Source organism: Amycolatopsis solani (assembly GCF_033441515.1).
GTDB classification, from domain to species: domain Bacteria; phylum Actinomycetota; class Actinomycetes; order Mycobacteriales; family Pseudonocardiaceae; genus Amycolatopsis; species Amycolatopsis solani.
This window is the reverse complement of record NZ_JAWQJT010000001.1, coordinates 4,148,048-4,260,587: the sequence shown is the minus strand read 5'-3', so window position 1 is coordinate 4,260,587 and position 112,540 is coordinate 4,148,048. Positions and strand designations below refer to the sequence as shown.

115 protein-coding genes, 1 pseudogene and 1 riboswitch (2 of these 117 cut by a window edge) are annotated in these 112,540 nt (G+C 71.7%); of the genes and pseudogenes, 41 read left to right on the top strand and 75 right to left on the bottom strand.

Features of this window, described 5'->3' with window-relative positions; translation table 11 throughout:
• The 12 genes from SD460_RS19735 to SD460_RS19680 form a co-directional block, all read right to left on the bottom strand.
• Positions 1-1,071, bottom strand: the 5' portion of a protein-coding gene (locus SD460_RS19735; RefSeq protein ID WP_318306485.1) for a glycosyl transferase. It extends 741 nt beyond the left edge of the window; 1,071 of the gene's 1,812 nt are visible here — the first part of the coding sequence; it begins with the start codon at positions 1,069-1,071; the stop codon falls past the left edge of the window.
• Complete coding sequence (locus tag SD460_RS19730) at positions 1,068-2,156, bottom strand: serpin family protein (RefSeq protein ID WP_290059266.1); 1,089 nt, start codon at positions 2,154-2,156, stop codon at positions 1,068-1,070. Before SD460_RS19730 ends, SD460_RS19735 begins: the two co-directional genes overlap by 4 nt.
• Before the next feature lie 257 nt (positions 2,157-2,413).
• Positions 2,414-3,688, bottom strand: a complete 1,275-nt coding sequence (locus tag SD460_RS19725; protein WP_318306484.1) for a deoxyguanosinetriphosphate triphosphohydrolase — start codon at positions 3,686-3,688, stop codon at positions 2,414-2,416.
• Between the two features lie 33 nt (positions 3,689-3,721).
• A complete protein-coding gene (locus SD460_RS19720; protein ID WP_290059268.1) occupies positions 3,722-4,375 on the bottom strand; it encodes a YdcF family protein in 654 nt (217 codons plus the stop codon).
• Positions 4,376-4,407: 32 nt separating this feature from the next.
• Positions 4,408-5,013 (bottom strand): response regulator transcription factor, encoded by a 606-nt coding sequence (locus SD460_RS19715; RefSeq protein WP_290059270.1) that lies wholly within the window; start codon positions 5,011-5,013, stop codon positions 4,408-4,410.
• Complete coding sequence (locus SD460_RS19710; RefSeq protein ID WP_290059272.1) at positions 5,010-6,206, bottom strand: sensor histidine kinase; 1,197 nt, start codon at positions 6,204-6,206, stop codon at positions 5,010-5,012. The genes SD460_RS19715 and SD460_RS19710 overlap by 4 nt, the downstream gene beginning before the upstream one ends.
• Positions 6,207-6,230: 24 nt before the next feature.
• Entirely contained in the window at positions 6,231-6,971 is a 741-nt protein-coding gene (locus tag SD460_RS19705) for an ABC transporter permease (protein WP_290059273.1), read from the bottom strand.
• Positions 6,968-7,900, bottom strand: coding sequence for an ABC transporter ATP-binding protein (locus SD460_RS19700; protein ID WP_290059274.1), 933 nt, complete (start codon positions 7,898-7,900; stop codon positions 6,968-6,970). The genes SD460_RS19705 and SD460_RS19700 overlap by 4 nt, the downstream gene beginning before the upstream one ends.
• Positions 7,901-7,995: 95 nt before the next feature.
• A complete protein-coding gene (locus tag SD460_RS19695) occupies positions 7,996-9,384 on the bottom strand; it encodes a glycine--tRNA ligase (RefSeq protein WP_290059275.1) in 1,389 nt (462 codons plus the stop codon).
• Between the two features lie 83 nt (positions 9,385-9,467).
• The gene (locus SD460_RS19690; RefSeq protein WP_290059276.1) at positions 9,468-10,112 is read right to left on the bottom strand and encodes a class F sortase; all 645 of its coding nucleotides are present in this window, start codon (positions 10,110-10,112) and stop codon (positions 9,468-9,470) included.
• A gap of 168 nt (positions 10,113-10,280) precedes the next feature.
• Positions 10,281-10,919, bottom strand: coding sequence for a class F sortase (locus SD460_RS19685; RefSeq protein WP_318306483.1), 639 nt, complete (start codon positions 10,917-10,919; stop codon positions 10,281-10,283).
• Entirely contained in the window at positions 10,920-12,008 is a 1,089-nt protein-coding gene (locus SD460_RS19680; RefSeq protein WP_290060563.1) for a hypothetical protein, read from the bottom strand.
• 267 nt (positions 12,009-12,275) lie between these two features.
• Here SD460_RS19680 and SD460_RS19675 point away from each other — a divergent pair, with 267 nt between their 5' ends.
• A complete protein-coding gene (locus SD460_RS19675; protein WP_160703294.1) occupies positions 12,276-12,635 on the top strand; it encodes an ArsR/SmtB family transcription factor in 360 nt (119 codons plus the stop codon).
• Positions 12,635-13,048 (top strand): Fur family transcriptional regulator, encoded by a 414-nt coding sequence (locus SD460_RS19670; protein ID WP_290060567.1) that lies wholly within the window; start codon positions 12,635-12,637, stop codon positions 13,046-13,048. The genes SD460_RS19675 and SD460_RS19670 overlap by 1 nt, the downstream gene beginning before the upstream one ends.
• A 125-nt stretch (positions 13,049-13,173) precedes the next feature.
• Here SD460_RS19670 and SD460_RS19665 read toward each other — a convergent pair whose 3' ends face one another.
• From SD460_RS19665 to hrcA, 19 genes are all read right to left on the bottom strand, one after another.
• Positions 13,174-14,049: a TIGR03943 family putative permease subunit gene (locus SD460_RS19665; protein WP_290060569.1), complete on the bottom strand. Its 876-nt coding sequence runs from the start codon at positions 14,047-14,049 to the stop codon at positions 13,174-13,176.
• On the bottom strand, positions 14,046-15,053 hold the full coding sequence (locus SD460_RS19660; RefSeq protein WP_290060599.1) for a permease: 1,008 nt from the start codon (positions 15,051-15,053) through the stop codon (positions 14,046-14,048). The genes SD460_RS19665 and SD460_RS19660 overlap by 4 nt, the downstream gene beginning before the upstream one ends.
• Positions 15,054-15,179: 126 nt before the next feature.
• Entirely contained in the window at positions 15,180-15,605 is a 426-nt protein-coding gene (locus SD460_RS19655) for a YbjN domain-containing protein (protein WP_290060571.1), read from the bottom strand.
• On the bottom strand, positions 15,602-16,417 hold the full coding sequence (locus tag SD460_RS19650; RefSeq protein WP_290060573.1) for an isoprenyl transferase: 816 nt from the start codon (positions 16,415-16,417) through the stop codon (positions 15,602-15,604). Before SD460_RS19650 ends, SD460_RS19655 begins: the two co-directional genes overlap by 4 nt.
• A 40-nt stretch (positions 16,418-16,457) precedes the next feature.
• Positions 16,458-17,261, bottom strand: a complete 804-nt coding sequence (gene recO, locus SD460_RS19645) for a DNA repair protein RecO (RefSeq protein ID WP_290060575.1) — start codon at positions 17,259-17,261, stop codon at positions 16,458-16,460.
• A gap of 52 nt (positions 17,262-17,313) precedes the next feature.
• Complete coding sequence (locus SD460_RS19640; RefSeq protein ID WP_290060578.1) at positions 17,314-17,784, bottom strand: CD225/dispanin family protein; 471 nt, start codon at positions 17,782-17,784, stop codon at positions 17,314-17,316.
• Between the two features lie 63 nt (positions 17,785-17,847).
• Positions 17,848-18,942, bottom strand: a complete 1,095-nt coding sequence (locus SD460_RS19635) for an RDD family protein (protein WP_290060580.1) — start codon at positions 18,940-18,942, stop codon at positions 17,848-17,850.
• Between the two features lie 181 nt (positions 18,943-19,123).
• Entirely contained in the window at positions 19,124-19,579 is a 456-nt protein-coding gene (locus SD460_RS19630) for a DUF2752 domain-containing protein (RefSeq protein ID WP_290060582.1), read from the bottom strand.
• The gene (locus tag SD460_RS19625) at positions 19,576-19,938 is read right to left on the bottom strand and encodes a CD225/dispanin family protein (RefSeq protein ID WP_290060584.1); all 363 of its coding nucleotides are present in this window, start codon (positions 19,936-19,938) and stop codon (positions 19,576-19,578) included. The genes SD460_RS19630 and SD460_RS19625 overlap by 4 nt, the downstream gene beginning before the upstream one ends.
• A 26-nt stretch (positions 19,939-19,964) precedes the next feature.
• Complete coding sequence (locus tag SD460_RS19620) at positions 19,965-20,324, bottom strand: CD225/dispanin family protein (protein ID WP_290060587.1); 360 nt, start codon at positions 20,322-20,324, stop codon at positions 19,965-19,967.
• A gap of 154 nt (positions 20,325-20,478) precedes the next feature.
• Positions 20,479-21,375 (bottom strand): GTPase Era, encoded by an 897-nt coding sequence (gene era, locus SD460_RS19615; protein ID WP_290060589.1) that lies wholly within the window; start codon positions 21,373-21,375, stop codon positions 20,479-20,481.
• Positions 21,372-21,710 (bottom strand): cytidine deaminase-like protein, encoded by a 339-nt coding sequence (locus tag SD460_RS19610; RefSeq protein WP_290060591.1) that lies wholly within the window; start codon positions 21,708-21,710, stop codon positions 21,372-21,374. The genes era and SD460_RS19610 overlap by 4 nt, the downstream gene beginning before the upstream one ends.
• On the bottom strand, positions 21,703-23,049 hold the full coding sequence (locus SD460_RS19605; protein WP_290060592.1) for a hemolysin family protein: 1,347 nt from the start codon (positions 23,047-23,049) through the stop codon (positions 21,703-21,705). The genes SD460_RS19610 and SD460_RS19605 overlap by 8 nt, the downstream gene beginning before the upstream one ends.
• A 9-nt stretch (positions 23,050-23,058) precedes the next feature.
• Entirely contained in the window at positions 23,059-23,625 is a 567-nt protein-coding gene (gene ybeY / locus SD460_RS19600) for an rRNA maturation RNase YbeY (protein ID WP_290060593.1), read from the bottom strand.
• Positions 23,622-24,695 (bottom strand): PhoH family protein, encoded by a 1,074-nt coding sequence (locus tag SD460_RS19595; RefSeq protein ID WP_290060595.1) that lies wholly within the window; start codon positions 24,693-24,695, stop codon positions 23,622-23,624. The genes ybeY and SD460_RS19595 overlap by 4 nt, the downstream gene beginning before the upstream one ends.
• Positions 24,696-24,777: 82 nt before the next feature.
• Positions 24,778-25,137, bottom strand: a complete 360-nt coding sequence (locus tag SD460_RS19590) for a histidine triad nucleotide-binding protein (protein WP_290060597.1) — start codon at positions 25,135-25,137, stop codon at positions 24,778-24,780.
• 405 nt (positions 25,138-25,542) lie between these two features.
• On the bottom strand, positions 25,543-26,295 hold the full coding sequence (locus tag SD460_RS19585) for a 16S rRNA (uracil(1498)-N(3))-methyltransferase (RefSeq protein WP_318306482.1): 753 nt from the start codon (positions 26,293-26,295) through the stop codon (positions 25,543-25,545).
• 2 nt (positions 26,296-26,297) lie between these two features.
• Complete coding sequence (gene dnaJ, locus SD460_RS19580; protein ID WP_318306481.1) at positions 26,298-27,464, bottom strand: molecular chaperone DnaJ; 1,167 nt, start codon at positions 27,462-27,464, stop codon at positions 26,298-26,300.
• Between the two features lie 31 nt (positions 27,465-27,495).
• Positions 27,496-28,518 (bottom strand): heat-inducible transcriptional repressor HrcA, encoded by a 1,023-nt coding sequence (gene hrcA, locus SD460_RS19575; protein WP_290061992.1) that lies wholly within the window; start codon positions 28,516-28,518, stop codon positions 27,496-27,498.
• A gap of 167 nt (positions 28,519-28,685) precedes the next feature.
• Here hrcA and SD460_RS19570 point away from each other — a divergent pair, with 167 nt between their 5' ends.
• Genes SD460_RS19570 through SD460_RS19555 form a run of 4 tightly spaced genes read left to right on the top strand, consistent with a single transcriptional unit; the run spans position 28,686 to position 31,277 of the window.
• A complete protein-coding gene (locus SD460_RS19570) occupies positions 28,686-29,231 on the top strand; it encodes a YbaB/EbfC family nucleoid-associated protein (protein WP_318306480.1) in 546 nt (181 codons plus the stop codon).
• Positions 29,231-29,548 (top strand): type VII secretion target, encoded by a 318-nt coding sequence (locus SD460_RS19565; protein ID WP_290061990.1) that lies wholly within the window; start codon positions 29,231-29,233, stop codon positions 29,546-29,548. Before SD460_RS19570 ends, SD460_RS19565 begins: the two co-directional genes overlap by 1 nt.
• Positions 29,545-30,753, top strand: coding sequence for a hypothetical protein (locus SD460_RS19560; protein ID WP_290061989.1), 1,209 nt, complete (start codon positions 29,545-29,547; stop codon positions 30,751-30,753). Before SD460_RS19565 ends, SD460_RS19560 begins: the two co-directional genes overlap by 4 nt.
• Positions 30,750-31,277, top strand: coding sequence for a hypothetical protein (locus SD460_RS19555; RefSeq protein ID WP_290061988.1), 528 nt, complete (start codon positions 30,750-30,752; stop codon positions 31,275-31,277). Before SD460_RS19560 ends, SD460_RS19555 begins: the two co-directional genes overlap by 4 nt.
• On the opposite strand, the gene SD460_RS19550 is transcribed toward SD460_RS19555, so the two are convergent.
• The gene (locus SD460_RS19550; protein WP_290061987.1) at positions 31,258-32,316 is read right to left on the bottom strand and encodes an aldo/keto reductase; all 1,059 of its coding nucleotides are present in this window, start codon (positions 32,314-32,316) and stop codon (positions 31,258-31,260) included. The two genes, SD460_RS19555 and SD460_RS19550, sit on opposite strands and share 20 nt — an antisense overlap.
• Positions 32,317-32,425: 109 nt before the next feature.
• Here SD460_RS19550 and SD460_RS19545 point away from each other — a divergent pair, with 109 nt between their 5' ends.
• Positions 32,426-33,238, top strand: a complete 813-nt coding sequence (locus tag SD460_RS19545) for a helix-turn-helix transcriptional regulator (protein ID WP_290061986.1) — start codon at positions 32,426-32,428, stop codon at positions 33,236-33,238.
• A gap of 1 nt (position 33,239) precedes the next feature.
• On the opposite strand, the gene SD460_RS19540 is transcribed toward SD460_RS19545, so the two are convergent.
• Positions 33,240-34,730: a CoA-acylating methylmalonate-semialdehyde dehydrogenase gene (locus tag SD460_RS19540; RefSeq protein WP_318306479.1), complete on the bottom strand. Its 1,491-nt coding sequence runs from the start codon at positions 34,728-34,730 to the stop codon at positions 33,240-33,242.
• Positions 34,731-34,863: 133 nt separating this feature from the next.
• Here SD460_RS19540 and SD460_RS19535 point away from each other — a divergent pair, with 133 nt between their 5' ends.
• Positions 34,864-36,498, top strand: coding sequence for a PucR family transcriptional regulator (locus SD460_RS19535; RefSeq protein WP_318306478.1), 1,635 nt, complete (start codon positions 34,864-34,866; stop codon positions 36,496-36,498).
• Positions 36,499-36,556: 58 nt separating this feature from the next.
• Complete coding sequence (locus SD460_RS19530; RefSeq protein WP_290061995.1) at positions 36,557-36,889, top strand: SSI family serine proteinase inhibitor; 333 nt, start codon at positions 36,557-36,559, stop codon at positions 36,887-36,889.
• A gap of 88 nt (positions 36,890-36,977) precedes the next feature.
• Here the strand turns inward: SD460_RS19530 and SD460_RS19525 are convergent, their stop codons facing one another.
• The 3 genes from SD460_RS19525 to SD460_RS19515 all read right to left on the bottom strand — a co-directional run bounded on the left by SD460_RS19525 (position 36,978) and on the right by SD460_RS19515 (position 40,535).
• The gene (locus SD460_RS19525) at positions 36,978-38,339 is read right to left on the bottom strand and encodes a DUF4153 domain-containing protein (protein ID WP_290061996.1); all 1,362 of its coding nucleotides are present in this window, start codon (positions 38,337-38,339) and stop codon (positions 36,978-36,980) included.
• A gap of 547 nt (positions 38,340-38,886) precedes the next feature.
• On the bottom strand, positions 38,887-39,867 hold the full coding sequence (locus SD460_RS19520) for a HAMP domain-containing sensor histidine kinase (RefSeq protein WP_290061997.1): 981 nt from the start codon (positions 39,865-39,867) through the stop codon (positions 38,887-38,889).
• The gene (locus SD460_RS19515) at positions 39,864-40,535 is read right to left on the bottom strand and encodes a response regulator transcription factor (protein WP_438860842.1); all 672 of its coding nucleotides are present in this window, start codon (positions 40,533-40,535) and stop codon (positions 39,864-39,866) included. Before SD460_RS19515 ends, SD460_RS19520 begins: the two co-directional genes overlap by 4 nt.
• Before the next feature lie 241 nt (positions 40,536-40,776).
• Between SD460_RS19515 and SD460_RS19510 the strand changes: the two genes are divergently transcribed.
• From SD460_RS19510 to SD460_RS19490, 5 genes are all read left to right on the top strand, one after another.
• Complete coding sequence (locus tag SD460_RS19510; RefSeq protein WP_290062001.1) at positions 40,777-42,345, top strand: NCS1 family nucleobase:cation symporter-1; 1,569 nt, start codon at positions 40,777-40,779, stop codon at positions 42,343-42,345.
• Between the two features lie 10 nt (positions 42,346-42,355).
• On the top strand, positions 42,356-43,138 hold the full coding sequence (locus tag SD460_RS19505; protein WP_290062005.1) for a nitrilase-related carbon-nitrogen hydrolase: 783 nt from the start codon (positions 42,356-42,358) through the stop codon (positions 43,136-43,138).
• On the top strand, positions 43,138-44,520 hold the full coding sequence (hydA, locus tag SD460_RS19500; protein ID WP_318306476.1) for a dihydropyrimidinase: 1,383 nt from the start codon (positions 43,138-43,140) through the stop codon (positions 44,518-44,520). The genes SD460_RS19505 and hydA overlap by 1 nt, the downstream gene beginning before the upstream one ends.
• A gap of 7 nt (positions 44,521-44,527) precedes the next feature.
• Positions 44,528-45,526 (top strand): TIGR03842 family LLM class F420-dependent oxidoreductase, encoded by a 999-nt coding sequence (locus SD460_RS19495; protein ID WP_318306475.1) that lies wholly within the window; start codon positions 44,528-44,530, stop codon positions 45,524-45,526.
• 72 nt (positions 45,527-45,598) lie between these two features.
• On the top strand, positions 45,599-47,044 hold the full coding sequence (locus tag SD460_RS19490) for an alpha/beta hydrolase (RefSeq protein WP_318306474.1): 1,446 nt from the start codon (positions 45,599-45,601) through the stop codon (positions 47,042-47,044).
• On the opposite strand, the gene SD460_RS19485 is transcribed toward SD460_RS19490, so the two are convergent.
• The 5 genes from SD460_RS19485 to SD460_RS19465 all read right to left on the bottom strand — a co-directional run bounded on the left by SD460_RS19485 (position 46,975) and on the right by SD460_RS19465 (position 51,405).
• Complete coding sequence (locus SD460_RS19485; protein WP_290056557.1) at positions 46,975-48,243, bottom strand: styrene monooxygenase/indole monooxygenase family protein; 1,269 nt, start codon at positions 48,241-48,243, stop codon at positions 46,975-46,977. The genes SD460_RS19490 and SD460_RS19485 overlap by 70 nt on opposite strands.
• A 308-nt stretch (positions 48,244-48,551) precedes the next feature.
• Positions 48,552-49,781 (bottom strand): serine hydrolase domain-containing protein, encoded by a 1,230-nt coding sequence (locus tag SD460_RS19480; protein ID WP_290056558.1) that lies wholly within the window; start codon positions 49,779-49,781, stop codon positions 48,552-48,554.
• Positions 49,782-49,790: 9 nt separating this feature from the next.
• The gene (locus tag SD460_RS19475) at positions 49,791-50,603 is read right to left on the bottom strand and encodes a siderophore-interacting protein (protein ID WP_290056559.1); all 813 of its coding nucleotides are present in this window, start codon (positions 50,601-50,603) and stop codon (positions 49,791-49,793) included.
• Between the two features lie 59 nt (positions 50,604-50,662).
• Positions 50,663-50,998, bottom strand: a complete 336-nt coding sequence (locus SD460_RS19470) for a hypothetical protein (RefSeq protein ID WP_290056560.1) — start codon at positions 50,996-50,998, stop codon at positions 50,663-50,665.
• Positions 50,995-51,405, bottom strand: a complete 411-nt coding sequence (locus SD460_RS19465) for an SgcJ/EcaC family oxidoreductase (RefSeq protein WP_290056561.1) — start codon at positions 51,403-51,405, stop codon at positions 50,995-50,997. Before SD460_RS19465 ends, SD460_RS19470 begins: the two co-directional genes overlap by 4 nt.
• Before the next feature lie 171 nt (positions 51,406-51,576).
• On the opposite strand from SD460_RS19465, the gene SD460_RS19460 reads away from it, so the two are divergent.
• Complete coding sequence (locus tag SD460_RS19460) at positions 51,577-52,191, top strand: TetR/AcrR family transcriptional regulator (protein ID WP_438860617.1); 615 nt, start codon at positions 51,577-51,579, stop codon at positions 52,189-52,191.
• Here SD460_RS19460 and SD460_RS19455 read toward each other — a convergent pair.
• The 3 genes from SD460_RS19455 to SD460_RS19445 all read right to left on the bottom strand — a co-directional run bounded on the left by SD460_RS19455 (position 52,188) and on the right by SD460_RS19445 (position 54,821).
• On the bottom strand, positions 52,188-53,108 hold the full coding sequence (locus tag SD460_RS19455) for an NADP-dependent oxidoreductase (RefSeq protein WP_290056563.1): 921 nt from the start codon (positions 53,106-53,108) through the stop codon (positions 52,188-52,190). The genes SD460_RS19460 and SD460_RS19455 overlap by 4 nt on opposite strands.
• A 64-nt stretch (positions 53,109-53,172) precedes the next feature.
• Positions 53,173-54,390, bottom strand: a complete 1,218-nt coding sequence (gene hemW / locus SD460_RS19450) for a radical SAM family heme chaperone HemW (protein WP_290056564.1) — start codon at positions 54,388-54,390, stop codon at positions 53,173-53,175.
• Between the two features lie 14 nt (positions 54,391-54,404).
• Complete coding sequence (locus tag SD460_RS19445; protein ID WP_290056565.1) at positions 54,405-54,821, bottom strand: VOC family protein; 417 nt, start codon at positions 54,819-54,821, stop codon at positions 54,405-54,407.
• A gap of 125 nt (positions 54,822-54,946) precedes the next feature.
• Between SD460_RS19445 and SD460_RS46890 the strand changes: the two genes are divergently transcribed.
• The 9 genes from SD460_RS46890 (at position 54,947) to SD460_RS19405 (ending at position 62,273) form a co-directional block, all read left to right on the top strand.
• The gene (locus tag SD460_RS46890) at positions 54,947-55,081 is read left to right on the top strand and encodes a putative leader peptide (RefSeq protein WP_354670619.1); all 135 of its coding nucleotides are present in this window, start codon (positions 54,947-54,949) and stop codon (positions 55,079-55,081) included.
• Positions 55,082-55,136: 55 nt separating this feature from the next.
• The gene (locus SD460_RS19440; protein ID WP_290056566.1) at positions 55,137-56,831 is read left to right on the top strand and encodes a nitrite/sulfite reductase; all 1,695 of its coding nucleotides are present in this window, start codon (positions 55,137-55,139) and stop codon (positions 56,829-56,831) included.
• Positions 56,828-56,983 (top strand): eL43 family ribosomal protein, encoded by a 156-nt coding sequence (locus tag SD460_RS19435; RefSeq protein ID WP_438860833.1) that lies wholly within the window; start codon positions 56,828-56,830, stop codon positions 56,981-56,983. Before SD460_RS19440 ends, SD460_RS19435 begins: the two co-directional genes overlap by 4 nt.
• A complete protein-coding gene (locus SD460_RS19430) occupies positions 56,980-57,675 on the top strand; it encodes a phosphoadenylyl-sulfate reductase (RefSeq protein WP_318306473.1) in 696 nt (231 codons plus the stop codon). The genes SD460_RS19435 and SD460_RS19430 overlap by 4 nt, the downstream gene beginning before the upstream one ends.
• Positions 57,676-57,686: 11 nt before the next feature.
• Positions 57,687-58,607: a sulfate adenylyltransferase subunit CysD gene (gene cysD, locus SD460_RS19425; RefSeq protein ID WP_290056569.1), complete on the top strand. Its 921-nt coding sequence runs from the start codon at positions 57,687-57,689 to the stop codon at positions 58,605-58,607.
• Complete coding sequence (locus SD460_RS19420) at positions 58,607-59,869, top strand: sulfate adenylyltransferase subunit 1 (RefSeq protein ID WP_290056570.1); 1,263 nt, start codon at positions 58,607-58,609, stop codon at positions 59,867-59,869. The genes cysD and SD460_RS19420 overlap by 1 nt, the downstream gene beginning before the upstream one ends.
• On the top strand, positions 59,866-60,603 hold the full coding sequence (locus tag SD460_RS19415; RefSeq protein ID WP_290056571.1) for a sirohydrochlorin chelatase: 738 nt from the start codon (positions 59,866-59,868) through the stop codon (positions 60,601-60,603). The genes SD460_RS19420 and SD460_RS19415 overlap by 4 nt, the downstream gene beginning before the upstream one ends.
• Positions 60,604-60,766: 163 nt before the next feature.
• Complete coding sequence (locus SD460_RS19410) at positions 60,767-61,396, top strand: cyclase (protein WP_290056572.1); 630 nt, start codon at positions 60,767-60,769, stop codon at positions 61,394-61,396.
• 103 nt (positions 61,397-61,499) lie between these two features.
• The gene (locus SD460_RS19405) at positions 61,500-62,273 is read left to right on the top strand and encodes an enoyl-CoA hydratase family protein (RefSeq protein WP_318306472.1); all 774 of its coding nucleotides are present in this window, start codon (positions 61,500-61,502) and stop codon (positions 62,271-62,273) included.
• A gap of 25 nt (positions 62,274-62,298) precedes the next feature.
• Here the strand turns inward: SD460_RS19405 and SD460_RS19400 are convergent, their stop codons facing one another.
• The 3 genes from SD460_RS19400 to SD460_RS19390 are packed head-to-tail and all read right to left on the bottom strand — an operon-like array spanning position 62,299 to position 63,370.
• On the bottom strand, positions 62,299-62,667 hold the full coding sequence (locus SD460_RS19400) for a barstar family protein (protein WP_290056574.1): 369 nt from the start codon (positions 62,665-62,667) through the stop codon (positions 62,299-62,301).
• Positions 62,664-63,155, bottom strand: coding sequence for a guanyl-specific ribonuclease (locus SD460_RS19395; protein WP_290056575.1), 492 nt, complete (start codon positions 63,153-63,155; stop codon positions 62,664-62,666). The genes SD460_RS19400 and SD460_RS19395 overlap by 4 nt, the downstream gene beginning before the upstream one ends.
• Positions 63,156-63,166: 11 nt before the next feature.
• On the bottom strand, positions 63,167-63,370 hold the full coding sequence (locus SD460_RS19390) for a hypothetical protein (RefSeq protein ID WP_086863451.1): 204 nt from the start codon (positions 63,368-63,370) through the stop codon (positions 63,167-63,169).
• 59 nt (positions 63,371-63,429) lie between these two features.
• On the opposite strand from SD460_RS19390, the gene SD460_RS19385 reads away from it, so the two are divergent.
• The 3 genes from SD460_RS19385 (at position 63,430) to SD460_RS19375 (ending at position 67,136) form a co-directional block, all read left to right on the top strand.
• Entirely contained in the window at positions 63,430-64,395 is a 966-nt protein-coding gene (locus tag SD460_RS19385) for a quinone oxidoreductase family protein (protein WP_318306471.1), read from the top strand.
• A gap of 149 nt (positions 64,396-64,544) precedes the next feature.
• A complete protein-coding gene (locus SD460_RS19380; protein ID WP_318306470.1) occupies positions 64,545-65,588 on the top strand; it encodes an alpha/beta hydrolase in 1,044 nt (347 codons plus the stop codon).
• Positions 65,589-65,678: 90 nt separating this feature from the next.
• Positions 65,679-67,136, top strand: coding sequence for an APC family permease (locus SD460_RS19375; protein ID WP_290056579.1), 1,458 nt, complete (start codon positions 65,679-65,681; stop codon positions 67,134-67,136).
• On the opposite strand, the gene SD460_RS19370 is transcribed toward SD460_RS19375, so the two are convergent.
• The 3 genes from SD460_RS19370 to SD460_RS19360 are packed head-to-tail and all read right to left on the bottom strand — an operon-like array spanning position 67,133 to position 69,114.
• Complete coding sequence (locus SD460_RS19370; RefSeq protein ID WP_290056580.1) at positions 67,133-68,182, bottom strand: NAD(P)H-dependent flavin oxidoreductase; 1,050 nt, start codon at positions 68,180-68,182, stop codon at positions 67,133-67,135. The genes SD460_RS19375 and SD460_RS19370 overlap by 4 nt on opposite strands.
• 17 nt (positions 68,183-68,199) lie before the next feature.
• Positions 68,200-68,556 carry a nuclear transport factor 2 family protein gene (locus SD460_RS19365; RefSeq protein ID WP_290056581.1) on the bottom strand — a complete coding sequence of 119 codons (357 nt, stop codon included), beginning with the start codon at positions 68,554-68,556 and terminating at the stop codon, positions 68,200-68,202.
• Between the two features lie 48 nt (positions 68,557-68,604).
• Positions 68,605-69,114 (bottom strand): MarR family winged helix-turn-helix transcriptional regulator, encoded by a 510-nt coding sequence (locus tag SD460_RS19360; protein WP_290056582.1) that lies wholly within the window; start codon positions 69,112-69,114, stop codon positions 68,605-68,607.
• A 108-nt stretch (positions 69,115-69,222) separates the two neighbouring features.
• Here SD460_RS19360 and SD460_RS19355 point away from each other — a divergent pair, with 108 nt between their 5' ends.
• The 3 genes from SD460_RS19355 to SD460_RS19345 all read left to right on the top strand — a co-directional run bounded on the left by SD460_RS19355 (position 69,223) and on the right by SD460_RS19345 (position 72,380).
• Positions 69,223-70,995, top strand: coding sequence for a beta-N-acetylhexosaminidase (locus SD460_RS19355; protein WP_290056583.1), 1,773 nt, complete (start codon positions 69,223-69,225; stop codon positions 70,993-70,995).
• A 331-nt stretch (positions 70,996-71,326) separates the two neighbouring features.
• A complete protein-coding gene (locus SD460_RS19350) occupies positions 71,327-71,773 on the top strand; it encodes a pyridoxamine 5'-phosphate oxidase family protein (RefSeq protein ID WP_290056584.1) in 447 nt (148 codons plus the stop codon).
• A 25-nt stretch (positions 71,774-71,798) separates the two neighbouring features.
• A complete protein-coding gene (locus tag SD460_RS19345) occupies positions 71,799-72,380 on the top strand; it encodes a hypothetical protein (protein WP_290056585.1) in 582 nt (193 codons plus the stop codon).
• Positions 72,381-72,392: 12 nt separating this feature from the next.
• On the opposite strand, the gene SD460_RS19340 is transcribed toward SD460_RS19345, so the two are convergent.
• Together SD460_RS19340 and lepA are read right to left on the bottom strand one after the other, a co-directional pair.
• The gene (locus SD460_RS19340) at positions 72,393-72,962 is read right to left on the bottom strand and encodes a Uma2 family endonuclease (RefSeq protein WP_290056586.1); all 570 of its coding nucleotides are present in this window, start codon (positions 72,960-72,962) and stop codon (positions 72,393-72,395) included.
• A gap of 130 nt (positions 72,963-73,092) precedes the next feature.
• Entirely contained in the window at positions 73,093-74,934 is a 1,842-nt protein-coding gene (lepA, locus tag SD460_RS19335; protein WP_290056587.1) for a translation elongation factor 4, read from the bottom strand.
• A gap of 115 nt (positions 74,935-75,049) precedes the next feature.
• On the opposite strand from lepA, the gene SD460_RS19330 reads away from it, so the two are divergent.
• The gene (locus SD460_RS19330; RefSeq protein ID WP_290056588.1) at positions 75,050-75,670 is read left to right on the top strand and encodes a class I SAM-dependent methyltransferase; all 621 of its coding nucleotides are present in this window, start codon (positions 75,050-75,052) and stop codon (positions 75,668-75,670) included.
• Here the strand turns inward: SD460_RS19330 and SD460_RS19325 are convergent.
• Both SD460_RS19325 and SD460_RS19320 read right to left on the bottom strand, forming a co-directional pair.
• Positions 75,667-76,041, bottom strand: a complete 375-nt coding sequence (locus SD460_RS19325) for a VOC family protein (RefSeq protein WP_290056589.1) — start codon at positions 76,039-76,041, stop codon at positions 75,667-75,669. The two genes, SD460_RS19330 and SD460_RS19325, sit on opposite strands and share 4 nt — an antisense overlap.
• A 23-nt stretch (positions 76,042-76,064) precedes the next feature.
• On the bottom strand, positions 76,065-76,928 hold the full coding sequence (locus tag SD460_RS19320) for a DMT family transporter (RefSeq protein WP_290056590.1): 864 nt from the start codon (positions 76,926-76,928) through the stop codon (positions 76,065-76,067).
• 347 nt (positions 76,929-77,275) lie between these two features.
• On the opposite strand from SD460_RS19320, the gene rpsT reads away from it, so the two are divergent.
• On the top strand, positions 77,276-77,536 hold the full coding sequence (gene rpsT / locus SD460_RS19315) for a 30S ribosomal protein S20 (RefSeq protein ID WP_284742036.1): 261 nt from the start codon (positions 77,276-77,278) through the stop codon (positions 77,534-77,536).
• A 57-nt stretch (positions 77,537-77,593) separates the two neighbouring features.
• Here rpsT and holA read toward each other — a convergent pair whose 3' ends face one another.
• On the bottom strand, positions 77,594-78,574 hold the full coding sequence (gene holA / locus SD460_RS19310) for a DNA polymerase III subunit delta (protein ID WP_290056591.1): 981 nt from the start codon (positions 78,572-78,574) through the stop codon (positions 77,594-77,596).
• Positions 78,575-78,720: 146 nt separating this feature from the next.
• Positions 78,721-78,854: riboswitch (SAM riboswitch) on the top strand.
• A gap of 13 nt (positions 78,855-78,867) precedes the next feature.
• Here holA and thrC point away from each other — a divergent pair.
• Positions 78,868-80,133, top strand: a complete 1,266-nt coding sequence (gene thrC / locus SD460_RS19305) for a threonine synthase (RefSeq protein ID WP_290056592.1) — start codon at positions 78,868-78,870, stop codon at positions 80,131-80,133.
• Between the two features lie 37 nt (positions 80,134-80,170).
• On the opposite strand, the gene SD460_RS19300 is transcribed toward thrC, so the two are convergent.
• The 7 genes from SD460_RS19300 to nadD all read right to left on the bottom strand — a co-directional run bounded on the left by SD460_RS19300 (position 80,171) and on the right by nadD (position 86,636).
• Positions 80,171-82,549: a ComEC/Rec2 family competence protein gene (locus SD460_RS19300; RefSeq protein ID WP_318306469.1), complete on the bottom strand. Its 2,379-nt coding sequence runs from the start codon at positions 82,547-82,549 to the stop codon at positions 80,171-80,173.
• Positions 82,546-83,259, bottom strand: coding sequence for a ComEA family DNA-binding protein (locus tag SD460_RS19295; RefSeq protein ID WP_290062902.1), 714 nt, complete (start codon positions 83,257-83,259; stop codon positions 82,546-82,548). Before SD460_RS19295 ends, SD460_RS19300 begins: the two co-directional genes overlap by 4 nt.
• A 147-nt stretch (positions 83,260-83,406) precedes the next feature.
• Positions 83,407-84,264, bottom strand: a complete 858-nt coding sequence (locus SD460_RS19290; protein ID WP_318306468.1) for a DegV family protein — start codon at positions 84,262-84,264, stop codon at positions 83,407-83,409.
• A 4-nt stretch (positions 84,265-84,268) separates the two neighbouring features.
• The gene (octT, locus tag SD460_RS19285; RefSeq protein ID WP_290060630.1) at positions 84,269-84,997 is read right to left on the bottom strand and encodes a diglucosylglycerate octanoyltransferase; all 729 of its coding nucleotides are present in this window, start codon (positions 84,995-84,997) and stop codon (positions 84,269-84,271) included.
• Between the two features lie 3 nt (positions 84,998-85,000).
• Entirely contained in the window at positions 85,001-85,615 is a 615-nt protein-coding gene (locus tag SD460_RS19280; RefSeq protein ID WP_290060632.1) for a histidine phosphatase family protein, read from the bottom strand.
• The gene (rsfS, locus tag SD460_RS19275) at positions 85,612-86,007 is read right to left on the bottom strand and encodes a ribosome silencing factor (protein WP_290060633.1); all 396 of its coding nucleotides are present in this window, start codon (positions 86,005-86,007) and stop codon (positions 85,612-85,614) included. The genes SD460_RS19280 and rsfS overlap by 4 nt, the downstream gene beginning before the upstream one ends.
• A gap of 59 nt (positions 86,008-86,066) precedes the next feature.
• A complete protein-coding gene (gene nadD, locus SD460_RS19270) occupies positions 86,067-86,636 on the bottom strand; it encodes a nicotinate-nucleotide adenylyltransferase (protein WP_438860686.1) in 570 nt (189 codons plus the stop codon).
• A gap of 197 nt (positions 86,637-86,833) precedes the next feature.
• Here nadD and SD460_RS19265 point away from each other — a divergent pair, with 197 nt between their 5' ends.
• From SD460_RS19265 to SD460_RS19250, 5 genes and pseudogenes are all read left to right on the top strand, one after another.
• A complete protein-coding gene (locus tag SD460_RS19265) occupies positions 86,834-88,945 on the top strand; it encodes a RecQ family ATP-dependent DNA helicase (protein WP_290060639.1) in 2,112 nt (703 codons plus the stop codon).
• A 98-nt stretch (positions 88,946-89,043) separates the two neighbouring features.
• A complete protein-coding gene (locus SD460_RS19260; RefSeq protein ID WP_290060641.1) occupies positions 89,044-90,327 on the top strand; it encodes an MFS transporter in 1,284 nt (427 codons plus the stop codon).
• Positions 90,246-90,428 (top strand): annotated as a pseudogene (locus SD460_RS46980) (hypothetical protein); the annotation flags it as partial. The gene SD460_RS19260 and the pseudogene SD460_RS46980, both read left to right, overlap by 82 nt.
• A gap of 26 nt (positions 90,429-90,454) precedes the next feature.
• Positions 90,455-90,841 (top strand): PPOX class F420-dependent oxidoreductase, encoded by a 387-nt coding sequence (locus SD460_RS19255; RefSeq protein ID WP_318306467.1) that lies wholly within the window; start codon positions 90,455-90,457, stop codon positions 90,839-90,841.
• The gene (locus SD460_RS19250) at positions 90,838-91,122 is read left to right on the top strand and encodes a putative quinol monooxygenase (protein ID WP_290060644.1); all 285 of its coding nucleotides are present in this window, start codon (positions 90,838-90,840) and stop codon (positions 91,120-91,122) included. The genes SD460_RS19255 and SD460_RS19250 overlap by 4 nt, the downstream gene beginning before the upstream one ends.
• Here SD460_RS19250 and SD460_RS19245 read toward each other — a convergent pair.
• Positions 91,092-91,691: a TetR/AcrR family transcriptional regulator gene (locus SD460_RS19245; RefSeq protein WP_318306466.1), complete on the bottom strand. Its 600-nt coding sequence runs from the start codon at positions 91,689-91,691 to the stop codon at positions 91,092-91,094. The genes SD460_RS19250 and SD460_RS19245 overlap by 31 nt on opposite strands.
• Positions 91,692-91,753: 62 nt before the next feature.
• Between SD460_RS19245 and SD460_RS19240 the strand changes: the two genes are divergently transcribed.
• Positions 91,754-92,467 (top strand): SDR family oxidoreductase, encoded by a 714-nt coding sequence (locus SD460_RS19240; RefSeq protein ID WP_290060648.1) that lies wholly within the window; start codon positions 91,754-91,756, stop codon positions 92,465-92,467.
• Positions 92,468-92,507: 40 nt separating this feature from the next.
• Here SD460_RS19240 and proB read toward each other — a convergent pair whose 3' ends face one another.
• From proB to SD460_RS19215, 5 genes are all read right to left on the bottom strand, one after another.
• Positions 92,508-93,617 (bottom strand): glutamate 5-kinase, encoded by a 1,110-nt coding sequence (proB, locus tag SD460_RS19235; RefSeq protein ID WP_290060649.1) that lies wholly within the window; start codon positions 93,615-93,617, stop codon positions 92,508-92,510.
• Positions 93,614-95,068, bottom strand: coding sequence for a GTPase ObgE (gene obgE / locus SD460_RS19230; protein WP_290060651.1), 1,455 nt, complete (start codon positions 95,066-95,068; stop codon positions 93,614-93,616). The genes proB and obgE overlap by 4 nt, the downstream gene beginning before the upstream one ends.
• A gap of 106 nt (positions 95,069-95,174) precedes the next feature.
• Positions 95,175-95,432, bottom strand: a complete 258-nt coding sequence (gene rpmA / locus SD460_RS19225) for a 50S ribosomal protein L27 (protein ID WP_290060653.1) — start codon at positions 95,430-95,432, stop codon at positions 95,175-95,177.
• A gap of 39 nt (positions 95,433-95,471) precedes the next feature.
• Positions 95,472-95,786 (bottom strand): 50S ribosomal protein L21, encoded by a 315-nt coding sequence (gene rplU / locus SD460_RS19220; RefSeq protein ID WP_003067132.1) that lies wholly within the window; start codon positions 95,784-95,786, stop codon positions 95,472-95,474.
• A 162-nt stretch (positions 95,787-95,948) separates the two neighbouring features.
• Positions 95,949-99,239: a translation initiation factor IF-2 N-terminal domain-containing protein gene (locus tag SD460_RS19215; protein ID WP_318306465.1), complete on the bottom strand. Its 3,291-nt coding sequence runs from the start codon at positions 99,237-99,239 to the stop codon at positions 95,949-95,951.
• 538 nt (positions 99,240-99,777) lie between these two features.
• On the opposite strand from SD460_RS19215, the gene SD460_RS19210 reads away from it, so the two are divergent.
• Positions 99,778-101,205 carry a S8 family peptidase gene (locus SD460_RS19210; protein WP_318306464.1) on the top strand — a complete coding sequence of 476 codons (1,428 nt, stop codon included), beginning with the start codon at positions 99,778-99,780 and terminating at the stop codon, positions 101,203-101,205.
• A gap of 94 nt (positions 101,206-101,299) precedes the next feature.
• On the opposite strand, the gene SD460_RS19205 is transcribed toward SD460_RS19210, so the two are convergent.
• The 7 genes from SD460_RS19205 to SD460_RS19175 all read right to left on the bottom strand — a co-directional run bounded on the left by SD460_RS19205 (position 101,300) and on the right by SD460_RS19175 (position 110,541).
• Positions 101,300-102,130, bottom strand: a complete 831-nt coding sequence (locus tag SD460_RS19205; protein ID WP_290062848.1) for an ABC transporter permease — start codon at positions 102,128-102,130, stop codon at positions 101,300-101,302.
• A complete protein-coding gene (locus SD460_RS19200) occupies positions 102,130-102,936 on the bottom strand; it encodes an ABC transporter permease (protein WP_290062847.1) in 807 nt (268 codons plus the stop codon). The genes SD460_RS19205 and SD460_RS19200 overlap by 1 nt, the downstream gene beginning before the upstream one ends.
• Positions 102,937-103,018: 82 nt before the next feature.
• Positions 103,019-103,975, bottom strand: a complete 957-nt coding sequence (locus tag SD460_RS19195) for an ABC transporter ATP-binding protein (protein WP_290062849.1) — start codon at positions 103,973-103,975, stop codon at positions 103,019-103,021.
• A 30-nt stretch (positions 103,976-104,005) separates the two neighbouring features.
• Positions 104,006-107,287 (bottom strand): phosphodiester glycosidase family protein, encoded by a 3,282-nt coding sequence (locus SD460_RS19190; protein WP_318306575.1) that lies wholly within the window; start codon positions 107,285-107,287, stop codon positions 104,006-104,008.
• Between the two features lie 123 nt (positions 107,288-107,410).
• Positions 107,411-108,115, bottom strand: a complete 705-nt coding sequence (locus SD460_RS19185; protein WP_290062941.1) for a maleylpyruvate isomerase family mycothiol-dependent enzyme — start codon at positions 108,113-108,115, stop codon at positions 107,411-107,413.
• Positions 108,116-108,167: 52 nt separating this feature from the next.
• On the bottom strand, positions 108,168-108,578 hold the full coding sequence (ndk, locus tag SD460_RS19180; protein WP_318306463.1) for a nucleoside-diphosphate kinase: 411 nt from the start codon (positions 108,576-108,578) through the stop codon (positions 108,168-108,170).
• A gap of 424 nt (positions 108,579-109,002) precedes the next feature.
• Entirely contained in the window at positions 109,003-110,541 is a 1,539-nt protein-coding gene (locus tag SD460_RS19175) for an alkaline phosphatase D family protein (protein WP_318306462.1), read from the bottom strand.
• A 123-nt stretch (positions 110,542-110,664) separates the two neighbouring features.
• Between SD460_RS19175 and SD460_RS19170 the strand changes: the two genes are divergently transcribed.
• Positions 110,665-112,540 carry the 5' portion of a penicillin acylase family protein gene (locus SD460_RS19170; protein ID WP_290055230.1) on the top strand. The gene runs 473 nt beyond the window's last position, so the window shows 1,876 of its 2,349 coding nt (coding positions 1-1,876); it begins with the start codon at positions 110,665-110,667; the stop codon falls past the right edge of the window.

The following is a 112,540-nucleotide window of genomic DNA, read 5'->3' as shown; positions in this document are numbered from 1 at the left end:
CGAAAGGAAGGCCATCACGTACATCGTGATCGCGAGCGCTCGCGAAACGACGTCGCGCCACAGCCAGATAGTGAGCACGACCATGAGCACGATGAGCGGCCAGCCGAAGAACGCGTTCTCTTCGGTGCGGTTCATCGAGACGTCCGCGGCGGCTTCCGGGGTGCCGGCGATCGACTGCGTCGCGAAGCGCGTGAGGGCCGCGGTGTCGTTGCCCGCCGAACCGTGCAGGAGGGAGTGGAAGCTGTAGGGGCCGAAGAACTGCCAGTACAACGGGAAGCCGGCGATCAGCAGCGCGACCACGGCGCCGATGCCGACGCCCTTGCCCAGCGGCGCTAGCATGCCGCGCAACTCCGCGCGGCGCGGGATGAGGTAGGAGATCGCGAAGACGAGGAAGGTGAGCGCGAAGATCGCCAGCGGTTCCTCACCGAGCAGGATCTGCCACGCGACGAGGACGCCGAGCACGATGCCGTTGCGCACCGGGCGTTCGCCGTGCGCGATCTGGATGGTCTTGAGGGCGATGAACGGCATCACGAACAGCACGACGAAGTTCGGGTGCGCGTTGCCGTGCGAGATCATCGGCGGGGCGAAGCCGCAGAAGGCACCCCCGATCGCGGCGGCGGTCCGGTTCGGCACGAGGTGACGCGAAAACACCCAGTACCAGCCGAACGCGGTGCCGGCGAGGCCCGCGGTCAGCACGATGGCCCAGGTGAGCGTCGCACCGAAGGTCAGCGTGATGGGCGCGAGCGGGATGTTCAGCCCGAACATCGCCGCGTTCGCCGCCATGTTCACGCCGAGCGGGTAGTTCTGCAGGTCCGTGGTGAACGGGTTCTGGAAGTGCAGCACGGACTTCGCGACGACCGTGGAGTACCACTCCCACTGGCTCTGGTCGGACGCGCCGTTCCAGAGGTAGCCGCGCTTCAGGTCGAACCAGAGGCCGTTGTAGAGCAGGATCGTGAAGAGGAGGAAGCCGCCGCCGATGGCGGTGTCCTGCCACGCCCAGCGCCTCGGGCCGGCGGGTGCTTCGGGGGCGGGCGGGACGAGCTCGGGGACGGCTTCGGACTTCAAGCTCACGGTTCGACCACCCTGGCGAAGAAGTAGAGGGCACCCGTGGCGGCGTGCCGGACCAGTAGCAGGAACGGCCGGTCCACCGCGACGGCGACCGGTTCGTCGATGATCATCGAGGTGAGCCGCATCGTCAGCGCGGTCGCCGCGGCGCCCTCGAAGCCTTGTTCGTCGACGCGCAGCACGGCCTGGTGCAGCACCTCGGAGACGGTCAGCCGCGGGTCCGGCGACAGCCCGGAGAGGTCGGCTTCGTCGCTGAACATGGTGCGCACGCCGAGGCCGCGCAGCACGCCGGTCAGCGAACTGGGCACGTCGAGGGAGACCTTCGGGAGCGAGAGCTCCACCGGCTTGAAGCGGATCTCGCCGAGCAGTGCAGTGAGTTTTGCTTGGTCGAGCGCGGCTTCGGCTTCGGCGAGCTCGCCGTCGGGCAGCAGCACGACGGCCTGCAGCCCGCCACCGGCGACCAGCTGCACGGCCTGCCAGCCGTGGGCGTGCGCGTAGCCGACGCTCTCGCTGAGCCACATGGTCGGCACGTCCCGGGTGCCGGAGGGCGCGTGGAAGGGCGCGTCGGAGGTGTTGGCCTCGCGGAAGGGCAGCTTCCAGGCGGCTTTCAGGTAAAGCGCGTTGACCAGCACGGCGGCGACGTCCCGATCGATCGACCCGGGCGGCAGCAACTGCGGGATCAGCCCCCGCGTGGTCCGCCCGACATCATCGTTGATCATCCCCCGCGCGGCTTCGGGCTCACTCTCGAAAGGCGCCCCGGCCACGGCAGCCCCCGGCCACCCGGCAAGCTCCGCCTTGAAGGAGTCCTCGAGCGGCAGCCGATCGTCGGCCCACAACGTATTGGCAACGGCCAGTTCGGGCTGCTCACCGCGTTCTTCGCCGAGCTGAGCGGCCGCATTGAGCAGGCGGGCCTGCTCCCCGACCTCCCCGAGCAGAGCAACGAGCTCCTCCCGGGTCCGCCCCCGCGCGGCAAGCGCGGCGAGGGTGAGCGCACTGGCCACCGAATAAGGCGAGAAACAGCTGTTCCCGCCCTCGGCACCGAGGGCCCGATGAACGGCGAGGGCGAACCGGAGGTGGCTGTCCGTGGCCATGCGGGCGAGACTACCGGAACCCCTCACCCGACCGGGCGGCCACGCGGAACTCCGCCCATCGGTGACAAATCCCCCACCGATCGACTCGGAGCAGGGTGCTAGTGCCGCTCCCCCGAATGCCGGTCACGGGTCCCGCGACAGGCGGAGCCACCCGCCCGGGCGACCGGCGCCCGCGGACTGCGTCGAGCCGGGCCGAAAGCAGGCGCCGGTGCGGCTCGACCACTTCGAGCAGACGCCACCGAACCACTGGCCCCGGATTACCGGTGCAGGCGGGTCACGTGCCACGAGTACCACACGTGGGCCTGAGCGTCCGTCAGCGAAGCGACCTGGTCGATCACCACCCTCAGCAACCCCGCGTCGTCCTTCGCCGCGTTCCACGCCGGCACGAACAGCGGGTCCAACGACTCCGGCGCCCGGCGGGCCAGCGCGTGCACCAGCTCCGCCAGCAGCTCCCGCTGGCCCTCCTGCATCGCCAGCCGGCGGCGGTCGCTCATCACGTAGCGCAGGGCCAGTGCCTTCAGCAGGGCCACCTCCGCTGCCACCTGTTCCGGGACTGCCAGGCGAGCCTGGTAGCGGCTCAGGGGGCTTGTGCCGAAGGCCGCGCGGGTGCCCGTGACCGCCGCCGTCGTGAAGCGGCCGACCAGTTCGCTCGTCAGGCGCTTCAGGGCGACCTGGGCTCCCGGTGAGCCGTCCGGTTCCGCCTCCGCCAGTGCCGCCACCGCGGGGAGGGCCAGCAGCTCCGTCGCCGCGTTCTCCAAGGTGGACACCGACTGCGACGAGAAGTGCTTGGCCGCGGCCTCGGCGACCGCCGCTCGCTCGTCCGGGTGGGCCAGCACGCGCAGCTTGATGCGGCCGGCCAGTACGCCGTCCTCGACGTCGTGGACCGAGTACGCCACGTCGTCCGCCCAATCCATGATCTGGGCCTCCAGGCACGTGCGCTCCTCGGGCGCGCCCTCCCGGAACCACGCGAACACCGCGGCGTCGTCCGGGTACACGCCGTACTTCGCCGTGCCCGGCTTTCTCGGCCACGGGTACTTCGTCGTCGCGTCCAGGCACGCGCGAGTCAGGTTGAGGCCCGCCGGGGCGCCGTCGGGGCCCAGTAGCTTGGGCTCCAGGCGGGTGAGGATGCGGATCGTCTGCGCATTGCCCTCGAAGCCGCCGCACGCCGCCGCGACCTGGTCGAGGGCGCGCTCGCCGTTGTGGCCGAACGGCGGGTGGCCGATGTCGTGGGCCAGGCCCGCGGTGTCCACCAGGTCCGGGTCCGCGCCCAGCTCCTCGGCGATGCCGCGGCCGATCTGCGCGACTTCCAGCGAGTGCGTCAGCCGCGTGCGCGGGACGCCGGTGACCTCGGCGCCCTCCCCCGGCCCGACCACCTGGGTCTTGCCCGCGAGCCGCCGCAGCGCGGCGGAGTGCAGCACCCGGGCCCGGTCGCGCGAGAACGCGCTGCGCCCGTCCGCCCGCGCGCCGGGCAGCGCCGCGACCTTCGCCGGTTCCGGCAGCAGGCGGGCGGTCTCGTGTTCGGTGTAACCCACCCGGCCAGCTTAAGCGGCACCACCGACAAAAACTCAGCCCAGGAAGGTGGCGAACAGGTCGTCGGCCGGCGTCTTCGTCAGCCGGTAGTACAGCAGCGCGCCGGTCTCGCGGACGATGTAGCGGAACTGGGTGACGCGCTCCTGCACGATCGGCCCGCTGTGCGTCGGCGCCGTCCAGGCGTCCAGGCCCAGGTCGTCGGCCATCGTCCGGGCGCGGAAGGAGTGCCACGGGTCGCTGACGAGCACCGCCGTGTGCCAGTCGCGTGCTTCCACCTGCTGGGCGACCGCGCGCAGGCTCCGCAGCGTGTCACTCCCCTCGCCGACGGCCAGCGTGGCCGACGCCGGGACGCCGTGCCGGGTCAGCCACAGCTGGCCCGCGCGCGCCTCGGTGAAGTTGTCCTCGGCCTTCTTGCCGCCCGCGGTGACGATCGTCTTCGCGACGCCCGCGTCGTAGAGCTGCTTGGCCTTGACCAGCCGGGCCGCGTAGATGTCCGACGGCCTGCCGTTGTACTGCGCCGCGCCCAGCACCACGATGACGTCGGCGGGGGTCCGGTCGTTTTCGCGGGCGACCTGCCACACGCGGAACGCCGTACCGCCGACCAGCGCGACCACCACGAGCACGACGCCGAAGGCGATCCGGCGCGCCCAGTTCGCGAGCGAAGGTTTGGTGCGTTCAGCGGTACCCACCCGCCCCATCTTGTCAGAACCCCGGGGCCCGCTCAGAGCCAGCCGCGCTCCTCGGCGACGCGGACGGCTTCGGCCCGGGTCCGGGCGCCGGTCTTGCCGATCGCGGCGGACAGGTGGTTGCGCACGGTGCCCTCCGACAGGTGCAGGGCCCGCGCCACGTCGGCGACCGTGGCGCCGTCTTTGGCTTCCCGCAGCACGTCCAGCTCCCGCCCGGTGAGCGGGCTGGCCCCGGTGGCGAGGGATTCCGCGGCCAGCGCCGGGTCCACCACCCGGAGTCCACTGTGGACTCGCCGGACGGCTTCGACGAGCTGCTCCGGCGGGGCGTCCTTGACGACGAACCCGGCCGCGCCCGCCGCCATCGCGCGGGCGAGGTAGCCGGGCCTGCCGAACGTCGTGCAGATGATCACCCGGCACGACGGGAGCGCGGCCCGCAGGTCGGCCGCCGCTTCGAGGCCGTCCTTGCCCGGCATCTGCACGTCCAGCAGGGCGACGTCGGGTTTCGTCTCGCGCGCGGCGGCGACGACCTCGTTGCCCGAGCCGACCTGCCCGACCACCTCGATGTCGCTTTCGAGCCCGAGCACGGTGGCCAGCGCCCCGCGCACCATGGCCTGGTCGTCGGCCAGCAGCACCCGGATCAAGCGAGGCCTCCCGCGGGTTCGGCGCGCACGGCCGGGGCGGCCGCGCGGGGTTCGGGCTGCGGGACTTCCGCCCGCACCCGCAATCCTCCCCCGGGCCGGACGGAGGTCCGCAAGGTGCCCCCCGCCGCGGCGAGCCGCTCGGACAGCCCGCGCAGGCCGTTGCCCGCCACGACGACGGTGGCGCGGCCGTCGTCCTCGACCTCCAGCCAGGTGTCGCCGAGCCGCACCGTCACCTGCTTGGCGCCCGAATGCCGCAGCACGTTCGTGACGGCTTCGCGCAGCACGTACCCAAAGGTGTTCTGCAGCTCCGGCCGGACGTTGTCGACGGCGTGCGGCAGGTCGGCGTCGATCTCCGCGGCCCGCAGCGCCGCCCGCGCGCCGGCGAGCTCCGCCGACAGCGACACTTCGCGGTACTCCGAAACGGTCGCGCGGACGTCGGAGAGCGCGCTGCGGGTCAGGCTCTCGATCTCGCGGATCTCCTCGACCGTGCGCGGGATGTCGCCGGAGCTCTCCAGCACCCGCCGGGCCAGCCCCGCCTTGACGGTGATCGTGGTGAGGCTGTGCCCGAGCAGGTCGTGCAGGTCGCGGGCGACGCGCTGGCGTTCGTTGGCCACGGCGAGCGTGGCGATCTCCTCGTTGGCCCGCTCCAGCCGCCGGATGGCGCGGACGAGGTTGGCCATGAAGAACATCGCCAGCGTCACCGAACCGACCGTGATGAGGTCGCCGTAGTCGGCCAGGAACCGGCCTTCGATCAGCATCACCACCGCGCCGGCGGCGAGCGCGCCGACGTCCAGGATCACCGACCAGGCGGCCGGTACCAGGAACACCAGCACCGCCGTGCCGTAGAGCAGGACGAACGCGCTCGCGCTGGTCGTCGCCAGCGTCGCGACCCCCAGGACGTTCATCGTGATCCCGAAAGCCAGCTTCACGCGGCGTTCCCGGCGGAAGAAGAACGGGAAGATCGCGTAGCACAGCGAATACGTGTAGATCAGCAGGCCGGTGAGCACCGCCCCGGCCGAGACGCCGGGCTCGGCCAGCAGCGATCGCGTGACGGGCACGAGGAACGGCAGCAGGAACACCACCGACATGACCGACCACCGCCAGCCCTTCGGGCCGCCGCCGCGCTCGGGATCGGGCAGCGGGTCCTCCCACCAGGATTCCTTGCTGTCCAGCCCGAACTTGCGCTTCGCCATCGCCGTTCCTCGTTCTCCCGGCCCTCAGACGCGGGCGCTGTCCTTACGGTAACGCCTGATCACGAGCACTCCGAGCACGACTGTCCACGCTCCGAGCACGCCGGCCGCGGCCGGCAGGGACACCACCACGTCGCCGGTCACCGCGGGCCGCGCCACCTGCAGCACCCAGTACGTCGGCATCAGCTGGGCGACGTCGTGCATCCAGCCCGGCATCGTCTCGAGCGGGATCCACAGGCCGCCGAGGAAACCCATGCCCAGCGTCACGATCATGGTGATCGGCTGCATCGAGTCCGGCGTGCCGAACTGGCCGAGCAGCAGCCCGAGCAGCACCAGCGGGATCGTGCCGAGCCAGACGCCGGCGAAGATCCGGACCCAGCCCGTGGCGTCGAGGTGCACGCCCTCGACCGTCACGGCCAGCAGTGGCACCAGGACCAGCGCGGGCAGCCCCACGAGCATCCCGGAGACGCCCTTGCCCGCCAGGTAACCAGAGCCGGTCAGCGGCGTCAGGCGCAATTGGCGCTGCCAGCCGGCAGCGCGTTCGAGCGCGAGCCGGGCTCCGCTGTTCGTCGCGGCGGCGAACGTCCCGAACGTCATCATGTTGATCATGATCACGGCGGCGACCGCGGCGTGGTCCGGCGCGTCCGCCTTCGTGAAGACGTTGGCCTGCAACAGGAACATCAGCACCGGAAACGCGACGACGAAGATCAGGAAGCGCGGCGCCCGGAAGTTGCGGCGGATCTCGGTGAGCAGGTAGGCGGCGTTCATCGGACGGGCTCCGCGGTCTCGTCGGCGGTCAGGGAAAGGAAGGCGCCTTCGAGGCCGACGGCGCTGATTTCGACGTCGTGCACGGCCGGGACGGCGGCCTTGAGCGCCCAGAGCGTCTCGTCGGAGTCGGCGCTGGAGATCGCGACGCGGTCGCCGCGCAGCTCGAACTCCTTGACGCCGGGCAGCGCGGCGATCAGCGCCTCGGTGGCGCCCGGGACGGCGGCGCGCACGGTGCGGCCGCCGGCCAGCGCGCGGACCTCGGCGACGCTGCCGTCGGCGACGATCCGGCCGCGGCGCATCAGCACCACGCGGTCGGCGAACTCCTCCGCTTCTTCGAGGTAGTGCGTGGCGAACACGACCGTGCGGCCGGACTCGGTGAACGCGTACATCGACTGCCAGAACTCGCGCCGCGTCCCGACGTCCATCGCCGCCGTCGGCTCGTCGAGGATCAGCAGGTCGGGGTCGCTGACCAGGGCGACAGCGAAGCGCACGCGCTGCTTCTGCCCGCCGGACAGCTTGTTCGCGCGGCGCCCGGCCAGCTCTTCGACTCCGGCGGCGCGCAGGGCTTCGGCCACCGGCATCGGGCGGCGGTGCAGGGCCGCGACCATGCCGACGGTCTCGCCGACGGTCAGGTCGTCCATCAGGGCGCCGCCCTGCAGCATGGCGCCGATCAGCCCGGCGCGGACGGCGTCGATCGGCTTGCGGCCGAACACGCGGACTTCACCGGCGCCGGGGCTGGTCAGGCCGAGGATCATGTCGACGGTGGTGGACTTGCCGGCGCCGTTCGGGCCGAGCAGGGCGACCACCTCGCCCGGGGCGATCGTCAGGTCGAGGCCGTCGACCGCGTGGACGTCGCCGTAGTGCTTGCGCAGGCCGGTGAGGTGGATCGCGGCCCCCGCCGCCACCGCCTGGATGTCTGGTTCTCGCATGCCCCCAGGCTGCCGCCCGGCGGGCCCGGGACCCCAGACCGTGCGTCACGACCTGGCCGTGACAGGTGTCAGGGGTACCCGGGCTCCGGGGCGGTTCAGCAGCCGATGAGGCGGGCCGCCAGGTAGGACTCGAGCTTGTCGATCGCGATGCGCTCCTGCGACATCGAGTCGCGCTCGCGCACGGTCACGGCCTGGTCCTCGAGCGAGTCGAAGTCGACCGTGACGCAGTACGGCGTGCCGATCTCGTCCTGGCGGCGGTAGCGGCGGCCGATCGCCTGCGCGTCGTCGAAGTCGACGTTCCAGTGCTTGCGCAGGGTCGCGGCGACCTCCTTCGCCTTCGGGGTCAGGTCGGCGTTGCGCGACAGCGGCAGCACCGCGACCTTGAACGGCGAAAGCCGCGGGTCGAGCTTGAGCACCACGCGGGTGTCGGTGCCGCCCTTGGCGTTCGGCACCTCTTCCTCGTGGTAGGCGTCGACCAGGAACGCCATCATCGACCGGCCGACACCCGCCGCCGGCTCGATGACGAACGGCCGGTAGCGCTGCCCCGATGCCTGGTCGAAGAACGACAGGTCCTGACCCGAGTGGTTCGAGTGGGTGGTCAGGTCGAAGTCGGTGCGGTTGGCGATGCCCTCGAGCTCGCCCCACTCCTGGCCCGCGTTGAACGCGAAGCGGTACTCGATGTCGACGGTGCGCTTCGCGTAGTGCGAGAGCTTTTCCTTCGGGTGCTCGAAGTGGCGCAGGTTCTCGGCCTTGATGCCGAGGTCCTTGTACCAGTTCGTGCGCTCGTCGATCCAGTACTGGTGCCAGCGCTCGTCCTCGCCCGGCTCGACGAAGAACTCCATCTCCATCTGCTCGAACTCGCGCGTCCGGAAGATGAAGTTGCCCGGCGTGATCTCGTTGCGGAAGGACTTGCCGATCTGGCCGATGCCGAACGGCGGCTTCTTCCGCGTCGTCTGCTGGACGTTGGTGAAGTTCACGAAGATGCCCTGCGCGGTCTCCGGGCGGAGGTAGGCCAGGCCCTCTTCGGACTCCACCGGGCCGAGGTAGGTCTTCAGCATCATGTTGAAGTCCCGCGGTTCGGTGTACTTGCCGCGCGTGCCGCAGTTCGGGCAGGGGACGTCGGACAGGTCGTCCTCGGTGGTCTCCTTGCCGCTGCGCGCCGAGTACTCCTCGGCGAGCTGGTCGGCGCGGAACCGCTTGTGGCAGGAAAGGCACTCGATCAGCGGGTCGGTGAAGACGTTGACGTGGCCGGAGGCCACCCACACCTGCCGCGGCAGGATCACCGAGGAGTCGAGGCCGACGACGTCGTCCCGGCCCTGGACGACCGTCTTCCACCACTGGCGCTTGATGTTGTCCTTGAGCTCGACCCCGAGCGGCCCGTAGTCCCACGCCGAGCGGGTACCGCCGTAGATCTCCCCGCTGGGGAAGACGAAACCACGGCGCTTGCACAGGCTGACTACGGTATCGATGGTGTTCGTGGGCACTCCACGCTCCGGAAGCATGCGGGGACGGTTATCGGACTAGAACGTCCAGGGTATCCGCCGGGGCCCAGCGGTTATCGCGCAGGCTACGGCCGCGACACCAGCGACGCCGTCACGACGCGGTTGTCCTCGTAGCCCTCGGTCCCGCCGACGTATTCGCCGCCGCAGGTGACCAGCAGCAGCTTGTGCGGGCCGTCGGGGTCGAAGAGCTGCTCGGAGCGGCCCGCGAGGTCGGTCTTGTGGACGGTCTCGGTGGCGTCGACGCGGTAGACCCAGGCGCCGCCCGCGGTGTCGGTCAGCTTGATCTCCTGGCCCTGCTTGACCTGCCAGAGCTCCATGAAGGGGCCCTTCTTGCCCTTCCAGTTGACGTGGCCGGAGAGCAGGGCGACCCCGTGGTCGGCGCCGAGTTTCGCGCCCCACCAGGCGGCTTCGCCGAGGCCTTCGGGGATCTTGAGCGCGCCGTTCGCGTCGAGGTCTTCCTGGACGAGCTTCGCGGCACCACCGCCGGGCAGGCTCAGGTTCGCGGGATCGCGACCGGCGTCCTGGGTGGTCTGCCGGCCGGCGGGCTGGTTCGCGACGGGAACGGGCGCGTTCGCGACCGCGGGTTCATCCTTTCCGGTGAAGATGAGCAGGGTGGCGACGAGCGCGGCGACGACGAACGCTCCGGCGACGCCGACGATCCACCAGCGGCCGGCGCCCGGTTTCCGTTCGGCCGGGTTCTGCTCCTGCATGGGGTCGGGCTCCTTCGCTCGGTGACTTGGCGGAGGAACACATGCGGTGGCGGGCGTGGGAGGTTGCATCGAGTCCGGCTCGCGGCCGGGGGGGTCGATGACGTGAATGACTCATTCCTGTCGTCTCACGACAGGAATGAGTCATTCACGTCGTTCAGCGGGCGGGGATCAGCCGGTCGGGCGGGTGACCAGCTTCGCCGTGACCAGGCGGTTCTCGTCGTACCCCTCGGTGCCGCCCACGTAGTCGCCGCCGCAGGTGACCAGGACCAGGCGGTGGGGGCCGTCCTGGCCGAACCAGCGCCGGGCCTGCTGCGGGAGCGTCTCCTTCGGGAGCGTGACCACCTCGTCGACGCGGTAGACCCAGCGGCCGCCGCGGGCGTCGACGATGCTCACCTCGTCCCCGGCCCGGGTGCGCCACAGCTCGTCGAACGGGCCGCGCTGCCCTTCCCAGTTCACGTGGCCCGACAGCAGCGCCGCGCCGCGGTCCGCGCCCAGCTTCGCGCCCCACCAGGCCGCGTCCGCGAGCCCGCGGGGAATCGGCAGGACGCCCGTGTCGGTCAGCTCCGTGCGGACCAGCCGCGCGGTCGCGCCGTCGGGCAGGCGGACCGTGCCCGGGCGCTGCTGGGCCGCCGATTCACTGTCCGCGGGCAGCACCGCCGGGGCCGCGTTCTCGCCCGGCAGCGTGCCGGGCGGTGGCGCGGCGAGCGGCGCCGACGTCGGCGGCAGCCACGTCAGCAGGACGATCCCGGCCGCGAACGCGGCCACGGCCAGCGCGGCCGCGACGGCGGCCAGCGCGGTGCGGAGCACCTAGTCCGTCCCGGACTTGCGGCGCCGGCCGAGCAGCAGGGCGACCGCCGCGAAGAACACACCGCCGAAGAGCAGGCCGATGCCGAGCGGGACGCGGGAGCCGTCGCCGTCGGTCGCCGGGGCCGCCGCGCCGAGGTAGCCGGCCGGGACCTGCGTCGGGACCGCCGCCTGCGACGCGCTCGTGCCGCCCGCCTGGTTGCCCGCCTTCGCGACGAACCCCTTCGGGACCGAGCAGCTGACCCCGCCGAGCACGATGTTCGTCTGCACGTCCTGCAGCGCGGCGCCGGTCGCGTCCTTGACGTGGGTGGTGATCTCGACGCGCCAGCCGGCGACCGCGGTGAAGTCGCCGCCGCGCCAGCCGTCCTGCCGGATCAGCTGGTCGAACGTGCCGACGCGGGTCAGCTTGAGGTCGGAGACCGTGGTGCCCTTGTCCGCGTTCGTGATTTCGCCGGGCGGGCCCAGGCGCAGGTTGGTCAGCTGGAGGCCCGCGTTGCCGCCGGGCACCGGGACGATGCCGAGCGCGCCGTCGGACTGGCGCACCCACAGCCGCGCGACGGACGTGGTGGCGGTGAGCTTGGCGGGACCGGTGCAGTCCACCGCCGACTTCGCGCCTTCGAGCACGAGCACGGTGTTGTCGACCGGCTTCGCCGCGCCCTGCCAGACGTCGCGGAGCGCGTAGTTCGTCTCCGCCACGGCGGTGGGCACGGTGGTCGCCTGCAGTGCGGCGACGACGTTGTGGTCGCGGCTCGCGACACCCGGCGGGTACGGGTTCTGCGACGGGCTGTAGCGGCCGAGGTCGATCTGGTAGTGCCCGCCGAAGGTCGCGCGCTCGCCGTCGTCCTTGGGGACGGTGACGCGATCCGTGCCGAGCTTCGACTGGCCCGGCAGCAGCGGCGAGCGCTGCGTTTCGGTGATGAGGGCACCGCCGCGCTGGCCTTCGCCGCCGATCCGGACCGACGCGATGTTCGCGAACGAGACCGGCCCGGTCTTTTCGTCGACGGCCTGCGTCTGCGCTCCGGCCAAACCCACTCCGACCAGCGGGAACACCACAGCCGTCAGCGCGGCTGCTTTTGTTGCGAAACGGGTCATGTCTCCCCACTGGTCTGCTCGGGCGCGGCGCCGGCGTACCGAGAAGCGACGAAACGCTCCGCGACAACCTTGCACCGTCGGCCACTACATGCGAAGCCGAAGAGCCAATATCCCACGAACTCACCCGAACGGGGTAATACCACCAGCCGTACCCCGCAGCTCGCCGCCGGGGCGGGGCTCCCGTCCGGGGGAACACTAGGATGGGCGAGGCCGTTACTGGCAATGACTACGGAATTCATGGTCCGGACGGGCAGGGTGGAGGCGGGCATGGCGACGGTGACCGGGAGTGGTGCCCAGCCGGGTCTCGCGGAGTGCGCGCCGGGTCCGGCGCCGGTGCACCCGTCACCGTCGGTACTGACGGACGCGGGCGACCTGCTGCGCGCGCTGGCCGCGCCGGTCCGGATCGCGATCGTGCTGCAGCTGCGGGCCGCCGACCGGTGCGTGCACGAGCTGGTGGACGCCCTCGACGTCGCGCAGCCGCTGATCAGCCAGCACCTGCGGGTGCTGAAGACCGCCGGGGTGGTGCAGGGCGAACGCCGCGGCCGCGAGGTCGTCTACCGGCTCGCCGACGACCACCTGGCGCACATCGTGGTCGACGCCGTCGCCCACGTGCAGGAAGGAAAGTGATGAACCCCGCCGCGCCGCGCAGCCAGGCCCCGGTGCCCGGGCGCCGATCGACCCGCCAGCGAGCCGCGGTCGTCGAGCTGCTGAGCACCGTCGACGACTTCCGCTCCGCCCAGGAACTGCATGACGAGCTGCGCAAACGCGGCGACGGCATCGGCCTGACGACGGTGTACCGCACCCTGCAGTCACTGTCGGAGGCCGGCGAGATCGACGTGCTGCGCACGGACTCGGGCGAGGCGATCTACCGGCGGTGTTCGGCGCACCACCACCATCACCTGGTGTGCCGGGTGTGCGGGCGGACGGTGGAGGTCGAGGGACCGGCGGTCGAGCGGTGGGCGGAGAAGATCGCGAGCGAGCACGGCTTTTCGGAGATCTCGCACACGGTGGAGATCACCGGCACCTGCGCGGAGCACTGAGCCGGGCCCGGTGCGCGGCTGGCGCGCGGGATTGGCCGTCGGGCCGGGTTCGCGCGTGTAGGCACTCGAGCCGTGGATGAGCAGCAGGGGCGGTGCCTGCTCCGGTCGTCCGTCTTGGACGAATGTCAGTACTCGTAAGGATCCTTCGGGGCCGGGACCGTCGCCAGCGAGGCCGGGGTTAAGTCGGGCGTGTAGCTGTTGGTCCTCGTGGCGGTGCCGGGGACCACCTGGCCCGTCACGCGGATCCACGCGTCGCTCGCCAGGTGGTCGGCTTCGCCGCCGCGGAGGCGGACCGTCACCGGGAACGCGTCGGCCGCGCAGCAGCTGATCACCAGGCGGGCCAGCAGGGTGCCGCCGTCGGTGTGGACGACGAACCCGGTCAGGGCGACGGTGCGGCCGTTCAAGGTGCCTGCCGCGTCCCAGCCTGCTCGGCTGACGAACTCGTTGACCGCGAGGGGAACCGGGTCGCCCGCCGGGAGGGGTGGGAAGGAGGCCGCGTTGGCTGCTGCCGCGCTGGCCGGGACCCTCGCTTCCGTGCGGATCACCGAGTCCGCGCCTAGGGCTGGGGGTGCCACCAGGAACACGGCTAGGACCGGGACCAGCAGCAGCCAGGCCGGGCGGGCCGAGTGGGCATGACCGTGACCGTCGGCCGGGGCGACTGGGTGGTCTGGCGCGGCCGACGTGGCCGAGCGGTCCGGCGCGGGCAGGCGGTCTGGCGCGGCCGACGCGCCCAGGGCCGCACCTCGCCCGGCCGGAGGGGCCGAGTGGGCGTGGTCGTCGACCGGGGCGGCCGAGAACTCCTCCGGGGTTGCGCCGGCGCGGGCGGACAGGAGGTCGCGCACGATCGCGACCGCTCCCAGGAGCACCATCACCGCGCCGCCGGTGATGATCCAGGGTTGCTGGGCCGGTTTCACGTACCTCAAGTAGTCGCCGTTGACCGCGATCTTGATCAGGGCGCCGCCCAGCAACAGCAGCAGGATGTTCTGCGTCTCGCGCTTCACGACACTCCCACCAGGACGCCGGCGGCGACCGCGCAGGCTGTGGCCACCGCGAACGTTGCCGGGGCGAAGCGGATCGCGAACGACTTGCCGAACGTGCCCGCCTGCAGCGCGAACAGCTTGACGTCCACCGCCGGGCCGACGACCAGGAACACCAGCTTCGGCAGCAGTGGCAACGCCGTCAGGGACGCGGCCACGAAGGCGTCCGCCTCGCTGCAGAGCGCCAGCACCACCGCGAGCACCGCCATCACCAGCACGCCGAGCACCAGCTGGTCGCCCAATACGCCGAACCACTTCGCCGGGACCAGCACGTTCAGCGCCGACGAGATCAGCGCGCCCAGCACCAGGAAGCCGCCCGCCTCCACCAGGTCCGTGCGGGCCGTCTCGGCGAACACCCGCCACCGCTGTCCGCTCGGCACCTCCGGGAGGCGGCGCAGCGCACGGGCGGTGATCCACTCGAGCTTGCCCCAGCGGGCCCACAGCCAGCCCATCACCACCGCTGTCGCCAGCGAGCCGGCGAAGCGGGCCAGTACCATCTCCGGCTTGCCGGGGAACGCGACCGCGGTGGCCACCAGCACCACCGGGTTCACCGCCGGCGCCGCCAGCAGGAACGTCAGCGCCGCGGCCGGGGCCACGCCCTGCCCCATCAGCCGGCGCGCGACCGGTACCGACGCGCACTCGCAGCCCGGCAGCGCGACCCCGGCCAGGCCGGCCACGCCGACCGCCGCACCGGGACGGCGGGGCAGCACCTTCTCCAGCACGCGGGCGGGCACGAACGCCGCGATGGCCCCGCTGATCAGCACTCCCAGCACCAGGAACGGCAGCGCCTGCACGCAGACGGCGACGAACACGGTCGAGCCGGTGCGCAGCGCGGGCACGTCGAACAGCTGCTGCAGCCAGCCCTGGCCGAGGATCGCGATGAGCAGGATCGCGCACAGCACCTCGACCGAGCTGATCCGGAAGCGGCGCACGCGCCGGCCGGGCTCGGTGCCGGAAGTGGAAACGATGTTCACGACGACGATGATGCCAGTGCCCACCGACAGGAAGTGACCCGCACGGGCCGCGAAAGGACGGATACGGTCCGTTTCCGACCGGAATCCGCCGTTCGCGGCGGAATCTCCACCCCGTGTGGGTTACCCGGCGGACCCGATACCCGGCAAATCCGTCCGCAGCTGCGAGGCCGTCGACACGACCAGCATGAGCAACGTCCCCAGCGCCGCCGCGTCCAGGCCCGCGGCCGGGAACGCGTACCGCAGCGTCACATCGACCCCGGAGTCGGTGTGCCCGACGCCGAGCGTCCCGAACAGCCCCTGCCCCGCCCGCTCGGCGACCGCGATCGACAGCTCCGGTCCGTCCGCCAAGTCCCAGGCGACCACGCAGGTCAGCGAGAGCACGGTGAGCCCCTCGCCGAGCCGGGTCGCCTGGATGACGCACGGGACGTCGCCGTGGGAGAACGTCAGCGCGCCGTCGTCGTCGACGCGGACCTCGAGGTACCGCTCGAGCGCTTCCTTCGCCTGCGTCAGCAGCTCCCCGGTCTCCGCCGCCTCGGTCGCGCTCACGAGGAAGCCGCCTGGTCGACGGCGCCGCCGAAGCGGCGATCCCGCTTCGCGAACTCCAGGCAGGCCCGCCACAGGTGCGTCCGGTCGAAGTCCGGGAACAGCGTGTCCTGGTAGACCATCTCGGCGTACGCGGACTGCCACAGCAGGAAGTTCGACGTCCGCTGCTCCCCCGAAGGCCGCAGGAACAGGTCCACGTCGGGCATGTCCGGCTGGTACAGGTACTTCCCGATGGTCTTCTCGGTGACCTTGCCCGGGTCGAGCTTGCCGTCCGCGACGTCGCGAGCGATCCGCTGCATCGCGTCGCCCAGCTCGGCGCGGCCGCCGTAGTTGACGCACATCGTCATGTTCAGCGCCGTGTTGTGCTTGGTCTTCTCCTCGGCCGCCTGCAGCTCCTTGATCACCGAAGCCCACAGCTTGGGACGGCGGCCCGCCCACCGGATGCGCACGCCGATCGAGCCGAGGTAGTCGACCTGGCGGCGGATGGTGTCGCGGTTGAAGCCCATCAGGAACCGCACCTCTTCGGGGCTGCGCTTCCAGTTCTCCGTCGAGAACGCGTACACCGAGAGCCACTTGACGCCGATTTCGACGGCGCCGGCGGCGACGTCGATCATCACCGCTTCGCCGCGCTTGTGGCCTTCGATCCGGGGCAGGCCGCGCTGGTTGGCCCAGCGGCCGTTGCCGTCCATGACCAGTGCGACGTGCTTCGGGACCAGCTCGCGCGGGATTTCCGGCGGCACCGCGCCCGAGGGGTGCGGATCCGGGGCACGCAGCTCGTACCGCGACGCCTTGTTCTCGCGTCCCCTGCGCAGCACTGCGAGCCTCCCTGGATGGGTGAAACCGGTCAGCCCGACCCTACTGCCCGGGCACCGCCTGTCTTTCGGGGGCTCGGGGCGAAGCCCCGGAGGACACCGCCGCTTCCCGGGCACGTCGCTCGACCAACGGAAGCGACCGGAGCTGACGCTCCAGGTGCCACTGCAGGTGGGCAGCGACCAGGCCGCTGGCGTCCCGGCGGGTGCCGGGCAGGGTCGACTCGGCCAGCGGCCATTCGCCGTGCAGGAGGGCGGTGAGCAGGTCGAGGACCTCGGGCGCGGGGTGCACGCAGCCGGGGATCCGGCAGTCCTGGCACATCGAGCCGCCCGCGGCGACGCTGAACGCGACGTGCGGGCCCGGCAGGCCGCAGCGGGCGCACTCGGTGAGCGCGGGCGCCCAGCCGGCGTAGGACATCGCGCGGAGGAAGAACGCGTCGAGCACGAGGGACGCGTCACGCTCCCCGGCGGCGAGGGACCGCAGCGCGCCGCAGACGAGGAGGTAGAGCTTGAGCACCGGTTCGCCCTCTTCGGCCGAGAGCCGGTCCGCGGTTTCGGCGATCGCGCTGGCCGCGGTGTAGCGCTGGTAGTCGGCGACCAGCGGCAGCTGGAACGCGTCGACGGTCTCGACCTGCGTGATCACGTCGAGCGTGCGCCCGGTGTAGAACTGCACGTCGACGTGGCCGAACGGCTCCAGCCGGGCCCCGAAGCGGGACGACGTCCGCCGCACGCCCTTCGCGACGGCGCGGACCTTGCCGTGCCGCCGGGTCAGCAGGGTGACGATCCGGTCGGCTTCACCCAGCTTGTGCGTGCGCAACACCACCCCGGTGTCGCGGTAGAGGTTCACCACCCCGACATCGTCCCACTTCCGGGCGATGCCGGGGTGGTGCGCCCCGCGGGAATCAGCAGTAGTAGCCCGTGCAGTAGCTGACGCTGGAGGCCGCGGCGAGCGCGATGATCCAGACGATGATCACGGTCACGCAGCTGAGCCCACCGATGATGGTGGCGATCAGGCAGAGCGTCTTGGTCGTCTTCGACGCCTGCTCCGCCATCGCGTAGTTGCCCTGCATCTTGTACGTCTGGACCTCGTTGGACTTCATGATCGCGAAGATCGCGAGGATCCAGAAGAGGAAGATGCAGCCGATCGCCCAGCCCTTGTAGTCCTTGATCTGGTTGATGTCGCCACCACCGCCGGGCATGCCGCCGTAGCCGGGGGCGCCGAACCCACCGGTGGGCGGCTGGCCGTACGGAGCGGGCTGGCCGTACGGCGCAGGCTGGCCGTAGGGCGCGGGCATGCCACCGGACGGCGGGCCGTAACCCGGCTGCTGCGGCTGCTGGCCGTAGGGCTGCTGCTGGCCGTAGGGATTGGTCATGAACTTGTACCCCAACTACTCGTGATTGTCCGCCGGGCCACCCCGGCGGTGGTGCGGGAAGATCTAGTGCTGGCCGAACTGGCCCGGGTCGATCTTGCGGGTCTGCTCGGCCTCGTCCTGCTTCTCGGGACGCAGCATCTGGGTGCGCTCGGCCTGCTCGTCGAACGCGGGCGTGCCGCCGGCGGGTGTGCCCCCGGCGTCGGGGCGCAGCATCTGCGTGCGCTCGGCCTGCTCGTCGAACGCGGACCCGCCCGGCGGCGGCGCGAGCGGCTGACCCGGCTGCGGGAAACCACCCGAAGGCGGCTGCGGCTGGCCGAACCCGCCCGGCGCGGGCGCCTGCGGGAAGCCACCGGACTGCGGCGGCTGCCCGAACCCGCCCGGCTGCGGCTGCTGGTCGAACCCGCCGGGCTGCGGCTGCTGCGGGAAGCCACCCGGCTGCGGCTGGCCGAACCCGCCGGATGGCGGCTGCTGCGGGAAACCCCCGGGCTGCGGCTGGCCGAAGCCACCCGGCGCCGACTGCGGCTGGTCGAAGCCGCCGGAGGGCGACGGGTAGCCACCCGCGAACGGTTGCGCGCCCGGCTGGCCGAAGGGCGAGGGGGCGGCGACGGCGTCGGCCGGCACGACGACCGTGCCGACGATCTTGTCGGAGAGCGTCTGGGACTTGTCGTCCCACAGCGGCCACAGCCAGCCGACGTAGCAGAGGACGTTGTCGACGAAGTGGGCCAAGTCGCGCACGAAGGCCATGCCCGCGCCGACCGGCTGCCCGGTGTCCTCGCGGACCAGCTTGATCTTCGCGACCCGCTTGCCCAGCGACTGCCCGGTGTTGCCCTGCTGGATCCACCGGTTGTAGATGGTCCAGCCGAGCCAGGCGAGCCCTCCGATCACGGCCAGGAGCGAGCCGGCGTCCCCGCCGGCGAACGACGCGGGGATGACGATCAGGTACAGCAGGACGACGGGTCCGAAGTCGACGAGCCAGCCGAGGGCGCGCTGGCCCCAGCTCGCGTAGGTCCGCGGCGGGCCGAAGGGAGCGCCTTGCCCGAACGGCGCCGGCTGCCCGAACGGCGCGGGCTGGCCGTACGGCGTCGGCCCCGGCTGTCCGAACGGCTGCTGGCCACCGGGCTGCTGCCCGAACGGCTGCTGGCCGTAGGGATCGGTCATTGGGTCTTCCCCTCGCTGGTCACTTCCCCGACGCGCGGAAACGGATCCGCCCTCATCGGTCCGGTCCGCGGGAGCGTACTCGCTCCGGTCACGGCCGCGCCTCCCAGGCGTCGGCTGTCCGGGTGACCCGCGCACCGGTCCGACGCGAAGGGTGGATCACCGGTTCCGCGCCGCGCGGGATTCAGACGCGCAACGCCGTGAACGGCGCGAACGGCAGGTTGCGGATGACGAACCAGACGACGAACACGATGGAAAACACCAGTGGTGTCCAGCGCCAGTGCAGCCAGCTGTCCAGCGCGCGGCCGCGCAGGCGCCCGAGGGTCCACGTGGCCGTGCTCCACACGAACAGGAGCACGACCACGAACGACACGGCGTTGTAGTGCAGTGCGGCCGGGATGTCCCCGTGCATCAGGCTGTACGCCATCCGCATGCCGCCGCAGCCCGGGCAGTCGATGCCGAACAGCGCCTTGGTCGGGCAGACGGGCAGGAACCCGCCGGGCGTGGTCGGATCGCCGACCCAGACGACCGCGCAGCACAAGCCGAGCCCGGCCACGAGGGCCAGCGGCGGCGCGAGCGCGCGCAGCTTGGCCTTCGTGCCCCGAGCCGGGATTCCCGTGTAGACGGTCGTCGCGGTCACGGCGTGAACCGGTCCGCGTTGGCGCCGACGACCACGATCATCACCACGATGAACACGACGTAGAGCAGCAGGAGGATCCCGGTCGAAATCGCCGACCACATCGCCCACTTCCGGGCGTCGTCGGCCGCCTTCTGCGCCTCGGCGTGCATGCCCTGGAACCACAGCGAACTGACCTGGCTGGACTTCACGATCGAGACGATCCCCAGCGGCAGGCAGCAGAGCACCGTGCTCAGGATCGCCCACACCATGTTGTTGTCCGGCGGCGGGCCGTAGTTCGGCGGCGGGTAGCCGTAGCCGTAGCCATAGCCGGGTGGCGGTCCGCCCGGGGGCGGGTACGGCGGCGGGTACTGGTCGGTCACCGGAATCCTCCTGCTGTTCGGCTACGTCAGTATGACGTCGTGCCCGCGCCGAACGTGAAGACGCCCGCGATCATCAGGATGATCCACAGCACGAGCCACGCGACACCGACGACGGCCGAGATGATCGCCCACTTCTTGGCGGAGTCGGCGGCTTCCTGCGCGGCGGCGGTCTGGCCCTGCGCCCAGAGCCCGTTCACCTTCGCGGCCTGCACGATCGACACGACGCCGAACGGGAGGCAGCAGAGGATGGTGGTGAGGATGGCCCACACCAGGTTGTTGCTCGGGGGCGGGCCCGGCTGGTAACCGCCCGGCTGGCCGCCGGGGTAGTTCGGCTGCCCGCCGGGCTGGTCGCCGGGGTAGTTGGGCATGCCCTGGCTGTCGGTCATTTCGGTCGGTCCCCTTCGTTGTGCTCCACGGACGACCACCGGTATCCGCGGCCGCCCCGACCGGCCGCGGTGTGGTCGAGGTGCGAACTGTAGGGGTACTGCTCCGCCCGCGCGCGGGGATTGCTCCCGTCGCGACCGAAATGAGACCAGGAATTCAGAAGCCCAGCCGGCGCAGCTGGCGGGGGTCGCGCTGCCAGTCCTTGGCCACCTTGATGTGCAGGTCGAGGTACACCTTGGAACCCAGCAGCCGTTCGATGTGCTTGCGCGCGGTGGCGCCGACCTCGCGCAGGCGCTCGCCCTTGTGCCCGAGGATGATGCCCTTCTGGCTGGGCCGCTCCACGTACAGGAACGCGTGCACGTCGATGAGGTCGTCGCGGCCTTCGCGGGGCAGCATCTCCTCGACGGTGACGGCGATCGAGTGCGGCAGCTCGTCGCGGACGCCTTCCAGCGCCGCTTCGCGGATCAGCTCGGCGACCAGGGTCTGCTCCGGCTCGTCGGTGAGCTCGCCGCCCGGGTACAGCTGCGGGCCCTCGGGAAGCCGTTCGACGAGCAGCTCGGCCAGCGTGTCGACCTGGAAACCGTCCACTGCGGACACCGGGACCAGCTCGGCGAAGTCCATCACTTGCTGCAGGGCAAGCAACTGTTCGGCGACCTGCTGGGGCTGCACGAGGTCGGTCTTGGTGACGATGCCGATGACCGGCGTCCGCTTGGCGATCTTCTGCAGCTCGCCGGCGATGAACTTGTCGCCGGGCCCGATCTTCTCGTTCGCCGGCACGCACAGGCCGACGACGTCCACTTCGGACCACGTCGCGTGCACGATGTCGTTCAGGCGCTCGCCGAGCAGCGTGCGGGGGCGGTGCAGGCCGGGCGTGTCGATGAGGACGAGCTGGGCGTCCTCGCGGTGGACGATGCCGCGGATGGCGTGCCGGGTGGTCTGGGGCTTGCTGGAGGTGATCGCGACCTTGGTGCCGACGAGGGCGTTGGTCAGCGTCGACTTGCCGGCGTTGGGGCGGCCGACGAAACAGGCGAAGCCGGAACGGTGCTCCGTCATCGCTCCAGCACCTCGAGCACGGTGCCGTCCGGGGCGGCGAGGATGATCGGAGCGTACTTCGCGATGTCGCGGACCGCGTGCACCGAGGCGCCCTTGAGCAGGCCCTCTTCGCTGACGACGGCGGCGGCCTCGATGCCCTCGGCGCCGCTCGACAGGGCCGCGGCGACCGCGGCCTGGAGCGCGGTGAGCTTGAACGACGGCTGGTCGACCGTGCCGGCGGCGTAGGTGCGGCCGTCGGTGTCGCGGACCGCCGCACCCTCGGGCGCCTGGATGCGGGCGCGCGAAGACCGCGCCAGCGTGACCAGTTTCTGGTCCTCGGCCTCGAGGTCAGGCATGTTCGACGCTCCTGTCGCGTTCGTCGGGGTGGGGTACGCGGGTGCGACGGCGGGTGGTCCGGTCGGCCGGGTCCGTCATCGCCTCGGCGTCGGCCGGGTGCACCACCACGGAGGTGATCCGCATGCGGCCGCGCCGGTCCTTGCCCCCTTCGGCGAACAGCCGAAGGCCGGCGACCTCGGCTTCGGCCCCCGGCAGCGGGACCCTACCCAGTCGTTCCGCGAGCAGCCCGCCCACGGTCTCGACGTCGTGGTCTTCGAGGTCGATGCCGAACAGTTCGCCCAGGTCGTCGACGCCCATGCGGGACGACACGCGCACGGCGCCGTCGTCGAGCTCCTCGACCTCGGGGCGCTCGTCGGCGTCGGACTCGTCGGTGATTTCGCCGACGATCTCCTCGAGGACGTCTTCGATGGTGAGCAGGCCGGCGGTGCCGCCGTACTCGTCGACGGCGATCGCCATGTGGTTGTGCGAGCGCTGCATTTCCTTGAGCAGCTCGTCGAGGCGCTTCGAGTCGGGGACGAAGGAGGCTTCGTTCATCAGCGTGCTGACGACCGTGCTCGCGCCGTCCGGATCCATGTACGCGGCCATGAGGTCCTTGATGTTGACGACGCCGACGATGTCGTCGACCGATTCGTCGATCACCGGCAGGCGGGTGAAGCCGGTGCGCAGCGCCAGCGCCAGTGCTTGCCGGACGGTCTTGGCGCGCTCGATCCAGACGATCTCGGTGCGCGGCACCATGACCTCCCGGGCGACGGTGTCGCCGAGCTCGAAGACCGAGTGGATCATCTCGCGCTCGGAGTCTTCGACGACGCCGCGCTCCTGGGCGAGGTCGACGAGTTCGCGCAGCTCGACTTCGGAGGTGAACGGGCCTTCGCGGAAGCCCTGGCCGGGTGTGATGGCGTTACCGATGAGGATCAGCAGCCGGGACAGCGGGCCGAGGACGGAGCCGAGCACGCGCACGGGCCCGGCGACGTAGCGGCCGATGCGGTAGGGGTGCTGGCGGCCGAGGGTGCGGGGGCCGACGCCGATGAGGACGTAGCTGACCACGATCATGACGACGGCGGTGACCAGCACCGCGAGGCCGAGCGGCTGGAGCCGGGTGCCGACGAACACCGTGACGAGCACGGTCGCGGTGAGCTCGCAGCCGAGGCGGAGCAGGAGCAGCAGGTTGATGTGGCGCCGCCGTTCGGCGACGACCGCGGCGAGGTGGCGCGCGCCGGGCAGGCCCATCCGGGCGAGGCCGTCGGCCCGGGCCTGCGAGACGGAGCTGATGGCGGCGTCGGCCGCCGCGAAGACGCCCGCCAGGAGGACGAGCGCGATCGCGAAGAGGAGCTGGACCATGGCTGACGCCTAGGGCGTTTCTCCCGGCGGCGCGGCGCTCGGCTCGGCGGCGTCGAGCCCGGCGATGCCGAGGACGCGGTCGTCGGTGTTGCGCTGGGCGTCCTTCTTCTCCAGCGCGGCGACGGCGTCCTGGTACTCGCCGAGGATGCGCTTCTGGAGGGCGAACATCTCGCGCTCCTCGGCGGGCTCGGCGTGGTCGTAGCCGAGGAGGTGGAGGCAGCCGTGCACGGTGAGCAGGTGCAGCTCGTCGATCAGGGCGTGCCCCGCGGTCTTGGCCTGGTCCTTGGCGAACGCCGGGCAGAGCACGATGTCCCCGAGCAGCGCCGGTGACGCGTCGGGCGCGTCCGGGCGGCGGGAGGAGTCGAGCTCGTCCATCGGGAAGGCCATGACGTCGGTCGGGCCCGGGAGGTCCATCCAGCGTTCGTGCAGGTCTTCCATGACGTCGAGGGTGACGAGGAGGATGGACAGCTCGGCGAGCGGGCTGACCTCCATCTTGTCGAGGGCGTAGCGGGCGGCGGAGACGATGGACGTCTCGTCGACGTTGACGCCGGACTCGTTGGCGATCTCGATGCTCAACGCCGGTTGCCCTTCCAGCCGTTGCCCTGCTGTCCCTGCGCGTCCTGCACGGCCTGCCACTTCTCGTAGGCGTCGACGATGTCGCCGACGAGCTTGTGCCGGACGACGTCCTGGCTGGTGAGCTCCGCGAAGTGCAGGTCTTCGACGCCGGTGAGGATGTCGCGGACGACGCGGAGGCCGCTGCGCTGCCCGCTGGGCAGGTCGACCTGGGTGATGTCGCCGGTGACGACGATCTTGGAGCCGAAGCCGAGCCGGGTGAGGAACATCTTCATCTGCTCGGGCGTGGTGTTCTGCGCCTCGTCGAGGATGATGAAGGCGTCGTTGAGGGTGCGGCCGCGCATGTAGGCGAGCGGCGCGATCTCGATGGTGCCGGCCTGCATGAGCCGCGGGATGGACTCGGGCTCGACCATGTCGTGCAGCGCGTCGTAGAGCGGCCGCAGGTAGGGGTCGATCTTCTCGTTGAGGGTGCCCGGCAGGTACCCGAGCCGCTCGCCGGCCTCGACGGCGGGCCGGGTCAGCACGATCCGCGTGACCTGCTTGGCCTGCAGCGCCTGCACGGCCTTCGCCATCGCGAGGTAGGTCTTGCCGGTGCCGGCGGGCCCGATGCCGAACACGACGGTGTGCTTGTCGATGGCGTCGACGTACCGCTTCTGGTTCAGCGTCTTGGGCCGGATGGTCTTCCCGCGCCGCGAAACGATGTTGAGGCTCAGCACCTCGACCGGCGACGCGTCGCCCGTGGAAAGCATGCCGATGGTGCGGCGCACGGTGTCGGGCCCCACCTGCTGCCCGCCGCCGGCGAGCTGCACGAGCTCGGCGAAGACGCGCTCAGCGAACGCCACGTCCGCCGGCGAGCCGGTCAAGGTGACTTCGTTGCCCCGGACGTGCACGTCGGCGGCGAGGAGCTCCTCGGCGACCCGCAGGTTCTCGTCACGGGACCCGAGCAGGCTCAGCGCGGCGGCGTCGGGAATGGGAAACCGGGACTGAGCAGCCTGAACAGCGCCATCCTCGGTCTTGGCGACGTCCCCGGGGACGTCGGGTCGGGCGGCACCACCCGGTACGGTTCCGGCCACGTGGCCTCAGGCCTGCTTTCTCGGTGAGTACGACTGGACCCCACCGATGCTACTGGCACCCCCCGACAAGACGCAGGCCGGTTTAGCTACCAGCGCCGAAGAGCCCCAGCGCTTCCCCGCCCAGGACGTGGGCGTGAACGTGGAAAACGGTCTGCCCGGCATCGGCATCAGTGTTGAAGACAACCCGATACCCACTCTCGAGCACACCTTCAAGCTCAGCAACCCGCCGAGCGGTCAACGCAACGTCAGCAAGCAACTGCGGATCCGCAGCAGCCAGCTCCCCCAGGTTCCGATACCGCTTCTTAGGCACGACGAGCACATGAACCCGAGCCTGCGGCCGAATATCCCGAAACGCAAAGGTCGTCTCATCCTGATAGACAACATCAGCAGGGATCTCACCAGCAATAATCCGCTCAAAGAGCATCTCGGCATCATCACTCATGGCAGCACCCTACCGAGCCGCCCGCCCCACTCCCGCCACGCCGCCCACCGACCGAACGCGACGCCGCCCCACCCAACGGGCACCGAGCGGAGGTCGCGGGGGGTCCGGGGGCGCGCCCCCGGCTGGGGGCCTGGGGGTTTGACCCCCAGAAAACACACCGCAAGCAGGCGGCAGCTCGACGAAGCGAAGCGGAGTGAGGTGCCGCACTGCGGCGGACCCTGGGGGTCGATCCGTCGCAGTGCGGCTGCCGCCGGACCGAGGGGGGAGGTGCCCGGCGGGGTCCGTGTTCTTCCCAGTGGCGCGCCGAAACGGTGGGTGGCGCGTTAGTAAACGAGAGTAACGGGTCGGAGTGTGATCGCGCCATAACTGGGCGCAAATTCTCCGGGTTTTTCGGGGTTGATCTTTTCAGTGCCAGCGGGTGGTCAGGGCCCCTAGTGCGCCGAGGGCGACGGCCGCGGCGGTGGAGGTGCGCAGGACCGTGGTGCCGAGGCGGACGGCTCGGGCGCCGGCTTCGCGCAGGGTGGTGAGCTCGTCGTCGGTGATGCCGCCTTCGGGGCCGACGACGAGGAGGAGGTCGCCGGTGTCCGGGAGGGTGAGGTCGGTGAGGCGGTCGGGGACGTCGGATTCGAGGACGACGGCGAGGGACGTCGTGGCGATGAGGCCGGCGAGTTCGCGGGTGGTGACGGGGTCGGTGACGGCGGGGACGTGGGCGCGGCGGGCTTGCTTGGCGGCGGATCGGGCGGTCGCGCGCCAGCGGGCGAGTGCTTTGCCGCCGCGGTCGCCTTCGTCCCACTTGGCGACGCTGCGGGCGGCGCGCCAGGGTACGACGGCGTCGACGCCGGCTTCGGTGGCGAGTTCGACGGCGAGTTCGCCGCGGTCGCCTTTGGCGAGGGCTTGGGCGAGGACGACGCGCAGGGCGGGCGGTTCCTCGGTCCAGCGCTCCTCGACCGTCAGGTTCAGGGTCGCGTCGCGGCCGGGGTGGACCGCGTCGACGACGCAGCGGGCCATGGTGCCGTCGCCGTCGGACAGCACCAGCCGCTCCCCCGCGCGCAGGCGGCGGACGGTGGCGGCGTGCCGGGCTTCCTCGCCGTCGAGGACCGCGGTGCCGCCGGTGGGCACCGCGGCCGTGAGGAAGACCGGCAGGGTGGTGTCGGGCACGGTCAGCGGTGGTTCTTGGTGCGCAGCTTGGAGAACAGGCCGCCGTGCTTGCTGCCGTTGGACGAGAGGGTCGGGGCTTCTTCGCCGCGCTGCTGGGCCAGCTCGACCAGCAGTTCGCGCTGGGCGTCGTCGAGCTTGGTCGGCACCTGGACGTCGATGTGGACGTGCAGGTCGCCGCGGCCGTCGACGCGGCCGGAGGACCGCAGCCGGGGCATGCCCTTGCCGGTGAGGACGAGCTCGGCGTTGGGCTGGGTGCCGGGTTCGATGTCGAGTTCGTAGTCGCCGTCGACGAGGGTGGCGATGGGCACGGTGGCGCCGAGGGCGGCGGTCGTCATCGGGATGCGGAAGTTGCAGTGCAGGTCGTGGCCCTGCCGGACGAAGACCTCGTGCGGGGTCTCGTCGATCTCGACGTAGAGGTCGCCTGCCGGGCCGCCGCCGGGGCCGACCTCGCCCTGGCCGGAGAGCCGGATGCGCATGCCGTCGCCGACGCCGGGCGGGATCTTGGCGGTGACGTTGCGGCGGGCGCGGATGCGGCCGTCGCCGCCGCACTGGCGGCAGGGGTCGGGGATGACTTCGCCGAAGCCGCGGCAGACCGGGCAGGGGCGGGCGGTGACGACCTGGCCGAGGAAGGACCGCTGGACGGACTGGACTTCGCCGGCGCCGCCGCAGGTGTCGCACGTCTTGACCGAGGTGCCCTCGGAGGTGCCGGCGCCGCGGCAGAGGTCGCAGACGATCGCCGTGTCGACGGCGATTTCCTTGTCGACGCCGGTGGCGCACTCTTCGAGGCTGAGGCCGAGCCGGATGAGGGCGTCGGAGCCGGGCTGGACGCGGCTGCGCGGGCCACGGCCGCGGCCGCCGCCACCGCCGCCCGCCGCGCCGAAGAAGGCGTCCATGATGTCGCCGAGGCCGCCGAAGCCGGCGAACGGGTCGCCGCCCCCGCCGCGCGCGCCGCCGTCCATCGGGTCGCCGCCGAGGTCGACGATCTTGCGCTTCTGCGGGTCCGACAGCACCTCGTAGGCCGTCGTGACCTCGCCGAACTTGTGCTGGGCGTCTTCCGACGGGTTGACGTCGGGGTGCAGCTCCCTGGCCAGCTTCCGGTACGCGCGCTTGATCTCCTGATCGCTCGCGTTCTTCGCCACCCCGAGGATGCCGTAGTAGTCCCTCGCCACCGTCTTCGCTTCTCCTTCTGCTCTGCCCGGCTCAGCGGCCGTGCAGGATCTGCCCCACGTAGTTGGCGACCGCGCGCACCGCGGCGATCGTGCCGGGGTAGTCCATCCGGGTCGGGCCGACCACCCCCATGCCGCCGAGCACCATGTCCTGGCCGTAGCCGATCGACACGACCGAGGTGCTGCGCATCTGCTCGTCTTCATTTTCCTCACCGATGCGCACCGTGATCGCACCGGGGTTGCGCGCGGCGGCCAGCAGCTTGAGCACGACGACCTGTTCCTCGAGCGCTTCGAGGACCTGGCGCAGCGAGCCCGGGAAGTCGGCGACGTTGCGGGTGAGGTTCGCGGTACCGCCGAGGACCAGGCGTTCTTCGGGGTGCTCGGCCAGCGATTCGACGAGGACCGTCGTGACGCGGATGAGCGCGTCGCGCAGTTCGCCGGGCGACTTGTCGGGCAGCTCGGCGACCCGCGCGGCGGCCTCGTTGAGCCGCCGTCCGGCCATGGCCGTGTTGAGCACGGTCCGGAGCCGGCTGACGTCTTCCTCGGTGACGACGTCGCCGAGGTCGACCGTGCGCTGGTCGACGCGCCCGTTGTCGGCGATCAGCACCAGCATCAGCCGCGCCGGGGTGAGCGGTACGACTTCGAGGTGCCGCACCTTGGCGTTGGTCAGCATCGGGTACTGGACGACGGCGACCTGCCGGGTCAGCTGCGCGAGCAGCCGCACCGAGCGGCGGAGGACGTCGTCGAGGTCCGTGCCGCTGTCGAGGAAGGTGGTGATCGCCCGCCGCTCGGCCGCGCTCAGCGGCTTGATCTCGGAGAGCCGGTCGACGAAGAGCCGGTAGCCCTTGTCGGTCGGCACCCGCCCGGCGCTGGTGTGCGGCTGGGTGATGTAGCCCTCTTCTTCGAGGGTGGCCATGTCGTTGCGCACGGTGGCGCTCGACACGCCCAGGTTGTGCCGTTCGACGATCGCCTTCGACCCGACCGGCTCCTGGTTGGAGACGTAGTCGGCGACGATCGCGCGCAGCACGTCGAAGCGGCGCTCCTCCGCGTTGGCCACCGGTTCCTCACCTACCTCGTTCGCTGCCGAACCCGAGTTTACGTAAGCCTGAGCCGGTCGTGCTCAACCCGGGCACTCCGGCGAGGTGACCGGCGGAGTCCCACACCCGGGTAAAGGGCGTCCCAATCAATTCCCATGCGCAGTTCTGGAAAGGGATTTCCGGCTTGATGGTGGAACCGAAAAGCGGTTTGCTGCCTCTGATCCGCATGCCCTTCCCGACTTCCGAGGTCGCCGTGAACCGAATTGAACCGGCTTCGGCCGGAATGCCCGAAATCGCCCGGCGCGCGGCCGAGGCGAAGGCCCGGCTCGAGCAGGTCTCGGCGACCGCCTCGAGTCCCGACGGGGCGGTCACGGTCACCGTCAACACCAGCGGTGCGCTGCAGGAACTCACCTTCGGCAGCCGAGCCGACGAGCTGCCGCGGGCCCGGCTCGCGCAGGCCGTCCTCGCGGCCACCCGCCGCGCTCAGGTCGACGCCGCCCAGCAGCTGACCGCGATCATGGCGCCAGTGATCGGCACCGACAGCGACGCGATGCATTTCCTCCAGGAACAGATCCCCTCGCCCGAATTGCCCGAACCGGAAAAAGCGGCGCCGCGCTGGGAATTCACCGCGGAAGAGTCGGCGGCACCGCCTCCGCCGCCCGTGCGGCCGCCCCGGCCTCGGCCGGACGACGACGAAGACTTCGGCGGCCCGATCCTGCGCCGGGGGCTCTGATGGCGCTGAAGGTCGACTTCGACGTCCTCGGCGGCCACGAGGACAAAATCCGCGAGATCGCGGCCAAGGTGCAGCAGGCCCTCGACGCCGCCGGCACCGCGCAGGCGCTCGACTTCGACGCCTTCGGGCTGGTCGGGCAGGTCTTCGCGGCGCCGATCCAGATCTGGACGAGCCAGGCGGAGGACTTCCTCCGCTCCGCCGTCGACGCCGGCCACGAGGTCGCCGATCGGGTGAAGACCGCCCACGGTGCCTTCACCGAGCACGAACAGACGACGAAGTGCCTGATCGAAGGCATCGGCAAGGAGCTGCCGGCATGACCGAGACGCAGGAGAACCCGCTGGTCGCGACGGCCGAGCCGAGCAGCGGCTTCTGGAGCGGCATGGGTGACCCGTCGAAGGGCGAGCTCGACAACGTCAACGCCCAGACCGGCGGCGCGGGCATCTTCAGCGACGCCGCCTCGACGCTCACCGACGCCCGCAACGGCGACTGGGGCAACCTCGCGATGGACGTCGGCACTGACGCGCTCGACCTGCTCGGCGCGGCGATGGACCCGCTCGGCACCCTCGCGAGTGCCGGCGTCGGCTGGCTGATCGAGCACATCAGCTTCCTCAAGGACGGCCTCGACAAGCTCGCCGGGAAGCCCGAAGCCGTCACCGCCAAGGCCGTGACCTGGTCGAACATCTCGAAGCAGCTCACCGAGACGGCCGAGCAGTACGAACAGCAGGCCAAGAAGGTCCAGCAGTCGTTCAGCGACTGCGGGTCCGCCGAGGCGTACCAAAGGACGGCGGAGAGCTACGTCGGCGTCCTGCGCGGAGCGGCTTCACACGCCGACAGCGCGTCGACGGCGATGAACGTCGGCGCGGCACTGGTCGGCACCGAGCGCGGGCTGATCCGCGACATGATCTCGTCGTTCGTCGGTGAGCTGATCGTCAAGGCGCTGGCCGCGCTGGCGGCGTCGTGGTGCACCTTCGGCGGCACGATCGCCGCGTTCATCGCCGACACGGTCATCGAGGGCGGGGTGCTCGCCGAGAAGATCAGCACGCGGATCGCGAAGATCGTCGAGAAGCTCGAGGGCCTGGCCAAGGGCGCCGGCAAGTCGAAGGCGGCGCTCGAAGGCGCGGCGAACGCGCTGAAGAAGGTCGGCAAGGGCGTCGACAAGATCGTGGACAAGAGCGTCGACACGGCCGCGGGCATCGAGCGGCGCGCCAACGAGCTCAAGCAGGCGGGCAAGGAGGCGAAGTCCGCCGAGGAGACGGCCAAGGGGTGGAGCGACGCCGCCAAGGAGCACGTCCCCGGCCGCGAGAAGGTCGAAGGGCTCGGCGACAAGCTGTCCGACGACGGCCGCAGTTTCCTCAGCCAGAAGGAGTGGCGCGAAGGCGGCGGCAAGGTCCCGGGCTTCAACCTCGCCGACGGCGTCGGCGTCGTCACCGAAGGGCGCCGCCAGGAGAACGAGCAGATCGACCGCTACCACGAAGGCCAGGAGGCCTACGAGAAGGAACACCCGGAGGGTGAAGGCGAGTGACCACGGCCGGGCAGGCGGAGGTGGAGCTGGCCAACCGGCAGGGCCGGCTCCACCCCTCGCAGCGGGGGAAAGTGCTCGACGGCTCGTTCTGGCTGGCCGCGGTCTTCGCGGTCGCGGCGCTCGTCGTCGCCGTGGTCATCCCGGTTTCGACGATCGACACCCGGTTCGGCGCGCGGCTCACCGGGTCCACGGTCGCCGCCGCCCTCGGCACCGCGCTCCCCCTCCTCGCGCTGGCCGCCTGGCTGGGGTTCGTCTGCGGGCGCCGGCTGGCCGACGTCCGGGACGGGCGGCTGGTCGCGATCACCGGCTGGACCCACGACTTCGGCAGGCAGCGGCCCGACCGCGACTACCCGATCGTGCTGTCCACCCGGCTCAGCAAGGGCATGAACGAGCACCACTACCTCACGGCGGGCGGGAAGGAGTTCCAGCTGTACCGGACGAGCCCGCGGATCCAGCCCGGGCGGAACAACACCGTCCTGCTGACCCCGCGGGCCCGGCTGCTGATCACCGTCCTGCCGGCGTAGCCCGCGGCTCGATCTTCAGGTCGCCGCGGGTGACCGCGCGGATGTGGTCGCCGCGCAGCAGCTCGTGCGGGTAGCCGAGGTCGATCGCGCTGACGTCGTCGAGGCGGGCCAGCTGGTCCGGCGTGAACTCGACGTCGAGGGCGCTCAGGTTGTCCTCGAGCTGCGCGAGCGTGCGGGCGCCGACGACGGGTGCGGTCACGCCCGGGTTCCGCAGGGTCCAGGCCAGCGCGACCTGGGCGGGCGTGCGGCCCGCCTCGGCCGCGACCTCCGTCACGACGTCGGCGATGGCCAGCGTGCGTTCGGTGACCATGCCCATCCCGGCGTTGAAGCTCCGGCGGGTGCTCTCCCCGGAGCCGGCGCCGCGGTACTTGCCGGACAGCACGCCGCCGCCCAGCGGCGAGTACGGCGCCACCCCGAGGCCGAGCTCCCGCGCCATCGGGATCAGGTCGCGTTCGGCGTCCCGCCGGATCAGGCTGTACTCGACCTGCAGCGCGATCAGCGGCGACCAGCCCCGCAGGTCCGCGATCGCCTGCATCCGCGAGACTTCCCAGGCCGGCACGTTGGACATCGCCACGTACCGGACCTTGCCCTGGCGGACCAGGTCGTCGAGGCCGCGCAGGATCTCCTCGACCGGCGTCGTGAAGTCCCAGACGTGCAGGTAGAGCAGGTCGAGGTAGTCCGTGCCCAGCTGCCGGAGGCTGGCTTCCACCGACGCGAACAGGCTCTTGCGGTGCGGGCCGCCGGAGTTCGGGTCGCCGGGCCGCAGCAGCGTCGTGTACTTCGTCGCCAGCACCAGGCTTTCGCGGTGCTCGCGGGCGAACTCGCCCAGCAGCCGTTCGGAGCTGCCGTCGGTGTACGTCGGTGCCGTGTCGAGGAAGTTGCCGCCGCGCTCGACGTAGGTGTCGAACAGCTTGCGCGCGTCGGCCGCTTCCGCGCCCCAGCCCCACTCGGTGCCGAAGGTCGCCGTGCCCAGTGCCAGCGGCGAGACCCGCAGCCCGGACCGGCCCAGCAGCCGGTAGGTGTCGAGGGTGAGCGCCATCGAGTCCTCCTGTGTCGTGATGTGCGTCCAGCCTCTGCCGGGGGCGCTCACGGGGTAAGGGAAGGACCTTCCTGGGAACAGCGGTCCCACCCTGCCGGTTGGACCCGGTATGAGCACCGCCACCGTGGAGCTGGCCGCGTTCCTGCGGACCCGGCGCGAGCGCCTGAACCCGGACGATTTCGGCCTGCCGGTGCGCCGGTCGCGGCGGACCCCGGGACTGCGCCGCGAAGAGGTCGCCGAGCTGGCCGGGGTCAGCGTCGACTACGTCGTGCGCTTGGAGCAGGCACGCGGGTTGCGCCCTTCGGCGGCCGTGGTGGAAGCGCTGTCGGGGGCGTTGCGCCTGACCGCCGAGGAGCGCGCCTACTTCTTCGACCTGACCCGCCAGCGCCCGCGCGGGGCCGACGAGCCCGCCACCACGGCGGTGCCGTCGCTCGCGCGGCTGGTCGAGGACCTGTCGCCGCTGCCCGCGATGCTGCTGAACCACCGCTTCGACATCCTCGCCTGGAACGGTGAGATGGCGCGGCTGCTGCTGGACTTCGGCACCCTGCCGCCGGCACAGCGGAACGCGATGTGGCTGTGCCTGCTGCACCCGGAGCTCCGCGAGTCCTACGTCGACCGCGAACGCGTCGTGCGCGAAGGGATCGCCCACCTGCGCGCCGCGTGGGCCGCGCACCCGGACGACCCGGTGCTGACCGCGCTCATCGCCGAATGCACCGAGGGCAACGCGGAGTTCGCGCGGCTGTGGGCCGAGCGGGACGTGCGGGGCACCGGCGGCGGGAGCAAGGTGCTGCGCCACCCCGTGGCCGGGGTGATCGCCGTGGACTTCGAGGTGCTCGTGCCGCTGCGGGACACCGGCCAGCGGCTGATGATCGGCCGTCCCGCGGACGACGAGAGCCGGGAAGCGCTCGCCGCCCGCGCGTAGCTCAGGAGTTGCGCGGGAACCCGAGGTTGACGCCGGCGTGCGAGCGGTCCGGCCACCGCGACGTCACGACCTTCGTCCGGGTGAAGAAGTGGAAGCCTTCCGGCCCGTACGCGTGGCTGTCGCCGAACAGCGAGTCCTTCCAGCCGCCGAAGGAGTAGTAGCCGACCGGGACCGGGATCGGCACGTTGACGCCGACCATGCCGACCTCGACCTCGTTCTGGAACTTCCGCGCGGCCGCGCCGTCGCCGGTGAAGACGGCCGTGCCGTTGCCGTACGGGTTCGCGTTGATCAGGTCCAGCGCGTCGTCGTAGGAAGCCGTGCGCGCCACCGAAAGCACCGGGCCGAAGATCTCGTCGGTGTAGATCGACATCTCCGGGCGGACGTGGTCGAACAGCGTCGGCCCGAGCCAGAACCCGTCGCCGGGCACCTCGATCCCGCGGCCGTCCACGACGAGCGACGCGCCTTCCGCCACTCCGGCGTCCACATAGGACTGGACTTTCGCGTGGTGCGTCGCCGTGACCAGCGGGCCCATCTCGGACTCGGGGTCGCGGCCGTCGCCGACGCGCAGCCGCGCGATCCGCTCGGCGATCTTCGCGACCAGTTCGTCGCCGACCGGGTCGACGGCGACGACCACCGACACCGCCATGCAGCGCTCCCCCGCCGAGCCGAACCCGGCCGACACCGCGGCGTCGGCGGCGAGGTCGAGGTCGGCGTCCGGCAGCACGACCATGTGGTTCTTGGCCCCGCCGAGCGCCTGGACGCGCTTGCCGTGCCGGGTGCCGGTTTCGTAGACGTACCGCGCGATCGGCGTCGACCCGACGAACGAGATCGCCTTGACGTCGGCGTGCTCCAGCAGCCCGTCGACCGCGGCCTTGTCGCCGTGCAGCACGTTGAGCGCACCCGCGGGCAGCCCGGCCTCGGCGAACAGCTCGGCGATGAACACCGCCGCCGACGGGTCCTTCTCGCTCGGCTTGAGCACGACGGTGTTGCCGCAGGCCAGCGCGTTGGGCACGAACCACAGCGGCACCATGGCCGGGAAGTTGAACGGCGAGATCACGCCGACCACGCCGAGCGGCTGGGCGATCGAGTAGACGTCGACGCCGGTGGAGGCGTTCTCGCTGAAGCCGCCCTTGAGCAGCTGGGGCGCGCCGCACGCGTACTCGACGTTCTCGATCGCGCGGGCGATCTCCCCCGCCGCGTCCGACTCGACCTTGCCGTGCTCGCTCGTGATGATCTTCGCCAGCTCGTGCTTGCGGGCCGACAGCAGCTCGCGGAAGGCGAACAGCACCCGCGTCCGCCCCGCCAGCGACGTCCCGCGCCAACCCGGCAGCGCCGCCTTGGCCGCGGCGACGGCGGCCTCGACCTCGGCGTCCCCCGCGAAGTCGACCTGCGCCCGGACCTGGCCGGTGGCGGGGTCGAACACGTCGCCGCTGCGCGCGGGGGTCCCGGTGAACGGCTTGCCGTCGATCCAGTGGCTGATGCGGTCGCTCACGGCGGTGCGCTCCTTCGCTCGGGGGACGTCCACCCGAGTCTCCGGGCGGGCGCCACGCGGACACCATCGGCAACGTGTACGCCAGTTGCCCCTCGGCCGTACAGTCTGTGCCTGCCGATCACCGCGAGGAGCCATGTACCCGACCGTCGCCGAGGCGCTGGCGCTGCCGGTGCTGCGCCAGGGCCGCCCGCACGTCGTCGCCGGCGCGGCCGGGCTGGACGCGCGGGTGCGCTGGGCGCACGTCGCCGAAGTCGCCGACATCGCGCACCTGCTGCGCGGCGGCGAGCTGGTGCTGACCACCGGCGTCGCGCTCCCCGACGACGGCCCGGCGCTGGCCCGCTACGTCGCCGACCTGGCCGGGGTCGGCGCGGCCGGTGTGGTGATCGAACTGGTCCGGCACTGGAGCGACAAGCTGCCCGCCGCGCTGGTCGACGCGGCCGAAGAACACGGCCTGCCCCTGGTCACGCTCTCGCGCGAGACGCGGTTCGTGAGCGTCACCGAGGCGGTGAACGGCCAGATCGTCGACGCCCAGGTCGCCGAACTGCGCGCCGCCGAGCGCGTGCACGAGACGTTCACCGCGCTGACCGTCGCGGGCGCCGAACCCGGCGTCGTGCTGGGCGAGGTCGCCCGGCTCACCGAGCAGCCGGTGGTGCTGGAGACGCTCTCGCACGAGCTGCTCGCCTACGACGCGGCCGGCACGGACCCGGCCGAGCTGCTCGCCGGCTGGCCGGCGCGCTCGCGGGTGGTGCAGCTCGGCGAGCGGACCGGCTACCACCCCGGTTCGGGCTGGCTGGTCACCGTGGTCGGCGCGCGCGGGCACGACTGGGGACGGCTGGTGCTCGTCTGCGCCGACCTGCCGCCGCACCGCCACCGGGTGGTCGCCGAGCGGGCGGCGTCCGCGCTGGCCGTGCACCGGCTGGTCGCCAAGGACTCCGACGGCCTCGAACGGCAGGCCCACCGCGCGGTGCTCACCGAACTGCTCGCCTCGCCGGCACCGTCGTCGGAGCTGCTCGCGCGGGCTTCGGCGCTCGCCGTGCCGCTGACCGGGCGGCAGCTGGTCGGGCTGGCGGTCCGGCCGCGGCTGGCCGGCAGCCGTCCCGCGCTGTCCACGCCGCCGGTGCTGCGCGAGCTGGCCGAGGCGACGGTGCTGGCGGCCCGCCGCGCGAAGGTGTCGGCGCTGGTGGCCACCGACGACCTCGGGGTGCGGGCGCTGCTCGCGCTGTCGCGGGAGGCGAACGCCGACGCCGTGCTGCACCGGCTCGCCACCGACGTCCACGAGGCCAGGGGCAGCGCACCCGGCGTGCTGGCGGTCGGGACGACGGTGGCGTCGCCCGCCGAAGCGCACCGGACGCTGCAGGAGGCGGCGCACGTCGCGGCGGCCGCGCTCGGGGCGGGCGACGAGCGCGTCCTGCACCGCCTGTCCGACGTCCGCCTGCGCGGCCTGCTGCACCTGCTGGCGGGCGACGAGCGGGTGACGGCGTTCGCGCACCGGGAGCTGGGCCCGCTGCTGCAGCGCGACGCCGCTTCGGGCAGCCGGCTCGTCCAGGCCCTGCGGCACTACTGCGAGCAGGGCGGCAACAAGTCGGCGGCGGCCGCGGCCGCGCACACCTCGCGGACGGCGTACTACCAGCAGCTCGCCCGGATCGAGCAGGTCCTCGGCGTCCGGCTGGAGGACCCGGAGTCGATGCTCTCGCTCTACGTCGCCCTACTGGCGTCTGACCTCACTCGGACGAGCGAAGAAGACTCACCCGGACGTGGAGCACAGTGATCGCCCCGGGGCTGCCGATGACACCGATATGGCCTTACTCCCCTTCGCTGCCTGCTTGATGAGCTTGAGCTGCCTCGCGCCCGCGCAGCCGCCGGCGTCGACGCTGCAGCTGACCACCCACGACACCGCGAACCGGATCGGCTCGGTGGTGCTCACGTGCGAGCCGACCGGCGGCACGCACCCGAAGCGCGACAAGGCGTGCGCGGTGCTTTCCGGCGCGGGCGGCGACTTCTCGCGGATCAACGCGCGGCACCAGGCGTGCACGCTGATCTACGCCCCGGTCGACGTCACGGCGGTCGGCACCTGGCGCGGCAAGCCGGTGTCGTTCCGCACGACGTTCCCGAACCGCTGCGCCGCCGACCGCGACTCGGACGACGTCTTCGCGTTCTGAGCAGTGCGCGGAAGGCGCCGGACCGCCCCCACGACGGCCCGGCGCCTTCCGCGCATGTGGTTAACCACGCCTGGCCCGCGGGTCCGGTTCAGCCGCAGCGCCCGAGAGGTACGTCACGTGCCGAGGCGCGGGCGAGGTTCCAGGCCGGCCACCCGTCCGCGGCGTCGCCGGCGAGCACCTGCCGCAGCACGCAGGTGCGCAGCGGTTCCGGCAGCCGCGCCTCGACCACCGGCACGACGTCGGCGGAGAACCCGGCCAGGTAGTGGTGGTCCAGCGGCTTCCCGGCGGCGGCGCGCTCGAGGTTGGCCTCGGCGATGAGCCGTTCCGGGTCGAGCACGGCGAGCGCGAGCAGCGCGACGGCGGCCGTCCCGATCGCGGCCCGCGGCAGCCACGACGGGCGCAGCCGGACCAGCGACACCAGCACCAGGACGAAAACGGCGCCGAACCACAGTTCGCAGACCTCGACCAGCAGCCGCAGCACGGTGAAGCCGTACGCCTGCTGGTAGGTGATCATGCGGCTGAGCGCCGAGCCGACGAGCACGAGGCTCAACGCGCTCAGCGCGCCGAGCAGCACGCGCTGGCGGAGCCGGTCGGCCTTCGCCGTGTTCGGGGCCCAGCGCAGGGCCGCGGTGACGATGGCCAGCGTGAGGACGGTGACCGCGCAGAGCTGCCAGAAGCCGCCGCGGGCGTACTCCGCCGACGTCAGGCCGCTGGTGCGCAGGACGTATTCCGTGCCGCCGAAGAGCACGACCAGCCGGACGGCGACGAACACGCTGAACAACAGGACGAGGACGACGAGCGGGACCGTCCACTCCAGACCGTACTTGGTCCTCATCGGACGCTCGTCGCTCGCCTTTTCGGCTGGTGCGGCGGCGAAGTAGCACGCTCCCGCCACGAGCAACGCGACGACGGCGAAGACCACGCACCACCGCACGAGCACGGCGGGGCTGAGATCGGGGACCACGGCGGTGACGACGGCGGCGAAGGCGGCATCGGCACTGGCGAGCAGCGGCACGAACACGGCAACGAGCACCGCCGACCCGAGCACGGCGAGCGCGATGCGGCGGGCGACCCCGTCCCGGCGGGCGGCGAAGCGCCCGAGCCCGCGACCGGCCCACGGGATGGCGCGGAGGGCTTCGAGGGGCAGCGCGACCATGTCGTAGAGGACACTGTGGACGGTCCGCGCCCCGACGACGGCCAGCGACCCGGCCACGACGGCGGCGGGCACGCAGAGGACGAACAGCCACCCCGAGGCCCGGAAGGTCCCGACGCTCAGGAGGGCGAGGGCCAGCACGGCCCAGCTCACGCTCCCCGCGGTGAAGCGGCCTCGGTTCGCGACCCCCACGGCGACGGCGACGGCCAGGCCGGCGAGCAGCCAGCCGACGCCGGGCCGGTCGACGGGGAGGACGAGCGCCCCGGCCACCCCGGCGACACCGGCGGCGGGGAGCACGGCCGGAGGCAGGGGGACGGTCGCGGACTTGGGTGGCGGGAGGTGGTGGAGGAGGACAGGCGGAGCGGCAACGGCGACTCCGCCGGTGCCGCTTGCCGCGGGCCAGGGAGGACTCGCGGCCATTCCACCCGCACCGCTTGCCACCGGCCCGGCCGAACTCGCAGCCACTCCGCCCGCACCACTCACCCCGGACCCAGCCGGCCCCGCGCCCACCCCACCCGCGCCACTCACCCCGGACCCAGCCGGCCCCGCGCCAACCCCACCCCTCACCGCAGGCCCACCCGAACGCGCAGCCACTCCACCCGCGCCGCCCGCCGCGGACCCAGCCGGACCGACCGGCGCGCCACCCGCGGCAGCTTGGCGCTTACCCCTCGGCACCCCCTTCCCCTCAGCCGGCTGCCCCGGTCCACCCACACTGCTCTTCGGCATCTCAACTCCTCGCGTTCACGTTCGCAAATACCCCCGCCCGAGCGCCCCCCAAGGTCTTGAATGACTCATTCAGGACCCCCAACGCCCTGAATGACTCATTCAAGACATCCGGCGAGCGCTACTCAGCCGGCAAAGTCACCCGGATCCGGGAACCCGGCGAGGAGTCGACCACCCCGATCGTCCCGCCGTGCAGTTCCACCGCCCACCGGGCGATCGCCAGCCCCAGCCCGGTTCCCCCGCCCGACGGGCGCTCGCCGCGGGTGAAGCGCTCGAACACCCGCACCCGGTCGGCCGGGGCGATGCCCGGGCCCTCGTCGCACACGTCGATGCGGACCTCACCCGGCCGGACCTCGCCCAGCACCCGGACCGAACCGCCCGCCGGGCCGTGGCGGACCGCGTTCTCCAGCAGGTTCGCCACCACCTGGAACAGCCGGCCGCGGTCCGCGGTCACCCGTACGTCGGGGGCCGACACCGAGAACCGCACCCCGCGCACCAGTGCCGCCTCCGAGACCGCCTCGTCGAGCAGCGACGAAAGCGAGAACGACGTCTTGTGCAGCGGGATCGCCCCCGCGTCCAGCCGCGACAGGTCCAGCAGCTCGTCCACCAGCGTCGCCAGCCGCTCGGTCTGCTGCAGCGCCGTCTTCAACGTCGCCGGGTCCGGGTCCTCGACGCCGTCGACCAGGTTCTCGAGCACGCCGTTCAACGCCGTGATCGGCGTGCGCAGCTCGTGCGACACGTTCGCGATCAGCTCGCGGCGCTGCCGGTCCGCGTCCCCGAGGTCCCCGGCCATCTGGTTGAACGCCGAAGCCAGCGAGCCCACCTCGTCCCTCGTGGTCGCGCGGATCCGGCGCGTGTAGTCGCCCTTCGCCATCGCGCGCGCCGCCGCCGTCATCTCCCGCAGCGGCCGCGTCATCCCGTGGGCCAGCAGCTGCGACAGCACCAGCGCCAGCAGCACCGCGGTCAAGATCGTCTTCGGCGGGAACCAGCCGATCTGCCAGCTGAAGAACGCGAACGCGACCCCGCCGGACGCGACCATCAGGATCGCCAGCTTCAGCTTGATCGACCGGATCCGGTCCAGCGGCCGCGGCACGAGGTTCACGATCCCGCCTCCAGCGCGTACCCGACGCCGTGCACCGTCCGGATGAGATCCGCGCCGAGCTTCCGCCGCAGCGCCTTGATGTGGCTGTCCACCGCGCGCGTCCCCGCCGAGGTGCCGTGGACGTCCCAGTCCCACACCTCCGACAGCAGCCGTTCGCGCGGCTGCACCGCCCGCGGCCGCCGCGCGAAGTGCACCAGCAGGTCGAACTCGATCGGCGTCAGCTGCGCCGCGACCCCGGCCCGGGCGACGCGCCGCTGGTCGACGTCGATCTCGAGGTCGCCGAGCACGATCCGGGTGCCCGCGACGGACGCCGAGCGGTCGACCCGCCGTAGCAGCGCGTGCACCCGCGCGGTCAGCACCCGCATCGAGAACGGCTTCGTGAGGTAGTCGTCGGCGCCGACGCCCAGCCCGACCAGCAGGTCCGTCTCGTCGGCCCGCGCGGTCAGCATGAGCACCGGGACCGGCCGCCGCCCCTGGATCCGGCGGCAGACCTCCAAGCCGTCGAACCCGGGGATCATCACGTCCAGCACCACGAGGTCCGGCTCCGAAGCGGTGTCCGCTTCGACGGCGGCCGGCCCGTCGTGGGCGACGTCCACGCTGAACCCTTCGGCCCGCAGCCGGGCCGCGATCGACGCGGCGATCGTGACGTCGTCCTCGACGACCAGCACCCGCCGCCCACCCAGTTCCATGGCCACGACCCTATGCACCCCCGGTGGAGACCGTCCGCGTGAAGTGTGGAGATCCTGTGGAGACGTTTCACCCGCTTTGCCGGTTCGTGACGGCGAGATGTGTGACGCAGGTCATGCACTCCGGCGCCCGTTCGCGCAATCGACAGACTGCACTCCAGGCCGTGGAAGAGTGAACACTCTGCCGTTGCCCCGGTGATGACCAGGCGCGCAGGATGCCGCAATGGCGCCGACACCCGCAGACCAGCGCGTGCACGACGACGGCCGGGTCGAGCTCGACCCCGCCGACGCCGGGTCTCTCGAAGGCAGCCGGTTCTTCAACGAAGAGCTGGCCCCCGTCCCCGTCGCAAAGCGGACCTGGACCACCTACAACTACTTCGCGCTCTGGATGGGGATGGCGCACAACATCCCCAGCTACGCACTGGCCGCGTCGCTGATCGCGCTCGGCATGAACTGGGTGCAGGCGCTGATCACGATCACCATCGGCAACCTGATCGTGCTCGCGCCGATGCTGCTCAACAGCCACGCCGGCACGAAGTACGGCATCCCGTTCCCGGTGTTCGCCCGCGCGTTCTACGGCCTGCGCGGCGCCAACCTGGCCGCGTTGCTGCGCGCGTTCATCGCGTGCGGCTGGTTCGGCATCCAGACCTGGGTCGGCGGCGAGGCCATCTACGTCATCCTCGGGCGCCTGCTCGGCTCGTGGTGGCGCGACTCGCCGGTGGTCGCCGGCCAGCACTGGACGCTGTGGCTGTCCTTCGTGGTCTTCTGGATCGGCCAGATGCTGATCATCTGGCGCGGCATGGAAGCGGTCCGCCGGTTCGAGAACTGGACGGCGCCGCTGGTGTCGGTCGGCTTCCTGATCATGCTCGGGTACGTGCTGGTCAAGGCGGGCGGGCTCGGCCCGATCCTGTCCGACGGCGGCAAGCTCGGCTGGGGCCCGGACTTCTGGAAGGTGTTCGCGCCGTCCCTGATGGCGATGATCGCGTTCTGGTCGACGCTCTCGCTCAACATGCCGGACTTCACCCGCTTCGGCGGCAGCCAGCGCAAGCAGGTCCGCGGCCAGATCCTCGGCCTGCCGACGACGATGACGTTCATCGCGATCGTGGCCATTCTGACGACGTCGGGCGGGCACGTCCTCTACGGCGAGGACATCTGGGACCCGGCGCAGCTGGCGGACAAGTTCTCGAGCCCGATCGTGGTCGTCGTCGCCCTGGTCGCGCTGGTGCTGGCGACGATTTCGGCGAACCTGGCGGCCAACGTCGTCAGCCCGTCCTACGACTTTTCGAACGCCTTCCCGAAGAAGATCACGTTCGCGATCGGCGGCGGCATCACCGGCGTCATCGGCGTCCTGATCCAGCCGTGGCGGCTCTACTCCGACCCGAACATCTACATCTTCGCCTGGCTCGGCTTCTACGGCGGCCTGCTCGGCGCGGTGGCCGGGGTGCTCGTCGCCGGCTACTGGGTGGTCGCCCGCACCAAGCTCAAGCTGAAGGACCTCTACACACCCGATGGGGTGTATTGGTTCAGCGGCGGCTGGAACTGGCGCGCGCTGGTCGCCACGCTGGTGGGAGCCGTACTAGCAGTAGGAGGCGCCTACAGTGCCGCAAATACTGGCCCGTTCCCCGACGCCGGGCTGATCCCGTTCCTCAAGCCGCTTTACGACTACAACTGGGTGGTCGGCTTCGTCGGCGCGTTCGCCGTCTTCGCCGCCCTGTCCCTGCCCGCAACGAAGAAGGAGGAGATCAGTGAGCGTCGTCCGAGCCGGATTGATCCAGCAGCGGTGGACGGGTGACAAGGAGTCCATGATCAAGGCGGCGGTCGACCACATCGCCACCGCCGCCTCGCAGGGCGCCCAGGTCGTCTGCCTGCAGGAGCTGTTCTACGGGCCGTACTTCTGCCAGGTGCAGGACACCGACTACTACTCCTACACCGAAGGCATCCCGGACGGCCCGACGACCAAGCTCATGCAGGAGGTGGCCGAGCGCCACGGCGTCGTGCTGGTCGTGCCGATGTACGAGGTCGAGCAGCCCGGCGTGTACTACAACACCGCCGCGGTGATCGACGCCGACGGCACGTACCTCGGCAAGCACCGCAAGAACCACATCCCGCAGGTCAAGGGGTTCTGGGAGAAGTTCTACTTCCGGCCCGGGAACCTGGGCTACCCGGTGTTCGACACCGCCGTGGGCCGCATCGGCGTCTACATCTGCTACGAGCGGCACTTCCCGGAGGGCTGGCGCGCGCTGGGCCTGGCCGGGGCGAAGATCGTGTTCAACCCGTCGGCGACCAGCCGCGGCCTGTCGCAGTACCTGTGGAAGCTGGAGCAGCCGGCGGCCGCGGTGGCCAACGAGTACTTCGTCGGTGCGATCAACCGCGTCGGCAAGGAACCGCTGGGCGACAACGACTTCTACGGCCAGACGTACTTCGCCGACCCGCGCGGCCAGCTGATCGGCGACGCCGCGTCCGACACCGAGGACGAGGTCGTCGTGCGCGACCTCGACATGGCGCAGCTCGACGAGGTCCGGGACCTGTGGGCGTTCTACCGCGACCGCCGCCCGGACACCTACGGACCGCTCACGGAGGCCTGATGACCACGCTCATCCAGGGCGGTCAGGTCGTTTCGCCGTCGGGCGCGCTGCTCGCGGACGTCCTCGTCGACGGCGAAACCATCGCCGCCGTCGGGGCGCCCGGGACGCTGCAGGGCGACGAGACGATCGACGCCACCGGCAAGTACGTGCTGCCCGGCGGCATCGACGCGCACACGCACATGGAGATGCCGTTCGGCGGCACGCACTCCGTCGACTCGTTCTCGACCGGCACCACCGCGGCCGCCTGGGGCGGCACGACGACGATCATCGACTTCGCCGTGCAGGCCAAGGGCACGTCGCTGCTGTCCACCATGGACAAGTGGCACGCGAAGGCCGACGGCAACTGCGCGATCGACTACGGCTTCCACATGATCGTCTCCGACGTCAACGACCAGTCGCTGAAGGAGATGGAAGCCTGCGTCGACGCCGGCATCGGCAGCTTCAAGATGTTCATGGCCTATCCGGGGGTGTTCTACTCCACGGACGGGGAAATCCTGCTGGCGATGCAGAAAGCGCGGGAAATCGGCGCTACGATCATGATGCACGCGGAAAACGGCATCGCGATCGACCAGCTGGCGGCGCAGGCGTTCGCCGCCGGCAACGTCGACCCCGTGCAGCACGGTCTCACCCGGCCGCCGGAGCTGGAGGGCGAAGCGACGTCACGGGCGATCCAGCTCGCGAAGGTCACCGGTTCGCCGCTGTACATCGTGCACCTGTCGGCGTCGCAAGCGCTTGCGGCGGTCGCGGAGGCACGCAACGACGGGCAGAACGTCTTCGCCGAGACGTGCCCGCAGTACCTCTACTTGTCCATTGAGGACTTGGCGAAGCCGGACTTCGAGGGCGCGAAGTACGTCGCTTCGCCGCCGCTGCGGGAGAAGTCGCACCAGGCCGACCTGTGGCGCGGGCTGCGGACGAACGACCTGTCCGTGGTGTCCACCGACCACTGCCCGTTCTGCTTCAAGGACCAGAAAGAGCTGGGCCGGGGCGACTTCCGGGCCATCCCGAACGGGATACCGGGTGTCGAGCACCGGATGGACCTGCTGCACCAGGGCGTCGTCGCGGGTGAGCTGACGCTCGGACGCTGGGTCGAGACGTGCTCGGCCACGCCGGCGCGGATGTTCGGGCTGTACCCGAAGAAGGGAGTCGTCGCGGCGGGTTCCGACGCGGACATCGTGATCTACGACCCCTCGGCGACGCAGACGTTGTCGGCTTCGACGCACCACATGAACGTCGACTACTCGGCGTACGAGGGGCTCGAGATCACCGGCCGCGTGCACACGGTGCTGTCACGGGGGCGCGTGGTCGTGTCGCCCGACGGGTTCACCGGGTCGACCTCGCACGGCAAGTTCCTGTCCCGTGCGCTGAACCAATACCTGAACTGAGGTAGCGATGGACTTCGGGATCGTGCTGCAGACGGACCCGCCCGCGCGGGACGTCGTACGGCTGATGAAGGACGCCGAGGACGCCGGGTTCCGCTACGGCTGGACGTTCGACTCCTGCGTGCTGTGGCAGGAACCGTTCGTCATCTACTCGGCGATCCTCGCGGCGACGTCGTCGATGGTCGTCGGGCCGATGGTGACCAGCCCCGGCACCCGGGACTGGTCGGTGATGGCGTCGACGTTCGCCACGCTCAACGACATGTACGGCAACCGGACGGTCTGCGGCATCGGCCGCGGCGACTCGGCGCACCGCGTGGTCGGGAAGCCACCGTCCACTTTGGCCACCGTCCGCGACTGCATGCGCGTGGTCAAGGACCTCGCCGAAGGTCGTGCGGTGGAAATGAACGAGACGACCGTGCGGATCCCGTGGATCCGCAACGGGCGCCTGGAAATGTGGATGGCCGGGTACGGGCCGAAGGCGCTGAAGACGGTCGGCGAGCACGCCGACGGCTTCATCCTCCAGTGCGCGGACCCGGCGATCGCGCGCTGGACGATCGGCGCGGTGCGCGACGCAGCGCGGGCGGCCGGCCGCGACCCCGGCGGCATCACGATCTGCGTCGCGGCCCCGGCGTACGTCGGCGACGACCTGGCGCACCAGCGCGAACAGCTGCGCTGGTTCGGCGGGATGGTCGGCAACCACGTCGCGGACCTGGTGGCGCGGTACGGGTCTTCGGGCGCGGTGCCCAAGGAGCTGACCGACTACATCCGCGAGCGGGAGGGCTACGACTACAGCCACCACGGCAAGGCGGGCAACCCGTCGACGGAGTTCGTCCCGGACGAGATCGTCGACCGGTTCTGCCTGCTGGGCCCGGCGTCGTCCCACGTGGAGCGGCTGCAGGAGCTGGCGGAGCTCGGCGTGAACCAGTTCTCGCTGTACCTGATGCACGACGACCGCGAGGCGACGCTGGCGTCCTACGGCTCGCAGATCATCCCGAAGCTCACCGCGTAGGGCCCGCCCTACCCCGGTTCCGGGGGTGCGCACCAGCGCGCCCCCGGTCCCGGTGCCGGGACGATCGGGGTCATGAATTCTCCGAAACTCCGTGCTGCGCTGGCTCTGGGGGCCGCCGCTCTCGCCGTGGGCGCACTCGCGCCCGCGGCCGCGGCGAGCCCCGCCGGAATCGTCTGGGAAGACACTTGTCAGGCCGGGTACCAGTGCGGACACCTCGACGTCCCGCTGTCCTATCAGGACCTTTCGCTGGGCACCGCGTCGATCGCCGTCGGCCGGTTGCCCGCCACCGACCAGGCCCACAAGCTGGGCACCATCTTCTACAACCCCGGCGGCCCCGGCTCGTCCGGCCGGTTCGCCCCAGCGTTGACGCCGTTCCTGCACGCGCGCTACGACATCGTCGGGTTCGACCCGCGTGGTGTCGGCGCCAGCTCGAAGATCCACTGCTTCACCGATCCCTCGCAGCTCGAGGTGCTCCAGCGAGCGCTCGGCACGTTCCCGCTGACGCGCGAGGCCGAGCGGCAGCAGATCGCGGACACCCGCACGGTCACCGACCTCTGCGAGCGGAACGCGGGCCCGCTGGCGAACCACCTCTCGACCGGCACGATCGCCCGCGACCTCGACCGGCTGCGGGCGGCGTTCGGCGAGCCGAAACTGCGGTACTACGGGAAGTCCTACGGCACCTACCTCGGCGAGACGTACGCCAACCTGTTCCCCGGCCGGGTGGGTTCCCTGGCGCTCGACGCGGTCGACGACCCGGTGCGCTGGTCGACCGGAACCGGTCCGATGAGCTACCGGCTTCAGGGCTACGAAGACGGCCCGCGGGCGCTTGGGTCCTTTTTGGACGCCTGCGCGGCGCGCTGCCCGTTCGACCACAACGCGATCCTGGACCGGCTCGAAGCCGGCCCGATCACGGTGACCGACACGACCGGCAAGCAGGTCGTCGTCACCTACCAGAGCGCGATCGCCACGATCCACAACTACCTGACCGACGCGCAGGCCGCGCCGCAGCTGGCCGCTTTCCTGACCGCGCTGGCGGATCCGGCCTCGCGCGCACCGGCGTCAGCGGGCGGCCCACCGGACATCGACTCCCTGCTCGGCGGCGGCGCGACGCTGTGCTCGGACGCGGCGAACCCGCGCGATCCGGCCGTCTGGTGGGACTACGCCCGGCGTGCGGACCAGGTCGGACGCGGTTTCGGCGCGTACGACGTCTACAAGACGCTCCCCTGCGCCAGCTGGGACGTCTCCGACACCGGCCGCTACGCCGGTCCGTGGAACCGCCCGACGGCGCCGATCCTGCTGCTCGCCAACCGCCAGGGCGACCTGGAAACGCCGTACGCCGGGGCGCAGCGCACCGAGAAACTGCTCGGCAACGCGCGGCTGCTGACCCTCGACGCGTACGGCCACGGCTCGCGCGGCAAGAGCGCGTGCGCCGACGCCTGGCTCGACCGCTACTTCGGCACGGGTTCGGTCCCCGCCCCGGGCACGGTCTGCGCCCCCGACCGCGGTCCCTTCGACTGAAGGTAAGCCATCGCCGCTGTGGGATCGCCGAGCCAGCCTTCGTAGTCGGCCGGGTTCTCGAAGAGGTGCGCGAACCGGTGCGCCACTTCGGGAACGCGTTGCGCGGTGTCCAATGTGGCCAGTACGTGGTCCGCGGGCGGGGCCAGGAGGTCGTTGTTGAAGCGCGTCGCGTGCCGGGCGTGCTGCCAGTAGCGGGCGAAGGCGTCGTGCATGAACTCCTCGTCGAACGGCCGGTCCGCGCGCTCGACGATGGCCTCCTGGTACGCCCGCGCCGCGCGGGCGGCCATGTTGGCGCCCTGGCCGCCGACCGGGTCGTTGGTCACCGCGGTGTCCCCCATCGCGAGGACCTTCGCCCCGGACGGCAGGGTACCGACCGGGTGCCGGACGACCGGCGTGATCCGGCCGTGCAGCAGATCGCCGGGCGCCGCCGGCCGGGCGTCGTCGAGCAACGCGGCCTGCCACGGGTAGTGCGCGCGCAACAGCTTCCGCGCGGTCTCGTAGTGCTGCTCAACGTCGGTGACCTCGTCCCAGACGTCCATCGGCCCACCGGGCACGCCGAAGAAGCCGATGCCGTGCACGGGCCCGTGCACCGAAAGCACCGGCAGCAGGAAGAACTCCCCGACGTGGGACATCCCGAACGTCAGGCCGGGCACCGCGTCGAGTTCCCCGGCGACGTAAATGATGCCGATCGCCCGCTGCGGTTCGCGGTACGGCGAGCGCTCGTCATCGCGCGGGAAGAGCGCGTCGAACTGCGCGCCGCGCCCGGCCGCCACGACGAGCAGCTCGAACTCGCGGGCGCACTCGTCCAGCTCGTCCGGGGTGACCCTTCGAATTCGCACTTCGCCGCCGAGGCGTTCGAATTCCGCCAGCCAGTCCGAAACCTTGACGCGCTGGTCGACCGACTGGGCGGGCCGGTCGAGTCCCACGCGCCAGGACATCGCGGGTTCGGTTTCCACCCCCGCGGCCGCGAAGGCGACTTCCCGGATCGGCGGCGCCTCGGCGTCCCAGAAGTTGATGCCGAGCTCGCGTTCCCGCTGCAGCGCGGGAGCGAACAGGCATTGGTTGGAGACGAGCCGCCCGGCCCGCACCTCGTCCGCGGGACGCTCGGCGAACACGGTGACGGCGTAACCCCGTTGGCGTAGTCCGATGGCCAGGACCAAGCCCGCTTGCCCCGCTCCGACGATCCCGATCCGCCGCATGGCCGCCCCTCCCCGAGAACCCTCTGCCCCCCAACGTACTCGTGGCCGGGCGAGTTTCCTTGCCCGATCGGGCGGTCAGCGGTACGCGTGAACAGCGCGGGTTCCACGTCGTGGCACGGACGGCACGTTCGAGCGACGGCACGAGCGCCTCCGGCGCGGCGACGAATCCGAACCGCAGTCCCGGCGCGGGCGATGCGGGCTGTGACGCGCACCTGGAGCCCGCGTTGACGTGACAAATCTTCCGCCCACCTGCGGAGCACCGTGGCGAGGTACCTCGCCGCGGGGCAGCCGCAGGCGGGCCAGCCTGCTCAGTCCACCAGCGCCTGGTAAACCAGCTGACGCAGCTGCGGCCGCAACCGGTAGGTGCTCGAAGGCAGCAGCTGCGTGTAGAACCCCACCGTCAAGTCCTCGTCCGGATCCACCCAGAACGCCGTCGAAGCCGCGCCGCCCCAGGCGAACTCGCCGGCCGAGGACAACGTCCGGGCCTTCACCGGGTCCTCCAAAACCGAGAAGCCCAGACCGAAGCCGTGGCCGTCGAAGGGCATCTCCGCGAACAACGGGCGGCCGAACGCCTCCAGGTCCACCCGCCCGGGGAGGTGGTTCGAAGCCATCAGGGACACCGTTCGCGGGGACAGCAGCCGGACGCCGTCGAGTTCGCCGCCGCGGAGGAGCATCTCCGTGAAGCGCCAGTAATCCCCCGCCGTCGACACCAGGCCTCCGCCGCCGGACAAGCAGTCCGGGCGTGAGACACCGGACCGCCCGAAAGCGTCGTTCCGCACCGCACGCCCCGAAGCCGGGTCGCGGACGTACAGCGCGGCCAAGCGCGAAACCGAAGTGGCCGCGAAGTCCGTTTCCGTCATGCCCAGCGGCGTGAAGATCCGCGTCGCGAAGAATTCGTCCAGTGGCAGGCCCGACACCACCTCGATGAGCCGCCCGAGCACGTCCGTCGCGATCGAGTAGTTCCATTCGGTGCCCGGCTGGAACACCAGGGGCAGCGACGCCCACTGCTCACTGCACGCCGCCAGGTCGAGACCGCGCGGGGTGCCCCACTCGAAGCCGGCCGCCCGGTAGATCGCGTCCACCGGGTGGCCGTGGTGGAAGCCGTACGTCAGGCCCGCCGTGTGCGTCAGCAGGTGCCACACGCGGATCGGCGACGTCGCCGGCTCGGTGACGGGCGCCAGCGCCGATCCCTTGACGAACACGCGCGGTTCGGCGAACTCCGGCAGCCAGCGTGAAATCGGGTCGTCCAGCTCCAGCAAGCCCTCTTCGGCCAGCATCATCGCCGCCACCGACGTGACCGGCTTGGTCATCGAGAAGAGGCGCCAGAGCGTATCGGTCTCCACCGGGAGACCCGCTTCGACGTCGCGGTGCCCGCCGCGGCCGACGTGCACGACCCGGCCGTGCCTGCTCACCACCGCGAGCCAGCCGGGTAACCGTCCATCCTCGACATACCGGTCGAAGTGCGCGTCGAGCCGCGACAGCCGGTCCGCGTCGAACCCGGCTTCGGCCGGGTCGACTTCCACCTTGAGTTCCGCCATGCGGCGAGGTTACTTCTCCCGCGCCCGTTCGGCCGCTTTCTCCTCGCGCCACGCTTCGTCGTTCTTGCCCGTGCGCCAGTAGCCCGAGATCGACAGCAGCTCCCGCCGCACGCCGCGCTCGTCGAGCAGGTACCGCCGCAGGTTCCGCACGAAGTCCGCCTCGCCGTGCACGAACGCCTGCACGACGCCGTCGAGCCACGGCAGCTCGCGCACCGCCGCAGCGACGTCGCCGCCGGACGCCCGGTGCAGCCAGGTGATCTGCGCGTCCGCCTTGGTGACCAGCGGCTGCTCCTCGTCCGCGTTCTCGACGAGGATCACCGCACGGGCCGGGACGCCGGCCGGGAGCGCTTCGAGCGACGCCGCGATGGCGGGCAACGCGCTTTCGTCGCCCGCCAGCAGGTGCCAGTCGGCCTCGGTGCCCGGCGCGTAGCCGCCACCGGGACCGGACAGCAGCAGCTCGTCGCCCGGCTGGGCGGCGGCCGCCCACGGGCCGGCGATGCCCTCGTCGCCGTGGTGGACGAAGTCGATGACCAGCTCGCCGGCCTGCGGGTCGAACGCCCGGACGGTGTACGAACGCATCCGCGGCCAGTGCTCGCGCGGCAGCGTCGCACGGCATTCCTGGACGTCGAACGGCTCCGGGTACTCGACGCCCGGCACCTTGAACAGCACCTTGACGTAGGCGTCGGTGCAGTCGTTCGGCGTGAAGTCGGCGATGCCTTCGCCGCCCGCGACGATGCGGATCATGTGCGGGGTCAGCCGTTCGGTGCGCAGCACCCGCAGCCGCACCGCGGGACGCCCGGACCGCCGGGGTGCTTCAGTCATCGACCACTCCAATACTAAGGCTTACCTAAGTCAGCCTACGCGCCGATCCGAGCGCGCGCCTACCCCGGTGCACCCAGTTCTTCGAGCAATCGCGCGAAGCCGGCGGCGGTCCGCGCCCGGAACCCGACGAAGAACCGGTTCGCGAGCGGCACCCCCCACCGCCCGCGCGAAGCCGCGTTGACCACGCGGTGCTCGACGCGGGCACCGCCCGGATCCGGTGTGACGCGGTACTCCCCGCGGTACCACCAGCCACCCTGGACCGCCACGAACCCGCGCTCGCGGTCGACGTCCATCCGCATCGGGTGGGCGCCGCCGCCCAGCAGGCGCCGCAGCCGGTCGAACACCTCGCCGGGCGGCCGCGCGACGACCCCCGACGCCTCCGCAAGCGCTTTCACGACCGCGGATCCGACACTCGCGTGTTCTGGAACGCCGTGATCAGCCACTCGCCGTCCTCCCGGACGAACACGAAGGTGACGGTCGATTCACGGCCTTCGTCGGTGGTGTCCGCTCCAGTCAGCGACGAACCGCCACCCACGACGGCGACGGCGACGTCCGGGCGGACGAACCGCACCTTCGCCGCCGCCTCGGGCCGCCCGGTCAGCTTGATCCCCTTGAGCGGCCCCTCGAAGAGCGCGCGGTGCGAACTCTCGATCCCGGCACGCCCGGGGAAGTTCGCCCCGAAGAACGTCACGTAGTCGGCGTCTTCGGTGAAGAGCCGCCCGTACGCGGTCGCGTCCCCGTCGTTCCAGGCCTGGGTGAGCTGGCCGAGCACGGCACGGACATCGGCTTCCGCAGTGGTCATGAGATCCCCTTTACGAACGCTGTTCGTTTGACGAACACCGTTCTACTTACGAACGGCGTTCGCGTCAAGTACAGTGTTCGCGTGACCGTTCCCCCGCCGCCGTGGCGCAGCACTCCGCGCCGCCGCGCCGCGAAGCCCGCCCTGTCCCAGGAGCTCGTCGTGAAGACGGCGCTGGCGGTCCTGGCGAAGGAGGGCTTCGACGCGGTCACCATGCGGCGGATCGCGCAGGAACTCGAGACCGGGCCCGCGTCGCTCTACGCGCACGTCTCCAACAAGGACGAACTGGCGGAGCTGATGCTCGACGCCGTGCTCGCCGACGTGCCCCTGCCGGATCCGGACCCGGACCGCTGGGGCGAGCAGGTCAAGGACCTCGTCCGCGCGCAGATCCGGGTGATGGTCGCGCACCCCGGGATCGCGCGCGTGGCGTGGGACATCGCGGTGCCGGTCACGCCGAGCTCGCTGCGCCAGGGCGAGGCGATGCTGGCCCTGCTGCGCGCCGGCGGCCTCGACCTGAAGCAGGCGACGTTCGCGGGCGACGCGCTTTCCCTCTACGCGAAGGCTTACGCGTACGAGGCCAGCGGCTGGACCTGGGGCGACATCGACGCGGCCGAAGTGACCGCACGCGGCGAGCAGATGGTCGCCTACATGCGGTCCCTGCCGCCGGAGTCGTTCCCGAACATGCTCCGCATCGGCGAGTTCTTCTCGGCCGAGACCGCCGCCGAACGCCTCGACTTCGCGCTCGACACCTACCTCGCCGGCCTCGAGGTGCTCGCCGCGAAGAACTAGGGCCGCAGCACGATCTTGCCGCGCGTGTGCCGCCGCTCCAGCTCGCGGTAGGCGTCCCGCACCTCGTCGAGCGGGTAGACCCGGGCGACCGGCAGGGTCAGCAAACCCTTGTCCAGCAACAGGCCCAGCTCGCGCAGGGTTTCGGCGGACGCGCCCGCCGCGTTGGCGTCGGTCTTGACGTTGTACTTCGCGGCCGCCTCGTAGTCGATGACCGTGTTGATCCGCCCGGGGTGGATCCCCAGGTGCAGGGCCAGTTCGACGTACCCGGAGCCGAAGGTGTCGACGAAGGCGTGCACGCCGTCCGGCGCGGCTTCCCGGATCCGCTCGAGAACGCCTTCGCCGTAGGAAACCGGGACGACGCCGAGCTCGCGCAGCCACTCGTGGTTCGCTTCACCCGCGAGGCCGATCACCGTCGCGCCGGCCAGCTTCGCCAGCTGCACCGCGAGCGACCCGACGCCGCCCGCCGCGCCCGAAACGACGACGGTCTCCCCTTCGCGCGGGCACACCGCGCCCACCGCCGCGTACGCGGTCGTCCCGGCGACGAACAGCGCGCCGGCGACTTCCCACGGCAGGTCGGCGGGCTTCGGCGTGAGGTTCACCGCCTCCGCGACGACGAAGTCCGCGTGGCTCGAACGGGTGTCGACGAACCCGATCACCTCGTCGCCGACGGCGATCTCTTCGACGCCTTCGCCGAGTTCGGCGACCACGCCCGCGAAGTCACTGCCCTGGCCCGAGGGGAACGTCGCCGGGTAGCGGTCGTGCAGGAGACCCCGCCGGATGGACGCCTCGCCGGGGTTGATCCCGGCGGCGCGCACCTCGACGAGCACCTGCCCGCGGCCCGGCACCGGGCGCGGCACCTCCTCGACCCGGAGGACCTCCACGTCGCCGTACTCGTCGAACCTGATCGCGCGCGCCATGAGGCCTCCTCGAAAGTCGTTGCTGAATACAAGCAACGACCGGCCCCGGCGATTTAATCCCGGATCAGCCCGCGAGCCGCCGGACCACGCCGTCGGCCAGCAGCCGCCCGCGGTCGGTGAGCACCGCGCGGCCCCGGCTGTCCAAAGCGGACGGATCCAGCAGGCCTTCCGCCGCGGCCGCGCGGGCTTCGGCGAGCCCGGGCTCGTCGAGGACGTCGAGCGGCAGCCCTTCGGCGACGCGGAGTTCGAGCATGATCCGCTCGAGGTGCTGGTCGTCGTCGGTGAGCACTTCGCGCCCGCCCGCGGGCGAAGCGCCGTCGGCGAGCAGCGAGGCGTAGCGGGCCGGGTGCTTGACGTTCCACCAGCGCACGCCGCCGACGTGGCTGTGCGCGCCCGGGCCGGCGCCCCACCAGTCGTCGCCGCGCCAGTAACCGAGGTTGTGCCGGCAGCGGGCCGCGTCCGAGGCCGCCCAGTTCGACACCTCGTACCAGCGCAGCCCCGCCGCCGTGAGCGCGGCGTCGATCATCTCGTAGTCCGCGGCCAGCACGTCGTCGTCCGGCGCGGGCAGCTCACCGCGGCGGACGCGGCGGGCCAGCGCGGTGCCTTCCTCGACGATCAGCGCGTACGCCGACACGTGGTCGACGCCCGCGGCCAGCACGGCGTCGAGCGTGGCGAGGAGGTCGTCCGGCCGTTCTCCCGGCGTGCCGTAGATCACGTCGAGGTTCACGTGGTCGAACCCGGCCGCGCGCGCTTCGGCGGCGGCCTGCCCCGGACGGCCCGGCGTGTGCACCCGGTCGAGGATCTTCAGCACGTGCGGCGCGGCCGACTGCATGCCCAGCGAAACACGCGTGTAGCCGGCTTCGCGGATCCCGGCGAAGAACTCCGGAGACGTCGACTCCGGGTTCGACTCCGTCGTCACCTCGGCACCCGGCGCGAGGCCGAAGACGTCGCGGACGGCGTCGAGCACCGAACCGAGCCCGTCGGCACCGAGCAGCGACGGCGTGCCACCGCCGACGAACACGGTGTCGGCGGCCGGCGGCACGACGAGCACGCGCGCGGCCAGTTCCAGCTCTCGCCGGAGCCCTTCGAGCCACGACTGCGGCGACGAGCCGGAGTCCAGCTCGCCCGCGGTGTAGGTGTTGAAGTCGCAGTAACCGCAGCGCGTCGCGCAGAACGGGACGTGCACGTACACCCCGAACGCTCTGCTGCCGAGCCCCTCGAGCGCGCTCTCCGGCAACGCCGGATCGATCGGGGTGGCGGGGTCGGGACGCAGTACGGGCACGGTCCGATTGTCCCCTACGAAGCCGGGAGGTTCGCCGCCGCCCACTCGGGGTCGACGGGGATCATCTCGATGAAGTCGAGCAGCACGCCGTCCGGGTCCGCGACGTAGAAGTGCCGCTGCCCGTACACCTCGTCGACGAGTGGCACGACGAGCTCGACGCCCGCCTCCTCCAGCCGCTTCGCCTCGGCCGCGGCGTCCTCGACGACGAGCCCGAACATCACCCCCGTCGTCTCGGCCGCGCGGTAGCCCTCCGGCACCGAAGCGTGGCCACGCTGCACGAAGCTGATCTCGTAGCCGGGCGCGCCGGCGTTGACGCTGGCGAACCAGTCCAGCTCGACGGTGACCGGCAGCCCGATCACGTCGGCGTAGAAGCGGGTGGTCGCGGCGACGTCGTCGACCAGGTACCCCGCCCCGAAACCCTTGACCTGCATCCCCGGTTTCCTCTCCTCAAACCACTGTGTTCGAAGTACTCTATCTGTAGTGGTTTGAACGGCGCAAGAGGCCGCCCGAAGCATGGTTGACACGATTTTCGCAGGTAAGTGACCCTTCTCCCAGCATGCGGTCAGGCCTGGACCACATTGTGGACACGTGGCACGCTCACGTCGTGACTCATGCCGGTGTTTTCCTCGTGGCCCGCCGCCACGTAGACCTCCTGCGGGTCGCGAGCGCCCTCTGCGCACCCGTTCGCTGACTGCCGTCGCCACCACCCGCCACGAAATCGGACAGCCCCCTCGGAGGAGGCCGCCATGGCCACGCCCACGCGTCAGACCCCCGCCCGACCCGCGCGCGCGAAGCAGAAGCGCGGCGAAGGGCAGTGGGCGCTCGGTTACCGGGAGCCGCTCAACCCGAACGAGCGGTCGAAGAAGGACGATCACCCGCTCAACGTGCGGGCCCGGATCGAGAACATCTACGCCCACCGCGGGTTCGACGCGATCGACCCGGGTGACCTGCGCGGCCGGTTCCGCTGGTTCGGCCTCTACACCCAGCGCAAGCCGGGGATCGACGGCGGCCGCACCGCGACGCTGGAGCCCGAAGAGCTCGACGACCGCTACTTCATGCTGCGGGTCCGGCTCGACGGCGGCGCGCTGACCACCGCGCAGCTCACGGTGCTGGGCGAGATTTCGCAGCAGTACGCGCGCGACACCGCCGACATCACCGACCGGCAGAACATCCAGTACCACTGGATCCGGATCGAAGACGTCCCGGCGATCTGGGACAAGCTCGAGCAGGCCGGCATGACCACGATGGAGGCGTGCGGCGACAGCCCTCGCGTCATCCTCGGCTCGCCGGTCGCCGGCATCTCGGCCGACGAGGTGATCGACGGCACCCCGGCGATCGAGGAGATCAAGCGCCGCTACATCGGCAAGCCGGAGTACGCCAACCTGCCGCGCAAGTTCAAGACCGCCATCTCCGGCCAGTCCGACGTCGCGCACGAGATCCACGACATCGCCTTCGTCGGCGTCGACCACCCCGAGCACGGCCCCGGCTTCGACCTCTGGGTCGGCGGCGGCCTGTCCACCAACCCGATGCTCGGGCAGCGCCTCGGCGCGTGGGTGCCGCGGGACGAGGTCCCGGACGTCTGGGAAGGCGTCATCTCGATCTTCCGCGACTACGGCTACCGCCGGCTGCGCTCCCGCGCCCGGATCAAGTTCCTGGTCAAGGACTGGGGCGCGGAGAAGTTCCGCCAGGTGCTGCAGGACGAGTACCTCAAGCGCGAGCTGATCGACGGCCCGCCGCCGGTCGACCCCGCCGTCCCGATCGACCACGTCGGGGTGCACCCGCAGGTCGACGGCACTTTCTACGTCGGCGCCGCGCCGGTCGCCGGCCGGTCCTCCGGCGGCACGCTCGTCGCCGTCGCCAAGGCCGCCGAGCGCGCCGGGTCCGGCCGCGTGCGGCTCACCCCGCAGCAGAAGCTCGTCGTGCTCGACGTCCCCGAGGCGCAGGTCGCCGCGCTCTCCGCCGAGCTGTCCGAGCTGGGGCTGGAGACGAAGCCGTCGCCGTGGCGGCGCAGCGTGATGGCCTGCACCGGCCTGGAGTTCTGCAAGCTCGCCATCGTCGAGACGAAGGCCCGCGCGCAGCAGCTCGTCGCGGACCTCGAGAAGTCGCTGGCGGACATCCAGAAGGACCTCGACACCCCGGTCAGCGTGCACCTCAACGGCTGCCCCAACTCCTGCGCGCGGATCCAGACCGCGGACATCGGCCTCAAGGGCCAGATCGTCACCGACGCCGACGGCAACCAGGTCGAAGGCTTCCAGGTGCACCTGGGCGGCGGGCTCGGCCTCGACGCCGGGTTCGGCCGGAAGCTGCGCGGGCACAAGGTGACCTCGGGCGAGCTGACCGCCTACGTCGAGCGGGTCGTGCGCAACTACGTGGCCGGGCGCGAGTCCGGCGAGCGGTTCGCGCAATGGGCCGCGCGCGCCGAGGAAAGCGCCCTGCAGTGACTTCCACCGAACGCGCGGTGCCGTACTACTGCCCGTATTGCGGCGACGAGGACCTGCGGCCGGAAGAGAACGGCGGCTGGCTGTGTTCTGCCTGTCGCCGGGTTTTCTCGGTCAAGTTCCTCGGCCTGTCCCTCCCGGAGGTTTCCCGATGACCGCCACCGCCGACTACAAGACCCTCGCCGAGCGCGCGTCCAAGGAGCTCGCGGACGCGACCGCCACCGAAGCGATCCGCTGGACCGTCGACACGTTCGGCGACGACTTCATCGTCGCGTCCAACATGCAGGACGCCGTGCTCATCGACCTCGCCACGAAGGTGAAGTCCGATGTGGACATCCTGTTCCTGGAGACCGGCTACCACTTCCCGGAAACGCTCGGCACGCGCGACGCCGTGCAGACGGTCTACCCGGACGTGAAGATCGTCAACGCCCAGGCCGAGCAGAGCGTCGCCGAGCAGGACGCGGAGTACGGCGAGAAGCTGCACGACCGCGACGCCACGCTGTGCTGCAACCTGCGCAAGGTCGTGCCGCTGCGCAAGACCCTCTCGAACTACTCGGCGTGGATCACCGGCGTCCGCCGGGTCGACGCGCCGACCCGCGCGAACACCCCGATCGTCACCTGGGACGACCGCAACGGCCTGGTGAAGGTCAACCCGATCGCGGCGTGGACCGACGAGGAGTTCAACGGCTACATCCGCGAGCACGGGATCCTGGAGAACCCGCTGGTGTCGATCGGATTCCTGTCGATCGGCTGCGCGCCGTGCACCGCTCGCGTGGCGCCGGGGCAGGACCCGCGCAGCGGCCGCTGGGCGGGTCAGTCGAAGACCGAGTGCGGACTGCACGGCTGAGGAAGGGACGCATGACGACCTTGGAGCCCGCGACCGATGCGGCACAGGACAACTTGGCGGCTTTGGAATCCGAAGCCATCCACATCTTCCGCGAAGTGGCGGGCGAGTTCGACCGGCCGGTGATCCTCTTCTCCGGCGGCAAGGACTCGACGCTGCTGCTGCACCTGGCGATCAAGGCGTTCTGGCCGGCCCCGGTGCCGTTCCCGCTGCTGCACGTCGACACCGGGCACAACTTCGACGAGGTCATCGAGTTCCGCGACCGCGTCGTCGAGCGGCACGGGCTGCGCCTGGTCGTGGCGAAGGTCCAGGACTGGATCGACGACGGGCGCCTCGAAGAGCGCGCCGACGGGATGCGCAACCCGCTGCAGACCACGCCGCTGCTCGACACCATCTCGGAGAACAAGTTCGACGCCGTGTTCGGCGGCGGCCGCCGCGACGAGGAGCGCGCCCGGGCGAAGGAGCGGATCTTCAGCCTCCGCAACGCCTTCGGCCAGTGGGAGCCGCGGCGCCAGCGTCCCGAGCTGTGGAACCTCTACAACGGCAGGCACCGCCCGGGCGAGCAGGTCCGCGTCTTCCCGCTGTCCAACTGGACCGAGGCCGACGTCTGGAACTACATCGCGCGGGAGAAGGTCGAGCTGCCCTCGATCTACTACGCGCACCGGCGCGAGGTCTACCTGCGCGACGGGATGCTGCTGGCCGAAGGCCCGTGGGGCGGTCCCCGTCCCGGCGAAGAGGTCCGCGAGCTGACCGTGCGGTACCGGACCGTCGGCGACGGCTCGTGCACCGGCGCGATCGAGTCCGAGGCCGCCACCGTCGAAGACGTCATCGCCGAAGTGTCCGCGTCGCGGCTCACCGAGCGCGGCGCCACCCGCGCCGACGACCGGATGTCCGAGGCGGCCATGGAAGACCGCAAGCGTGAGGGGTACTTCTGATGAGCTCGCTGTTGCGCCTGGCCACCGCCGGGAGCGTCGACGACGGCAAGTCCACGCTGGTCGGCAGGCTGCTGTACGACACGAAGTCGGTGCTCGCGGACCAGCTCGACGCCGTCACCCGCGCGTCCGTCGACAAGGGACTGTCCACACCGGACCTGTCCCTGCTCGTCGACGGCCTGCGCTCGGAGCGCGAGCAGGGCATCACCATCGACGTCGCCTACCGGTACTTCGCCACGCCGAAGCGGTCGTTCGTGCTGGCCGACACGCCGGGGCACGTGCAGTACACGCGCAACACGGTGACCGGCGCGTCCACCGCGCAGCTGGCCGTGCTGCTGGTCGACGCGCGCAAGGGCGTGATCGAGCAGACCCGGCGGCACGCGGCCGTGCTGGCGCTGCTGGGCGTGCCGCAGCTGGTGCTGGCGGTGAACAAGATCGACCTGGTCGACTACGACGAAGCGACGTTCACCGTGATCGCCGAGGAGTTCGCTTCGCACGCCGAGACGCTCGGTTACGCGCGCGGTTCGGTGCTCACGATCCCGGTGTCGGCGCTCGAAGGCGACAACGTCGCCACGCGCTCGGAGCGGACGCCGTGGTACCGCGGCCCGAGCCTGCTGGAGCACCTGGAGGACGTGCCGGTCGCCCCCGACCCGCACGACTCGGCCCTGCGGTTCCCGGTGCAGTACGTGATCCGCCCGCGCACGGCGGAGTACCTGGACTACCGCGGCTACGCGGGCCAGATCGCCGCGGGCACGGTCCGCCCCGGCGACGAGATCGTCGTGCTGCCGCAAGGCATCCGCAGCCGCGTCGAGCGCATCGACACCGCCGACGGCCCGCTGGCGGAAGCCGGCGCCGGAACGTCGGTGACGCTGCTGCTGGCCGACGACATCGACATCTCCCGCGGCGACCTGATCGCGGCCGCGGACGCACCGCCCCAGGTCACCGACGAGATCACCGGCACCCTGTGCTGGCTGTCGTCGAAGCCGCTGAAGGCGGGCGCGCGCGTCCTCGTCAAGCACGGCACCCGCACGGTCCAGGCCCTCGTCGGCGACCTGCACGCGCGGTTCGACGAGCAGGCGCTGTCCAGTGTGGACTCGCCGGCGTCGCTGGAACTCAACGACATCGGCTTGGTCACACTGCGGCTGGCCGAGGAGCTGGGCGTCGACGACTACGGCGTCAGCCCGCGCACCGGCGCGTTCCTGGTGATCGACCCGAAGGACGGCGACACGCTGGCCGCCGGCCTGGTGGGCGAGCGCTTCTCGTGACGCCACCCCTGGTCGCCGTCGCGCACGGCAGCCGTGACGCCCGCTCGGCGGCGACCGTGCGGGCGCTCATGGACGTCGTGCGCGCGCAGGCACCGGGGCTCGAGGTGCACGAGTCCTTTTTGGACCTCTCGGCCCCGCTCGTCACCGACGTGCTGCGCGGGTTGTACGCCTCCGGGCACCGCACCGCGGTCGTGGTGCCCCTGCTGCTGGGCAGCGCGTTCCACGCGCGGGTCGACCTGCCCGCGCTGATCTCCTCGGTGGTTGCGGAGTGCCCGGGCTTCCGCATCCAGGTGTCGGACGTCCTGGGCGCGGACCCGGCCCTGGAGGCCGTCGCCCTGGACCGCCTGGCCTCGGCGCCCCGCCGTCGCGGCACGGGGGTGCTGCTGAGCGCGGTGGGCTCGTCGAACGCCGCCGCGAACGCGGTCGTCGCGTCTCTGGCGGCGCAGTGGGAAGAGCGCCTGGGCATCCCGGTGAGCGAGGCGTTCGCGTCCGCCACCCAGCCGGACATCCCGACGGCGGCGGCCCGGCTGCGTTCGCGCGGGGTCCGGCACCTGATCGTCGCATCGTGGTTCCTCGCCCCGGGCCGGCTGCCGGACCGCATCGCGCGGCTGGCCCGCGAGGCCGACCCGAAGGCGTTCATCGCGAACCCGCTGGCCGACGACCCGCGCGTCGCGGACGTGGTGATCAGCCGGTACGCCTCAGCGGTGAGCGGGTTGCTCCGCCAGTACGCCTGAGTCACCGTGACACCGCCGAAAGGCGAGTCTTTTTCACATTTGCCGTCACCCCTCGTACATGGGAACGGTAAATCCTTGACGCGCTAGTTAACTTGCCGGTAACTATCTAATCGCTGCGCAGCTTTCTCCTTCCCCTCTTGAAACCGCAGGTAGGTGGATACAGATGAAAGCTCTTCACCTTTCCCGGCTCGCCGCTCTGACCGCGGCCGCCGCCCTTCCGATCGCCCTCGCCGCCCCGGCGTCGGCGGCCACCACCGTCACCTTCGACTGCCAGGCCGACGCCCCGATCGTCGGTCCGCAGAAGGTGTCGCTCAACCAGGACGCGGACGTCACCGCGCCCGCGACGGTCGCCCCCGGCGGCGCTTTCGACGTCGTCATCGACCCGGCGCCGAACACCGTCCCCAGTGACGTGAGCGGGAACAAGGTCAAGAACATCAACACCTTCGCGCTCAAGTTCCCGATCCCGGCGAACTCCACCTACGTCGGCGCCGACCTCGCCGGCGGCTCCGGCCTGGGCAGCACGGCACCGGCCATCGCGGTCGCGAACGGCGTCGCGACGCTGAGCTTCCCCGGCCCGATCGCCGGCGGCGCGACCTTCGAGCTGCCCACGATCACCGCGCACCTGACGGCAGGCCAGTCGGGCACCATCGAGACGAAGCTGTCCGGCACCAGCTACAGCGACCCGGGCCTGACGTTCAAGGCGGTGGCGAGCAGCATCATCGGCGACATCACCGCGCCGACGGCCTGCTTCCCCAACCCCAGCCCCGTCTTCACCACGACGACCATCGGCTGAGGTCCCCGGCCACCCCGCGGTTTTCCGGCCCGCGGGGTGGCCAGGGCCGGCTGTGCCCCGCGTAACACCGGCGTCGCGCGACGGATGTGCAAGGGTGACGGGCATGGCTGACGAACTGGTGCACTACGACGTGGTGGGCGGCACCGCCACGATCACCCTGGACTCCCCGCACAACCGCAACGCGCTGTCGGCGCAGCTGCGCCGCGAACTGTCGGCCTCGCTGGCTGCCGCGGCCGCCGACGACGCCGTGCGCGTGATCGTGCTGACCCACACCGGGCCGGTGTTCTGCGCGGGGATGGACCTCAAGGAAGCCCGCGGCGGCAGCGCGGGCGACCAGGGCGTCAACGAGTTCCCGAAGATCCTCGAGCAGCTGTGGACCAGCCCGAAGCCGGTCGTCGCCCGCCTGGCCGGCCCCGCCCGCGCCGGCGGCATCGGCATGGTGGCGGCGTGCGACATCGCGGTGGCGGTCCCGGAAGCGACGTTCGCCTTCTCCGAGGTCCGCATCGGCGTGGTCCCGGCGATCATCTCCCTGACGGTGCTGCCCCGCCTGAACCCGCGCGCGGCCCACGAGCTGTTCCTTACGGGCGACACGTTCGACGCCCGCCGCGCGGTCGAGATCGGCCTGCTCAACTCGGCGGTCCCGGCCGGCGACCTCGACGCCGAGGTGGCCCGGTTCGTCAAGGCACTGGCCGCGGGCGGGCCGAAGGCACTGGCCGAGACGAAGGCGCTGCTGAGCCGCCCCCGCTACGCGACGCCGTCGGAGGGCTTCGACGAGATGCTCGGCCTGTCGGCGAAGTTCTTCGCGAGTGAGGAAGGCCAGGAAGGCATCCTGGCCTTCGCCCAGAAGCGCAAGCCGAGCTGGGTCCCGCAGGACTGACGCGGTCCGGGCTGCCGGACGCCGCTCAGGCGTCCGGCAGGACGACCGTGAGCCGCCAGGAGCCGGCGCTGCGGCCGGTCGGGCCGAGGGCTCGCTGCGCGTCCGAGAGGACGCTGCGGATCGCCAGGTACGTCTTGGGTTCGGCCTTGCGCAGCGCGTCCGAGCCCGGCCAGATCAGCACGTGCTCCCCCGGCGGCAGCCACGACAGGTCGGTCAGGCAGTCGTAGAGCGCGTCGAGGTTGTTGCCGAAGTGGTCCGGAAAGGACAGTGCGTCGGCGAACGCGCTCAGCGTGCTGGCCTTGTCCACGGTCGGCCGCGAGTTCACCAGGTGCGGGTACGCCCCGCGCGCGAACGCCTCTTCCGCGGCCGCCTTCGCCTGCTCCGACGCGCTCATCGGGCCGGGTCCACGACGACGAACGACGAGTAGTGGTCGCCGGTGTAGTACAGCTCGTGCGCCTGGCCGGTGATCAGCCGCCGCGCGCCGCGGTCGGGGCTGTTCGGGGTCTTCACGGTGTACTCGTGGTAGTAGCCGGACTTCTTGCCGGGCAAGCGCTTCTCGCGGTTCTCGAACACGACGTCGTCGTTGCGCGGGTACGGGTACGGCCCGCCCTTTTCGATCAGCCGCCACGTGTCCGCGGCCTGTGGCGGCAACGCGGAAAGCGCCTTCAGCGGGAGCCCGGAGTCGGCACCCGGCACGGTGGCGCCGCCCTTGGCCGGCGCGCCCGAAGTCGCACCGGAGGACGCGCTCGAAGACGTGCTGGGAGCGCTGCTCGAAGCGGGCGACGACGATCCGCCGCCGACGGCGTCCTTGACCAGCCAGCCCCCCAGCACCAGCACGAGGAGCCCGATCAGCGCGGCGGTGATCCGCCTTCGGTTGAACATGGTGCGCGAGCCTATGCCGACCCGTCGGAGCGGTCGTCGTCACGTCCCGGGGTCAACCGGCGGGCGAAGAGCCCGACGAGCTTGTCGAGCACCCACGCGGCGGCCAGGCACAGCGGTACGACGACCACCATGACCAGCACGAACTGGACCGGGAACCACGCCTGGGCGAGCCACAGCTCGACCCCGTCCCACCAGTCGGCAAGCCCGTTGAACACGGTGTGAGCCTACGCGCGCTCTGCTGCCCCCGCGTCTCAGGGGCGGTACGTTGCCAGACATGTTCGCCGTGTACGCGCAGGAACCCAACGCAGACAACCCGCTGGACTCGCTCGTCGTCGGCGAGCGCCCCGAACCCGACGTGCCGGACGGCTGGGTCCGCGTGCACGTCAAGGCGGCCAGCCTGAACATGCACGACCTCTGGACGCTGCGCGGGGTCGGCATCAAGCCGGAGCAGTTCCCGATGATCCTCGGCTGCGACGGCGCCGGCACCCTCGACGACGGTTCCGAGGTCGTCATCCACTCCGTGATCAACGCGCCGGGCTGGCAGGGCGACGACACCCTCGACCCGAAGCGCACCCTGCTCACCGAGAAGCACCAGGGCACCTTCGCCGACCAGGTGATCGTCCCGGCCCGCAACGTCGTCCCGAAGCCCGCCGCCCTCAGCTTCGCCGAGGCCGCCACGATGGGCACGGCCTGGCTGACCGCGTACCGGATGCTCTTCGTGAAGTCCGGGCTGCGGCCGGGCCAGACGATGCTCGTGCAGGGTGCCTCCGGCGGTGTCTCGACGGCGCTGGTGCAGCTCGGCCGCGCGGCCGGGTTCCGGGTCTGGGTCACCGGCCGCACCGAGGAGAAGCGCGCGCTGGCCGAGAGCCTCGGCGCGCACCAGACGTTCGAGTCGGGCGCGCGGCTGCCCGAGCGCGTCGACGCCGTGTTCGAGACCGTCGGGAAAGCGACCTGGTCGCACTCGGTCAAGTCGCTGAAGCCGGGCGGCATCATCGTCGTCTCCGGTTCGACGAGCGGCCCGGACGCGGGCGCGGAGCTGCAGCGCGTCTTCTTCCTGCAGCTGCGCGTCGCCGGCTCGACCATGGGCACCCGCGACGAGCTCTCGGACCTGCTCGCCTACCTCGACCTGACCGGCGTGCGGCCGCAGATCGGGCAGGAATTGCCGTTCGAAGAGGCAGCCAAGGGGTTCCAGGCGATGCTCGAGGGCGACACCGCCGGCAAGATCGTTTTCACCCGCTGACGCCGTGACCTGGGCGGATCGCCTACCGGACCGCCCAGGTCACCGCTTGTACCGCCCACTTGGTGAATTGTCAACGTACTCGGATCGAGATCTGGTCGTTAGCACCCAAATTCGACCAAAACCCAAGGGCGGCAAGCTAATCTGTAAACATGACCGCAACGCAGCGGCCCGCTCCGGCTGGACCGGGCGGCCGGCCCAGCAGTGACCCGGATCCGATCCGAGTCTCCTTCCGGCGCTACGCCGGCGTCCGCACCCGCGTCCTCGAGGTCGGCGACCCCGGCCCCGAACCGGAGCTCCCCCGCCGCTCGCTGCGGCGCCGCGGCGCAGTCCCGCACCTGCGGCCCACCGCGCCGCGCCTGGTGCTGCTGCACGGTTACTGCGACAGCGCCGACACCTGGCGCCCCGCCCTGGAGCAGCTCGCGGCCGCCGGCATCCCGGCGGTCGCGGTCGATCTGCCCGGCTTCGGCGACGCCCAGCCGCTGCGGCCCGGCCCGATGCTGACCCAGCTCGACGCGTTCACCACCGCCGTCGTCCGCGAGCAGGCCGTGCTCGGCTCGGTCGTGCTGGCCGGCAACTCCCTCGGCGGCACCATGAGCCTGCGCGCGGCGCAGAACAGCAGGCTGCCGATCTCCGGCGTCGTGTCGATCGCCGCGCCGGGGTTCGTCGACTCGTGGCTGATCCGCACGGTGGCGCGCTACCCGCTGCCCCTGCGGCTGTACTCGTCCCTGCCGGTCCCGGTGCCGGGGTTCCTGGTGCGCAAGGTCGCCGAGCAGCTCGTCCCGCGGCTGCTCTACGCCGATTCGACGGCGGCGGACGCGACGCAGGTGCAGCGCTTCACCGCGCTGTTCCCGGACTACCGCGCGACCAAGAGCCGCCTGGAGCAGGCCCGGCAGCTCGTCGCGGAGCTCGCCGACGCCTACCGCCTCGACTCGGTCCAGGTCCCGCTGCTGGTCGTCGCGTGCGGCAAGGACAAGCTCGTCACCGCCGCGTCCGGGCGCCAGCTGCACACGCTGGTGCCGCACAGCAGGCTGCTGGTCCGCGAGGACTGGGGGCACTGCCCGCAGCTGGACGACCCGGTCGAGATCGCGGAGCTGCTCGCCTACTTCGCCGCCAGCGCGGTCCGGACCACCCAGGCCAAGCGCGCCGCGGCGACCGCGTCGGAAGCCGTGAGCGAGGACACCGCGGCGGGCTGATCGCTCACGCTGTCTTCACGCGGATTTGACGGTAGGTTCCCCCGTTGAGTCCGTGATCCGGGCTCGCACACCGACGTTCGGGAGACGAAGATGTCCGCTCCAAGCCTGGGCTCCAGCTCCGGCATCTTCCGGCGCAAGCCGATCGACCAGATCCAGGACACCAGCGAAAGCGGCGGCCTCAAACGCACTCTGGGGCTGTGGCAACTGACCGCCATCGGCATCGGCGGCATCATCGGCGCGGGGATCTTCGCCCTCGCCGGCAGCGTGGCGCACGGCGACGACTCCGCGGGCATCCCCGGTGTCGGCCCGGCCGTACTGATCTCCTTCCTCATCGCGGGCGTCGCGAGCGCCGCGGCCGCGTTCTCCTACGCCGAGTTCGCCGGCCTGATCCCGAAGGCGGGATCGGCCTACACCTACGGGTACGCGGTGCTCGGCGAGGTCGTCGGCTGGTTCATCGGCTGGGACCTGCTGCTGGAGTACACCGCGATCGTGGCGGTGGTGGCGATCGGCATCTCCGGCTACTTCAGCTTCCTGCTCGGCCAGATCGGCCTCGACCTGCCCGCCTGGATGCTCGGCGCGCCCGGCACCGGGCCGGGCCACAAGGTCGACCTCTTCGCCGCACTGCTCTGCCTGCTCATCGCGTACCTGCTCAACCGCGGCATCCGCAGCGCCGCCCGGTTCGAGACGGCGATGGTCGGCATCAAGGTCCTGATCGTGCTGGTCGTCGTGCTCGTCGGCTTCTTCTACGTGAAGACCGGCAACTACACGCCGTTCGCCCCGGCCGGCTTCGGCGGCGCGGTGACCGGTGCGGCGACGGTGTTCTTCGCGGTCTTCGGGTACGACGCCATGAGCACCGCGGCGGAGGAGTCCAAGGACGCGCAGCGGCACATGCCGAAGGCGATCCTCTACTCGCTGGGCATCTCGATGGTGCTGTACGTGCTGGCCTGCCTGGTGCTGACCGGCATGCAGAAGTACACCGAGATCGACCCGAAGAGCGGCTTCTCGACGGCGTTCAAGTCGGTCGGCCTCGACGGGCTGGCCACGGTGATCGCGGTCGGCGCGATCGTCGGCATCCTCACCGTGCTGTTCACGTTCCTGATGGGTGCCACCCGCGTCGGCTACTCGATGAGCCGCGACGGCCTGCTGCCGGCGTGGTTCGGCAAGACCAACGAGAAGCGCCAGGTGCCGAGCCGGATGACGTGGATCCTCGGTGGCGCGTCGGCGATCATCGCCGGGGTGCTGCCGATCGGCGAGGCCGCGGAGCTGACCAACATCGGCATCCTGCTCGCGTTCGTCGTGGTGTGCGTCGCGGTGATCGTGCTGCGTTACAAGCAGCCGGACCTGCCGCGGACGTTCAAGACGCCGGGCATGCCGGTGGTGCCCGCGATCGGCATCGTCTTCTCGCTGTGGCTGATCACGTTCCTGCAGCCGGAGACCTGGATCCGGTTCGCGGTCTGGTTCGTGCTCGGGATGCTCGTCTACTTCCTCTACAGCAAGCGGCATTCCGTGCTCAACCGCACCGGCGGCACGGACCGCGCGGACGGCTAGCGGATCCGGTCGAGGCGTGCGGCGGCGTCGCGCGCCTCGACCTTCAGCCGCTCGAGGATGACGGCGGCCGAGGCGTCGTAGGCCAGCGGGTAGGTCTGGCCCGCCCACAGCGAAACCGCTTCCGGGTCACCCGCCTTGGCCGACGCCTTGCGCACCGGGCCCGCGAGGTGGTTCAGCTGCGGGTAGGCCGCGGGCGCGCCCTCGGAGAGCGCGTCCGTGAACTTGTTGACCAGCCCCCGCGCCGGGCGCCCGCTGAAGGCGCGGGTGAACGCCGTCTCGCGCTCGGCGAGCGCCAGCGCCTTCCGGTGGGCCTCCGACGTCCCGGCTTCGTCCGCGCGCAGGAAGACGGTGCCGAGCTGGGCGGCGACGGCCCCGGCGGCGAGCACGGCGGCGACGTCCGCGCCGTGCACCAGGCCGCCGGCGGCGATCAGCGGCAGGTCCACGCGGGCGGAGACGAGCCGCAGCAGCGCGAGCACGCCGTACTCCGCGCCGCCGCCGGGCCGGTGGGCGTCGTCGGTGAAGAGGCTGCGGTGCCCGCCCGCTTCGAACCCCTGCAGGACGAGCGCGTCGGCACCGAGGTCCGCGGCCCGCTGCGCGCTTTCGGGCGTGGTCACGGTGATGACCACCTTCGTGCCGGCTTCCTTGAGGCGCAGCACTTCCGACGGCGATGGCGGCCCGAAGGTGAACGACACCACCGGAACCCGCTTTTCGAGCACGACGTCCAGCTTCGCCGGGTAGTGGTCGTCGTCCCACTTCGGTTCGCCGAGCTCGACGTCGTACTCGCGCGCGAACGCCTCGAGCCGTTCGCGGTGCGCGCCGATGTCGGCCCCCGTGTCCGGCTGCGGCACGAAGAGGTTGACGCCGAAGGCCCCGCCGGTCAGCTCCCGCGTGCGGTCGATCTGCGCCGCCAGCGCCGCGGGGGTGAGCATGCCGGCCGAGAGGAAGCCGTAGCCGCCGGCCTCGGTCACCGCGGCGACCAGCTCCGGGGTGGTGGGGCCGCCCGCCATGGGCGCGGCGATGACCGGGAACGGCAGCTCGTCGAACATGCCACCGAGCGTAGTACTCAGGCGGGCAGCAGCATCGTGTAGAGCTTCTTGATCACGCCGTCCGCCACGAGGGCGACGTCGATCCCGCGCACGACCGGCGGCTCGCCTTCCGGGCCGAGCGCCCAGGCGAGGTGGCCGAGGTCGTGGTTCACCAGCACCGGGCCCGCGGCCGAGAACACGAAGCCGGGCGACTGCGCCAGCAGCCCGCGGGCCTTGGCGTTCAGCTCCTCGTGCCCGGTCGCGATCCCTTCCGGATCGGCGAAGGTGACGTCGGCCGCGTAGGTCGCGGCGATCGCCTTCGCCCGCCGCTCGTCGTCGCGCTCGTTGAAGACCTCGAACAGGTTGGCTGCCATCAGTTCGGCCACCGTCGCCATCGCACCTCCAGGGTTCGCGGCCATATTACGTGACATGTCACGCAACTGTCAGGGGTGGTCGGCCGGCCGCGGCAGGGTGCCGTGCTCGACGAGCGAGTCGTAGACGCGCTCGAGCAACGTCGTGAGCTGCGCCTGCTCACCGGGGTCGAGGGCGTCCAGGAACGCCTGCCGCACGAACCCGACGTGGTCCGGCGCGGCCTGCCGCAGCGCCTCCCACCCGGCGTCGGCCAGCACCACCTCCGTGGCCCGGCGATCCTCGGCGGCGGTCCCGGTCCCGACCAGCCCGCGCTCCCGCATCCGCTTCAGGTGATGCGACAGCCGGCTGCGCTCCCAGCCGATCCGGATCGCGAGGTCGCCGACCCGCATCCGCCCCGACGGCTCGCTGGTCAGGGCCACCAGGACGTGGTAGTCGGCGAGCGAGAGGCCGCTGTCGGCCCGCAGCTGCCGGTTCATCTCGTAGTCCAGGCGCAGGTGCACCTTCATGTAGGCGTACCAAGCGGCCGTTTCGGCGGCCGAAAGCAGCGCGAACGGCGAGCCCGGAGCGAAGTCCCGCGTCACCGCGCGAGCTTAACCACCCAGACTGGTCTAGACCATGACCGCCGGAAGTGCGACGATCCGGACAGGCGCGACGGCGATGTCGCGCCCATCCCGCCAGGAGGTCCCCCGGTGAAGACGTCCAGAACGCGGCGCTTCGGCCGCGCACTCGCCGTGCTGGCGCTGCTCGGCGCCGGCACCACGGCCGCGCAGGTCGCGCCGGCCGCGGCCGCCACCCCGGCACTGCAGTCGATCGTGCCGGTGCCGGTCTCGGTGACCCCGGCCGCCGGCGTCGCCTTCCCGCTGGTCTCGACGACGAAGATCGTCACCGAGGCCGGCTCCGCCCCGGCCAAGCAGGTGGGCGACTACCTGGCGGGCGTGCTGCGCCCGTCGACCGGCTTCGCGCTGCCGGTGTCCGACGCCCCGGCGTCCGTGCCGCCGGACAGCATCGCGCTGCTGCTGAGCGGCGCGCCCGCCTCCGTCGGCGCGCAGGGCTACCAGCTGGTGTCGGCGGCATCCTCGGTCACCGTGCGCGCCCAGACGGCCGACGGGCTCTTCGCCGGCGTCCAGACATTGCGGCAACTGCTGCCCGGCAGCGTCGAAAGCGCGTCGGCGCAGCCCGGCCCGTGGAGCGTCCCGGGCGCGACGATCGTGGACTACCCGCGCTTCGGCTACCGCGGCGCGATGCTCGACGTCGCCCGGCACTTCCACCCGGTGTCGACGGTCAAGCGCTACCTCGACCAGCTCGCCCAGTACAAGATCAACAACCTGCACCTGCACCTGGCCGACGACCAGGGCTGGCGCATCCAGATCGACAGCTGGCCGAAGCTGGCGACCTACGGCGGCAGCACCCAGGTCGGCGGCGGCCCGGGCGGCTACTACACGAAGGCGCAGTACACGGAGATCGTGAACTACGCGGCTTCGCGCCACATCACGATCATCCCGGAGATCGACATGCCGGGCCACGTCAACGCGGCGCTGGCGTCGTACGCGGAGCTGAACTGCAACGGCGTGGCCCCGGCCCTGCGCACGGACACGGCGGTCGGCTACAGCTCACTGTGCATCTCGAAGGACATCACGTACACGTTCATCGCGGACGTCCTGCGCGAACTGGCGGCCCTGACCCCGGGCCCGTACGTCCACATCGGCGGCGACGAAGCATCGTCGACCTCAGCAGCCGACTACCTGACGTTCGTGAACAAGGTGCTCCCCCTGGTGGCGGCGACGGGCAAGCAGGTGGTGGGCTGGCACGACATCGCGAAGGCGACCCTGCCCGCCTCGGCGACCCCGCAGTTCTGGGGCACGACGACTTCGGACTCGGGCGTCTCGGCGGCGGCGTCCCGCGGCAGCAAGGTGATCCTGTCGCCGGCGAACAAGGCGTACCTGGACATGAAGTACAACAGCGCCACGCCGATCGGCCTGTCGTGGGCGGGCTACATCGAGGTCCAGGACGCGTACGGCTGGAACCCGGGCGCCTACCTGTCGGGCGTCGGCGAGTCGTCGGTCCGCGGCGTCGAATCCCCGCTGTGGGCGGAAACGGTGACCAAGCCGGCCGACATCGACTACCTGGCGTTCCCCCGCCTGGCCGCCCACGCGGAACTGGGCTGGTCCCCCTGGTCCACCCACGACTGGCCGATGTTCCGCACCCGCCTCGGCGCCCAGGCGCCCCGCTGGGTGGCCCAGGGCATCAACTTCTACCGGTCGACCCAGGTGGCATGGGACACCGGCGGTACGACGAACCCGGGCACCTGCACGGACGCGGCGTGGAGCGCGTCGCAGGTCTACACGGGCGGGAACGTGGTGTCCCACAACGGGCACAAGTGGACGGCGAAGTGGTGGACACAGGGCGAGGAGCCGGGGACGACGGGCCAGTGGGGGGTGTGGACCGACAACGGCGCCTGCTGAGAACGGGCGGCTCCGGCGTGCGTCGCTGTCCTGCGGCCATGCCGGAGCCGTGCCCGATCTGCGCCAAGCACCGTGGCGACGGGCCGCTCCCGAGCCTCGAGGTCTGGTCAGACGACCTGGTCGTCGTCAGCCACAGCGCCGAGCGGCTTGGCTGGCGGCGCGGGCGTTGCGCGCGGAGCTCGATGCCGAGGCCCTGCACTCGGCGTTGACCGGGCGGACCGTGGCGCACTTCCACCAGCACGTCTTCGTCCGACACCGGGGTACGCCCGCCGGGGCCGGGTGACTTTCGCCGTGCGGAACACGCGACCGGGCCGGCGGGTTAGGTTGGGGCATGAGCGCTGATCTGGAGCAGGTTCGGACGCTGTCGCTGCAGGAGCACGGCCTCGCCACCGTCGCCACCACGCGGGCTGATGGGACTGTGCACTCCTCCGTCGTCAACGCCGGTGTCTTCGACGATCCGGTGACCGGAGCGGCCGGTGTCGCCTATGTCGCGATCGGGAAGGCGCACAAGCTCGCGCTGCTGCGGCGGGCCGGGCATGCCACCGTGACCTTCCGGCGGGGGTGGAACTGGCTCTCCGTCACCGGGGCCACGCACCTCGTCGGGCCGGATGATCCCGATCCCGGGTTCGATCCGGCGGGGTTGCCGCGGCTGTTGCGCGACGTCTTCGTCGCCGCGACCGGGACGCACGACGACTGGGACGAGTACGACCGCGTGATGGCCGAAGAGCGGCGGGTCGCGGTGTTCATCCGGGCGGACCGGATAATCGGCAATTCCTGACCCTTCGGTCCCCGGGAGTCGTTCGTTGTCCGAGTCATCGCCTCGCGTCAGCACGCCGGTCAAAGTCCTGCTCGGCGTGCTCCTCGCCGCCGACGCCGGGTTCGGGGTGGTCCTCGCCCTCGGGCTGGTGCGGGGCCAGTCGCCGTGGCTGATCGGCGGCGCCTACGCGGCGACCGTGGTCGTCGCCGTGCTGGCCTACCGCGCGTCCCGGGCCCGCGAGCTCAAGCGCGGCTTCGAGGGCCTCCAGGACCTCACCGTCGGCGAGGAAGGCCTCCGCCTGCCCGCGGGCACGCTCAGCACGCGCGTGATCCCGTGGTCGCAGATCGCCGACATCACACCGCGCCGCTCGGCCCGCTTCGGTGACGGCTTCGTGCGCGACGCCCTCTGGGTCGACCTGGTCACCGGTGGTGGCGTCGAAAGCTCGGTGCAGCGCTACGCGCCCCGCGGCCGGCTCGCGCCGGCCGCGCCGGGACGGCGGCAGTTCGAGCAGACGGCGATCCTCGACCCGGCCCTGTTCGACGCCGTCGTCGAGCGCCTCCGGAAGGAGCTGCGGCACCGGCAGCTGCACGCCCAGCTCCGCGGCTCACCCCGCATCCGCCACCACTGACCGCCCGGGGGCTCAGCCGCGCCGGCCCAGCAGCTCCCGCGGCACGATCCGCACCGGGAAGGGCAGCTCGACCTCCAGCACTTCGTCGCCCGCGGCCTTGTCCACCTGCTGGTAGTGACCTTCCTCGTCCAGCTCGAACACCGTCAGCGCCGGGTCGGCCGGGTCGATCACCCAGTAGCTGCCGGTGCCGAGCCGTTCGTAGACCGCCTTCTTGAGGTTCAGGTCGTAGATCGCTGTGCTGGGCGAAAGCACCTCGACGGCGAGCACGGGCGGCGCCGGGAGGTCCTTCTCGGTGAAGTCCTCGGCCCGGCCGACCAGGACGTCCGGCTGCAGTTCGATCCGGTCGCCGTGGTGCACCGCGAACGGGGCGCCGAGCACGTCGAATTCGGGCGGGCACACCGCTTCCAGCACGCCGTAGAGGCGGTAGGCGATCTTCTGGTGCCGCAGCCCGGGTGCCGGGGTCACGAGCAGCGCCCCGTCGATGAGCTCGTATCTTCGGCCGTCATCCGGCATCCCCTCCAGGTCGCGCACCGTCATGGGGCCCGACCCGGTCGGATACTGGAAGTCCATCATGAGAGTCATCGTGCCCTCCTTTCGCTCTTCGCACCAGAGCACCAGAGAGCACCGACAGAAACCGCGTCGAACACGGGTTCGGCGCCGTTATTCACACGAAAGAGCGAACAACGGCGCCGGTGTCACTTCGAGGCGACACTCACTTCTTGTTCTTGCCCGAGTCCTCAGTGGACAGTGCGGCGACGAAGGCTTCCTGCGGGACCTCGACCCGGCCGACGGTCTTCATCCGCTTCTTGCCTTCCTTCTGCTTTTCCAGCAGCTTCCGCTTCCGCGAGATGTCACCGCCGTAGCACTTCGCCAGCACGTCCTTGCGGATCGCGCGGATCGTTTCGCGGGCGATGATCCGGGCGCCGATGGCCGCCTGGATGGGCACCTCGAAGTTCTGCCGCGGGATCAGCTCGCGCAGCCGGTTCACCATGCGGTTGCCGTAGTTGTAGGCGTCGTCCTTGTGCACGATGGCCGAGAACGCGTCGACGCCCTCGCCCTGCAGCAGGATGTCCACCTTGACCAGGTCCGCCGCCTGCGTGCCCGCCTCTTCGTAGTCCAGCGACGCGTAACCGCGCGTACGCGACTTCAGCGTGTCGAAGAAATCGAAGATGATTTCGCCCAGCGGCATGTTGTACCGCAGCTCGACCCGGTCCTCCGACAGGTAGTCCATGCCGAGCAGCTGGCCGCGCTTGTTCTGGCACAGCTCCATGATCGTGCCGATGAACTCCGACGGCGCCAGGATGCTGACCTTGCTGACCGGCTCCAGCACCTTGTCGATCTTGCTGCCGGTCGGCCAGTCCGACGGGTTGGTGACGTGGATTTCCTTGCCGTCGTCCAGCACCACGTCGTAGACGACGTTCGGCGCCGTCGAGATCAGGTCGAGGCCGAACTCGCGCTCGAGCCGGTCGCGCGTGATCTCCAGGTGCAGCAGGCCGAGGAAGCCGCAGCGGAAGCCGAAGCCGAGCGCCACCGACGTCTCCGGCTCGTAGTCGAGCGCGGCGTCGTTGAGCTGGAGCTTGTCCAGCGCCTCGCGCAGCTCGGGGTAGTCGGAGCCGTCCACGGGGTACAGGCCCGAGTAGACCATCGGCTTCGGTTCGCGGTAGCCCGCCAGCGCCTCCTTCGCGCCGTTGCGCTCGGACGTCACGGTGTCGCCGACCTTGGACTGCCGGACGTCCTTCACGCCGGTGATCAGGTAGCCGACCTCGCCGACCCCGAGTCCCTTGCTGGCCTTGGGTTCCGGCGAGATGATCCCGACCTCGAGCAGCTCGTGCGTGGCTCCGGTCGACATCATCTTGATCTTCTCGCGCGGGGTGATCTTGCCGTCGACCACGCGGATGTAGGTGACGACACCGCGGTAGGTGTCGTACACCGAGTCGAAGATCATCGCGCGGGCCGGCGCGTCGGCGTCGCCCTGCGGCGCCGGGACCTGCTTCACGACCTCGTCGAGCAGCGCGCCGACGCCCATGCCGGTCTTGGCCGAGACCCGCAGGACGTCGTCGGGCTCGCAGCCGATGATGTGGGCCAGCTCACCCGCGTACTTGTCGGGGTCGGCCGAGGGCAGGTCGATCTTGTTGAGCACCGGGATGATCTGGAGGTTGTTCTCCAGCGCGAGGTAGAGGTTGGCCAACGTCTGGGCCTCGATCCCCTGCGCGGCGTCGACCAGCAGGATCGCGCCTTCGCACGCTTCGAGCGCCCGCGACACCTCGTAGGTGAAGTCGACGTGGCCGGGCGTGTCGATCATGTGCAGGACGTGGTCCTGCCCGTCGACCTGCCAGGGCAGCCGGACGTTCTGCGCCTTGATGGTGATCCCGCGCTCGCGCTCGATGTCCATCCGGTCGAGGTACTGGGCGCGCATGGCCCGTTCTTCGACGACGCCGGTGAGCTGCAGCATGCGGTCGGCCAGGGTCGACTTGCCGTGGTCGATGTGCGCGATGATGCAGAAGTTCCGGATGAGCTCCGGAGGCGTGAAGGTGGTGTCGGCGAACGTCGTCACTCGAATGAGTCCTCGGAAAGTCGGGGATGGCCACCTCTATGCTCCCATGCCCCTCCGGGTGCCAGTGGGGGTCATCCCCGATGCGGCCTCCCGTGATCCGTGGTGCCCTCGAAGTATGAGCATTCCGCACCAGCCGGCACCCCCTCCCCAGCCGGAGACCAGCGGCTTTTCCCGCGTTCTCGACCGTGCGTTCGGTCACCCCTCCGGCCCGCTCGGCCGCCTCGGCGGCTGGGTGATGGCGCGGGGCAACGCCGCAACCGAACACCGCGTCGTCGACCTGGCGAAGATCGAGCCGGACGAGACCGCACTCGTCGTCGGGCCCGGCCCCGGCGTCGGCCTGGCCGCCGCCGCCCGCCTGGCCGGGCGCACCATCGGCGTCGACCCCTCCCCCGAGATGCTCGCGCTGTGCCACGACCGCTGCGGCGACCGCGCCGAGCTGCGCGAAGGGTCGGCCGCGCGCACCGGCGAGCCCGACGGGTCGGTGGACGTCGTCCTGACCGTCAACAACGTGATGCTCTGGGACGACCGCGCGGCGGGCTTCGCCGAGCTGTTCCGGGTGCTGCGCCCCGGCGGCCGGCTGCTGCTGTCCGCGCACGAGAAGTGGCTGCCCGTGAGCAGGCACGTGCTGGCCGACGAGGCCGCGGCCGCGGGCTTCACCGACCTGCAGACGTGGACCTGGGAGCCGCCCGGCTTCGCCGCGCTGGCCGCCCAGCTGCGGGCCGTCAAGCCCGCCTAGCGGGTGTCCGTCCGGATCGGGTGGCCTTCGGGCACCTCGACCAGGACGATCCGCGTGCCGTCCGGGTCGGCGAGCCAGGCCTCGTCGAGGCCCCAGGGCTCGCGCTGGGCGTCCCGCACCGGCTCGAGGCCCTTCGCCTTGAGGCCGGCCAGGGTGCCGGCGAGGTCGCGGACCTGCAGCCAGAGCACCAGGTCGGGCGACGAGCCCGCCTCGCCCGCGCCGGAGACCTCCAGGGAGCCGTGCCCGAGGAAGAACACGGTGCCGCCGGGGAACTCGCGCTCCACGGCCAGGCCGAGGGTGTCGCGGTAGAACGCGGTGGTCGCGGCGGCGTCGCGCGGGCGGACGATCAGCCTGCTCTTCAGGACTTCCATCGCACCATCCCTACCGGACGGGCTCAGGCGGCCGCAATCGCGGCGATGCCGGCCAGCACGATCACCGAGCCGGCCAGCCGCCGCACCGCGTCGCTCTCGCCCAGCACCAGCCACGCGGCGAGGCCGCCGAGCACGATGCTCAGCTCCCGGGCCGGCGCGACCAGGCTGACCGGCGCCATCGTGAGGGCGAACAGGACGAGGACGTAGGCGACCGGCGACAGCAGCCCGACCACGAACACCTCGCGGCGCTGCTCCCGCCAGATCCGCGCCACCTCGGCCCGGCCGGCCAGCGCGCCGGGCACGAGCATGACGCTCTGCAGGATCGAGCCGAGCCCGAAGTAGACGACCGGCGGCACGCCGAGCCCGGTCACCGAGTGCGCGTCCCAGAGCGTGTACCCGGCGATGACGGCGCCGGTCAGCAGGCCGTAGAAGATCCCCGCCCGGCGGCCGTGCGTCTCGCCGTCCTTGCGGCCGGTGCTGATCACCAGCACCCCGGCGATCACCAGGAACGCGCCGAGCAGGCCGAGCCACCCGGGTCGTTCGCCGAGCACCAGGACGGCCGCGAGCACCGACAGCAGCGGCCCGGTGCCCCGCGCGACGGGGTAGACGACGGAGAGGTCGCCGACGCGGTACCCGCGCTGCAGCACGACGCCGTAGGCGATGTGCAGCACCGACGTGACGACCGCGGCGAGCAGCCAGCTCCACTGTGGACGGTCGGCTTCGAAGACGAGCTGCACGGCGGTGATCGGCAGCAGCGCGACCGCGCTGACGGTGTAGTAGAGCCAGACGAACTGGGTGCCACCGGAGGAGATCCGCTTGGCGGCGAGGTTCCACGCGGCGTGCACGACGGCGGCGACGAGGACGAGGGACAAGGCGGTGGCGTTCACGGGACCCTTCGGGGTTTTCGCGCGCGCGAAAACCGGGTCCTCCAGGCTTTTGCCCCGTCAGATGAACGACCGGCCGTCCGGGCCCGCCGATGGTGCCGCTCGGACCAGACCCGCCCGGCCCTGGTTGTGTGGTGCGGTGGTGCGGTGTGGTGCGGCGTGCGCGGACCGGCGGCGGAACCCTAGGCACTGACCGCCGCCCAGCCTACTCCCGGCTCCGGACGTCCGCGGCCCGGCTGTTAAAGTGGTCGCTCGCTGCCCGTGCGGCATTCCGTCATGGAGGAAACCCGCTTTTCGCGGGGCCACTTCAGCGCGGCGGCGATCTCACCGAGTGAAGCAGGAGTTGCCCTATGGCCAACATCAAGTCGCAGATCAAGCGCATCACCACGAACGAGAAGGCGCGTCAGCGCAACCAGGCGATCCGGTCCTCGGTGAAGACCGCGATCCGCAAGGTCCGCGAAGCCGCCGACGCCGGCGACAAGGCCAAGGCTGCCGAGCTGCAGCGCGACGCCGCCCAGAAGCTGGACAAGGCCGTCTCGAAGGGCGTCATCCACGCCAACCAGGCCGCCAACAAGAAGTCCGCCCTGGCGAAGCGCGTCAACGCGCTCTGAGCTGGGTGATTTCTGGGAAGGCCCCGGCTCCGGCCGGGGCCTTCTTCGTGTCCGGGGTCAGCGGTCGCCCTTGGCCGCCGCGACTTCGAGGACAGCGCGTTCCAGCGCGTAGCCCGGGTCCGCCGCCATGCCTTTGACCTCGGCGTTCAGCCGCGCGACCACCCGCATCGCGGTGGCCAGGCCGTCCTGGTTCCACCCACGGGACTGGCCCTGCGCCTTGCGGACCTTCCACGGCGGCATGCCCAGCTCGCCCGCCAGCTGGTTCGGGTTGCCGCGCCCGGCACCCGAGACGCGCGCGATCGTGCGGACCGCGTCGGCCAGCGCGTCGGCCACCAGGACGTGCGGGACGCCCAGCTGCATCGCCCAGCGCAGCGACTCCAGCGCCGCCGAGCGGTCGCCGCCGACCGCCTTTTCGGCGACCGCGAACCCGGTCACGTCGGCGCGGCCGCGGTGGTACCGCCGGACCGCGTCGGCATCGACCGCCCCGCCCGTGTCGGCCACCAGCTGACTGGCCGCGGAGGAGAGTTCGCGCAGGTCGGAGCCCACGGCGTCGATCAGCGCGGCGACCCCGGCCGGGTCGATCTTGCCGCCCGCCCGCCGCACCTCGTGCCGCACGAACTGCTCGCGCTCGGCCGGCTTCGTCAGCTTCGGGCACTCCGTGATCTCGGCCCCGGCCTTCTTCAGCGACGCCGGGAGCGACTTGCCCGCCTTGCTGCGGCCGCCGCCGGTGTGGACGACGACGAGCACGACCCCGTCCGCCGGGTCCTTCAGGTAGGACGCCACGGCGTCGGCCAGCTCCTGCGAGATGTCCTGCGCCGATTCGAGGACGATCACGCGTCCTTCGCTGAACAGCGACGGGCTCACCAGTTCGGCCAGCTCAGGCGCTGTGAGATCGGACACCCGGACCCGGGTCAGCTCGGCCGTCGAGTCCATCGCGCGGGCGGCGGCCAGCGTGTCGCGGACGGCCCGCTCGATCAGCAGTTCTTCGTCACCCAGCACCAGGTGCAGCGGGGCCGGGGCGGTGGCTTGCGCGGTCACCCCCGAATCCTCTCACCCGCGCCGCGATGCGCCCGCTCCGGTGATGTCGGGCGGCCACCATGGCACGGTCCGAGCACGATGTCGTACGGTGTAGTCGAGGCAGCCCGCCCCGGGGAATCCCGGTGTGCGCGCCGACAAGTGAATACCGCTCATCCAGAGGGGCAGAGGGAACGGCCCGACGAAGCCCCGGCAACCGGCGTACAGCCTGTCATCCCGCGATCGCGGGGTAGCTGACGACCACGGTGCCAATTCCGGCCCGCTTCGGCGGGGCAGATGAGGAAAGGAACCTCGCGATGACCGCAACCCTCGGCACGACCTCCACCACCAAGACCCCGGACCTCGGTCCCGCCGTCGAACTGGTGTCGAAGGAAGAGGGTCACCGGCAGCCGCTCGCCCCCGAATTCGTCTCCGCCGAAGACTTCTCGCCGCTCGAGGTCGCCTACGACTTCGGCCGCGTCCGCCGCGAAGACATCGAGGCCGGCCCCAAGAACATCTGGCGCTACAAGAAACTCCTCCCGGTTCCGTCCAACGTCGAAGAGATCCCGAACACCGAGCCGGGCGCGACCCGCCTGGTCCGCGCGGACCGCCTCGCCAAGGAACTCGGCCTCAAGCGCTTGTGGGTCAAGGACGACACGGGCAACCCGACCCACTCGTTCAAGGACCGCGTCGTCGCCGTCGCGCTGGCCGCGGCCCGCGAGTTCGGGTTCGAGGTGCTCGCGTGTCCCTCGACCGGCAACCTGGCCAACGCGACGGCCGCCGCCGCGGCCCGCGCCGGCTGGCGGTCGGTCGTGCTGATCCCGAAGAGCCTCGAGCGCGCCAAGATCCTCACCACCGCCGTGTACGACGGCGACCTCGTCGCGGTCGACGGCAACTACGACGACGTCAACCGCCTCGCCACCGAACTGGCCGGCGAGCACCCGAAGTGGGCGTTCGTGAACGTGAACGTCCGGCCGTACTACTCGGAAGGCTCGAAGACGCTGGCCTTCGAGGTCGCCGAGCAGCTCGGCTGGCGCATCCCGCCGCAGATCGTCGTGCCGATCGCCTCCGGTTCGCAGTTGACCAAGGTGGACAAGGGTTTCCGCGAGCTGGGCCAGCTCGGTCTCGTGGACGCCAGCCCGTACAAGGTGTTCGGCGCGCAGGCCACCGGCTGCTCGCCGGTGTCGGCCGCGTTCCGGGCCGGCCACGACGTCGTCCAGCCGGTGAAGCCGGACACCATCGCCCGCTCACTGGCGATCGGCAACCCGGCCGACGGCCCCTACGTGCTCGACGTCGTCAACCGCAGCGGTGGCGCGATCGAGGACGTCACCGACGAAGAGGTCGTCGAGGGCATCCGCCTGCTGGCCCGCACCGAGGGCATCTTCACCGAGACGGCCGGCGGCGTCACCGTCGCCACGGCGAAGAAGCTGATCGAGACGGGCAAGCTCGACCCGGACGCCGAGACCGTCCTGCTGATCACCGGCGACGGCCTCAAGACCCTCGACGCGATCGAGAACCACGTGGGCCCGAAGGCGATCGTGCCCCCGTCGGCCGCCGCCGTGAACGAGGCGCTCGGCTACTGACGTCCGCCCGGGGCGGGCCGCGTGGCGCGCCCCGGGTTCAGCGGCGCGGCGGCCCGCGGGGCTCGCCCCGGCGCGCCACCGCCGGCCCGGCCGTGTCCGTCACGACCGCCGTGTCGCCGTCCACGTCGGTTCGGGTGACCAGCGCACCGAGCGCCGTCAGGGTGTCCACTGTGGACTTGTTCGGATGGCCGTAGGTGTTGCCGGCACCCACGCTGACCAAGGCCACCCGCGGCGCCACCGCCGCGAGGAAAGACGGCAGCGAGTAACGCGAACCGTGGTGGGGGACTTTCAGCACCTCCGCTTTCAGATCACCGATGTCGGCCAGCAGGTCGGCCTGCGCGGCCAGTTCGACGTCGCCGGTCAGCATGACCCGGCCCGCCGCCGTTTCCCCGCGCAGCACGACGGAGCTGTTGTTGACGGCCGTCCCGTCCTGGCCCGCCGTGCGAGCCGGGACATAGCGCGGACCCAGTACGTCGAGCGCCAGCCCGGGCCACGCCAGCCGCTCCCCCGGGTTCAGCTCCACCAGCGGCACCGCCTGCCGCGCCGCCTCCGCGGCGACCTGCCGCCACGCCCACTCCGGCGCCCGCCCCGGCCCGACGGCGATCCCGCCCACCTCCCGGCCGTCGAAGACCGAGGCGAGCCCGCCGATGTGGTCGGCGTGCAGGTGGCTCAGCACCACCAGCGGGATCCGGTCGACAGCCAGCCGGTGCAGGCATTCGTCGACCGGCCCGGGTTCGGGCCCGGTGTCGACGACGACGGCCCGCCCGGGTTCGGCGGTCGCCAGCACCACCGCGTCACCCTGGCCGACGTCGCACTCGACCATCGCCCAGTTCCGCGGTGGCCACGACGGCGCCAGGACCCGCACCGGCACGAGCACCAGCAGGGCACCGGCGGCCAGGACCGCCATGAGCACCCGCACTCGCCGTAGCCGGGCCGCCAGCACGAGCGCCGCCAGAACGGCGGCGGCGAGGAGCCCACCCCACCAGCCGCCCGGCCACGCGATGACCGCACCGGGAGCACGCGCACCGTGCCGCGCCACCGTGATCAGCCACCGGGCTTCGGGATCGGCGAGGTGCACCAGGAACTCCCCGGCACCCGGCCACCACGGGCCGGTGACCGTCGCCAGCACGCCGAGCACGGTCGCCGGGGCCACCACGGGCGCGGCGAGGACGTTGGTCAGCACCGAAACCAGGCTCACCGACCCCGCCATGCCCGCGAGCACGGGTGCGGTCACGAGGAACGCCGCCAGCGGGATCGCCAGCCCTTCCGCGACACCCGGCGGGACCCCGCGGCGGATCAGCCCGCCCGCCCAGCGCGGCGCCAGCAGCACCAGGCCGGCGGTCGCGCACACCGACAGCGCGAACCCGAAGTCCGTGGCCATCGCCGGATCCACCACCACGAGCAGGCAGACCGCGAACGCCAGCGCGGGCAGCGCCGAACCCTGCCGGCCCAGCGCCAGTGCCAGCAACGCCACCGCCGCCATGACGCCCGCCCGCAGCACGCTCGGCTCCGGCCCGACCAGGACGAGAAACCCCGCCAGGCAGGCACCGGCCGCCACCGCCGACAGCCGTGGCCCCAGCCGCAGCAACCGGAGCAGCAGCAGGACCGCGCCACAGGCCACGGCGAGGTTCCCGCCGCTGACCGCGGTGAGGTGGGCGAGGCCCGCGGTGACGAACTCCTGCTCGACGCGCGGCGACAACCCGCTCGTGTCGCCCAGCACCAGCCCCGGCAGCAGGCCGGCGGGCTCGTCCGGCAAGGCCTGGCACAGGTCGTGAAGACCGGCACGCAGGCTCGCCGCCGTCCGCTGCCACCACGGCGCCGGACCGGCCTCGCCCGGCGGGCCGCGCACCGAAAGCACGGCCACGGTCAGGTCCGGCCCGCGCGGTGGCATCAGCAGCCCCGGCACCGTCACTTCCTGGCCCGGAAGCAGGGCCGCCCAGTGCGCGACCGGAGCCAGGAGCAGGACGCGCCCGGACGACGGCACCGGCCGTCCGTCGACCGACGCCGTGCGCACGTCGGCCGCCAGCACCACCGACCGGGCACCGGCCTGGCGATCGGCGTACCCCGCGCCGCGCACGGGCTTCGGACGTTCGGCGACGACGACCCTCAGCACCGCGGGCAGTCCCTGGGCCGCTTCGGCGCGAAGGCTGTCCTGCTGCGCGTCACGGATCCGCCAGGCGACCGGGCCCGCCGCGACGAGCCCCAGCACCAGCAGTGCCGCCGCCGCCGCACCGAGTACCCGGGGCCGATCGCGGGCCCGCCAGAGCACGAGCCCGGCGAGCACCGCCGAGGCGAGCCCGGCGACGACGGCCGTCCACCAGCCGAGGAGCAGCCCGGCGAGCGCGGCCAGCCAGCACGCCAGCGCCGCCGGGACCAGCCGCAGGTCCTGCCGGGTGTCGGTCGCGGGGAAGCTCATCCGACCGTCACCTTCTCCCGCAGCTTTTCGAACTTGCTTTCGCCGAGCCCGTCGACGTCGCGCAGCTGCTCGATCTTGGTGAAGCCGCCGTGGTCGGTCCGCCACTGGACGATCCGCTTCGCCATCACCTCGCCGATGCCCGGCAGCGTGTCCAGCTGATCCGCGCTCGAGGCGTTGAGGTCGACCTTGCCGCCGTCCGCCGCCGCGCCGGGAACGGCGGCGGGCGCCGGGACACCGACCGCGAGCTGCTCGCCGTCGGTCACCTTGCGGGCGAGGTTCAGCCCGGAGACGTCCGCACCGGGCTCGGCCCCGCCCGCCGCACGCAGTACGTCGGCGACGCGGGCGCCGGCGGGCACGGTGACCAGTCCCGGCGACCGGACACGGCCGATGACGCTGACGACCAGGCCGGCCTGGGGCGAGGCCCGCGCCTCCGCCGCCGGTTTCGCGGTTGGCAACGCGGGCAGGGGCTCGGGCGCCGGACGGCCGCCGAAGAGCGCGACCGAGCCGAGGACGATCACCACGACCGCGGCCAGGACGCCGGCGAGCGCCCACCGGCGGCGGCCGGGACCGGCCGGGCCGCCCGGCAGCCAGCGCCGGACCAGCCGGCCACCCGGCCCGACCGTGCTCGCATCGGGCGAGAGCTGGTCGGCCAGCCAGGAGAGCCGGTCGTTGACGGGAGGGCCCGGATCCCGGGCGGACTGCTCGAACACACGATCGACGTTAGGGCCCGCGGGGAGGCGTCCGACAGGGGTGCCGGCGCGTCCTGTGGACAACCGGGGTGCTGTGGACGGATTCCCCCGGTCCGGCCCGGGAACGGCCGTTTCCGTCGTACCCGGGTGGCATGCTGGTGGGTTCGGCTAGCTCCGGGACGGGACCGTGCGCTGGACGACCACGCCCAGCACCCCGGGCCCGGTGTGCGCCCCGATCACCGCGCCCAGCTCGGAGACCACGCAGCCCGCCGAGCGCGGCACGGCTTCCTCGAGCCGGTTCGCCAGCTCGACCGCCCGCTCCGGCGAGGCGAGGTGGTGGACGGCGAGCTCGACGTCCTCGCCGGCCGCCGCTTCGGCGGCGAGCTCGACCAGCCGCGCGATCGCCCGGTTCATGGTGCGGACCTTCTCCAGCGGCAGGATCCGGCCGTCGGCCATGTGCAGCACCGGCTTCACCGCGAGCGCGGTGCCGAGCAGCGCCGCCGCCGGGCCGATCCGGCCGCCGCGGCGCAGGTGGTCGAGGGTCTCCACGACGAACAACGTCGACGAGCAGCCGGCCGCGCGCACCGCGGCGGCCTCGACCGCGGCCGGTTCCGCCCCCGCCGCCGCGGCGCCGGCGGCGTGCAGCGCGGCGAACCCGAGCCCCATCGCCGTGGTCCGCGAATCGACCACGCGGACCCGGTCGGGCCCCACTTCCTGGGCCGCCAGCACCGCCGCTTCCCACGTCCCCGAGAGCTCGCGCGACAGGTGGACCGAGACGATCGCGTCCGCGCCACTGTCCAGCGCCGCGCGGTACTCCTCGGCGAATTCGGTGGGTGTCGGCCGTGAAGTCGTGACGATCTTGCGCTGCTTCATCGCTTCGGCGACCGCCGCGGGCCCGGTCTCGACGCCGTCGAGGGAGACGACGCCGTCGACGAGGACGTGCAGCGGCACCACCCGGACCTCGTGCCGTTCGGCGAAGCCCTCCGGCAGGTGGGCGGTGGAATCCGTGACTACGGCGACCGACACGCCGTCAGCCTACGTGGCCGGGGGCCGGCACCGGCGCCAGCAACACGGACATCGCCTCGCCCACCGCCGCGTGTCCCCGCCACCCCCAGTGCATGCCGTCCGGGTTGCCCTCGCCGCTCAGGACGTGCTCTCCGACAACGGCTTCGAGGTCGAGGAGGGGCACGTCCGCCCGCGCGCCCCACGCCGCCATCGCGGCCGCCGCGGCCGGCCGCGCGGTGTGCACGCCGCCGTACGCCGCCGCGCGGTGCACCGACGGCAGCATCCCGAAGACCGGCAGCTCGGGCCGCAGGGCGCGCAGCGCGCCCACGCACTCGTCGAGGTACCGGACAGTCAGCTTCGCCGGCAGCACCACCGGACGGCCGCGGAACGCGACGGAAAGCCGGGGCTGCGCGCCCAGATAAGCCTTGCGCACCACCCGCCGCACGGGGTCGGGACGCAGGTACTTCAGCCCCGTGCGCAGGTAGGTCGGCAACGGCGAAGGCAGGGTGTCCATGCTGCCGACCGCGAGCACGACGGCGTCGACGTGGTGCAGATCGGCCCAGACGCGCGGGTCGCCGGTCAGCGACCACCAGGCGTCGCGGGCGTTCCAGCCGATCCCGGCGACCAGGTCGGCGGTGCCGCCGAGGGCGGTGGCGGCGATGTTGGGCCACAACCGCGGCTCGTCCGCGGCGCAGGGTCCTTCGGGACCGTGAAAGCTCAGCGAATCGCCGAACACCAGCAGGCGCGGCCCCATCGGTTAGCCGTGCATCCCCGCGTTGTAGGCGTTCAGCCGCCACTTGCCGTCGCGCAGGCCCAGCTCGACCCAGTGGCAGTTCGAGATCCCGCCCAGCGACGGCCAGATTTCGACCGGCAGGTTCAGCAGCCGGGCGGTGAGCGCGATGATCAGCCCGCCGTGCGCGGCCAGCAGCACCGTGTCGCCGACGTCGGAGTTGGCCTGCTGCAGGTCGGCGACCACTTCGCCGGCGCGGTCGGCGACGTCGACGCGGTTCTCCCCGCCCGGCGGGGCCCAGGTCGCGTCGGTGCGCCAGCGGTCGCGTTCACCGGGGTAGGCCGCGTCGACCTCCGCGCCGGTGAGCCCCTGCCACTCGCCGAGGTGCGTCTCGCGCAGGCGCTTGTCGATGCGCAGCGGGACGCCGATGGCGTCGGTGAGCACGGTGGCCGTGTCGGTGGCGCGGCGCAGGTCGGACGCGATGACGAGGTCCGGTGAGAACCGGGCCAGCGCGGGCACCGCGAACCGGGCCTGGTTCCAGCCGCGCGGGGTCAGCGCCGAATCCAGGTGACCCTGCATCCGCCCGGCGGCGTTGTAGTCCGTCTCGCCGTGGCGCCAGAGCACAAGCCGCCGCGGGCTCACGGGACGTCCGGGTCCTCGTCGGCGGGTGCCTCCTCGAGACCGGACACCTCGATGCGCGGGCAGTCCTTCCACAGCCGTTCGAGACCGTAGAAAGTGCGCTCTTCGACGTGCTGGACGTGCACGACGACGTCGACGTAGTCGAGCAGGACCCAGCGCCCTTCGCGGGCGCCTTCGCGGCGGACGGGCTTGTGGCCGCTCTCCCGCAGCTTCTCCTCGACGTTGTCGACGATCGCGCCGACCAGGCGCTCGTTGGACGCGGAGGCGATGACGAAGGCGTCGGTGATGACGAGCTGCTCGGACACGTCCAGCACGACTACGTCGCTGGCCTTCTTGTCCGCCGCCGCGTGTGCGGCCGCTACGGCCAGCTCTCGTGCCTCGGACGTGGCTGCCACGGTGCTCCTTCACAGATCGGGTTCGCCCGAGAAGAGTACCCGCCGCGACCAGCGGGCCTTCAGTCGCTCTTCCGGTACAGGTCCTTTTTGGCGATGTAGCGGACGACGCCGTCGGGGACGAGGTACCAGACCGGCTCCCCGCGTTCGACCCGGTCGCGGCAGCCGGTCGACGAGATCGCCATCGCGGTGACCTCCACGAGGCTCACCTTCCCGCTGGGCAGGTGGTGCGAGTTGAGCCGGTAGCCGGGCCGGGTGACGCCGATGAAGTGCGCGAAGTCGAACAGCTCCTCGGCCTTGTGCCAGGTCAGGATCTGTTCGAGCGCGTCGGCGCCGGTGATGAAGAAGAGGTCGTCGTCGGGGTACTCGGCGTGCAGGTCGCGGAGGGTGTCGACGGTGTAGGTCTGGCCGCCGCGGTCGATGTCGACGCGGCTGACGGAGAACACCGGGTTCGACGCGGTCGCGATGACCGTCATCAGGTAGCGGTCCTCGGCCTTCGTCACCTGGCGGCTCGTCTTCTGCCAGGGCTGGCCGGTGGGGACGAAGATCACTTCGTCGAGCCCGAACCGGGACTGGACCTCGCTCGCCGCGACGAGGTGGCCGTGGTGCACGGGGTCGAACGTGCCGCCCATGACCCCGATCCGCCGTGGTGACATGTCCGGAGAGCCTATACACCGCGCGCGCGGGACGCCGGGTGCTGTTCGCCACCCGGCCCGACCGGGCGATGGATGTGATTCAGGTCACATAACCACCCGTATTCGTCACGAACGGTCCGTTCGCGCCGCCGCCGATTCCCGGTTCGTCGGTGCCATGGGGTAGACGTGGGGACGTGGACACGACCAGCACCACCCCAGCCCTCCGCGACCGCGCCGAGACCCTCCTCCGTGCGCTGGCCGGCGACTCGGCGAAGCTGCGCGAAGACCAGTGGACGGCCATCGAGGCACTGGTCGCGCACCGGCGCCGGGCGCTGGTCGTGCAACGCACCGGGTGGGGCAAGTCGGCGGTGTACTTCCTGGCCACGGCGTTGCTGCGGGAACAGGGAAGCGGGCCGACGGTGATCGTCTCGCCGCTGCTCGCGCTGATGCGCAACCAGATCTCGGCGGCGGCGCGCGCCGGGATCCACGCGGCGACGATGAACTCCGCGAACCCCCAGGAGTGGGACCAGGTCCAGGCGGCGGTCGCGGCCGGCGAGGTGGACGTCCTGCTGGTCAGCCCCGAACGGCTGAACAACCCGGACTTCCGCGACAACGTGCTGCCGAAGCTGACCGCGAGCACCGGCCTGCTGGTGGTCGACGAGGCGCACTGCATTTCGGACTGGGGCCACGACTTCCGGCCGGACTACCGGCGCCTGCGCACCCTGCTGGGCGACCTCCCGGAAGGCGTGCCGGTGCTGGCGACCACGGCGACCGCGAACGACCGCGTGGTCACCGACGTCGCCGAGCAGCTGGGCCTCGGTACCGGCGGCGACACCCTCGTGCTGCGGGGCAGCCTCGACCGGGAAAGCCTGCGGTTGTCGGTGTGCCGGCTGCCGACGTCGCAGGCACGGCTGGCGTGGCTCGCCGAGCACCTGGCCGAGCTGCCCGGGTCGGGGATCATCTACTGCCTGACCGTCGCGGCGGCGCACGACGTCGCGGCGCTGCTGAAGGACCGCGGGTACCCGGTGGCGGCCTACACCGGCAAGACCGACCCGGCCGACCGGCAGGCGGCCGAGGACGACCTGCTCGGCAACCGCGTCAAGGCGCTCGTCGCGACTTCCGCGCTGGGCATGGGGTTCGACAAGCCGGACCTCGGGTTCGTCGTGCACCTCGGCGCGCCGTCCTCGCCGATCGCCTACTACCAGCAGGTCGGCCGCGCCGGGCGTGGTGTGGAACGCGCCGAAGTCGTGCTGCTGCCCGGCGAGGAGGACAAGGCGATCTGGGCGTACTTCGGGTCACTGGCCTTCCCCGACGAGCTCCGGGTGACGCAGGTGCTGAACACCCTCGCCTACGCCGACCGTCCCCTTTCGACGGCCGCGCTCGAGCCGTCCGTGGAGCTCTCCCGCTCCCGCCTGGAAATGGTGCTCAAGGTGCTGGACGTCGACGGCGCGGTCCGGCGCGTCAAGGGCGGCTGGACGAGCACGGGTGAGGACTGGCAGTACGACCGGGAGCGCTACAAGCGGGTCGCGGAGGCGCGCGACCGCGAGCAGAACGCGATGCTCGGCTACCTCGCGACCGACGGCTGCCGGATGGAATACCTGCGGCGGCAGCTCGACGACCCCGACGCGGCGCCGTGCGGGCGGTGCGACAACTGCACCGGGCAGCACTGGGACACGGCGGTCGCCGACGACGTCGTCACCGCGACCCGGGAACGCCTGCAGCGACCCGGGGTCGAGGTCGCGCCGCGGAAGCAGTGGCCCACCGGGATGTCCTCTTTGGACGTTCCGGTGTCCGGCCGGATCTCGGCCGACGACCAGGCCGAGCCGGGCCAGGTCCTCGGGCGGCTCACCGACGTCGGCTGGGGCAACCGGCTGCGGGAGCTCGTCGGCGCCGGAGCACCGGACGCCGAGGTCCCCGACTCGGTGTTCAAGGCGTGCGTCCAGGTGCTCGCCGGGTGGCAGTGGGCCGAGCGGCCGGTGGCGGTGATCGCCGTCCCGTCGGAGACGAGGCCACAGCTCGTGTACAGCCTCGCGACGCGACTGGCCGAGATCGGCAAGCTGGACTTCCTCGGCGCGCTCGACGCGGAAGGGCCACCCCCGAGGCAGGCCAACAGCGCACAGCGGCTGGCCGACCTGTGGCGGCGGATGAGCATGCCCGCCGACCTCGCCGCCACGCTGCCGGCCGGGCCGGTCCTGCTGGTGGACGACGTCATCGACACCGGCTGGACGATGACGCTGGCCGCCCGGCTGCTGAGGCGGGCCGGGGCACCCGCCGTGCTGCCGTTCGCACTGGCCAGCACGGCCTGAGAGGAGGGAGGACCGGGGAAACCGGGCAGTCAGGATCTTTCGCACCGCGAACGAATGTGGCAAAGTCCCGTTCCACCTTCGGGTGACGGGAGGCCGCCATGACCGAGTCCACCGTGCAGGAGCAGCGCCACCGGCTGCCGGTGCGCAAGCTGTTCGCGGCGAGCGCCGGCAACGCGCTGGAGTGGTTCGACTGGACGATCTACGCGACGTTCAGCATCTACTTCGCCGGCGCGTTCTTCCCCTCCGGGAACGACACGCTGGCCCTGATCAACACCTTCGCGACCTACGCGCTGGCGTTCTTCTTCCGGCCGCTCGGCGGCGTCCTGCTCGGGCGCTTCGCCGACACCCGGGGGCGAAAACCCGCCATGATCCTCACCATCCTGCTCATGGCGGGCGGCTCGGTGGCGATCGGGCTGCTGCCGACGTTCGCGCAGGTCGGCTGGCTCGCGCCGATCCTGTTGCTGCTCGCGCGCATCGCCCAGGGCCTGTCGCTGGGCGGCGAGGTGTCCAACGCGTCGGCCTACCTGGGCGAGATCGCGCCCGCGGAACGCCGGGGGCGCTACTCGGCGTTCTTCTACATCTCGACCGGCTCGGCCGTGCTCGTCGCGACCGTCCTCGGCTTCGTGCTCGCGCGGAGCTTGGACAAGGCGCAGCTGACGGCGTGGGGCTGGCGGCTGCCGTTCCTGCTGGGCGGCGTCTTCGGCCTGGTCGGGTTGTGGCTGCGGCGCAGCCTCGCCGAAACCGAGCTGTTCGAGCAGACGAAGGTCAAGGCCCGGAAGATCGAACGGCCGTTGCTGACGACGCTGACGCACCACCCGAAGGCCGTCGTCCGGCTCATCGGCTTCACGATGCTCTCGACCCTTTGCTACTACACCTTCTTCAGCGCGCTCACGTCCTTCGCGGTGAAAACCCGGCACGCCGACGCGGACGTCGTCTTCCTCGCCCTTTCGGTCGGCACGGCGTTGTTCATCGCGTTGCAGTACCCGCTCGGCGCGTTGTCGGACCGGTTCGGGCGGAAGCCGCAACTGCTCGTGTGGTCCGGTGCGACCGCGATCGTCGTCGTCCCGCTGTCCACTTTGATCGGTCCGGGGATCGGGGGCCTGCTCGTCGTGTTCTGCGTCGGGCTCGGGCTGTACACCGCGATGACGTCGATCGCGCCGGCGATCATGAGCGAGCTGTTCCCCACCGAACTGCGCGCGCTCGGGATCGGCGCTTGGTACAACCTGACCGTCGCGGTCTTCGGGGGCACCGCACCGCTGCTCATCACGCTGTTCGGCGCGGTGTCGCAGACGCTCTACTTCTGGTACGTCGCCGTCGGTGCGGCGATCGCGTTCGCGGTGATCCTCACGCTGCCCGAGACCAAGGGCAGCGAGCTGCGGTAACCCCTTCGCGAACGCCGTCGCTGCGCGCGTCCCGGCTGGGGTTGACTACGCTGACGTCGCAAACGCTCGCGCTCGGGCTCTCGCTGCTCGGCATCGAAGCGCCCGAACGGCTATCGCGGAGGCCCCCTTGGAACTGCCCGCCGACCTCGTCGCGTTGCTGCGCGAACCCAGCCTCTGCTTCCTGGCGACGTCGATGCCGGACGGCTCGCCGCAGCTCACCCAGACCTGGGTGGACAGCGACGGGACGCACATCCTGGTCAACACCGTGCTGGGGCACCAGAAGCAGCGCAACATCGAGCGCGACTCGCGGGTGGCGCTCAACGTGGCCGACCGCGACCGGCCGTCGCGGTACTACGCGATCCGCGGGCAGGTCGTCGACACGACCGAGGACGGCGCGGTCGAGCACATCGAGAAGCTGGCGCAGCGCTACCTCGGCGGCCCGTACCCGTGGTGGGGTGGTCGCGATCAGACTCGGCTGCTGCTGACCGTCAAAGCGGACCGGATCACGACGTGATCATCATCGCCGGCTGGCTCGCGGTCGCCCCGGAGGCACGGGACGCCTACCTGGCCGGCTGCGCGGAGGCCGTGCAGCTGGCGCGCGAAGCGCCGGGCTGCCTCGACTACGCGCTGGGCGCCGACCTGCTCGACGACGGCCGGATCACCGTGTACGAACGCTGGGAGTCCGATGAGGACCTCGAGCGCTTCCGCGGGTCCGGGCCGTCGGACGAGCAGTCGGCGCAGATCCTCGACGCCTCCGTGGCGCGCTACCGCATTTCGGCGGTCGAAGCGCCGTGAGCCGCTAGCAGCGTCACCAGTTCACCCGCCAGCCCTTGGCCGATCGGCTCGCGCGTGGCCAGCAGGCGGTACCAGAGCACGCCGAACACGACGTCGAGCACCGTGCCGGGGGCGACACCCGCGGGCAGTTCGCCGCGCTCGCGAGCGCGGTCGACGATCGTGCCGAGTGCTTCGCGCCGGCGGTTCAGGAAGTCTTCGCGGAATCGCTTGCCGAATTCCGGATCGAGTTGCGCCTGCGCCATGAGCGCCCGGAGCGTTTCCGCGACCTGCTCCTTCTCCCCCAGCTCGAACGTGCTGCCCAGGAACCGCTCGAGGTCGGCGCGGAACGACCCCTCGTCGGGGATCGGGATCTGCAGGTCAGCCTTGGTCGCGAGCGCGTCGAGCAGGACGTCGGCCTTCGACGGCCACCAGCGGTAGATCGTCTGCTTGCCGACGCCCGAGCGCGCGGCGATGCCTTCGACGGTCAGCGTGCCGTAGCCCGCCTCCGCGACCAGGTCGAGCGTGGCGGCGAGGATCGCCAGCCGGCTCTGCTCGCTGCGCTTGCGGCCGGGACGGGACTGGTCGGTCATGGGATCCGATGGTACCGTCGATTTCGAAACGAGACGTACCGGTTCGAAATTGGGAACAACGCATGAGCATCGCTCTCGTCGCCGGCGGCACTTCGGGCATCGGCCTGGCGACCGCGCGGCGGCTGCACCGGCAGGGCTACGAAGTCCACCTCACCGGCCGCGGCAAGGAACGCCTGGACGACGTCGCACTGAGCGACCCGCACCTGACCGGCCACCGGGCCGACGGCGGCGACGCCACGGCGATGGCCGCGCTGGCGTCCTCGCTGGGAACGGTCGACGTGCTGGTGGTCAGCCTTTCGGGCGCCGAAGGCATGGGCCCGATCGATTCACTGGACCTCGACGTGCTGCGGCGGGCGTTCGACGCAAAGTTCTGGGCGCACCTGACGACGATCCAGGCCGTGCTGCCCCACCTGGCCGCGAACGGCTCGATCACGCTGCTCAGCGCGATCACCGCGCGGGCGGCGATGCCCGGGACGGCCGGGATCGGCGCCTTGAACGCGGCCATCGAAGCACTGGTCAAGCCGCTGGCGGTGGAGCTGGCACCGCGGCGCGTCAACGCGGTCTCGCCGGGGGTCGTCGACACGGCTTGGTGGAGCGGCTTCCCGGCGGAGGTGCGGGAGGGGTTCTTCGCCCAGACGGCGGCGTCGATCCCGGCACGCCGGGTGGCGACCGCGGACGACGTGGCCGAGGTGGTGGCGCTGGCGGCGACGAACGCCAACCTGACGGGCACGATCCTGGAAGCCGACGGCGGCGCACGCCTGGTGTCGGTGGGCTGAGGCCCGCACTTTCACGTGAAAGTGCGGGGTCTCGGGCGGGTCAGCGGCGCAGGGGGACCAGATCGTCCGCGTGGACGACCTCGCGTCGCTGCTCCTCCGGCAGTTCCGGGGTCGAACGGCCGATCAGGTCCGGGAGTTCCGTCGCGTCGAACGCCACCACGCCACGGGCCACCGCACGGTCCTTCGCGTCCACCAGGTCCACCACGTCGCCGGCCTGGAAGTCGCCCTCCACGCCCGTGATACCCGCTGCCAGCAGGGAACGGCGGCGGCGCACCACCGCCGTCACCGCGCCGTCGTCCAGGCGGAGCCGGCCCGTCGTGTCCGCCGCGTAGCCCAGCCAGAAGCGGCGGGCCGACAGGCGGGTGTCCGCCGGGGCGAAGGCCGTGCCGGGGGAAGCCGTGGTCAACGCCGCCGAGGCTTCCGAAGCCGCGGCCAAGAGAACCGGGATGCCCGCGCCCGCCGCGGTCCGGGCGGCCGCCAGTTTCGAGACCATGCCGCCCGTTCCCAGGCCGGAGCTGGACATGCCGACCGAGATTCCGTCCACATCGGACTCCGAGAGGACTTCGGTCAGCTTGCGGGTCGCGCCGTCCCGGGGGTCACCGTCGTAGAGGCCGTCCACATCGGACAGCAGGAGGAGCGCGTCCGCGCCGATCAGGTGGGCCACCAGGGCGGCCAGGCGATCGTTGTCACCGAAGCGGATTTCCTCCGTCGCCACCGTGTCGTTCTCGTTGACCACCGGGACCGCGCCCAGTGCCAGCAACCGGGAGAACGTGCGCTGCGCGTTGCGGTAGTGCGACCGGCGGACGACGTCGTCGGACGTCAGCAGCACCTGGCCGACCGTCAGCGAAAACCGCCCGAACGATTCGGCGTACGCGTGCGCCAGCGCCAGCTGGCCCACGCTCGCCGCCGCCTGCTGCGTCGCCAGGTCGCGGGGGCGCTTGCCGAGCGAGAGCGGGGCCAGGCCGGCGCCGATCGCGCCCGAGGACACCAGGACGATCTGGGTGTCGCGGGCGACGCGCTCGGCGATCGCGTCGACCAGCGCGTCCAGGCGGGCCACGTCGAGGCCGCTGCCCGCGGTGGTCAGCGCCGACGAACCGACCTTGACCACCAGGCGGCGTGCCGCCGCGATGGCCTGCCGGGTGCCGCTCACTCGCCGTCGTCCAGGCCGTCGAACTCGCCCGTGCCCTCACGGCGGATGCGGCGGGCTTCCTTGCGCTCGGACGCGCCGATCCGGTCGGTGCGCTCCAGGCGGACGTCGGTGCCGCGGCCGGACAGGTGCACCGCGACGCTCGGCGTCGACGGCTCCCACTCGAACTGGACGTCGCCGATCGTGACCGGGCTGCCGGGCCTCGCGCCGAGCTTCGCCAGCTGGTCCTCGACGCCGAGGCGGTCGAGCCGGTCGGCGAGGTAGCCGACGGCCTCGTCGTTGGCGAAGTCGGTCTGGCGGATCCAGCGCTCCGGCCGGGCGCCGCGCACGATGAACGCGCCCTCTTCCTCCGGGTCGACCTCGACGGTGAACCCGGAGTCGTCGACCGCGAGCGGCCGCAGGACGATCTTCTCCGGCTCCAGCACCGGCTGCGCCTCGCGGTACTGCTCGACGACGGCCGCGAGCGCGAAAGTCAGCTCCCGCAGGCCCTTGCGGGACGCCGTCGAGACCTCGAACACCCGCAGGCCGCGCGCTTCCAGCTCCGGCCGGACGAACTCGGCGAGCTCGGCGGCCTCCGGGACGTCGATCTTGTTGAGGACGACGACCCGCGGGCGCTCCTCGAGCTTCCCGCCCAGGCTCGGCGTGTACTTCGCGAGTTCGGCTTCGAGAGCGTCCACATCGGACAGCGGATCGCGGCCCGGCTCGAGCGTGGCGCAGTCGACGACGTGCACCAGCACCGCGCAGCGCTCGATGTGGCGGAGGAAGTCGAGGCCGAGGCCCTTGCCCTCGGACGCGCCGGGGATCAAGCCGGGCACGTCGGCCATCGTGAAGACGGTGTCGCCGCCGGTGATGACGCCGAGGTTCGGCACGAGCGTGGTGAACGGGTAGTCCGCGATCTTCGGCTTGGCCGCGGACAGGACCGAGATCAGCGACGACTTGCCGGCGGACGGGAACCCGAGCAGGCCGACGTCGGCGACCGAACGCAGCTCCAGCGTCAGGTCACGGCTCTCGCCCGGCTCGCCGAGCAGCGCGAAACCGGGTGCCTTGCGGGCCTTCGACGCGAGTGACGCGTTGCCGAGGCCGCCGCGGCCGCCCTGGGCGGCGACGAACGTGGTGCCCGGGCCGATCAGGTCGGCGACCAGCTCGCCGTCGTCGGTGAACACGACGGTGCCGGACGGCACCTTCATGATCAGCGACTCCCCCGCCGCGCCCGCGCGGTTGCCGCCCTGGCCCATCTTGCCGCTGCCCGCCTTGGCGTGCGGGCGGAAGTGGAAGTCGAGCAGGGTGTGCACGTTCGGGTCGACGACCAGCAGGACGTCGCCGCCGTTGCCGCCGTTGCCGCCGTCGGGGCCACCGAGGGGCTTGAACTTCTCGCGGTGCACCGAGGCGCAGCCGTTCCCACCGTCACCTGCGGTCAGGTGGATCACCGCACGGTCCACGAACCGGGACGCCATGACTTGCCTCTTTCACCTGCGGAAGATCGGACACATAAAGAAACGAGGGGTGGCACCGGATATTCCGGCCCACCCCTCGCTCAGAAAGCTACGTCGAAGCCGAAACTCAGACTTCGCTCGGCACGATGTTGACCGTCTTGCGGCCACGCTTCTCGCCGAACTTGACCGCACCGGCGGCCAGGGCGAACAGCGTGTCGTCGCCGCCACGGCCGACGTTCACGCCGGGGTGGAACTTGGTGCCGCGCTGGCGGATCAGGATCTCGCCCGCGTTGACTTCCTGGCCGCCGTAGCGCTTGACGCCGAGGCGCTGCGCGTTCGAGTCACGACCGTTGCGGGAGCTGGAAGCACCCTTCTTGTGAGCCATAGCCCAGTCCTCTTTCTAACTAAGATCCGGAGAAAGTTCTTACAGGGAGATGGCGGTGACCTCGACGCGGGTCAGCTTCTGCCGGTGACCCTGACGCTTGTGGTAGCCCGTCTTGTTCTTGAACTTGTGGATCCGGATCTTCGGACCCTTGGTCTGCTCGACGACCTTGCCGGTGACCGAGACCTTCGCCAGCGCGTCGGCGTCCGTGGTGACATCGCCACCGTCGACGTACAAAACGGCGGGGAGGATGTGCTCGGTGCCCGGCTCGCCCTCGAGCTTCTCGACCTCGACGACGTCGCCGACGGCCACCTTGTACTGCTTGCCGCCGGTCTTGACGATCGCGTACGCCGACACGGAAGTCTCCTGCATTGCTCGACAATGGGTGGGGGCCCGCGCGATCGGCCCACCTGAACTACGGCGGTCCTGAACTCGCGCAGCGACCTGCTCTGGTGGCAGGCCGTACTACAGGTTACGTGGGGTGCCCCGGCGCGTTACCACCGGGGTCCCCCTAATGCATCACTGACTCTGGTCCGAGGCGTGCACCGGCGGGCCCGCGGGCCGCGATGCTGCCCGGCGCGGACGGCGCCGGGTGGAGCGCACGGCCGGTTCGGGCACGCTGACCTCGGGTTCGGCGACCGGCTGAGCGGCCTCCGAAGACTCGTTGACCGGCTCTTCCGCCGATTCGGGCGCCGGCGACGCCTCGACCGCGGGCTCCTCGTCCTGCGGCACCGGGGCCTCGTCCGCTTCGGTGGTCACCGGGATGTCGGCGACCTCCAACGCGGGCTCAGCGGGCGGCTCCGCCGTCACCGGCGTCTCGTCCGCCTCGGTGGTGGCCGGGATGTCCGCGACCTCCCTGGCGGGCTCCGGGACCGGCCCGTTGCCGTTCACGGCGCCGTGGTCGTGGTCCTTGACGGCCTTCGACGCGTTCGCCATCGCCGCCACCGCCGACGCGATCGACTCGCGCTGCTCCGGCGACGGGACGGCGTGCACCTCGGCCTTGGCGGCTTCGGCCTGCTCCTTGGCGGCCTCCTCGCCCTTGCCGCGGCCGCGCGACCGGCGGGAGCTCTTCTCCCCGCCGCCGCCACCGTTGCCGCCGTTGCCGTTCCCGCCCTGGGACGGGCCCGAACCGCCGCCGGTGCGCTGCACCTCGGTCGAGACGAGCACGCCCCGGCCCTTGCAGTGCTCGCACGGCGTCGAGAACGCCTCCAGCAGGCCGGTGCCGATCTTCTTGCGGGTCATCTGGACCAGGCCGAGCGAGGTGACCTCGGCGACCTGGTGACGCGTGCGGTCGCGGCCGAGGCACTCGGTGAGGCGGCGCAGCACCAGCTCGCGGTTCGACTCGAGCACCATGTCGATGAAGTCGATGACGATGATGCCGCCGATGTCCCGCAGCCGGAGCTGGCGGACGATCTCCTCCGCCGACTCCAGGTTGTTGCGGGTCACCGTCTCCTCGAGGTTGCCACCCGATCCGGTGAACTTGCCGGTGTTGACGTCGATGACCGTCATCGCCTCGGTGCGGTCGATGACCAGGTAACCACCGCTCGGCAGCCAGACCTTGCGGTCGAGGGCCTTGGTGATCTGCTCGTCGATCCGGTGGTCGGCGAACACGTCACCGGTGCCGGTGTAGCGCTTGACCCGCTCGGTCAGCTCCGGTGCGACGTGGCGGACGTAGTCGTTGATGGTCTCCCACGACCGGTTGCCCTGGATCTCCAGCTTGGCGAAGTCCTCGGTGAAGAGGTCACGCACGACCTTGACCAGCAGGTCGGGCTCTTCGTAGAGCATGGTCGGGGCGCCGCCCTTCTTGCCGGAACCGGCGGCGGCCTTCTCCTTGATGACGTCCCACTGGGCCTTCAGGCGGTCGACGTCGCGGCCCAGCTCCTCCTCGCCGATGCCCTCGGAGGCGGTGCGGATGATGACGCCCGCGTCCTCCGGGACGATCCGCTTGAGGATGTCCTTGAGCCGGCGGCGCTCGTTCTCCGGCAGCTTGCGGGAGATGCCGGTGGCGCCGCCCGCGGGGACGTAGACGAGGAAGCGGCCGGGCAGCGAGATCTGCGTGGTCAGCCGGGCGCCCTTGTGCCCGACCGGGTCCTTGGTGACCTGGACCAGCACGGAGTCGCCGGTGGACAGCGCTTGCTCGATCTTGCGGGCCTTGCCCTCGAGCCCGGCGGCGTCCCAGTCGACCTCGCCGGCGTAGAGCACGGCGTTGCGGCCGCGGCCGATGTCGATGAACGCGGCTTCCATGCTCGGCAGCACGTTCTGGACGCGGCCGAGGTAGACGTTGCCGACGATCGAGCCGGAGCCCGACTGCGTCACGAAGTGCTCGACCAGCACGCCGTCTTCGAGCACGCCGATCTGCGTCGAGTCGCCCTTTTCGTTCACGACCATCGTGCGCTCGACCGACTCGCGGCGGGCGAGGAACTCGGCCTCGGACAGGATCGGGGCGCGGCGGCGGCCCGCCTCGCGGCCGTCGCGGCGGCGCTGGCGCTTGGCCTCCAGGCGGGTCGACCCGCGGACGCTGCGCACCTCGTCGCGCGCCGGGCGCTCGGGCTGCTCGGCCTTGGCCTGGCGGACGTGCGTGACGGTGTTGGGCGGGTCGTCGGTGCCCTCGGCGTCGTCGCCGTCCGAGCCCTTGCGGCGACGGCGGCGGCGACGGCGCTTGCTGCCGCCTTCGCCCTCGTCGTCGTCGGACTCCGCGGCCGGGCCGGCGGCTTCCTCGGCCTCTTCGGCGTCCGCTTCGGGCTTTTCGTCCCCGTTGCGGCCCCGGCGGCGCGGCTGCTCTTCGGCCTGGTCGTCGTCGTTCTCGGTGCCTTCTTCGCCACCTTCGGCGCCCTTGCCGCGGCCCCGGCCGCGGCGGCCACGGCGGCGGCGACGGCGGCTGCCGGCGTCCTCGTCGTCGTCCCCGTTGTCGGTGGCGGGGGTGGTGTCTTCGGCTTCGTCCGCGGCGGCTTCGGGCTCCGGGCGGCGCTCGGGACGGGGTTCCGGGCGGAGCTCCGGCTCGGCGAACGGGTCGGCCGGCTTGCGGGCCGGCTTGACCGCGCGCTCGGACGGCTCCGGCGGCAGGAAGACCGGCGACGGCGCGGCGAAGACCGGCAGGTGGGCGCGGGTCTTCTGCCGCGGGCGCGGCTTCTCGGCCTCGGCGGACGGCGCGTCGGACGCCGGGGAAACCTCGGCCGGCGCCTGGTTCTGGGGCTGGCCGGCGTCGCCGCGGGTGCGGCCGGGCTGGCCCTGGTCGGCGTTGCCCCGGCCGCGGCGGGTGGTCCGGCCCTGGTCGGTGTCGGCCTGGCCTCGGCCGGTGACCCGGCCCTGGTCGGCGGTCTGGCCGGCGTCGGACTGGCCTCGGTCCGTGAGCCGGGCCTGGTCGAGGGCCTGACCGGCGTCGGACTGGGCGCGACCGGTGGGCCCGCCCTGGTCGGCGGCCTGGCCGGCGTCGGACTGGCCTCGGCCGGTGGTCCGGCCCTGGTCGGCGTCGGACTGGCCGCGGTCCGCGGCGGGGGCCTGACCGGCGTCAGCCTGGCCTCGGCCCTGGTCGGCGTCGGTCTGAGCGGCCGTCGCTTCCTCGGGCGCCGGCTGGCCGCCGGCGAAGGCCTCGCCCACCTTGAGCGCCACTTCCCTGGTCACGCTCGACTGTGCGCTGCGCACGCTTTCGCCCAGCTCGGCGAGCTTGGCGAGGATGTCCCGGCTGTGCGACTCGAGCAGCTTGGCCAGCGCGTGCACCCGGATCCGGGCGGGCAGGTCGGCCAGCGGGCCGGTCGTGGGTGTGGCGGGATTCCCGCCGGTGTGCTCGGCGGGTGTTTCCGCGTTCGACATGTGTCTCCTCCGCCCCCGGGCGCGTCTGCCGATTCGCACCGGCAGGGACGCGGCCGCGCAGGGGCCCCTTTCTGTTCGTTCCGCCGTGGTGGTCACCAGCGGCGGGAATCCTTGCCCGACGACCGGGCGCCGCACCACCGCTTCCGATGGGGCGCAACCCGGTCAAAGGTCTGCTCGGCGGCGTGCGTGACCCACTCGCGGCCCCCGGGCCGCCCGCCACGTCGTCCAGCCGCCCGGTTCACGGGCGGCGACGCGTAGCGGGAGTTCATGCACATCACCGGGCCGAAACACCGCGGGCAGCACCTCTCACGTGCGCCCCGCGGCCCAGCGGCCACTGCGAGTATCCCACACCGGGTGACCACTCCGGTGTACTCGGTACCTCCCGCAGGCGTCCGGGCGCGCCGCGGGGGCCACCGGCCGGGCGAACTTGGCCGCAGCGCTTGTCCGCCGGGCACCGGGTGGCTACCGTGCGGCTCGGGGTGGCCGGAGAGATCGCGCGCACCGGCACCCGCGGTACCTGCATCCGGTGGGAGGTCCGGTGTCCCTGCTGGCGCGGCCGCTGCGGGCGGCCGTGTGCACCGTCCTGGTGCTTTCGGGATGCGTCACCGCCGGTCCGGCGGTGGCCGCCGAGCCCGGTTGCGCCCACGGGCGGTCCCTGCGCTACGTCGTCACCTTCGACCGCGGCACCACCGAGTCCTCGGCCCGCGGGCAGATCACCGGCGCGTGCGGCGCCACCACCGTGTACTACCCGCAGATCGCCGTGGCGGTCGCCACCTCCGGCGACCCGGGCTTCGGCGAGCGGGTCGGGCTCGACCGGGCGTTCAGCGCCCAGGCCGAGCGGCTGGCCGCGCAGCGCGCCACGGACGCGGTGAAACCCCAGCCCGCGCGGGCGGCGCTGCCCCGTACCGACCCCGCGAAGGTGCCCACCACGGACTTGAGCGCGCAGCAGTGGGACATGCGGATGATCAACGCGGGCCGCGCGCGCGGCTTCTCGGACGGCAGCCGCGACGTCGTCGTCGGCGTGCTCGACTCGGGCGTCGACCCGGACCACCCGGACCTCGCCGCCGCACTCGACCCGGACGACTCGGCCGGCTGCCTGACCGGCGCTCCCGACCGCGCGCCCGCGGCCTGGACGCCGACGACGTCGGTGCACGGGACGCACGTGGCGGGCATCATCGCCGCGGCCGACGACGGGCGGGGTGTGACCGGTGTGGCGCCCGGGGTGCGAGTGGCGTCGGTGAAGGTGATCGACGACCGCGGCTACGCCGACCCGGAAGCCGCGGTGTGCGGGCTGATGTGGGCGGCGTCCCGGCACATGCGGCTGACGAACAGCAGCTTCTTCGTGAACCCGTGGACGCTCTCGTGCATCCGCGGCAACGACCGCGGCGTGGTGCACGAGGCACTGGCGCGCGCGGTGGAGTACAGCACGTCGGCGGGCACGCTGAACGTCGCGGCGGCGACCAACGAAGCCGTCGACCTGACCCCCTCGGCGCGATCCGGCTCACCGGGCGCGGGCAGCGGCTGCGAAGCACTGCCGGCCGGGCTGCGGGACGTCGTCGCGGTGTCGGCCGTGGGGTCGGACCGGGTGAAGGCGGGCTACAGCTCGTACGGGCTGGGCGTGATCGACGTCACGGCGCCGGGTGGCGAGACGGGCGAGTGCGTCCTTTCGACGGTGCCGGGCGGGTACGCGCCGCTGTGCGGGACGTCGATGGCCGCGCCGCACGTGACCGGGGTGCTGGCGCTGCTGGCGTCCCGCGACCCCGGCGCGCGGCCACGGCAGCTGCGCCGGACGCTCGACGCGCAGGCGACGCCGATGGCGTGCCCGGCCGACTACGACTTGACCGGCGACGGGACGCAGGACGCGTACTGCGCCGGGTACGAGGGTTACAACGGGTTCTACGGGCACGGGATGGCGGACGCGCTGGCGGCTGTCGCACCGGCGGGACGGCCGGACCCGGCTCGGTGAGCGCCGGCGCCGCGGGGTGTCGCGAATGAGTCATTGGGGACGCCGGAGGTCCCGAATGAGTCATTCGCGACCTTGCTCGGGCGGCCGCTGGTCGTCACGTCAGGAGCAGCTTGGCGATGCGGCGCGTCGACGCCCAGAGGCCCACCCCTCCCAAGACCAGCAGGTACGCCAGGTTGATCAGCATCGAGCCGGAGAGCAGGCCCGTCGCCAGGCCGCGCATCAGCTCGATCGCGTGGTAGAGCGGGAGGCAGCGGACCACCCACTGCAGCGGCTCCGGGTACACCGACAGCGGGAAGAACGTCGTCGCGAACAGGAACATCGGGGTCAGGGCCAGCTGGATGTAGTCGAACTGGGCCGTCGAGCGCACGAACGTCACCAGCGCCATGCCGATCGCCGAGAAGGCCAGGCCGACCAGTAGCGCCGCCGGGACCATCAGCAGGGCCCACCACGACGCCAGCAGGCCCATCGCCGCCGCGATCGCCAGGAACGCCACCGCGTAGAGGCCGCCGCGGGTGATCGCCCAGCCGATTTCGCCGAGAGCGACGTCCAGGGGGCCGATCGGGGTGGCCAGCATCGCGTCGTACAGCTTCGCGTAGCGCAGCTTGAAGAACAGGTTGTACGTCGATTCGAAGACCGCGCCGTTCATCGCCGACGTCGCCAGCAAGGCCGGGGCGACGAACGCGACGTAGCTCATCGGCCGCCCGTCCGGGCCGGCCACCTCGCTGACCAGCGTGCCGAAGCCGAGCTGGAACGCCAGCAGGTACAGGAACGGCTCGGCCGCGCCGGACAGGAAGATCAGCCAGTTGCCGCGGTAGACCATGACCGAGCGCTCGACGAGCGTGCGCGCACGGCCGGCGTACAGCCCGGGTGGCAGCACCCGCAGCAGCAGCCCGGCGCGGCGCGGTGGGGCCTGGACGCTCACCATCAGACCACCAGCCTCCGGTAGAAGGCCCGGTGCGCGAGCGCCCACCCGGCCGCGAACAACGCCGCGAGCACCGCGAAGTGGCCGAGCATCGCCCAGCCGCCGACCCCGCCGATGCTGACGCCGCGGGCCAGCTGCGTGCCGTGCCACAGCGGCGAAAGCCAAGCCAGCCAGCGGATCGCGGCCGGCAGCTGGGTGATCGGGAAGAACGTGCCGGAGAACAACGTCATCGGCATCACGACGAAGCGGAAGATCAGCCCGAAGCGCTGGCCCTCGTCGGACGTCCGCGCGGCGAGCGCGGCCATCGGCGTGATGCAGGCGAGCCCGGTGACGGTGCCCGCCAGGATCACCAGCAGCACCCCCGGCCCGGTCCAGGCGCCGAAGAACAGCGCGACGAACGCGTAGATCGCGCCCGCCAGCGTCAGCCGCATCGCCGACCAGATCAGGTGGCCGCCGAACACCTGGCCCGGGGACACCGGGGTCGCCGTGACGGCGAGGTAGTCCTTCTGCCACTTGAACCCCGACAGCACGGGGTAGCTCGATTCGCCGACCGCCTGCTGCGCCGCGCCGGCGGCGAGCAGGGCGGGTGCGATGTAGTGGAGGTAAGACAGGCCGCCGGTGACGCTGCCCGGCCGGACCTGCGAGCCGAAGCCGAGCCCCATCGCGGCGAGGAACAGCACCGGTTGCAGGCCGGTGGAGTACAAAGTGGACACCCAGTGGCGGCGGTACCAGGTCCAGTAGCCCTCGACGCGCAGCCACGCGCCGTGCCACTTGCCGACCACGCGGCCGGTCGATTCGACGGTGGTCACGGGCGCCGCCCGGGGGTTGCGGTGTGGCAGGGGCGGGCCAAGCCGGTCGCCGCTCGGGGCGGTGCAGGAGTTCTCGTCGGCATCAGTCCACCAGCGTCCGGCCGGTCAGCCGCAAGAAGACGTCCTCCAGTGAACTCCGGCGCACCAGGCTCGACAGCGGGCGCACCCCGCGGGCGTGCGCGTGCTCCAGGGCCGCTTCGCCGTCGTCGCTGTACAACAGCACCCGGTCCGGCAGGATCTCCACGCGCTGCGCCAGCTCCTCGACCTGCTGAGCCGCCGCAGCCTGGTCCCCCGACGCGAAGCGCAGCTCGACGACCTCGCGGGTCGAGTAGCGCTTGATCAGGTCCGATGGTGAGCCCTCCGCCGCGATGCGGCCGTGGTCCATCACCACCAGCCTGTCGCAGAGTTGCTCGGCCTCGTCCATGTAGTGCGTCGTCACGATCAGCGTCGTGCCCTGGGCCTTCAGGCGGAACAGCCGGTCCCACAGCAGGTGCCTGGCCTGCGGATCCAGGCCCGTCGTCGGCTCGTCGAGCAGCAGCAGCTCCGGGTCGTTGACCAGCGACCGCGCGATCGTCAGCCGCCGCTTCATTCCGCCGGAGAGGGGGTCGACCTTGTCGTCGGCGCGGTCCGTCAGCTGCGCGAACTCCAGCAGTTCCTCGGCCTTGCGCCGGGCCGCCGCCCGCGACAGGCCGAAGTACCTGGCGTAGATCACCAGGTTCTCCCGGACCGTCAGTTCGACGTCCAGGTTGTCCTGCTGCGGCACCACGCCCAGGCGCGCGCGGATCCGCGGCCCGGCGACCTCCGGGTCGGCGCCGAGCACGCGCAGATCGCCGTCGGTGCGCGGGGACACGCACGCGATCATCCGCATGGTCGACGACTTGCCCGCGCCGTTGGGCCCGAGGAAGCCGAACGCCTCCCCGCGCCGCACCTCGACGTCGATGCCGCGCACCGCCTCGAACCCGCCGAAGCGCTTCACCAGTGCTTTGGCCTGCACCAGTGCCGGTTCCCGGTCCTCCGATTCGTCCACACCCCCGACCATACGAGCGGGCACCGACAAAAACCGAACGGATTAGCCGCGCACGGTGACGACCAGCGTGCCCGTCACCCCGTTGACCGTCACCGAGAGCCGCGCGACGCCCGGCCGCAACGCCGTCAGCACGCCCGTGGCGGGATCGAACGCGACGACGCCCCCGCCGACCGACCAGTCCGCGCTCACCGGGTAGGACACCGGCACGTCCCGCGTGCCTTGCCGCAGCGAAGCGCTGACGACCGCGCGTTCACCGCGGGCCAGCGAAGACGGCCCGGACACCGTCAGCGCGTCGACGTTCGGCCGCGTCTCGAAGCGCACCGGCTGGGCGCGGTCGACCGGGTCGACGCGCAGCAGCGTCCAGCCGACGAACCCGCCGTCGCCCGGCGCGGCCGCGGGTGCCTTGCCCGAGTTGCCGTTGACCAGGTACGGCACGCCGTCCACGCGGGACAGCGAGAACACGCCGGCGTGCGAAGCCACCGAGGCGGCGGGTTTGCCGGACGCCTGCTCGAACCCGGTCAGCCACTGGGTCAGCAGCGTGGCTTCCTTCCGGTCGCCGAGCTGCGAATTCCCGGTCGGGCTGGGGTCCTTCACCGGGTGGTGCATGGCGACGACGACCCCGCGCACGGACCGGTCCGCCGCCGCCGAGTCGAGCGCCGAGCGCAGCATCCGGACCTGGTCGAACCCGCCCGCCCGCAGCGAGCCCCGCGAGGAATCCATGAGCACCAGCCGGATGCCGTGCACGTCGACGACGCGGTGGGTCTCCCCGAAGACCGCCTGGAAGTTGGCGAGCCCGTTGCCCGCCTCGGCCTCGTGGTTGCCCGGCACGTAGTACCAGGGCACCTTGCCGTCGAGCTCGTCGGCGATCACCTGACGGGCCAGCGCGAAGTCGGGCGCCGTCCCCCGGTCGACGAAGTCGCCGTTGATCAGCACCAGGTCCGGCTTCGCGGCGACGGCTTCGCGCAGCGCCCGCCGGGCCTGGGCGACCAGCGGGCCGGCCGGGTCGTCCGCGGTGAACTGGGCGTCGCTGACCACCGCGACGCGCAGGCCGCCGGTCAGCACGCCGTCGGTGACCAGCGCGGGGTCGCGCGGGGCCGGGTCGGCGGGCACCGAAGTGGTCGGCGCCACCTCGAACGTCAGGTCGTCGAACACCAGCCGGCCTTCGTACTGCTGGTCCGGCACGTTTTCGACGGCGTAGAACCGCGCGAGGCGCTGACCGTCGGGCAGCCCGGCCGGGACCGCGGCCGTGACGTACCGCCAGCCCGTCCAGTCCACGCTCAGCGAAAGGTCCACGACGGACGCCACGTTCGCGGCGTCGCGCAGTTCGGCCCGCAGCCACGCGCCCTTGCCGTCGCCGTTCACCCACAGCCCGATCTTCTGGGTGCCGGCCGGGACGGCGAGCGGCGCGGACGGCGTCACGTAGGCCGCGCGGGTGGCGTTCGTGCCGGTCAGCCGGTAGTCGAGCGCCAGACCGGCCCCGCCGTCGCGCCCGGGTGCCGCCGACAGCGCCGCGCCGACGACCGCCGGGAACACCGTCGCCGTCCAGCCCGCCGGGCCGTCCAGCGGGGCGGCGACCTGCGGCACGGTGCCCACCGAAGCGGCCAGGTGCGTGGTGAAGCCCGCGGCCGACGCGGTGATCGCGGTCGCCCCGGACGCGGTCAGCGCGGTCACCGCGTACCCGTCGCCCGACGGCTCGACGCGCACGACGGAGTGGTCGTAGTCGAGCTTGACGTCGTCGGGCTCCAGCCAGGTGCCGTAGCCGTCGGCGTCGTAGCCGTAGACCTTGAACGTGCTCTTCGCCCCGGCGGCCGACAGCGCGACCTGCTCGGTGCTGGTGCCCAGCCGGACCGGCATGCCCAGCACGGAAAGCGTCGTCTTCCCGGACGCGCGGCCGGACTTCGCGAAGACGTCGACGGACCCCGCGCTGTGACCGGTCACGACCCCGCGGGTCACGGTGGCCCGCCGGAGGTCGGACGTCGCCCAGTGCGGCTCGGCCGCCACCGCGGCGCCGGTTTCGTCGTGGCCGTCGGCGACCAGGCGCCGGGTCAGGCCGGCCAGCACGCGGTTCGCGTCCGCTGTCGCCACGGCGGTCGCCGGGGAGAACGCCGTCAGCTTGCCGCTGCCCGGCACGGTCGCGAAGCCGATGCCGTTGGGCACCAGGCGTTCCCCGCCGTCGGACGGCGAGTTCCGCACACTCGGCGCGGCCTCGCCCTCGGTGCGCGCCAAGAGCGTCGAGGACCCGCCGCCGTCGAGGTTGATCGCGTCGTCGGCGCCGAGGTTCTTCATGTGCCGGGCCAGTTCCAGCTCGGTCAGGCCGCGGCTGTCGGCCTGCCGTCCGTCCACAGTGGCCAGCCAGAGCCGCTTGCCGTCGGCGGAGAAGCCGACCGCGGTCCGCGGGTGCATGGCCACGTTGTCGACGGGCTGCACGACGCCGTCGCGGACCAGGACTTCGTTGCCGCCCACCGCGACCGCGATCTTCCCGGCGTCCGAGCGGGGCGCGTAGGTGACGCCGACCTGGTCACCCGGTTCGAGCGCGGCGAGCGCGTCCGCGCCGGCTTCGCGGGCCAGCAGCAGCGTGGTGCCCGCCGCGATCGGGCCACTCGCGGGTTGCTCGCGCACGGCGGTGACGACCCCGTCGCGGAGCTCGACCTCGCGCACCCGCGTGGCCCCGGCCACCGAAGTCGCGCGCCCGGAAGCACCCCACAACGGCGTGTAGACGCCGATCGCGTCCGTGCCGAGGACCGGGCTGTTGAAGTTCGTGGCCTTCGCCGTGCCGCCCGGCAGCGTCACGGTGGCCTCGAGGAAGACCGAAGCCAGCCGCGCCTTGCCCTCGTCGGTGATCGACGCGGTGAGGTTGTGGCCGGCGGCGGGCGCGGTCTGCAGCTGCCCGCCGTCGATGCCGACGCCGATCGGGGCGCCGGTGGCGTTGATGTCGAAGAAGTCGCCGTTGACGCCGGCGACCGCGCCCGCGCGCGCGACCTGCTGCGAGAGCGGTGTGCGCGCGGAAACCGTGCCGGGGCTGAGGTACGTGGGCTTCAGGACCTTGCTGCCCAGGTCGACGGCGAGGGTGTCGCCGCGGATCCAGCCCGCCGGGTCGAACCGGTCGAACTGGGTGAGGCTCAGCCCGGGCGCGACCTCGGTGGTCGCGCTGCCGGTGACGAGCCCGTCGTCGGGGTCCGCGGCGGCGAAGGCGGCCGGGCCTTCGTGGGCCGAGGACGCGGCGGGCGCGGCCTCGACCGGCGGCGTGCCGAGCGGCGCTCTGAGCGGGTCGGCGTGGGCGGGAGCGGCGAACACCGTCGCGGCCAAGGCGACGAACGGCAGCACCGTGCGTGACTTCTTCACCAGGTACCCCAGTATCGAGTGAGCGTGGGCCGGATCAGCACAGCGCAGTGGCACGGCCGACGGAAGACTTCCCGGTGAACGCCGCCTGAATGGTCTAGAACACCATCACGGCGTGAGGGGCGCGGCGAGCAGCGCGGCCGCGGCGTCGCCGGTCGTCCGCGGCGCAGGTCCGGTGCGCTTCCACAGCCGCAGCAGGAGATCGCGGGCCGGCGCTTCGACGGTCGCGCCGTCGGCGGCCGGGCCGAGCGCGGGCGGTTCGCCGGGGTGCACGGTCCAGACGTCGCCGGTGTCGGTGGCGCGCAGAGAGACCGGGCCCGGGAGCACGGGCACGGGGTGCCAGCGCGTGACACGGGGCAGCATCGCGCCGAGGACCTCGTCGACGCCGTCCGCGGCGATCGCCGGGTCGAGGACGTGCGCACTCCCGGCGTCGAAGAGGTGGACGGCGGTCTCGTGCACCTGGCGGCGGAACCAGAACGCCTTCGTCTTTTCCGTGCCGCCGAAGTGCCAGCAGCGGTCCCCCGGTTCGGCCGCTTCGAGCGTGTCGAGCAGGAGCCGCGCGCTTTCGGCGTACCAGGACGGCAGATCGGCGCCGGCTTCGAAGTCGTCGGGCTGGGGTTCGCCCGTCCGGACGACGGCGGCGACCCAGCGGTGGATGCTCCCGAGGTGCGCGCCGAGGTCGGCGAGCGTCCAGTCACCGCAGTCGGGCACCTTCGCGGCCGGGTCGCCGGTGCGCAGGGCGTCGGCGAACGCGCCCGTCAGCTCCCGCAGCACGGGCAGGTAGTCGCGGGCGGGCAACGGCATCGTGGTCATCGGCGCTCCGGGCGGGTGCCGGGGCCACGCTCGCGCGTGGCCCCGGGGTCGATCACAGGTCGGGGAACCAGAGCTTCAGCTCGCGCTCGGCCGACTCCGGCGAGTCCGAGCCGTGCACCAGGTTGTACTGGGTCTCCAGCGCGAAGTCGCCGCGGATGGTGCCCGGGGTGGCCTTCTCGACCGGGTCGGTGCCGCCGGCCAGCTGCCGGAACGCGGGGATCGCGCGCGGGCCTTCGACGGCGAGCGCGACGACCGGGCCCGAGGTGATGAACTCCAGCAGCTCGCCGAAGAACGAACGCTCCTTGTGCTCGGCGTAGTGCTCCTCGGCCAGCGCCTGCGGCACGGTCCGAAGTTCGACGGCGGCGAGCTTGAGGCCCTTGCGCTCGATCCGCGAGATGACCTCGCCGACGAGGCCGCGCGCGACGCCATCGGGCTTGACCAGGACCAGCGTGCGTTCAGTCACGACGGTGTTTCTCCTTGTTGCGGTTTGGGTCGGTGCGCGTGAGCGTAGCCGGACCCGGTGAACGGCCGGGGCGGAGGTCGCGAATGAGTCATTCGCGACCTCCGGCGAGCTGGTGGGCCGGGCCGAGATCACGGGTCCGAAAGTCGTGAAAGACCCTTTCATCGTGTCCGGCGACGGGCATCCGCCAAGTCGTAGGTCCCGCTGTGCTGAAGGGGACGTTGCCGGCATGTGGCGTGCTGAAGGGGACTTTCCTGTCATGTGATGACAGCAAAGTCCCCTTCAGGACACCGCGAGCGGCGGGACCGGCCCGGGGTACCGGACCACACCCCGACCGGCCGGGTCCGCTGTCTTGAATGAGTCATTCAGGACGCCGGAGGTCCTGAATGACTCATTCAAGACATCCGCGGGAGTCGAACCGAGCCGATCAGCGGCCCTGCGGGTGCAGCTTCTTGGACCACAGCGAAGCTCCCGTGGCATCGCGCAGGTCCACCGTCAGATCACCACTCACGCCGTCGACGTTCAGCTCGCCGAAGTGCTGGAAGCCGTCGATCGGGGCCGTGTTCGCGGTCGGTGGGGCGTGCACGAACACCGCCTGCGGGCCGAACGTCGGGTCCAGCTGGTTGGGGCCGAACGCGCCCGCGTTGAGCGGTCCGGACACGAACTCCCAGAACGGGTCGAAGTCCTGGAAGGCCGCGCGGTCGGGTGAATAGTGGTGCGCCGCGGTGTAGTGGACGTCCGCGGTCAGCCAGACGACGTTGCGGACACGGCGGCGCTGGATCTCGCGCAGCACCCACGCCAGCTCGGTCTCGCGCCCGCCCGGCGCGCCCGGCAGGTTGTTCGCCACCGCTTCGATGTCCTTCCCGTCCGGGACGACCAGGCCGAGCGGCATGTCCGCCTGGACGATCTTCCACGTCGCCGTGCTGCGGCCGAGCGCGTCGGCCAGCCAGCGGGCCTGCCGGTCGCCCAGGATGTAGCCGGGCTTGGTCTGGTCCGCGGTGTTCGCGTTGCGGTAGGTCCGCATGTCCAGCACGAAGACCTCGACGCGCGAGCCGTAGGTGAAGCTGCGGTAGACGCGGCCGTCGACGGCCCGGCGGGAGTCGATCGGATGCCATTCGTGGAACGCCTGGTACGCCCGCGGTGCGAGGACGTCGGTGCGCTTCTCGGTGTAGGCCGGGTTGTCGAGGATCTCGCCCGGGTACCAGTTGTTCGAGACCTCGTGGTCGTCCCATTGGACATAACTGGGAACCTGCGCGGCGAACCGGCGGAAGTTCTCGTCGAGCCGGTTGTACGCGTGCTGGCCGCGGAACTCGTCCAGCGTCTCCGCGACCTTCGACTTCTCCGCCGTGACGACGTTGCGCCAGGTCCGGCCGCCGGGCAGGGCCACGGTTTCGGTAAGCGGGCCGTCGGCGTACACCGTGTCGCCGCTGTGCAGGAACAGGTCGGGGTGCCGGGCGGCCATTGCCGAGAAGATCGTCATCCCGCCCAGTTCGGGGTTGATGCCCCAGTTCTGGCCGACGACGTCGCCGGACCAGACGATCCGGGTGTCGCGGCGGCCGAGCGGGGCCGTGGCGAAGCGGCCGGTCAGCGGCTCGCTCGTGGCGCGCCCGTCCAGGGACTCCGCCGTCACGCGGTAGTGGTACTCCGTGCCCGGCTGCAGGGCGGCGACGCGGACCTGCCCGGTGCCGCCGGTGGCCGGCCCGGCGAGGGGGCCCGGCACGCGGCGGGCGTGCCGGAACGACGGGTCGCGCGCGATCTCGACGGCGAGCCGCGACGGGCGGTCCGCGCGCGACCAGACGATCGCCGAGCCGGGGGTGACGTCGCCGGACTGGACGCCGTGGGTGAGCACGGGGCGGTCGCGGCGGACGAGCGGGACCGCGGCGAAAGCCGTCGAAGGCAGCACGAGCGTGGCGGCGGCGCCGGTCAGGCCGGCCTTGAGCAACGTACGGCGGGAGTGGTGGGTCATGCGCGGTTTCTATCCCGCCCCGGCCAACGCGGGATGGCGTGCGGGTGAACGGATATCGGGGGTTTCCCCCATCCCCGGAGGTGCTCGCCGTCGGTAGCGTGGCGATCACGACAAGGGGGTCAGATGAGTCCATTCAGGAAAACCCTGGCGATGCTGACGACCGCGCTCGCCGTCACCACACTGGGGACCGGCATCGCGGAAGCGGGCCAGGAAAAAGCCGTCCTCCGCTACACCGAACACGGGATCCCGCACATCGTCGCCCGGGACTTCACCGGGCTGGGCTACGGGTACGGCTTCGCGGCGGCGACCGACAACGTCTGCGAGCTCGCGAACATCTACCTGACGGTGAGCGCGCAGCGGTCGAAGTACCTCGGCCCGGACGGGGACGGCTACCCGTCGCTGTCCGAGGCCGGGAACAACCTGCACAGCGACCTGTTCTTCCAGCGCATCAACGATTCGGGGATCGTCGACCGGCTGGCCGCGCAGCCCGCGCCGCAGGGACCGCAGCCCGAGGTCCGGCAGATCGTTTCCGGCTACGTGAAGGGCTTCAACGCCTACCTGGCGCGCACCGGCCGGTCCGGCATCTCCGACCCGGCCTGCCGCGGCGCGGACTGGGTCCGGCCGATCACCGAGCAGGACTTCTACCGGCACTTCTACGCCATCGCGATCACCGGAGGCCAGGGCGTGGTCACCGAAAGCCTGTTCACCGCACCGCCGTCCGGGCCGACGCCGGCCCCGGGCACGGCCGGGCAGCTGTCGGCCCAGGTCCGGCAGGCGCTCGGCGGGAGTGGGCTGGGCAGCAACGGCATCGCGATCGGCGCGGACTCCACCGCGTCGGGGCGGGGCAGCGTGCTGCTCGGCAACCCGCACTACCCGTGGCAGGCCGGGCGCCGGTTCTGGCAGAGCCAGCTGACCATCCCGGGCCGGTTCGACGTTGCCGGCGCGAGCCTGCTCGGCATGCCCTTCGTCCAGATCGGGCACACCGCCGACGCGGCCTGGACGCACACGGTGTCCACACCGGTCACGTTCGGGCTCTTCGAAGTCCCGCTGCAAACGGGCGATCCGACCACGTACCTCGTCGACGGCAAGCCCGAGAAGATGACGTCGGCCGGCGTCACGGTCCAGGTGCGCCAAGCCGACGGCTCGGTGACGCCGGTCAGCCGGACGTTCTGGTCGACGCGGTACGGGCCGGTGCTGGGCGACTTCCAGGGCATCCCGCTGCCGTGGACGGCGAAATCGGCGTACGCGGTGCGCGACGCGAACGCGACGAACCTGCGCGGGCTGAACACGTGGTTCGAGCTCGACCAGTCCCGCAGCACGGCCGACGTCGTCCGCGCGCTGAGCCGCACCCAGGGCGTCCCGTGGGTCAACACCATCGCCACCGACCGGGCCGGCAACGCGCTCTACGCCGACATCCAGGTGGTCCCGCACGTCACCGACGAACACGCGAAGGCGTGCAGCACCCCGTTGGGGCAGGGGACGTTCGATCAGGTCGGACTGGCCATTTTGGACGGTTCGAAGTCGGCGTGCCAGTGGGGTTCGGACCCCGGCGCGATCGAGCCGGGCATCTTCGCGCCGTCGCGGCTGCCGCAGCAGCAACGCCGTGACTACGAGCTGAACGCCAACGACAGCGCCTGGCTCGCCAACGCGAAAGCACCGATCACGGGCTACCCGCACATCGTCGGCGATCTCGGCACCGAACGCTCGCCGCGCACCCGGGAGGCGTTGCTGACCGCGGAAAAGGGCGGCTTCACGACCGAGTCGATGAAAAAGATGCTCTTCGCCGACCACAGCCTGTTCGCCGACCTCACGGCAGCGGACCTGGCGAAGCTGTGCGTGTCCTTCCCGGACGGGCAGGCGCCGTCGTCGTCCGGCCCGGTGCCCGTCGGGGCGGCGTGCGCCGCGCTGGCGAGCTGGGACCACACCTACACCCTGGACACCCGCGGTTCGCTGCTGTTCCAGCGGTTCGCCGCCCGGCTCGGCACCGTGGACCGGTTCG

What these genes read in the sequence shown, in the direction of transcription:
- SD460_RS19670 (WP_290060567.1), top strand. Translation starts at nt 12,635, where the DNA reads ATGAACCCCGCCGCGCCGCGCAGCCAGGCCCCGGTGCCCGGGCGCCGA.
- SD460_RS19420 (WP_290056570.1), top strand. Translation starts at nt 58,607, where the DNA reads ATGAGCTCGCTGTTGCGCCTGGCCACCGCCGGGAGCGTCGACGACGGC.
- SD460_RS19445 (WP_290056565.1), bottom strand. Translation starts at nt 54,821, where the DNA reads ATGCAGGTCAAGGGTTTCGGGGCGGGGTACCTGGTCGACGACGTCGCC.
- SD460_RS46890 (WP_354670619.1), top strand. Translation starts at nt 54,947, where the DNA reads ATGCGGTCAGGCCTGGACCACATTGTGGACACGTGGCACGCTCACGTC.
- SD460_RS19430 (WP_318306473.1), top strand. Translation starts at nt 56,980, where the DNA reads ATGACCGCCACCGCCGACTACAAGACCCTCGCCGAGCGCGCGTCCAAG.
- SD460_RS19370 (WP_290056580.1), bottom strand. Translation starts at nt 68,182, where the DNA reads ATGTTCGACGAGCTGCCGTTCCCGGTCATCGCCGCGCCCATGGCGGGC.
- SD460_RS19640 (WP_290060578.1), bottom strand. Translation starts at nt 17,784, where the DNA reads ATGACCAATCCCTACGGCCAGCAGCAGCCCTACGGCCAGCAGCCGCAG.
- SD460_RS19380 (WP_318306470.1), top strand. Translation starts at nt 64,545, where the DNA reads ATGACCGCAACGCAGCGGCCCGCTCCGGCTGGACCGGGCGGCCGGCCC.
- SD460_RS19440 (WP_290056566.1), top strand. Translation starts at nt 55,137, where the DNA reads ATGGCCACGCCCACGCGTCAGACCCCCGCCCGACCCGCGCGCGCGAAG.
- SD460_RS19475 (WP_290056559.1), bottom strand. Translation starts at nt 50,603, where the DNA reads ATGACTGAAGCACCCCGGCGGTCCGGGCGTCCCGCGGTGCGGCTGCGG.
- nadD (WP_438860686.1), bottom strand. Translation starts at nt 86,636, where the DNA reads ATGGGCGGCACGTTCGACCCCGTGCACCACGGCCACCTCGTCGCGGCG.
- SD460_RS19205 (WP_290062848.1), bottom strand. Translation starts at nt 102,130, where the DNA reads ATGGTGAGCGTCCAGGCCCCACCGCGCCGCGCCGGGCTGCTGCTGCGG.
- SD460_RS19680 (WP_290060563.1), bottom strand. Translation starts at nt 12,008, where the DNA reads ATGACCCGTTTCGCAACAAAAGCAGCCGCGCTGACGGCTGTGGTGTTC.
- SD460_RS19710 (WP_290059272.1), bottom strand. Translation starts at nt 6,206, where the DNA reads ATGGCGAAGCGCAAGTTCGGGCTGGACAGCAAGGAATCCTGGTGGGAG.
- SD460_RS19590 (WP_290060597.1), bottom strand. Translation starts at nt 25,137, where the DNA reads ATGAGTGATGATGCCGAGATGCTCTTTGAGCGGATTATTGCTGGTGAG.
- SD460_RS19610 (WP_290060591.1), bottom strand. Translation starts at nt 21,710, where the DNA reads ATGCCTGACCTCGAGGCCGAGGACCAGAAACTGGTCACGCTGGCGCGG.
- rpmA (WP_290060653.1), bottom strand. Translation starts at nt 95,432, where the DNA reads ATGGCTCACAAGAAGGGTGCTTCCAGCTCCCGCAACGGTCGTGACTCG.
- SD460_RS19675 (WP_160703294.1), top strand. Translation starts at nt 12,276, where the DNA reads ATGGCGACGGTGACCGGGAGTGGTGCCCAGCCGGGTCTCGCGGAGTGC.
- SD460_RS19485 (WP_290056557.1), bottom strand. Translation starts at nt 48,243, where the DNA reads ATGCGGCGGATCGGGATCGTCGGAGCGGGGCAAGCGGGCTTGGTCCTG.
- SD460_RS19495 (WP_318306475.1), top strand. Translation starts at nt 44,528, where the DNA reads ATGGACTTCGGGATCGTGCTGCAGACGGACCCGCCCGCGCGGGACGTC.
- octT (WP_290060630.1), bottom strand. Translation starts at nt 84,997, where the DNA reads ATGGGGCCGCGCCTGCTGGTGTTCGGCGATTCGCTGAGCTTTCACGGT.
- SD460_RS19700 (WP_290059274.1), bottom strand. Translation starts at nt 7,900, where the DNA reads ATGCGAGAACCAGACATCCAGGCGGTGGCGGCGGGGGCCGCGATCCAC.
- SD460_RS19480 (WP_290056558.1), bottom strand. Translation starts at nt 49,781, where the DNA reads ATGGCGGAACTCAAGGTGGAAGTCGACCCGGCCGAAGCCGGGTTCGAC.
- SD460_RS19545 (WP_290061986.1), top strand. Translation starts at nt 32,426, where the DNA reads ATGAGCACCGCCACCGTGGAGCTGGCCGCGTTCCTGCGGACCCGGCGC.
- SD460_RS19375 (WP_290056579.1), top strand. Translation starts at nt 65,679, where the DNA reads ATGTCCGCTCCAAGCCTGGGCTCCAGCTCCGGCATCTTCCGGCGCAAG.
- SD460_RS19635 (WP_290060580.1), bottom strand. Translation starts at nt 18,942, where the DNA reads ATGACCGATCCCTACGGCCAGCAGCCGTTCGGGCAGCAGCCCGGTGGC.
- era (WP_290060589.1), bottom strand. Translation starts at nt 21,375, where the DNA reads ATGACGGAGCACCGTTCCGGCTTCGCCTGTTTCGTCGGCCGCCCCAAC.
- SD460_RS19175 (WP_318306462.1), bottom strand. Translation starts at nt 110,541, where the DNA reads ATGACCCACCACTCCCGCCGTACGTTGCTCAAGGCCGGCCTGACCGGC.
- hydA (WP_318306476.1), top strand. Translation starts at nt 43,138, where the DNA reads ATGACCACGCTCATCCAGGGCGGTCAGGTCGTTTCGCCGTCGGGCGCG.
- SD460_RS19530 (WP_290061995.1), top strand. Translation starts at nt 36,557, where the DNA reads ATGAGCTTGAGCTGCCTCGCGCCCGCGCAGCCGCCGGCGTCGACGCTG.
- SD460_RS19605 (WP_290060592.1), bottom strand. Translation starts at nt 23,049, where the DNA reads ATGGTCCAGCTCCTCTTCGCGATCGCGCTCGTCCTCCTGGCGGGCGTC.
- SD460_RS19565 (WP_290061990.1), top strand. Translation starts at nt 29,231, where the DNA reads ATGGCGCTGAAGGTCGACTTCGACGTCCTCGGCGGCCACGAGGACAAA.
- SD460_RS19510 (WP_290062001.1), top strand. Translation starts at nt 40,777, where the DNA reads ATGGCGCCGACACCCGCAGACCAGCGCGTGCACGACGACGGCCGGGTC.
- SD460_RS19395 (WP_290056575.1), bottom strand. Translation starts at nt 63,155, where the DNA reads ATGTTCAACCGAAGGCGGATCACCGCCGCGCTGATCGGGCTCCTCGTG.
- rpsT (WP_284742036.1), top strand. Translation starts at nt 77,276, where the DNA reads ATGGCCAACATCAAGTCGCAGATCAAGCGCATCACCACGAACGAGAAG.
- SD460_RS19325 (WP_290056589.1), bottom strand. Translation starts at nt 76,041, where the DNA reads ATGGAAGTCCTGAAGAGCAGGCTGATCGTCCGCCCGCGCGACGCCGCC.
- SD460_RS19215 (WP_318306465.1), bottom strand. Translation starts at nt 99,239, where the DNA reads ATGTCGAACGCGGAAACACCCGCCGAGCACACCGGCGGGAATCCCGCC.
- SD460_RS19340 (WP_290056586.1), bottom strand. Translation starts at nt 72,962, where the DNA reads ATGACTCTCATGATGGACTTCCAGTATCCGACCGGGTCGGGCCCCATG.
- SD460_RS19245 (WP_318306466.1), bottom strand. Translation starts at nt 91,691, where the DNA reads ATGACCGACCAGTCCCGTCCCGGCCGCAAGCGCAGCGAGCAGAGCCGG.
- SD460_RS19550 (WP_290061987.1), bottom strand. Translation starts at nt 32,316, where the DNA reads ATGGCGCTCACCCTCGACACCTACCGGCTGCTGGGCCGGTCCGGGCTG.
- SD460_RS19185 (WP_290062941.1), bottom strand. Translation starts at nt 108,115, where the DNA reads ATGACCACGATGCCGTTGCCCGCCCGCGACTACCTGCCCGTGCTGCGG.
- SD460_RS19535 (WP_318306478.1), top strand. Translation starts at nt 34,864, where the DNA reads ATGTACCCGACCGTCGCCGAGGCGCTGGCGCTGCCGGTGCTGCGCCAG.
- SD460_RS19330 (WP_290056588.1), top strand. Translation starts at nt 75,050, where the DNA reads ATGAGCATTCCGCACCAGCCGGCACCCCCTCCCCAGCCGGAGACCAGC.
- SD460_RS19400 (WP_290056574.1), bottom strand. Translation starts at nt 62,667, where the DNA reads ATGAGCGCGTCGGAGCAGGCGAAGGCGGCCGCGGAAGAGGCGTTCGCG.
- SD460_RS19705 (WP_290059273.1), bottom strand. Translation starts at nt 6,971, where the DNA reads ATGAACGCCGCCTACCTGCTCACCGAGATCCGCCGCAACTTCCGGGCG.
- SD460_RS19350 (WP_290056584.1), top strand. Translation starts at nt 71,327, where the DNA reads ATGAGCGCTGATCTGGAGCAGGTTCGGACGCTGTCGCTGCAGGAGCAC.
- SD460_RS19505 (WP_290062005.1), top strand. Translation starts at nt 42,356, where the DNA reads ATGATCAAGGCGGCGGTCGACCACATCGCCACCGCCGCCTCGCAGGGC.
- SD460_RS19690 (WP_290059276.1), bottom strand. Translation starts at nt 10,112, where the DNA reads ATGCAGGAGCAGAACCCGGCCGAACGGAAACCGGGCGCCGGCCGCTGG.
- SD460_RS19465 (WP_290056561.1), bottom strand. Translation starts at nt 51,405, where the DNA reads ATGACCACTGCGGAAGCCGATGTCCGTGCCGTGCTCGGCCAGCTCACC.
- SD460_RS19195 (WP_290062849.1), bottom strand. Translation starts at nt 103,975, where the DNA reads ATGGTCGGGGGTGTGGACGAATCGGAGGACCGGGAACCGGCACTGGTG.
- thrC (WP_290056592.1), top strand. Translation starts at nt 78,868, where the DNA reads ATGACCGCAACCCTCGGCACGACCTCCACCACCAAGACCCCGGACCTC.
- SD460_RS19570 (WP_318306480.1), top strand. Translation starts at nt 28,686, where the DNA reads ATGGTGGAACCGAAAAGCGGTTTGCTGCCTCTGATCCGCATGCCCTTC.
- obgE (WP_290060651.1), bottom strand. Translation starts at nt 95,068, where the DNA reads ATGGCGTCCCGGTTCGTGGACCGTGCGGTGATCCACCTGACCGCAGGT.
- SD460_RS19385 (WP_318306471.1), top strand. Translation starts at nt 63,430, where the DNA reads ATGTTCGCCGTGTACGCGCAGGAACCCAACGCAGACAACCCGCTGGAC.
- SD460_RS19410 (WP_290056572.1), top strand. Translation starts at nt 60,767, where the DNA reads ATGAAAGCTCTTCACCTTTCCCGGCTCGCCGCTCTGACCGCGGCCGCC.
- SD460_RS19240 (WP_290060648.1), top strand. Translation starts at nt 91,754, where the DNA reads ATGAGCATCGCTCTCGTCGCCGGCGGCACTTCGGGCATCGGCCTGGCG.
- SD460_RS19490 (WP_318306474.1), top strand. Translation starts at nt 45,599, where the DNA reads ATGAATTCTCCGAAACTCCGTGCTGCGCTGGCTCTGGGGGCCGCCGCT.
- SD460_RS19620 (WP_290060587.1), bottom strand. Translation starts at nt 20,324, where the DNA reads ATGACCGACAGCCAGGGCATGCCCAACTACCCCGGCGACCAGCCCGGC.
- SD460_RS19300 (WP_318306469.1), bottom strand. Translation starts at nt 82,549, where the DNA reads ATGAGCTTCCCCGCGACCGACACCCGGCAGGACCTGCGGCTGGTCCCG.
- SD460_RS19260 (WP_290060641.1), top strand. Translation starts at nt 89,044, where the DNA reads ATGACCGAGTCCACCGTGCAGGAGCAGCGCCACCGGCTGCCGGTGCGC.
- SD460_RS19405 (WP_318306472.1), top strand. Translation starts at nt 61,500, where the DNA reads ATGGCTGACGAACTGGTGCACTACGACGTGGTGGGCGGCACCGCCACG.
- SD460_RS19730 (WP_290059266.1), bottom strand. Translation starts at nt 2,156, where the DNA reads ATGGCCACGGACAGCCACCTCCGGTTCGCCCTCGCCGTTCATCGGGCC.
- SD460_RS19455 (WP_290056563.1), bottom strand. Translation starts at nt 53,108, where the DNA reads ATGGCGCGCGCGATCAGGTTCGACGAGTACGGCGACGTGGAGGTCCTC.
- SD460_RS19365 (WP_290056581.1), bottom strand. Translation starts at nt 68,556, where the DNA reads ATGGCGACGGTGGCCGAACTGATGGCAGCCAACCTGTTCGAGGTCTTC.
- cysD (WP_290056569.1), top strand. Translation starts at nt 57,687, where the DNA reads ATGACGACCTTGGAGCCCGCGACCGATGCGGCACAGGACAACTTGGCG.
- SD460_RS19560 (WP_290061989.1), top strand. Translation starts at nt 29,545, where the DNA reads ATGACCGAGACGCAGGAGAACCCGCTGGTCGCGACGGCCGAGCCGAGC.